General features: G+C 69.5%; 112 protein-coding genes (2 of these 112 only partly in view). 46 read left to right on the forward strand and 66 right to left on the reverse strand.

Features of this window, described 5'->3' with window-relative positions; all coding sequences use genetic code 11:
- The 4 genes in view from lptA to ACW5E8_RS01850 are tightly spaced (at most 23 nt apart) and all read right to left on the reverse strand, a layout consistent with a single transcriptional unit that may run on beyond the window.
- A protein-coding gene (lptA, locus tag ACW5E8_RS01835; protein ID WP_456963800.1) for a lipopolysaccharide transport periplasmic protein LptA crosses the window boundary here: on the reverse strand, window positions 1-338 show its 5' portion. Its footprint begins 190 nt before the window's first position; 338 of the gene's 528 nt are visible here — the first part of the coding sequence; the start codon lies at window positions 336-338; its stop codon lies off the left edge, out of view.
- Window positions 319-855 (reverse strand): LPS export ABC transporter periplasmic protein LptC, encoded by a 537-nt coding sequence (gene lptC, locus ACW5E8_RS01840; protein WP_456965209.1) that lies wholly within the window; start codon window positions 853-855, stop codon window positions 319-321. The genes lptA and lptC overlap by 20 nt, the downstream gene beginning before the upstream one ends.
- 23 nt (window positions 856-878) lie before the next feature.
- Window positions 879-1,433: a KdsC family phosphatase gene (locus ACW5E8_RS01845; protein WP_456963801.1), complete on the reverse strand. Its 555-nt coding sequence runs from the start codon at window positions 1,431-1,433 to the stop codon at window positions 879-881.
- Between the two features lie 10 nt (window positions 1,434-1,443).
- Window positions 1,444-2,448: a KpsF/GutQ family sugar-phosphate isomerase gene (locus tag ACW5E8_RS01850; RefSeq protein ID WP_456963802.1), complete on the reverse strand. Its 1,005-nt coding sequence runs from the start codon at window positions 2,446-2,448 to the stop codon at window positions 1,444-1,446.
- A gap of 126 nt (window positions 2,449-2,574) precedes the next feature.
- On the opposite strand from ACW5E8_RS01850, the gene ACW5E8_RS01855 reads away from it, so the two are divergent.
- Together ACW5E8_RS01855 and murA are read left to right on the forward strand one after the other, a co-directional pair.
- Window positions 2,575-2,811 carry a BolA family protein gene (locus ACW5E8_RS01855; protein WP_456963803.1) on the forward strand — a complete coding sequence of 79 codons (237 nt, stop codon included), beginning with the start codon at window positions 2,575-2,577 and terminating at the stop codon, window positions 2,809-2,811.
- On the forward strand, window positions 2,811-4,070 hold the full coding sequence (murA, locus tag ACW5E8_RS01860; protein WP_456963804.1) for a UDP-N-acetylglucosamine 1-carboxyvinyltransferase: 1,260 nt from the start codon (window positions 2,811-2,813) through the stop codon (window positions 4,068-4,070). Before ACW5E8_RS01855 ends, murA begins: the two co-directional genes overlap by 1 nt.
- A 54-nt stretch (window positions 4,071-4,124) precedes the next feature.
- Here the strand turns inward: murA and ACW5E8_RS01865 are convergent, their stop codons facing one another.
- The 4 genes from ACW5E8_RS01865 to purM are packed head-to-tail and all read right to left on the reverse strand — an operon-like array spanning window position 4,125 to window position 7,479.
- Window positions 4,125-4,841 carry a DUF3108 domain-containing protein gene (locus ACW5E8_RS01865; protein ID WP_456963805.1) on the reverse strand — a complete coding sequence of 239 codons (717 nt, stop codon included), beginning with the start codon at window positions 4,839-4,841 and terminating at the stop codon, window positions 4,125-4,127.
- The gene (locus ACW5E8_RS01870; protein WP_456963806.1) at window positions 4,842-5,660 is read right to left on the reverse strand and encodes a DUF3108 domain-containing protein; all 819 of its coding nucleotides are present in this window, start codon (window positions 5,658-5,660) and stop codon (window positions 4,842-4,844) included.
- A gap of 11 nt (window positions 5,661-5,671) precedes the next feature.
- Window positions 5,672-6,343, reverse strand: a complete 672-nt coding sequence (purN, locus tag ACW5E8_RS01875; RefSeq protein WP_456963807.1) for a phosphoribosylglycinamide formyltransferase — start codon at window positions 6,341-6,343, stop codon at window positions 5,672-5,674.
- Between the two features lie 5 nt (window positions 6,344-6,348).
- A complete protein-coding gene (gene purM / locus ACW5E8_RS01880) occupies window positions 6,349-7,479 on the reverse strand; it encodes a phosphoribosylformylglycinamidine cyclo-ligase (protein WP_456963808.1) in 1,131 nt (376 codons plus the stop codon).
- A 29-nt stretch (window positions 7,480-7,508) separates the two neighbouring features.
- Here purM and ACW5E8_RS01885 point away from each other — a divergent pair, with 29 nt between their 5' ends.
- Genes ACW5E8_RS01885 through hda form a run of 3 tightly spaced genes read left to right on the forward strand, consistent with a single transcriptional unit; the run spans window position 7,509 to window position 10,425 of the window.
- Complete coding sequence (locus ACW5E8_RS01885; RefSeq protein ID WP_456963809.1) at window positions 7,509-8,576, forward strand: DUF2066 domain-containing protein; 1,068 nt, start codon at window positions 7,509-7,511, stop codon at window positions 8,574-8,576.
- Window positions 8,577-8,587: 11 nt separating this feature from the next.
- Complete coding sequence (locus tag ACW5E8_RS01890) at window positions 8,588-9,733, forward strand: AI-2E family transporter (RefSeq protein WP_456963810.1); 1,146 nt, start codon at window positions 8,588-8,590, stop codon at window positions 9,731-9,733.
- The gene (gene hda, locus ACW5E8_RS01895; RefSeq protein WP_456963811.1) at window positions 9,730-10,425 is read left to right on the forward strand and encodes a DnaA regulatory inactivator Hda; all 696 of its coding nucleotides are present in this window, start codon (window positions 9,730-9,732) and stop codon (window positions 10,423-10,425) included. Before ACW5E8_RS01890 ends, hda begins: the two co-directional genes overlap by 4 nt.
- 30 nt (window positions 10,426-10,455) lie before the next feature.
- Here hda and rnk read toward each other — a convergent pair whose 3' ends face one another.
- The 5 genes from rnk to ACW5E8_RS01920 all read right to left on the reverse strand — a co-directional run bounded on the left by rnk (window position 10,456) and on the right by ACW5E8_RS01920 (window position 13,484).
- Window positions 10,456-10,866 carry a nucleoside diphosphate kinase regulator gene (rnk, locus tag ACW5E8_RS01900; RefSeq protein WP_456963812.1) on the reverse strand — a complete coding sequence of 137 codons (411 nt, stop codon included), beginning with the start codon at window positions 10,864-10,866 and terminating at the stop codon, window positions 10,456-10,458.
- Window positions 10,867-10,994: 128 nt separating this feature from the next.
- Complete coding sequence (locus ACW5E8_RS01905) at window positions 10,995-11,813, reverse strand: M15 family metallopeptidase (RefSeq protein WP_456963813.1); 819 nt, start codon at window positions 11,811-11,813, stop codon at window positions 10,995-10,997.
- 10 nt (window positions 11,814-11,823) lie between these two features.
- On the reverse strand, window positions 11,824-12,429 hold the full coding sequence (locus ACW5E8_RS01910; RefSeq protein WP_456963814.1) for a hypothetical protein: 606 nt from the start codon (window positions 12,427-12,429) through the stop codon (window positions 11,824-11,826).
- Window positions 12,426-12,608 (reverse strand): Arc family DNA binding domain-containing protein, encoded by a 183-nt coding sequence (locus ACW5E8_RS01915; protein ID WP_456963815.1) that lies wholly within the window; start codon window positions 12,606-12,608, stop codon window positions 12,426-12,428. The genes ACW5E8_RS01910 and ACW5E8_RS01915 overlap by 4 nt, the downstream gene beginning before the upstream one ends.
- 9 nt (window positions 12,609-12,617) lie before the next feature.
- A complete protein-coding gene (locus ACW5E8_RS01920) occupies window positions 12,618-13,484 on the reverse strand; it encodes an SPFH domain-containing protein (protein WP_456963816.1) in 867 nt (288 codons plus the stop codon).
- Window positions 13,485-13,623: 139 nt separating this feature from the next.
- On the opposite strand from ACW5E8_RS01920, the gene ACW5E8_RS01925 reads away from it, so the two are divergent.
- Window positions 13,624-13,992: a hypothetical protein gene (locus tag ACW5E8_RS01925; protein ID WP_456963817.1), complete on the forward strand. Its 369-nt coding sequence runs from the start codon at window positions 13,624-13,626 to the stop codon at window positions 13,990-13,992.
- Between the two features lie 10 nt (window positions 13,993-14,002).
- Here ACW5E8_RS01925 and ACW5E8_RS01930 read toward each other — a convergent pair whose 3' ends face one another.
- From ACW5E8_RS01930 to ACW5E8_RS01960, 7 genes are all read right to left on the reverse strand, one after another.
- Window positions 14,003-14,620: a hypothetical protein gene (locus ACW5E8_RS01930; RefSeq protein ID WP_456963818.1), complete on the reverse strand. Its 618-nt coding sequence runs from the start codon at window positions 14,618-14,620 to the stop codon at window positions 14,003-14,005.
- A complete protein-coding gene (locus ACW5E8_RS01935) occupies window positions 14,617-15,276 on the reverse strand; it encodes a hypothetical protein (protein ID WP_456963819.1) in 660 nt (219 codons plus the stop codon). The genes ACW5E8_RS01930 and ACW5E8_RS01935 overlap by 4 nt, the downstream gene beginning before the upstream one ends.
- A gap of 6 nt (window positions 15,277-15,282) precedes the next feature.
- Entirely contained in the window at window positions 15,283-16,032 is a 750-nt protein-coding gene (locus ACW5E8_RS01940) for a PhnD/SsuA/transferrin family substrate-binding protein (protein ID WP_456963820.1), read from the reverse strand.
- Window positions 16,029-16,538, reverse strand: a complete 510-nt coding sequence (locus tag ACW5E8_RS01945; RefSeq protein ID WP_456965210.1) for a PAS domain-containing protein — start codon at window positions 16,536-16,538, stop codon at window positions 16,029-16,031. The genes ACW5E8_RS01940 and ACW5E8_RS01945 overlap by 4 nt, the downstream gene beginning before the upstream one ends.
- 12 nt (window positions 16,539-16,550) lie before the next feature.
- Window positions 16,551-16,901: a roadblock/LC7 domain-containing protein gene (locus tag ACW5E8_RS01950; protein ID WP_456963821.1), complete on the reverse strand. Its 351-nt coding sequence runs from the start codon at window positions 16,899-16,901 to the stop codon at window positions 16,551-16,553.
- Between the two features lie 81 nt (window positions 16,902-16,982).
- The gene (locus ACW5E8_RS01955; protein ID WP_456963822.1) at window positions 16,983-18,245 is read right to left on the reverse strand and encodes an endonuclease/exonuclease/phosphatase family protein; all 1,263 of its coding nucleotides are present in this window, start codon (window positions 18,243-18,245) and stop codon (window positions 16,983-16,985) included.
- Window positions 18,212-19,033: an arginyltransferase gene (locus ACW5E8_RS01960; protein ID WP_456963823.1), complete on the reverse strand. Its 822-nt coding sequence runs from the start codon at window positions 19,031-19,033 to the stop codon at window positions 18,212-18,214. Before ACW5E8_RS01960 ends, ACW5E8_RS01955 begins: the two co-directional genes overlap by 34 nt.
- Window positions 19,034-19,114: 81 nt before the next feature.
- Between ACW5E8_RS01960 and ACW5E8_RS01965 the strand changes: the two genes are divergently transcribed.
- Window positions 19,115-19,801 carry a hypothetical protein gene (locus ACW5E8_RS01965; protein WP_456963824.1) on the forward strand — a complete coding sequence of 229 codons (687 nt, stop codon included), beginning with the start codon at window positions 19,115-19,117 and terminating at the stop codon, window positions 19,799-19,801.
- A 499-nt stretch (window positions 19,802-20,300) separates the two neighbouring features.
- Here the strand turns inward: ACW5E8_RS01965 and ACW5E8_RS01970 are convergent, their stop codons facing one another.
- The 4 genes from ACW5E8_RS01970 to ACW5E8_RS01985 all read right to left on the reverse strand — a co-directional run bounded on the left by ACW5E8_RS01970 (window position 20,301) and on the right by ACW5E8_RS01985 (window position 23,935).
- On the reverse strand, window positions 20,301-21,434 hold the full coding sequence (locus tag ACW5E8_RS01970) for an RNA polymerase sigma factor (RefSeq protein WP_456963825.1): 1,134 nt from the start codon (window positions 21,432-21,434) through the stop codon (window positions 20,301-20,303).
- A 100-nt stretch (window positions 21,435-21,534) separates the two neighbouring features.
- Window positions 21,535-22,386: a hypothetical protein gene (locus ACW5E8_RS01975; RefSeq protein ID WP_456963826.1), complete on the reverse strand. Its 852-nt coding sequence runs from the start codon at window positions 22,384-22,386 to the stop codon at window positions 21,535-21,537.
- A 3-nt stretch (window positions 22,387-22,389) separates the two neighbouring features.
- Window positions 22,390-23,295 (reverse strand): acyl-CoA thioesterase II, encoded by a 906-nt coding sequence (gene tesB, locus ACW5E8_RS01980; RefSeq protein WP_456963827.1) that lies wholly within the window; start codon window positions 23,293-23,295, stop codon window positions 22,390-22,392.
- 25 nt (window positions 23,296-23,320) lie between these two features.
- Window positions 23,321-23,935: an N-acetylmuramoyl-L-alanine amidase gene (locus ACW5E8_RS01985; RefSeq protein WP_456963828.1), complete on the reverse strand. Its 615-nt coding sequence runs from the start codon at window positions 23,933-23,935 to the stop codon at window positions 23,321-23,323.
- A 24-nt stretch (window positions 23,936-23,959) separates the two neighbouring features.
- On the opposite strand from ACW5E8_RS01985, the gene ACW5E8_RS01990 reads away from it, so the two are divergent.
- The 3 genes from ACW5E8_RS01990 to ACW5E8_RS02000 all read left to right on the forward strand — a co-directional run bounded on the left by ACW5E8_RS01990 (window position 23,960) and on the right by ACW5E8_RS02000 (window position 27,626).
- A complete protein-coding gene (locus ACW5E8_RS01990) occupies window positions 23,960-24,496 on the forward strand; it encodes a hypothetical protein (RefSeq protein WP_456963829.1) in 537 nt (178 codons plus the stop codon).
- Complete coding sequence (gene rlmKL, locus ACW5E8_RS01995) at window positions 24,493-26,646, forward strand: bifunctional 23S rRNA (guanine(2069)-N(7))-methyltransferase RlmK/23S rRNA (guanine(2445)-N(2))-methyltransferase RlmL (protein WP_456963830.1); 2,154 nt, start codon at window positions 24,493-24,495, stop codon at window positions 26,644-26,646. The genes ACW5E8_RS01990 and rlmKL overlap by 4 nt, the downstream gene beginning before the upstream one ends.
- A 107-nt stretch (window positions 26,647-26,753) precedes the next feature.
- The gene (locus ACW5E8_RS02000; RefSeq protein ID WP_456963831.1) at window positions 26,754-27,626 is read left to right on the forward strand and encodes a pirin family protein; all 873 of its coding nucleotides are present in this window, start codon (window positions 26,754-26,756) and stop codon (window positions 27,624-27,626) included.
- Window positions 27,627-27,706: 80 nt separating this feature from the next.
- Here ACW5E8_RS02000 and aqpZ read toward each other — a convergent pair whose 3' ends face one another.
- From aqpZ to ACW5E8_RS02025, 5 genes are all read right to left on the reverse strand, one after another.
- On the reverse strand, window positions 27,707-28,432 hold the full coding sequence (gene aqpZ / locus ACW5E8_RS02005) for an aquaporin Z (protein WP_456963832.1): 726 nt from the start codon (window positions 28,430-28,432) through the stop codon (window positions 27,707-27,709).
- 104 nt (window positions 28,433-28,536) lie between these two features.
- Complete coding sequence (locus ACW5E8_RS02010) at window positions 28,537-28,983, reverse strand: hypothetical protein (RefSeq protein WP_456963833.1); 447 nt, start codon at window positions 28,981-28,983, stop codon at window positions 28,537-28,539.
- 106 nt (window positions 28,984-29,089) lie between these two features.
- Window positions 29,090-29,824: an endonuclease V gene (locus ACW5E8_RS02015; protein WP_456963834.1), complete on the reverse strand. Its 735-nt coding sequence runs from the start codon at window positions 29,822-29,824 to the stop codon at window positions 29,090-29,092.
- A gap of 27 nt (window positions 29,825-29,851) precedes the next feature.
- The gene (gene murU / locus ACW5E8_RS02020; RefSeq protein WP_456963835.1) at window positions 29,852-30,565 is read right to left on the reverse strand and encodes an N-acetylmuramate alpha-1-phosphate uridylyltransferase MurU; all 714 of its coding nucleotides are present in this window, start codon (window positions 30,563-30,565) and stop codon (window positions 29,852-29,854) included.
- Entirely contained in the window at window positions 30,562-31,587 is a 1,026-nt protein-coding gene (locus ACW5E8_RS02025; protein WP_456963836.1) for an aminoglycoside phosphotransferase family protein, read from the reverse strand. The genes murU and ACW5E8_RS02025 overlap by 4 nt, the downstream gene beginning before the upstream one ends.
- Before the next feature lie 79 nt (window positions 31,588-31,666).
- Here ACW5E8_RS02025 and ACW5E8_RS02030 point away from each other — a divergent pair, with 79 nt between their 5' ends.
- From ACW5E8_RS02030 to cysC, 3 genes are read left to right on the forward strand one after another with little or no spacing between them, the layout of a single operon-like run.
- Complete coding sequence (locus ACW5E8_RS02030; RefSeq protein ID WP_456963837.1) at window positions 31,667-33,070, forward strand: mannose-1-phosphate guanylyltransferase/mannose-6-phosphate isomerase; 1,404 nt, start codon at window positions 31,667-31,669, stop codon at window positions 33,068-33,070.
- The gene (cysD, locus tag ACW5E8_RS02035) at window positions 33,067-33,978 is read left to right on the forward strand and encodes a sulfate adenylyltransferase subunit CysD (RefSeq protein ID WP_456963838.1); all 912 of its coding nucleotides are present in this window, start codon (window positions 33,067-33,069) and stop codon (window positions 33,976-33,978) included. The genes ACW5E8_RS02030 and cysD overlap by 4 nt, the downstream gene beginning before the upstream one ends.
- Window positions 33,978-35,807 carry an adenylyl-sulfate kinase gene (gene cysC, locus ACW5E8_RS02040; protein ID WP_456963839.1) on the forward strand — a complete coding sequence of 610 codons (1,830 nt, stop codon included), beginning with the start codon at window positions 33,978-33,980 and terminating at the stop codon, window positions 35,805-35,807. The genes cysD and cysC overlap by 1 nt, the downstream gene beginning before the upstream one ends.
- A gap of 99 nt (window positions 35,808-35,906) precedes the next feature.
- Here the strand turns inward: cysC and ACW5E8_RS02045 are convergent, their stop codons facing one another.
- The gene (locus tag ACW5E8_RS02045) at window positions 35,907-36,188 is read right to left on the reverse strand and encodes a GlsB/YeaQ/YmgE family stress response membrane protein (protein WP_456963840.1); all 282 of its coding nucleotides are present in this window, start codon (window positions 36,186-36,188) and stop codon (window positions 35,907-35,909) included.
- Window positions 36,189-36,343: 155 nt separating this feature from the next.
- The gene (locus ACW5E8_RS02050) at window positions 36,344-37,852 is read right to left on the reverse strand and encodes a M20 family metallopeptidase (protein WP_456963841.1); all 1,509 of its coding nucleotides are present in this window, start codon (window positions 37,850-37,852) and stop codon (window positions 36,344-36,346) included.
- Between the two features lie 170 nt (window positions 37,853-38,022).
- Between ACW5E8_RS02050 and ACW5E8_RS02055 the strand changes: the two genes are divergently transcribed.
- Together ACW5E8_RS02055 and ACW5E8_RS02060 are read left to right on the forward strand one after the other, a co-directional pair.
- Window positions 38,023-38,403: a ComEA family DNA-binding protein gene (locus ACW5E8_RS02055; RefSeq protein ID WP_456963842.1), complete on the forward strand. Its 381-nt coding sequence runs from the start codon at window positions 38,023-38,025 to the stop codon at window positions 38,401-38,403.
- Between the two features lie 187 nt (window positions 38,404-38,590).
- Window positions 38,591-39,211: a HutD/Ves family protein gene (locus ACW5E8_RS02060; RefSeq protein WP_456963843.1), complete on the forward strand. Its 621-nt coding sequence runs from the start codon at window positions 38,591-38,593 to the stop codon at window positions 39,209-39,211.
- 1 nt (window position 39,212) lies between these two features.
- Here the strand turns inward: ACW5E8_RS02060 and ACW5E8_RS02065 are convergent, their stop codons facing one another.
- The 13 genes from ACW5E8_RS02065 to ACW5E8_RS02125 all read right to left on the reverse strand — a co-directional run bounded on the left by ACW5E8_RS02065 (window position 39,213) and on the right by ACW5E8_RS02125 (window position 52,821).
- Window positions 39,213-40,907, reverse strand: a complete 1,695-nt coding sequence (locus tag ACW5E8_RS02065) for a sulfite reductase subunit alpha (RefSeq protein ID WP_456965211.1) — start codon at window positions 40,905-40,907, stop codon at window positions 39,213-39,215.
- Between the two features lie 62 nt (window positions 40,908-40,969).
- The gene (locus tag ACW5E8_RS02070) at window positions 40,970-41,983 is read right to left on the reverse strand and encodes an FAD:protein FMN transferase (protein WP_456963844.1); all 1,014 of its coding nucleotides are present in this window, start codon (window positions 41,981-41,983) and stop codon (window positions 40,970-40,972) included.
- Window positions 41,983-42,786 (reverse strand): DUF4198 domain-containing protein, encoded by an 804-nt coding sequence (locus ACW5E8_RS02075; protein ID WP_456963845.1) that lies wholly within the window; start codon window positions 42,784-42,786, stop codon window positions 41,983-41,985. Before ACW5E8_RS02075 ends, ACW5E8_RS02070 begins: the two co-directional genes overlap by 1 nt.
- A gap of 41 nt (window positions 42,787-42,827) precedes the next feature.
- Window positions 42,828-43,343, reverse strand: coding sequence for a DUF2271 domain-containing protein (locus tag ACW5E8_RS02080; RefSeq protein WP_456963846.1), 516 nt, complete (start codon window positions 43,341-43,343; stop codon window positions 42,828-42,830).
- 31 nt (window positions 43,344-43,374) lie between these two features.
- Window positions 43,375-44,016, reverse strand: a complete 642-nt coding sequence (locus tag ACW5E8_RS02085) for a PepSY-associated TM helix domain-containing protein (protein WP_456963847.1) — start codon at window positions 44,014-44,016, stop codon at window positions 43,375-43,377.
- 13 nt (window positions 44,017-44,029) lie between these two features.
- Entirely contained in the window at window positions 44,030-46,456 is a 2,427-nt protein-coding gene (locus tag ACW5E8_RS02090) for a TonB-dependent receptor domain-containing protein (RefSeq protein WP_456963848.1), read from the reverse strand.
- Between the two features lie 136 nt (window positions 46,457-46,592).
- Window positions 46,593-46,928 (reverse strand): non-heme iron oxygenase ferredoxin subunit, encoded by a 336-nt coding sequence (locus tag ACW5E8_RS02095; protein WP_456963849.1) that lies wholly within the window; start codon window positions 46,926-46,928, stop codon window positions 46,593-46,595.
- Entirely contained in the window at window positions 46,925-47,449 is a 525-nt protein-coding gene (locus ACW5E8_RS02100) for a GNAT family N-acetyltransferase (RefSeq protein ID WP_456963850.1), read from the reverse strand. The genes ACW5E8_RS02095 and ACW5E8_RS02100 overlap by 4 nt, the downstream gene beginning before the upstream one ends.
- A gap of 28 nt (window positions 47,450-47,477) precedes the next feature.
- Entirely contained in the window at window positions 47,478-48,731 is a 1,254-nt protein-coding gene (locus ACW5E8_RS02105) for a cysteine desulfurase (protein ID WP_456963851.1), read from the reverse strand.
- Entirely contained in the window at window positions 48,728-49,999 is a 1,272-nt protein-coding gene (gene sufD / locus ACW5E8_RS02110; RefSeq protein ID WP_456963852.1) for a Fe-S cluster assembly protein SufD, read from the reverse strand. The genes ACW5E8_RS02105 and sufD overlap by 4 nt, the downstream gene beginning before the upstream one ends.
- Window positions 49,999-50,766 carry a Fe-S cluster assembly ATPase SufC gene (sufC, locus tag ACW5E8_RS02115; protein WP_456963853.1) on the reverse strand — a complete coding sequence of 256 codons (768 nt, stop codon included), beginning with the start codon at window positions 50,764-50,766 and terminating at the stop codon, window positions 49,999-50,001. Before sufC ends, sufD begins: the two co-directional genes overlap by 1 nt.
- Before the next feature lie 97 nt (window positions 50,767-50,863).
- Complete coding sequence (sufB, locus tag ACW5E8_RS02120; RefSeq protein ID WP_456963854.1) at window positions 50,864-52,336, reverse strand: Fe-S cluster assembly protein SufB; 1,473 nt, start codon at window positions 52,334-52,336, stop codon at window positions 50,864-50,866.
- Between the two features lie 17 nt (window positions 52,337-52,353).
- Complete coding sequence (locus ACW5E8_RS02125; RefSeq protein ID WP_456963855.1) at window positions 52,354-52,821, reverse strand: SUF system Fe-S cluster assembly regulator; 468 nt, start codon at window positions 52,819-52,821, stop codon at window positions 52,354-52,356.
- 175 nt (window positions 52,822-52,996) lie between these two features.
- Here ACW5E8_RS02125 and ACW5E8_RS02130 point away from each other — a divergent pair, with 175 nt between their 5' ends.
- On the forward strand, window positions 52,997-53,497 hold the full coding sequence (locus ACW5E8_RS02130) for an SET domain-containing protein (RefSeq protein WP_456963856.1): 501 nt from the start codon (window positions 52,997-52,999) through the stop codon (window positions 53,495-53,497).
- Between the two features lie 57 nt (window positions 53,498-53,554).
- On the opposite strand, the gene ACW5E8_RS02135 is transcribed toward ACW5E8_RS02130, so the two are convergent.
- From ACW5E8_RS02135 to fusA, 7 genes are all read right to left on the reverse strand, one after another.
- A complete protein-coding gene (locus ACW5E8_RS02135; RefSeq protein WP_456963857.1) occupies window positions 53,555-54,115 on the reverse strand; it encodes a DUF1439 domain-containing protein in 561 nt (186 codons plus the stop codon).
- A 58-nt stretch (window positions 54,116-54,173) separates the two neighbouring features.
- Window positions 54,174-54,818: a tellurite resistance TerB family protein gene (locus ACW5E8_RS02140; protein WP_456963858.1), complete on the reverse strand. Its 645-nt coding sequence runs from the start codon at window positions 54,816-54,818 to the stop codon at window positions 54,174-54,176.
- Window positions 54,819-54,853: 35 nt separating this feature from the next.
- On the reverse strand, window positions 54,854-55,642 hold the full coding sequence (locus ACW5E8_RS02145) for a hypothetical protein (protein WP_456963859.1): 789 nt from the start codon (window positions 55,640-55,642) through the stop codon (window positions 54,854-54,856).
- A 69-nt stretch (window positions 55,643-55,711) separates the two neighbouring features.
- A complete protein-coding gene (locus tag ACW5E8_RS02150; protein WP_456963860.1) occupies window positions 55,712-56,143 on the reverse strand; it encodes a hypothetical protein in 432 nt (143 codons plus the stop codon).
- 50 nt (window positions 56,144-56,193) lie between these two features.
- Window positions 56,194-56,556: a hypothetical protein gene (locus ACW5E8_RS02155; protein WP_456963861.1), complete on the reverse strand. Its 363-nt coding sequence runs from the start codon at window positions 56,554-56,556 to the stop codon at window positions 56,194-56,196.
- A 128-nt stretch (window positions 56,557-56,684) separates the two neighbouring features.
- Complete coding sequence (locus ACW5E8_RS02160; RefSeq protein WP_456963862.1) at window positions 56,685-57,074, reverse strand: HU family DNA-binding protein; 390 nt, start codon at window positions 57,072-57,074, stop codon at window positions 56,685-56,687.
- 165 nt (window positions 57,075-57,239) lie between these two features.
- A complete protein-coding gene (gene fusA / locus ACW5E8_RS02165; RefSeq protein WP_456963863.1) occupies window positions 57,240-59,303 on the reverse strand; it encodes an elongation factor G in 2,064 nt (687 codons plus the stop codon).
- 247 nt (window positions 59,304-59,550) lie between these two features.
- Between fusA and ACW5E8_RS02170 the strand changes: the two genes are divergently transcribed.
- The 6 genes from ACW5E8_RS02170 to ACW5E8_RS02195 all read left to right on the forward strand — a co-directional run bounded on the left by ACW5E8_RS02170 (window position 59,551) and on the right by ACW5E8_RS02195 (window position 68,366).
- A complete protein-coding gene (locus ACW5E8_RS02170) occupies window positions 59,551-63,804 on the forward strand; it encodes an RHS repeat-associated core domain-containing protein (protein WP_456963864.1) in 4,254 nt (1,417 codons plus the stop codon).
- A gap of 928 nt (window positions 63,805-64,732) precedes the next feature.
- Window positions 64,733-65,122: a hypothetical protein gene (locus ACW5E8_RS02175; protein WP_456963865.1), complete on the forward strand. Its 390-nt coding sequence runs from the start codon at window positions 64,733-64,735 to the stop codon at window positions 65,120-65,122.
- 163 nt (window positions 65,123-65,285) lie between these two features.
- Entirely contained in the window at window positions 65,286-65,720 is a 435-nt protein-coding gene (locus ACW5E8_RS02180) for an OsmC family protein (RefSeq protein WP_456963866.1), read from the forward strand.
- Between the two features lie 141 nt (window positions 65,721-65,861).
- Window positions 65,862-65,993: a hypothetical protein gene (locus tag ACW5E8_RS02185; protein WP_456963867.1), complete on the forward strand. Its 132-nt coding sequence runs from the start codon at window positions 65,862-65,864 to the stop codon at window positions 65,991-65,993.
- Window positions 65,994-66,005: 12 nt separating this feature from the next.
- Window positions 66,006-66,590, forward strand: coding sequence for a glycine zipper 2TM domain-containing protein (locus ACW5E8_RS02190; RefSeq protein ID WP_456963868.1), 585 nt, complete (start codon window positions 66,006-66,008; stop codon window positions 66,588-66,590).
- A 99-nt stretch (window positions 66,591-66,689) separates the two neighbouring features.
- A complete protein-coding gene (locus ACW5E8_RS02195; RefSeq protein ID WP_456963869.1) occupies window positions 66,690-68,366 on the forward strand; it encodes an amidohydrolase in 1,677 nt (558 codons plus the stop codon).
- A 122-nt stretch (window positions 68,367-68,488) separates the two neighbouring features.
- Here ACW5E8_RS02195 and ACW5E8_RS02200 read toward each other — a convergent pair whose 3' ends face one another.
- Window positions 68,489-69,367 (reverse strand): PhzF family phenazine biosynthesis protein, encoded by an 879-nt coding sequence (locus ACW5E8_RS02200; RefSeq protein ID WP_456963870.1) that lies wholly within the window; start codon window positions 69,365-69,367, stop codon window positions 68,489-68,491.
- Window positions 69,368-69,501: 134 nt separating this feature from the next.
- Here ACW5E8_RS02200 and ACW5E8_RS02205 point away from each other — a divergent pair, with 134 nt between their 5' ends.
- The 3 genes from ACW5E8_RS02205 to murD are packed head-to-tail and all read left to right on the forward strand — an operon-like array spanning window position 69,502 to window position 74,883.
- The gene (locus tag ACW5E8_RS02205; protein ID WP_456963871.1) at window positions 69,502-72,105 is read left to right on the forward strand and encodes a bifunctional aspartate kinase/diaminopimelate decarboxylase; all 2,604 of its coding nucleotides are present in this window, start codon (window positions 69,502-69,504) and stop codon (window positions 72,103-72,105) included.
- Complete coding sequence (murL, locus tag ACW5E8_RS02210; protein WP_456963872.1) at window positions 72,102-73,463, forward strand: UDP-N-acetyl-alpha-D-muramoyl-L-alanyl-L-glutamate epimerase; 1,362 nt, start codon at window positions 72,102-72,104, stop codon at window positions 73,461-73,463. The genes ACW5E8_RS02205 and murL overlap by 4 nt, the downstream gene beginning before the upstream one ends.
- On the forward strand, window positions 73,444-74,883 hold the full coding sequence (murD, locus tag ACW5E8_RS02215; RefSeq protein WP_456963873.1) for a UDP-N-acetylmuramoyl-L-alanine--D-glutamate ligase: 1,440 nt from the start codon (window positions 73,444-73,446) through the stop codon (window positions 74,881-74,883). The genes murL and murD overlap by 20 nt, the downstream gene beginning before the upstream one ends.
- Window positions 74,884-75,119: 236 nt before the next feature.
- Here murD and ACW5E8_RS02220 read toward each other — a convergent pair whose 3' ends face one another.
- On the reverse strand, window positions 75,120-76,127 hold the full coding sequence (locus ACW5E8_RS02220; RefSeq protein WP_456965212.1) for a polyprenyl synthetase family protein: 1,008 nt from the start codon (window positions 76,125-76,127) through the stop codon (window positions 75,120-75,122).
- A 168-nt stretch (window positions 76,128-76,295) separates the two neighbouring features.
- Here ACW5E8_RS02220 and ssb point away from each other — a divergent pair, with 168 nt between their 5' ends.
- From ssb to ACW5E8_RS02280, 12 genes are all read left to right on the forward strand, one after another.
- Entirely contained in the window at window positions 76,296-76,835 is a 540-nt protein-coding gene (gene ssb, locus ACW5E8_RS02225; protein ID WP_456963874.1) for a single-stranded DNA-binding protein, read from the forward strand.
- Between the two features lie 43 nt (window positions 76,836-76,878).
- Window positions 76,879-77,934, forward strand: a complete 1,056-nt coding sequence (gene rfbB, locus ACW5E8_RS02230) for a dTDP-glucose 4,6-dehydratase (protein WP_456963875.1) — start codon at window positions 76,879-76,881, stop codon at window positions 77,932-77,934.
- Window positions 77,931-78,818 carry a glucose-1-phosphate thymidylyltransferase RfbA gene (rfbA, locus tag ACW5E8_RS02235; RefSeq protein ID WP_456963876.1) on the forward strand — a complete coding sequence of 296 codons (888 nt, stop codon included), beginning with the start codon at window positions 77,931-77,933 and terminating at the stop codon, window positions 78,816-78,818. The genes rfbB and rfbA overlap by 4 nt, the downstream gene beginning before the upstream one ends.
- On the forward strand, window positions 78,815-79,372 hold the full coding sequence (gene rfbC, locus ACW5E8_RS02240; protein ID WP_456963877.1) for a dTDP-4-dehydrorhamnose 3,5-epimerase: 558 nt from the start codon (window positions 78,815-78,817) through the stop codon (window positions 79,370-79,372). The genes rfbA and rfbC overlap by 4 nt, the downstream gene beginning before the upstream one ends.
- Window positions 79,369-80,280, forward strand: coding sequence for a dTDP-4-dehydrorhamnose reductase (gene rfbD, locus ACW5E8_RS02245; RefSeq protein ID WP_456963878.1), 912 nt, complete (start codon window positions 79,369-79,371; stop codon window positions 80,278-80,280). The genes rfbC and rfbD overlap by 4 nt, the downstream gene beginning before the upstream one ends.
- A gap of 104 nt (window positions 80,281-80,384) precedes the next feature.
- The gene (locus ACW5E8_RS02250; protein WP_456963879.1) at window positions 80,385-82,307 is read left to right on the forward strand and encodes an alpha/beta hydrolase family protein; all 1,923 of its coding nucleotides are present in this window, start codon (window positions 80,385-80,387) and stop codon (window positions 82,305-82,307) included.
- A 13-nt stretch (window positions 82,308-82,320) separates the two neighbouring features.
- On the forward strand, window positions 82,321-84,291 hold the full coding sequence (locus ACW5E8_RS02255; RefSeq protein ID WP_456963880.1) for an OPT family oligopeptide transporter: 1,971 nt from the start codon (window positions 82,321-82,323) through the stop codon (window positions 84,289-84,291).
- Window positions 84,292-84,452: 161 nt separating this feature from the next.
- On the forward strand, window positions 84,453-86,516 hold the full coding sequence (locus ACW5E8_RS02260) for a dipeptidyl-peptidase 5 (RefSeq protein ID WP_456963881.1): 2,064 nt from the start codon (window positions 84,453-84,455) through the stop codon (window positions 86,514-86,516).
- Between the two features lie 190 nt (window positions 86,517-86,706).
- Window positions 86,707-87,933 carry a DUF819 family protein gene (locus tag ACW5E8_RS02265; RefSeq protein WP_456965213.1) on the forward strand — a complete coding sequence of 409 codons (1,227 nt, stop codon included), beginning with the start codon at window positions 86,707-86,709 and terminating at the stop codon, window positions 87,931-87,933.
- Window positions 87,930-89,144, forward strand: coding sequence for a glycosyltransferase family 2 protein (locus tag ACW5E8_RS02270; protein ID WP_456963882.1), 1,215 nt, complete (start codon window positions 87,930-87,932; stop codon window positions 89,142-89,144). Before ACW5E8_RS02265 ends, ACW5E8_RS02270 begins: the two co-directional genes overlap by 4 nt.
- A complete protein-coding gene (locus ACW5E8_RS02275; protein WP_456963883.1) occupies window positions 89,141-89,824 on the forward strand; it encodes a methyltransferase domain-containing protein in 684 nt (227 codons plus the stop codon). Before ACW5E8_RS02270 ends, ACW5E8_RS02275 begins: the two co-directional genes overlap by 4 nt.
- A 47-nt stretch (window positions 89,825-89,871) precedes the next feature.
- Entirely contained in the window at window positions 89,872-91,830 is a 1,959-nt protein-coding gene (locus ACW5E8_RS02280) for a hypothetical protein (protein ID WP_456963884.1), read from the forward strand.
- 47 nt (window positions 91,831-91,877) lie between these two features.
- On the opposite strand, the gene ACW5E8_RS02285 is transcribed toward ACW5E8_RS02280, so the two are convergent.
- From ACW5E8_RS02285 to miaB, 9 genes are all read right to left on the reverse strand, one after another.
- Window positions 91,878-92,102 carry a YbdD/YjiX family protein gene (locus ACW5E8_RS02285; protein ID WP_456963885.1) on the reverse strand — a complete coding sequence of 75 codons (225 nt, stop codon included), beginning with the start codon at window positions 92,100-92,102 and terminating at the stop codon, window positions 91,878-91,880.
- Window positions 92,102-94,177, reverse strand: a complete 2,076-nt coding sequence (locus tag ACW5E8_RS02290; protein WP_456963886.1) for a carbon starvation CstA family protein — start codon at window positions 94,175-94,177, stop codon at window positions 92,102-92,104. Before ACW5E8_RS02290 ends, ACW5E8_RS02285 begins: the two co-directional genes overlap by 1 nt.
- 123 nt (window positions 94,178-94,300) lie before the next feature.
- Window positions 94,301-95,299: a magnesium and cobalt transport protein CorA gene (locus ACW5E8_RS02295; RefSeq protein WP_456963887.1), complete on the reverse strand. Its 999-nt coding sequence runs from the start codon at window positions 95,297-95,299 to the stop codon at window positions 94,301-94,303.
- A gap of 67 nt (window positions 95,300-95,366) precedes the next feature.
- Window positions 95,367-96,590, reverse strand: coding sequence for a lipoprotein N-acyltransferase Lnb domain-containing protein (locus tag ACW5E8_RS02300; RefSeq protein ID WP_456965214.1), 1,224 nt, complete (start codon window positions 96,588-96,590; stop codon window positions 95,367-95,369).
- Between the two features lie 21 nt (window positions 96,591-96,611).
- On the reverse strand, window positions 96,612-97,490 hold the full coding sequence (locus ACW5E8_RS02305; RefSeq protein WP_456963888.1) for an HlyC/CorC family transporter: 879 nt from the start codon (window positions 97,488-97,490) through the stop codon (window positions 96,612-96,614).
- A gap of 57 nt (window positions 97,491-97,547) precedes the next feature.
- Complete coding sequence (ybeY, locus tag ACW5E8_RS02310) at window positions 97,548-98,036, reverse strand: rRNA maturation RNase YbeY (protein ID WP_456963889.1); 489 nt, start codon at window positions 98,034-98,036, stop codon at window positions 97,548-97,550.
- Window positions 98,037-98,046: 10 nt separating this feature from the next.
- Entirely contained in the window at window positions 98,047-99,069 is a 1,023-nt protein-coding gene (locus tag ACW5E8_RS02315; RefSeq protein WP_456963890.1) for a PhoH family protein, read from the reverse strand.
- Window positions 99,070-99,103: 34 nt separating this feature from the next.
- Window positions 99,104-99,355, reverse strand: coding sequence for a hypothetical protein (locus tag ACW5E8_RS02320; RefSeq protein ID WP_456963891.1), 252 nt, complete (start codon window positions 99,353-99,355; stop codon window positions 99,104-99,106).
- An 11-nt stretch (window positions 99,356-99,366) separates the two neighbouring features.
- The gene (gene miaB, locus ACW5E8_RS02325; protein WP_456963892.1) at window positions 99,367-100,770 is read right to left on the reverse strand and encodes a tRNA (N6-isopentenyl adenosine(37)-C2)-methylthiotransferase MiaB; all 1,404 of its coding nucleotides are present in this window, start codon (window positions 100,768-100,770) and stop codon (window positions 99,367-99,369) included.
- Window positions 100,771-100,990: 220 nt separating this feature from the next.
- Here miaB and ACW5E8_RS02330 point away from each other — a divergent pair, with 220 nt between their 5' ends.
- From ACW5E8_RS02330 to ACW5E8_RS02355, 6 genes are all read left to right on the forward strand, one after another.
- On the forward strand, window positions 100,991-101,887 hold the full coding sequence (locus ACW5E8_RS02330; RefSeq protein ID WP_456965215.1) for a lytic transglycosylase domain-containing protein: 897 nt from the start codon (window positions 100,991-100,993) through the stop codon (window positions 101,885-101,887).
- Between the two features lie 139 nt (window positions 101,888-102,026).
- The gene (gene petA, locus ACW5E8_RS02335) at window positions 102,027-102,662 is read left to right on the forward strand and encodes a ubiquinol-cytochrome c reductase iron-sulfur subunit (protein WP_456963893.1); all 636 of its coding nucleotides are present in this window, start codon (window positions 102,027-102,029) and stop codon (window positions 102,660-102,662) included.
- A gap of 3 nt (window positions 102,663-102,665) precedes the next feature.
- Entirely contained in the window at window positions 102,666-103,925 is a 1,260-nt protein-coding gene (locus ACW5E8_RS02340) for a cytochrome b (protein WP_456963894.1), read from the forward strand.
- A gap of 4 nt (window positions 103,926-103,929) precedes the next feature.
- Complete coding sequence (locus ACW5E8_RS02345) at window positions 103,930-104,670, forward strand: cytochrome c1 (protein ID WP_456963895.1); 741 nt, start codon at window positions 103,930-103,932, stop codon at window positions 104,668-104,670.
- 22 nt (window positions 104,671-104,692) lie between these two features.
- The gene (locus ACW5E8_RS02350; RefSeq protein WP_456965216.1) at window positions 104,693-105,328 is read left to right on the forward strand and encodes a glutathione S-transferase N-terminal domain-containing protein; all 636 of its coding nucleotides are present in this window, start codon (window positions 104,693-104,695) and stop codon (window positions 105,326-105,328) included.
- A 25-nt stretch (window positions 105,329-105,353) separates the two neighbouring features.
- Window positions 105,354-105,908 carry a ClpXP protease specificity-enhancing factor gene (locus tag ACW5E8_RS02355; RefSeq protein ID WP_456963896.1) on the forward strand — a complete coding sequence of 185 codons (555 nt, stop codon included), beginning with the start codon at window positions 105,354-105,356 and terminating at the stop codon, window positions 105,906-105,908.
- Window positions 105,909-105,915: 7 nt separating this feature from the next.
- On the opposite strand, the gene ACW5E8_RS02360 is transcribed toward ACW5E8_RS02355, so the two are convergent.
- Window positions 105,916-106,248 (reverse strand): DUF3301 domain-containing protein, encoded by a 333-nt coding sequence (locus ACW5E8_RS02360; protein WP_456963897.1) that lies wholly within the window; start codon window positions 106,246-106,248, stop codon window positions 105,916-105,918.
- An 80-nt stretch (window positions 106,249-106,328) separates the two neighbouring features.
- On the opposite strand from ACW5E8_RS02360, the gene ACW5E8_RS02365 reads away from it, so the two are divergent.
- Window positions 106,329-106,826 (forward strand): FHA domain-containing protein, encoded by a 498-nt coding sequence (locus tag ACW5E8_RS02365; protein ID WP_456963898.1) that lies wholly within the window; start codon window positions 106,329-106,331, stop codon window positions 106,824-106,826.
- On the opposite strand, the gene nadC is transcribed toward ACW5E8_RS02365, so the two are convergent.
- Window positions 106,823-107,686 carry a carboxylating nicotinate-nucleotide diphosphorylase gene (nadC, locus tag ACW5E8_RS02370; RefSeq protein ID WP_456963899.1) on the reverse strand — a complete coding sequence of 288 codons (864 nt, stop codon included), beginning with the start codon at window positions 107,684-107,686 and terminating at the stop codon, window positions 106,823-106,825. The two genes, ACW5E8_RS02365 and nadC, sit on opposite strands and share 4 nt — an antisense overlap.
- Window positions 107,683-107,952, reverse strand: a complete 270-nt coding sequence (locus ACW5E8_RS02375) for a Trm112 family protein (RefSeq protein WP_456963900.1) — start codon at window positions 107,950-107,952, stop codon at window positions 107,683-107,685. Before ACW5E8_RS02375 ends, nadC begins: the two co-directional genes overlap by 4 nt.
- 57 nt (window positions 107,953-108,009) lie before the next feature.
- On the opposite strand from ACW5E8_RS02375, the gene purE reads away from it, so the two are divergent.
- Together purE and ACW5E8_RS02385 are read left to right on the forward strand one after the other, a co-directional pair.
- Window positions 108,010-108,516: a 5-(carboxyamino)imidazole ribonucleotide mutase gene (purE, locus tag ACW5E8_RS02380; protein ID WP_456963901.1), complete on the forward strand. Its 507-nt coding sequence runs from the start codon at window positions 108,010-108,012 to the stop codon at window positions 108,514-108,516.
- A complete protein-coding gene (locus ACW5E8_RS02385; RefSeq protein WP_456963902.1) occupies window positions 108,513-109,685 on the forward strand; it encodes a 5-(carboxyamino)imidazole ribonucleotide synthase in 1,173 nt (390 codons plus the stop codon). The genes purE and ACW5E8_RS02385 overlap by 4 nt, the downstream gene beginning before the upstream one ends.
- Window positions 109,686-109,726: 41 nt before the next feature.
- Here ACW5E8_RS02385 and ACW5E8_RS02390 read toward each other — a convergent pair whose 3' ends face one another.
- A protein-coding gene (locus ACW5E8_RS02390) for a superoxide dismutase (RefSeq protein ID WP_456963903.1) crosses the window boundary here: on the reverse strand, window positions 109,727-110,002 show its end. Its footprint extends 327 nt past the window's final position; only the last 276 of its 603 coding nucleotides appear in the window; the start codon falls outside the window, past its right edge; it ends in the stop codon at window positions 109,727-109,729.

Below are 110,002 nucleotides of genomic sequence, written 5' to 3' on the forward strand. Positions count from 1 at the left end.
TCGTAGTCGACGTTGCTGGCGGTGGCATCGATCGAGCCGCCGCCGTCGAGGTCCTGCTTCAGGCGCACGGGCGCCCCGGTAAGGATGACCTTCTGGATGTCGCCGCCGCCGCGGCGCACGTCGGCCTTGGCGGCGCGCACGTCCAGCGTGCCCTGCACGATGCGCACGTTGCCGGTGAAGACGCAGGGGCCGCCGTCGTCGCCCACCGAACAGTCGTTGCTGTTGGAGGTGAGGTCCATCGGCTGGTTGCGATCGGTCGATTTCGCCCAGGCGGGCGCCACGGCGACGGCTGCGGCCAGTGCCAGGAACGTCGTGAGGCTAACGGCGCGTGGGGACATAAGTGGTGTGGACCTTGGAGGTGAGCTGGAAGCGCTTGTCGGCCAGGTCGACTTCCATGCCGGTGCCGCGCATTGTAGTGCCGGGCTGGGTGATGGTCACGGCGAGGTCGCTGCTGGCGCGGCGCTGGCGGGGCAGGACTTCGAGGGCCTCGGTGTCCAGGCGCATCGCGCGGTCGCCAGCCGGGTCGGAGAGGGCGACGACCTGGCCCTCCAGGCGCATCCGTTCGCTGTCGGCGCTGATCCAGCCGGTGGCGGCACGCAGGTCCCAGTACAGCTCGCCGCCGTCTTCGGGAAGCAGGAACAGCGGCTCGCGGAGGGACATGGTTTCGTCCACCGGGTCGCGGTGCAGGTGCGGCGCGCGCAGGGTGAACGCCTCGTTGCCGTCGTTGTCGAGCGAGACCAGCTCGAAATCCTCCAGCACGTAATCGGAACGGTCGCTCGCACCTGCGGCCGCGGGGGCTTCCGCGCGCTGTCGCCAGGCCGACCAGCCGCTGGCGATCGCGGCCACCAGCAGCACGATGATCAAGGCGCCGCGCCAGTTCACTGGCCTGCCCCCGCGGCATCGCCACCGGCGCCGGCGTCGCCACGGGCGGCCAGCAGCAGCTCGCAGAACTCGCGCGCCGCGCCTTCGCCGCCACGGTGCGCGGATTGCCAGTGCACGTGGCCGAGGATCGCCGGCTGCGCATCGGCAGGCGCGGCTGCCAGGCCGGCGGCGGACAGCACCGCCAGATCGGTGAGGTCGTCGCCCATGAAGGCGACCTCGTCGGCGGCCAGGCCCATGCGCGTGCGCAGGCCTTCGACGCAGGCGAGCTTGTCCTTGATGCCGGTGTGGGCTTCGACGCCGAGGTCGCGGGCGCGGATCTCGGCCGCCGCGCTGGAACGCGCGGTCACGAACACCACCGCGATGCCGGCGCGGAGCAGCAGCGACAGGCCAAGGCCGTCGTGGACGTGGAAGGCCTTGGTCTCGGTGCCATCGGCCGCGATGTACAGGCGTCCGTCGGTCAGGGTGCCATCGACGTCGAAACACGCCAGGCGGATGCGCGCGGCGCGTGCGAGCAATTCGGTGGACGGAGCGGGGCGGCTGTGGGCGGGCATGAACACGTGATCACACCACGCGTGCACGCAACAGGTCGTGAATATTCAGGGCGCCGGCCACGCGGCCGTCGTCCTCCACGACCACCAGGCCACCGATCTTGTGCGCCTCCATCAGCTGCGCGGCTTCCGCTGCCAGCGCGTCGGGGCCGATGGTGCGCGGGCTGCGCGTCATCACTTCGGAGATGGGCGTGGTGCGCACGTCGATGCCGGCATCGAGGCTGCGGCGCAGGTCGCCGTCGGTGTACAGGCCAAGCAGGCGGCCGTCGTCGTCGACCACCGCGGTCATGCCCAGCATCTTGCGGCTGATTTCGGCCAGCGCTTCGCTGATGGTGGCGTGCGCGGGCACGCAGGGCACGGCATCGCCGGTGTGCATGACATCGGCGATGTGCAGCAGCAGGCGGCGGCCGAGCGCGCCGGCGGGGTGCGAGCGCGCGAAGTCGTCGGCGGTGAAGCCGCGGGCCTCGAGCAGGGCCACGGCCAGTGCGTCGCCCATGGCCAGCGAGGCGGTGGTGCTCGACGTCGGCGCCAGGTGCAGCGGGCAGGCCTCTTCGGGCACGCTGACGTCCAGGTGCACGGCGGCGGCGCTGGCCAGCGTCGAGCCGACGCGTCCGGTCAGGGACACCAGCGGGTTGCCCTGGCGCTTGAGCACCGGGAGCAGCTGCAGCACTTCGTCGGATTCGCCGGAGTACGAGAGCGCCAGCACGACGTCGGCGTCGGTAACCATGCCCAGGTCGCCGTGGCCGGCTTCGCCGGGGTGGACGTAGAACGCGGGCGTGCCGGTGGACGCGAAGGTGGCGGCGATCTTGCGGGCCACGTGGCCGGACTTGCCCATGCCGGTGCAGACCACGCGTCCGCGGCAGGCGAGCAGCAGGGCGCAGGCGCGGGAAAAGTCGCCGTCGATGCGGGCGGCCACGGCGGCCAGGCCCCGGCCCTCGATCTCGAATACACGGCGGCCGCTGGCCGCGAAATCGTGCGCGCCGACGGCGCTGGCTGGCTGGTGGCTGCTGCCGGACATTTCCGGGCCGGACCCTTTTTTTGTTAGGCTAACCCGTTCATCTTACGCGGATTGTCCCGTGGCCTGCGCGCCTTTGCGCCGGCGCTGGACGGCCGCTCATTTGCCCTTCATTACGGGAAGAACCCCTTGGACGCAGACACCATCCGCAAACTCATCGAGCAGGGCCTGCCGGGCGCCGATGTCGATGTTCGTGGCGACGACGGCGTGCATTTCGAGGCGCTGGTGGTGCACCCGGATTTCGGCGGTCGCCTGCCGCTGGCCCGCCATCGCATGGTCTACGCCACCCTGGGCGCGCTGATGGGCAACGAGATCCACGCCCTGGCCCTGCGGACGCAGACCCCCGACGAGCACCGGTCCGCCTGATGCAGAAGATCTTGGTGAGTGGCGGAGTGCCCCTGGAGGGTGAGATCCGCGTGTCCGGCGCCAAGAACGCCGTGCTTCCGATCCTGTGCGCGACCCTGCTGGCCGACGAGCCGGTGGAGATCGGCAACGTCCCGCACCTGCATGACGTGGTCACCACCGCGCGCGTCCTCGACGGACTCGGCGCGGGCGTCACCCATGACGCCGACGGCAGCCACGTGGTGGTGGATCCCCGCGGCGTCAACAGCCACATCGCGCCCTACGAGCTGGTGCGCACGATGCGCGCCTCGGTGCTGGTGCTCGGGCCGCTGGTGGCACGCCATGGCGCCGCCGAAGTCGCGCTGCCCGGCGGCTGCGCGATCGGCTCGCGCCCGGTCGACCTGCACATCCGTGCGCTCGAGGCACTCGGCGCGCGCATCACCGTCGAGCACGGTTTCATCAACGCCCGCGCCGGCCGCCTGCAGGGCGCCCATGTCGCCTTCGACACGGTCAGCGTCGGCGCCACCGAGAACCTGCTGATGGCGGCCACGCTGGCGCAGGGCACGACGGTCATCGACAACGCCGCGCGCGAGCCCGAGATCGTCGACCTCGCCGACTGCCTGCTGGCGATGGGCGCGGACATCGAAGGCGCGGGCGGTTCGCGCATCGTCGTGCACGGCGTCGACCGGCTGCACGGCGCGCGGCACGACGTGGTCGCCGACCGCATCGAGGCTGGCACCTTCCTTGTCGCAGGCGCAATCACCGGCGGGCGCGTCACGATCACCCATGCGCGGCCGGACACCATGGACGCGGTGCTGGAGCGGCTGGCCGCGGCCGGCGGCGACATCGCCATCGATCGCGACCGCATCACCATCGACATGCGTGGCCGCCGTCCGCGTGCCGTCGACATCACCACCGCGCCGCACCCGGCGTTCCCGACCGACATGCAGGCGCAGTTCATGGCCCTGGACTGCATCGCCGAGGGCGTGGCGACGATCGACGAGACGATCTTCGAAAACCGCTTCATGCACGTGAACGAGCTGATGCGGCTGGGTGCGGACATCCAGATCGATGGCAACCGGGCCAAGGTCACCGGCGTCGAGCGCCTCAGCGGGGCGCCGGTGATGGCGACCGACCTGCGCGCGTCGGCATCACTGGTGCTGGCGGGCCTGGTCGCCGAAGGCGAGACGCTGATCGACCGCATCTACCACCTGGATCGCGGCTACGAGCACATCGAGCGGAAGCTGTCTGGTCTTGGTGCGCGGATCCAGCGGATCGACTGAAACGAAGAGGGCACTGCATCGCAGGGCCCCGGTTCGTGCTGCCGGTGAGGCGCGTCAGCGCACCGCGGTCAGCCGCAGATCGATGTGGTCCTTGCCATCGCGCCGCTGCAGTACCCGCGCCGGCACCGGCAGGCCGTCCACGACCCACGCGATGATCTCGCGCTTGCCGTCCCTGCGCACGACGCGCGTGGCCTCGTGTGACTTGCCGCCGACCTGGATCGTTTCCTGGCCGGCGACTTCGAAGTTCTGGCGCTTGACCCGGCCGTCCTCGACCAGGCGGTAGTTGAGCGGCTTGCCCGCAGCCACGTCGCGCACCAGCACCAGGTTCATCAGCATGCCGTCGAGGTCACCCGCGCGCAGCTTCACCGGGCCGGCGCGGTCGTCCTTCACGTCTCCGGTCCAGCGTGCTTCGCCGCGACCCCAGTCGTAGTCGGCGGTGACCGTCTTGCGCTTGACCAGCATCGCCGCCAGGCCGCTGGTGCCGCGCTGGCTGTCGACGCTCTTCAGCGGGCGCCACGCGTCGCCGTCGATTTCGAACACGGTGCTCTGCGCGAGTTCGGCGCCCATGCCGCCGATGTCGATGCGGTACTCCCAGCGGTCCTGGCCGGCACTGGCGAGGCTCATGGTCGCGGTTGCTTCCATGCCCATGTAGTTGGCCTGGTAGTCGGCGGTGAAGGCCTCGATCGCAAGCGCGGGCGCGGCGGAGAGGGCCAGCAGCAAGCCGGAGGCGACGAGCGCGGCACGGCCGCGGATGGACTTCAGGTTCTGCATCTAGGGGGCTCCTTGATATGCGACCAGGCGCAGGTCGATGGCGTCTTCGCCGTTTTCGCGCTGCAGGATGCGGATGGGCGTCGGCACGCCGCGCGCCACCCACACGATGGTTTCATCGTTGCCGCCGTTGGTGCGTGAAACCCGCATGGCTTCGTACGACAGGCCGTCGACCTCGAGGTATTCAGCGGCCTCGGCCACCGTGTACTCGTGCTGGCGCACGCGGCCGCCGTCGACGAAGCGATAGCTCAGGCTGCGTCCGGGCAGGGCGTCGCGGATGATGGCCAGGTTGATCAGCAGCCCGCTCATGTCGCCGTCCTGCAGCGGCACGGGCTTGCGGCGTTCGGGCTTGATGTCGCCGCTCCAGCGCGCGACGCCGGCCTGCCAGTCGTAGACACCTTCGACCTCGCGGCCCATGAACAGCGCCTTGCGTTGCGTGTCCTGGCGCAACGGGCGGTACTTGCCGTCGACTTCGTCGAAGACCGTGCCCTGGTCGATATCCAGGCGGATCCAGCGCGCCAGGCCGCGGTTGCCGGTGATGTCGAGGTCAACCCTCCAGTGCCCGTCGATGCGCGCCAGCGCCATGTTGGCGGTGCCGGCGGGCTTGCCTTCGTTCCACGCGTCGTAGGTGGCGACGAAGGGCTGGAGTTCGTGCGCATCGACGGATTCCACCGCGGCGGGGGCATCGACGCCCGCGCCACCGTCCGCCGTCGTGGCCGCAGCGGCGGCCGCAGTGTCCCCGGCGCGCGTCGGCGCGCTGCCGAACGTGGTCGCCAAGGCCAGCGCGAGGGCCAGGGGCAGGAGGGGAGTGGGGGTGTCCATGAAGGACCGGATCATGCCCGCAGGCGGTTGGATGCCAGCTGAAGCGGGGCCTTGAGCGCCTGTCCGTCGAGTTCGACCGTGGCGTCGCGCAGGGTGATGCGACCAGCACACAGCATTTGCAGCGTCGCCAGCATCAGCGGGTGTTCCACCGCGAGCACGCGCGCGGCCAGTGCGTCGGCATCGTCACCGGGCAGGACAGGGACCCGCGCCTGCGCGATCACTGGGCCGCCATCGAGGTCGGCGGTGACGTAGTGCAGGCTGGCGCCATGCTCGGCGACGCCGCCTTCCAGCGCCCGCGCGTGCGTGTCCAATCCCTTGAAGTCCGGCAGCAGCGACGGGTGGATGTTGATGATCCTGCCCTGCCAGGGTTCGAGCGCCTCGGCGCCGAGCAGGCGCATGTAGCCGGCGCAGACGATGAAGTCGGGCTCCACGGCGGCGACCGCGGCGAACAGCGCGGCATCGTAGTCACGGCGTTCGGTGAAATCCCGCGGCCGCAGGCCGCGCGCCGGAATGCCCGCATCGCGCGCGCGCTGCAGCGCCACGGCTTTGGGGCGATCCCCGAAGACGCCGGCCACGCGCGCGTCCAGGCGGCCGTCAGCGATTGCGTCGAGGATCGCCTGCAGGTTGCTGCCGCGCCCCGAGGCCAGCACCGCCAGGCGCGGGGTCGTGGGGGCCACTGCCATCGCGCTCAGCCGATGCGCACGCGCGCCGTGCCGGCAGTTGCCGGTGCCACGCTGCCGATCGTCCAGTGCGCCAGTGCCAGCGCGTCGAGCGCCGCGGACACCGCCGCCGCACGCGCGGGATCGACCACCAGCACGAAGCCGATGCCGCAGTTGAAGGTGCGCCACATCTCTTCGCGCGCCACCGCGCCTTCGCGCTGCAGCCAGTCGAACACCGCCGGCATCGTCCAGGCACCGGCATCGATGTCCAGCGCCAGGCCATCGGGCACCACGCGGATGATGTTCTCGGTCAGGCCGCCACCGGTGATATGCGCCATGGCGTGGATCGACGCACCTTCGGCCCCGCGCAGAAGTTCCAGCACCGGCTTCACGTACAGCGCGGTCGGCGCCATCAGCGCGTCTTCCAGGCGCACGCCGTCGAGGTCGACATCGCCGGGGCGGCCGGCGCGGTCGTAGATGCGGCGGACCAACGAGTAGCCGTTGGAATGCGGGCCGCTGGAGGCGATGCCGATCAGCACGTCGCCGGCAGCGACGCGGCCGCCGTCGCGCAGTTCGGACTTCTCCACGGCGCCGACGGTGAAGCCCGCCAGGTCGTACTCGCCCGGGCCGTACATGTCCGGCATCTCGGCGGTCTCGCCGCCGATCAGCGCGCAACCGGCGAGTTCGCAGCCCTTGGCGATGCCGCCGACCACGGCCACCGTGGTGTCGATGTCGAGCTTGCCGGTGGCGAAGTAGTCGAGGAAGAACAGCGGCTCGGCGCCCTGCACCAGCACGTCGTTCACGCACATGCCCACCAGGTCGATGCCGATCGTGTCGTGGCGGCCGAGCTGCTGCGCGAGCTTGAGCTTGGTGCCGACGCCGTCGGTGCCCGAGACCAGCACCGGCTCCCGGTACTTGCCCGAGAGGTCGAACAGCGCGCCAAAGCCGCCCAGGCCGCCCATCACCTCGGGGCGGAAGGTCCGCTTCACCAGCGGCTTGATGCGTTCGACGACTTCATTGCCGGCATCGATATCGACGCCTGCATCACGGTAGGTCAGCGGAGTGGGGCTGGTCACGATGGCTCGCCGGAGCGGGAAAGCGTCGATTTTAGCAGTCCCGGAGCCGTCTTCATGGACGCGGGGGCGCCGCTGCGGCACCATTCCGGCCTGACACGGTCCCTGGAACGATGATGCCCAAGGCGTTGCTGATCACGTTGCTGCTTGCGCTGCTGCTCCCCGGATGGGCGCACGCGCAGCGCATGGAGGGCGACCGCGCCGGGGCCAGCGGCATGTACCAGGCCGAGGTCGCGGTCGGGAGCCAGGCTGAATCCGCGCGCCAGTCGGGCTTCGCCCGGGCGCTGGCGCAGGTGCTGGGCAAGATGTCCGGCGACGCCGGGGTCGCCAACCGTCCCGGCGTCTCGCGCGAACTGCGCCGCGCCGGGGACTTCGTCGAGGGCTACGACTACCGCCAGGACGAGGGCCGTTCGGCCGCGGGTTCGCCGACCTACACCACGATGCTGGTGGTGCGCTTCCGCGAGGAAGACGTCAATGCCATCGCCGGCGCGCTGGGCCTGCCTGTCTGGCCGGAGCCCCGTCCCAAGCCGGTGCTGTGGCTGGCGATCGATGACGGCAGCGGCCCGCGCCTGGTCGCCGTGGGGCAGAACAACGTCGCCCGGCCGGTGCTCGACCGTGCCATCGAACGTGGCTACCGCCTGGGGCTGCCGGGTGGCAGTGCCGCGGAGAAGGCCGTGGTGGGCGCGATCTGGCGCGGCGACACCGCTGCGGTATCGCGGCTGTCCGCGCGCTACCGCCCGCCGATGCAGCTGATCGGCAAGCTCTACCGCGCAGGTGCGGGCTGGAAGGCCGACTGGACCTTCGTCGACGACGGCCGCGTGCTGGCGACCTGGTCGAACGAAGACGCGCTCGCCCGCCGCGTCATCGCCTCGGGTGCGGACGGCGCAGCCGATGCCCTGGTGCGCCGCTACGCCAAGGCCAGCCCCGTGGGCGAACCCGCCATCGAGCGCATGGTGGTGACCGGGATCAACAGCAGCAACGATTTCGTGCGCCTGTCCTCGTGGCTGCAGTCGACTTCGGTGGTGCGCGGGATCCGGCCGTTGCGCGCAACGCCGAACAGCCTGGAGCTGGAGCTCGACCTGCTGACCGGACTCGAGGGTTTCCGCCGCGTGCTTGACGACGCGATCCTGGTCGAATCCGGCGCCAACATCGAGGGCGTGCCGCCCGAGTTCCACCTGCGCTGAGGCCCGGACCCATGAACGAACACGCCGACCAGGTGGTTTCGCGCTTCCTCGTGCGCCTGCAATGGGCACTGCTGTTGTTCGCGGTCGGCTGGCTGGTCTGGCGGCTGGGCGCGGTGCTGACGCCGTTCGTGCTTGCCGCGCTGCTGGCCTGGATGGGCGATCCGCTGGTCGATCGCCTCGAGCAGTCCGGGCGCTCGCGCAACGTGGCCGTGGTGATGGTGTTCACCGTGATGCTGCTGTTCCTGGTGCTTGCGCTGGTGATCCTGGTGCCCTTGATCGTGGCGCAGGTCCGCACGCTGGGCGAAGCCCTGCCGGGCTACTGGGACTGGACGCTGCAGACCGCGCTGCCCTGGCTGGAGGCGCGTACCGGGATCGACATCGATGGCTGGATGGACCCCGAGCGGTTGATGGAGTACTTCCGCGAGCACTCAGAACGCGCCGGCGGCATCGCCGCCACCGCGCTGGGCGTGGTCTCCCGCTCCGGCGTCGCCATGCTGACCTGGGTGGCGAACATCGTGCTGCTGCCGGTGATCACGTTCTTCTTCCTGCGCGACTGGGACCGCATGGTCGAACGCATCGAGTCGATGATCCCGCGCGACCACGTCGCGACGGCGACGCGCCTGGCGCGCGAATCCAGCGAGGTGCTCGGCGGCTTCCTGCGCGGACAGTTCCTGGTGATGGTGATCCTGGGCGTGATGTACGGCATCGGCCTGTGGCTGGTGGGCCTGGAGCTGGGCCTGCTGATCGGCCTGATCGCCGGGCTGTTCACCTTCATCCCCTACATCGGTCCGGCCACCGGCATCGTGCTCGGCGTGGTCGCGGCGCTGATCGAATACGGGGACTGGAAGCACCTGCTGGGCGTGGCCGTGGTGTTCACGCTCGGCCAGGTGATCGAGAGCTACTGGCTGACGCCGAAGCTTGTCGGCGACCGGATCGGCCTGCATCCGGTGGCGGTGATCTTCGCGGTGATGGCCGGCGGGGTGCTGTTCGGCTTCGTCGGCATGCTGATCGCGCTGCCGGCGGCAGCGGTGGTGAACGTCCTGCTGCGCTTCGCGCACGAGCGCTACACCGCGAGCCGGCTTTACGCGGGCCGCGCGGGCGACGCCCCGGAGATCCTGGTGGGCACGGACTCCGGGCCGGGCCGCGACGACGCGTGAGCAGGCAGCTGCCGCTGGCGCTGCGCTACCCACCCGACCAGCGTTTCGAAACCTTCGTCGGCGCGCCGCCTGGCGCGCTCGCACAGTTGCAGGCGCTGGCCGCCGGCAGCGGCGGCTGGCTGTACCTGGACGGTGCACCGGGCACCGGCAAGACCCACTTGGCGCTGGCCGCCTGCGCCGCTGTCGAAACCTCTGGACGCGGTGCGGCCTACCTGCCGCTGGTGACCGCGGCAGGGCGGCTGGACCAAGCGCTGGAAGCGCTGGACGGACTGGGGCTGGTGGCGCTGGACGGGCTCGAGGCGATCGCCGGACGCCGCGACGACGAGCTCGCGCTGTTTGATTTCCACAACCGTGCGCGCGCCGCGGGGGGCGGCGTGCTCTATACGGCCACGGCGGCGCCGGGAACGCTGCCGCTCGGGCTGCCCGACCTGCGCTCGCGCCTGGCGCAGTGCGCGCGCATCGCCCTGCAGCCGCTGGACGACGTCGGCCGCGCCGAGGTGCTGCGCCTGCGCGCACGGCGCCGCGGCCTCCAGTTCGACGAGGCCGCGATCACGTGGTTGCTGCGGCGCGCGGGGCGCGACCTCGCGGGGCTCACCGCCCAGCTGGATGCGCTGGACCGGGCCTCGCTGGCCGCGCAGCGGCGGGTGACCGTGCCCTTCCTGCGCGAAGTGCTGGGCGCCAGCGGCGCCTGACGGTTCGCCGCCTGCTGGCGGCCGTCGACCTCAGCGGTGGTATTCGCCGGCGCGTTCGGGCTGGTAGGTCACTTCCTCGATCAGCACCTTGATGCTGCCGCCGCCGGGCTTGGGCCATTCCATCTCGTCGCCCTGGGACAGGCCCAGCAGGGCGCTGCCGACGGGTGCGAGCACGGAAATGCGGTCGGCGCTGCCGTTGGCGTCGCGCGGGTAGACCAGGGTGAGCTGGAAGCTCTCGTCCGGGCCCACGCGGAAGCGCACGGTCGAATTCATGGTGACCGTGGTGCCGGGGACGTCCTTGGGCGGGACCACGTCGGCGCGCAGCAGCTCGGCTTCGAGCGCGTCGCGGCCGGGGAAGGCGCCGTCGGGAAGGGACTCGAGCAGCGCTTCCAGGCGCTCCGAGTCCAGCGTGGAGATGGTGATCTTGGGTCGGGTGTTCACGCGTGCGTCTCCTGCAATGCGTTTGCCGCAGCAGCGCGCCCCGGGCGACTCGCGTCGGCCGGGGCGCGGGGGTACTGGTGGCTACGATGTTTCCTTGGCATCCAATGTAGCTGCAGCCGGCCGCATTCTCAATCGTCGCGCGAGCTGTTTCCGAAGCGCCAGTGCCAGGGCTCGTACACGATACCGTGGGGGTTGCCACGGGGGTAGCTCAGGGTGAAGCCGAGCGCGCCGGCATTGGCCTGGAGCCAGGTGAACGCGGGGGTGGCCTCGAAGGACTCCTCGGCGGCGGGTTCGCCCGGGGCGCTGATGTCGACGGCGCAGCCCGAGTGGTGCTCCGACCAGCCCGGGGCGGCATTGACGGCCAGGATGTCCGCGATCCCGAGCCCCCGGGCGCGCTTCCGCTCGATGATGCCGGCCTGGTAGTCGTGGCTGCGGTAGCCGGAGACGGCTTCCAGCACGATGCCGTCGCGGCGTGCGGCGTCGACCAGGTGGCGCCAGCCGCGCGCCGCATCCACGCGCAGCCACAGGGCGCGGCGGTAGCGGTCGTGGCCGGCGGATGCCAGCCACGCCGGTTCGGGTTCCAGTGCCAGCCCGGTGCGCTCCGCGTAGGCGTCGCCGTCGATGTCCAGGGCCTCGAGGCGCGCGCGCAGGCCGGTCGGCTGCAGGCTGGGCACCGCGTCGATGCCGTTGCGCGTGGCGTGGTGTGGCGGGTGCTCGAGGGCGTCGAGGGCGGCATCCAGGCCGGGCTCGCGGGCCAGCCGCGGGACCAGCGGCAACAGGCCCTCGGGCAGGTCGGCGGCAAGCAGGGTGCCGTCGCGCTTGCGCCGCAGGACGGTGCGTGCGCGGGCCAGGGCGCGCGCGTCGCGGTTGCCGCGCGCGCGCAGCAGGCCGCCGGGCCAGAGTTCGATGTCCGGCGTGTTGGCGAGGATGGGTGCGTGGCCGCGCATGGCAGGGAGGCTAGCGGCTCGTGGCGGCGGCCGCCATCGCGCGCAGCCGGTCGAGCAGCGCCTGCGGGTCCCCGGGCTGCAGCAGCAGGTCGTGGCCGGCGGCGGTCGGGATCCACAGCAGGCGCCGGCCACCGGCGGTGGCGACCAGGGCGCGGTGGCCGTTGCGCAGGCGGTACCAGCCGCTGCGGAAGCCGGGAATGGCGAGGCCGTTGGTGCGCAGCATCGGCCGGACGTCGGGGCGCTCATCCAGGTTGACCACGCGCGCGGCGTCCAGGCCGAGTTCGGCAAGGGCGAGGCGCCGGCTGTAGAAGGTGGTTGCGACCTCCATCCCGCCGGCGTCGAACCGCAGCCGGTGACGGCGCACCAGGATGACCAGCGCTGCCCACAGCAGCACGCAGAGTCCGGCGACGCCGGCGCCCGCCCGCCACGCCAGGGCGGTGCCGCCCTCGGCGGAACCGCGGCCGCCGGACAGTTCAACGATGCCGACAAGCGCCAGCGGCAGCGCGACCACCAGCGCGAACAGCCAGGCCTTCGCGCGCGGGGACGCCTGGACCAGTGCCAGCGGACCGTCGCCCGCAGTCCTGGCGTCGCGGTGGCTCCGGTGTGCAGCGCTCATTGGCGATCCTCCATTTTCTTCGTGTCCGGTCCGGGCAGCCGCCCGGCCTTGCGCAGGGCGTCGCGCAACAGGTATTCGATCTGCGCGTTGGCGCTGCGCAGGTCATCGTCCGCCCAGCGCTGCACCGCAGCCAGCACCTCGGCGTTGATGCGCAGCGGGTAGGCCTTCTTCTCAGCCACGGCGCGCCATCAGTACAGCGAGCCGGAGTTGACCACTGGCTGTGCGCCACGGTCGCTGCACAGCACCACCAGCAGGTTGCTGACCATCGCGGCCTTGCGCTCTTCGTCCAGCGTGACCACGCCGCTGCGCTCGAGTTCGGCCAGCGCCAGCTCCACCATGCCGCAGGCGCCGGCGACGATGCGCGTGCGCGCCGCGACCACGGCATTGGCCTGCTGCCGCTGCAGCATCGCGTGCGCGATCTCGGGTGCGTAGGCGAGGTGGCTGATGCGCGCGTCCAGGACATCCACGCCCGCGGAACCCAGGCGCTCGTCCAGGTGCCGCTTGAGCTCGATGGAGATCTCGGCCGCATGGCTGCGCAGGGACATCTGGCCGTCCTCGTGCTGGTCGTAGGGATAGCTGGTGGCCATCCCGCGCAGCGCCGCCTCGGACTGGATGTGCACGAAGCTTTCGTAGTCGTCGACGTTGAACACGGCCTCCGCGGAATCGACCACCTTCCACACGATCACCGCGGCGATCTCGATCGGGCTGCCATCGAGCTCGTTGACCTTGAGCTTGCCGCTTTCGAAGTTGCGGATGCGCAAGCTGACCTTGCGCTTGGTGAAGAAAGGGTTGTTCCAGCGCAGGCCGTTCTCGTGGACGGTGCCGACGTACTTGCCGAACAGGCTCAGCACCGCCGACTGGTTGGGTTCGACCATGTACAGGCCGAGGAGGCAGAGCCCGGCGACGGCGGCGGCGATGATGCCGGCCACCAGATGGAAGGCCGTGCCACCCGGGGTCGTGGCCTGGAAGACGAGCCAGCCACCGGCCAGGACGATGGCGAGCAGCGCAAGCAGCATCGGGATGCCGGGGAACGAGCGGACGGGATTTTCCTTCATGGCGGTCTCCGGGAGTGCGGTGGAGGTAGCGAGGCGAGATGATTTGATATCAATATGATATCTATCTGTCAACCCCGGCGGCGCGGTCGTGGCACCAACCTGCGAAGATGCCGGCATCGATTCCGGGAGCCCACCACTGATGAAAGGCCGCGACGGCTACGCCGTGTTTTTCTTCCCGCAGGCGCTCGAAGCCCTCGGGGACGCCATCAAACCCTATCTCCAGGACAGCCCCGTGGTGGGGCCGCACGTGCCCTGCGATGAGATCGACACCGGTGGCGCGCTGATCGAGCTGACGATGAAGGGCCGGATGCCCACGGGCGAGGACATCACGCTGGAACTAATGGTGCCGTCGTCGATGGTGCGGATGATCGTGTCGCGCGAAAGCGGCGGCATGTTCGGCTTCGGGCCGCGCAGCTACGAGGCGCCGCCACCGATGGTGGCGCTGCCCGCTACGGATTCCCCGGCGCCGGCGGCTGACGCGGACGCCGCCGGCAAGCCTGCCCCCTGATCGCGCCGCGTTATGCAGGCGCGGCGAAGCGGTTGGCCGCCAGGCGGATGCTCCACACCAGTTCGACCATGGCCAGGTTGTTGAGCAGGGGCTCGCCGCCGATCGCCAGCCAGTAGCCGCTGCCGTCCACCCAGAACGGGACGAAGCTCCACTCGGGCAGCAGCATCTGCGGATCGCGGAAGAACGACACGCTGCGCTGGGCGCCGTCCCAGCCGCGCTGGCCTTGGCGGAGTGCGTAACCTGAGAAGTCGGCGGCTGCGGCGGCGGTCGCATCGGCTTCGTCCTGGCTGAGCCCGGCGTGGCCAAGGCTGAATCCGGATTCCGAGGCCAGTACCGCGCGGCGCTCACCCGACAGCGGCGCGATCACGTGCTGGGCGAAATCATCCAGGCGGATGTCGGGTCCGGCCACGCAGCGCCGCAGCGGCTGTATCCAGTGCCGCTCCAGCGCATCGGCCAGCACTGCCGGCGCATCGGGTCCCGCGGTCTCGCACCAGGCGGCGCGGGTCGGCGCCTGGCGCCCGGCCAGCAGCCCCTGCAGGGCGCGGCGTGCCGGATCCGGATCCGGCCGGTCGAAGGCGTGCAGCACGCCCTGCGGCGTAAGGGTCAGCCATTCGGCGTCGTGGTTCATGCAGTTGTCTCCCTGTCGCTCGGGGCCAGAGCGCCCTCGACGGTGATGCTGGCGCCGCGATCCAGGCTGCCGTTGCTGTCATGTTGCTCGAGCCAGCTGGCGGCCTGCTGCCAGCTGGCCGCCAGCCACACCTGCTGGCGGCGGAGTTCACGCGTGGCAAGCATGAAAGCCAGCTTGTCCTGGCAGGAAATGCAGTGCTCCAGGAATTCGCGCTCCATCCGCGAAGCTTCCAGGGGGCCGCCCTCGCACAGGGATTGCACCACCTGCGCCGCGCGCCGCCTGGACTCATCGGGGCTGGTCCGGCGGACCCGCGCGGGGACCTCGGCCGAAGGCTGGCAAAGCACCGACCAGCGCGTGGCCAACGGGTGCACGGCCGCCAGGGTCCGGCCCTGGCAGAGGCGGCGGAACGCGTCGGCGACGTGTTGCCCGAGGCGCGGCGCCGCGAGCTGCAGCGCCGTGAGGTGGATGCTTCCCGCCGCGGCGGGAAGCGCGTGGAACAGGTCGGCCAGCGCGCCCTGCACCGGCTCGCTGCCCTCCATGCGCATGGCTGCGCCCAGGCGCGTCAAGTGCACTGCGGCGTCGGTGGGCTCGGACCGGATGCGGCGCGTGCCTGCGCGGAAGGCTTCGCGCGCGGCGCGGGTGGGGTCAGCGCTCATTCGCGGCTACTCCAGCAAGGTGTCCATGAGGTCGATCATGAACTCGGTGTCCTCGTTTCCGATCGCCTCGAAGCCTTCGCCAAGGCCCACGGCATCCAGCACCTCGCGACCTGCGTCGTCATTGCCCAAGGCGAGCAGCGCGTCGCTTATCAGGGGAAGGTCATCAGCCATGCGCGGATGCGCGAGCACGACGTGGCTGATGTCACGGAGGCGGCTTTCCATCACCACGTGCATCTGCGAACGGGTCAGCCGCGACAGCGAGTGGAAGGCGCTGGCCAGGAAGAAGGCGGCGTTCGCCCTGCCCTGGATCAGCTGCCGGGCGGCGGCCTGGTAGCTGTCGACTTCGTGCCACGCCAGGTCGGCATCGACGAGGTCGGCGGGTTCGATCAGGCGCAGGCCGATGAGCTTCACGTCGCGGTTGTCGGTGAGCACGATGGTGTTGCCCGGCCGCAGGTCCTCGACCGACCGGCAGGGCGATGCCTCGGCCACCGCGATCACCATCTCGTCGGGGCGGTTGACCGGCCGCACCACGGGCAGGAAGCCCTTGTCGCGCACCAGTCCGCTGGCGTCGAAGGGATTGGCGTAGACCAGGTCGGCGCGGTCCTCGGCCACCATCCGGGCCTGTTCCCCGGCGCCGGAGGGCAGCAGCAGGTGCAGGCCGATCCCGGAGCGCCGCTGCAGCACGGTGTTGAGCATGTGCCAGCCGGGAAAATGCTGCGGCGGGAAGTCCGGCGCGACCAGGAAATTGAGCGTCATGATCCGGCTCCGGTGAGCGCCGTGCGCTCTTCCTCGCACCATTGCCGATAGACCGGGATCAGCTCCTCGATCTTCCGCCGCGAGGGCTTGCGACGTACCGAGGAATAGCCCACGACCGTGCCGTTGCGCACGTTGGGGATCGCGGTCGCATACACCCAGTAATAGCCGCCGTCCTTGCGCAGGTTCTTGACGTAGCCATTCCATTTTTTGCCGGAACGCAGCGTGTCCCAGAGATCCTGGAAAGCGCGCCTGGGCATCTCCGGGTGGCGGAGGATGGCGTGCGGGGCGCCGATCAGTTCGTCGCGCTCGTAGGCGCTCATCTCCACGAACGCGTCATTGGCATGCGTGACCACGCCGTCGAGATCGGTCCTCGACACGATCAGGCGGCCTTCGGGGAAGGGCGTCTCCACGTCGGTCCAGTGGACCTGCCGCGTGCTGCCATCGTGGAAGTCGAGTCGCGCCGATTCGAACGGCAGGCCTGGTTCGGCCATGTCCTGGAGTGGCATCGTCACGCCCCGTCAGATGGACTGCGAGAACGCGTGCGCGGCGCGCTTGATGTCCAGGAAGATCAGGCCGAGGCGGGCGTTCTGCTTGGCCAGCACGGTCAGCACGGCCTCCGGGCCGGCCGAGGTCATGATCACGCAGCCCTGTTCGCCCTGGACCAGCACGCGCTCCAGCGAGCCGCGCGCGAGTTCACGGGCGGTGCGTTCGCCCAGCGACAGCATCGCGGCCGACATCGCGCCAACGCGATCCTCGTCCATCGACTGGGGCATGGAGGCGGCCATCATCAGGCCGTCGACTGAAATCAGTGCCGACGCTTCGATGTCGGACGAGGAGCCATTGAGATCGTCCAGGGTTTTCTGGAACACGTGCATTCGCATGGGGAGGCAGCCGTACGTGGGGAATCGCCACATTTTGTGGCGGGGGCTGCCGACCCCTGTTGATTCTGGTCAATGCACGGCGAGGTCCACCCAGACCAGCCGATGGTCGCTGCCGTCGACCACGCCGGCGCCGTCTTCGTGCGGGGCAGGCCAGAAAACGCCCGCGTCGACCAGGTCGAAGCCGGTCGAGGGCAGGGCATAGTCCAGGCGCAGCGGACCCACGCGTGGGCCGAAGTCGCCGGTGGCATGCGCCGGATTGCCGCGGCGGTCCGCGCGTCCGGCACCGGCGTGCGCACCGCCCGCGCTGCGTGGCGTGGCCATGCGAAGCACGCGTGGATGCTCGAGCAGTTCGACGATCGCCTCGTGCCTGCCGTCGCCGTCGGCGGGATCGTTGTTGAGGTCGCCGAGGATCACGAAGCGTGCGTCCGCCGCCAGTCCGCCGCAGCGGCCGCCGTCATCGCACAGCCAGGACGCGTCGCCGCCACCGATGTACTCGTTCCACAGCCGGATCTCGTCGTGGTTGCGTGCGCCGTTGCGGTCCTCGGGGCCGTCGAAGACCGGCGGCGTCGGATGCGAGGCCAGCATGTGCACGGTGCCCAGCGGAGTGCGTACCGGCACGTCCCAGTGCGACTTCGAGGACAGGCGCAGCCGTGCCCAGGTCGCATCGTCGTGCCACGGCGCACCGGTGTCCGGATCGACGGGGCGGGCGGCGCCGGGCATGGCGCTCCACGGCAGCAGCTGGAACGTGCGCGCGGCGGCGGCGTCGATCGGGTGCATCGACAGCAGCAGCATCCCGTACTGGCCCGGGTGCAGGCCGTAGCCCCAGGCGTCGTTGCCGCGCCCGCGCGCGGCGGCCGCGTCTTCCCCGGGCACCGGCAGCGCGGCACCGACGTGGCCGCTGCGGTCGAGGTCGAGGCCGCTGGGCACGCCGGTGTTCACCGGCGCGATGTAGCGGTAGGGATAGCGCAGCGCAGCGCCGCCACCGGCCTGCGGAACCTCGAGGTAGTCGCGCTGGAAGGCATCCGCGGCGCGGCCGGAGGCGTCGTAATCGAACTCGTTGACGAGCACCACGTCCGGGCGCACGCGCTGCAGCACCGCCGCGACCTTGCGCGCGTCGGCATCGTCGGACTGGAGTCGCCGCAGCAGGCCGCCGGCTTCGTCGGAATAGAGCGAGGCGTTGTAGCTGGCAACGCGCAGTGTGCTGGTCCGGGTCATGGCCTGGTCGGGATCCCCGTGGATGTTGACGCGCACGCATCCGGCAAGGATCGCGCAGCAGAGCAGGGCGAGCAGGCGCGTGCTCATGCTTCGCCGCCGCGTGGGAGGGGGCGCCATCCGCGACCGTCGAACTGTTGGAGGGGCTGGAACCTGCGTTTGTAATCCATCTTCATGTGTCCCGAAATCCAGTAGCCGAGGTAGAGGTGGCGGCGCCCGTCGCGCCGGGCCCAGTCGATCTGCTGCAGGATCGCCAGCGTGCCCAGCCCGCGCGCGGCCTCGCCCGGGTCGTAGAAGGTGTAGACCGCCGACAGCGCATCATCCACCAGGTCCGTGACAGCCACCGCCAGCAGCCGCCCGCCCGCGCGCAGTTCCAGGAAGCGGCCCTGCGACCAGCTGCCGACCAGGAACTGCGCGAACTCCGCCTTGCCATGGTCATCCATGCCGCCGCCGGGGTGGCGGCCGGTGAGGTAGCGGCGGTAGAGCTCGAAGCGCTCTGCCGACTCGCCGGCGGGAAGGATCCGCGCCTGCACATCGGCGTTGCGCGCCAGGCAGCGGCGCTGGCTGCGGTCGGGCACGAATTCGGCAACGGGGATGCGCACCGCCACGCACGCGCGGCAACCGTGGCAGTGCGGGCGATAGACGATATCGCCCGAACGGCGGAAGCCCCACTGCAGCGCGCGTGCGTAGGACTCGCCAAGGCGCGGGTCGCCGGGATCGAGCACCAGGTCGCGCGCCGTGCGTTCAGGCCAGTAGCCGCAGGGGTGTTCGGCGGTATGGAACAGGCGCAGCGGTGCGGGCTCAGCCATGGCGGGCCCGGCGTGGCGAAGCGAGGACAGCGCGGTACATGCGCGCAGGATACTGCGCCGCGTTGCAGGCGCTGCGAACCGGCTGGCAGCTGAACGCATCCGCGCGCCCGTCAACTTCAAGAGGTGCCATGCGTTGACTGGACACCTGCAGCAATGCCGCTGCCAGCAAAGGAGTCACGCATGAAGCGTCATGCCCTGTTCTTCGCCACCGCCCTGGCCGTGGCTTCCGTTGGTACTGCCGGCCTGGCGGTCGCCCAGTCCTCCACGCCCGCCGCTCCGGCGGCCGGTGCCGCCACCGACGCCCCGCGCGCGGCCGGCAAGGATGGGCGCGCCACGCGCCATGGCAGGGGCCACTTCGGCCATCGCGGTGGCCACGCCATGCGCGGCGGCATCGAGCGCATGGACGCCGACGAAGATGGCCGCATCAGCCGCGCCGAGTTCGACGCCGCCAAGGCCGCCCGCGAGCAGGCGCATGCAGCGCGCATCGCCGAGCGCGAGAAGGCCGGCGCCGGCGAAGCCCCGCGCCGCACGCGCGCCGATCGGCCCGGACGTCCTGCCCGGGACGGCATGGCACGCGGCCCGCGCATGGCGTTCGACTTCGATGCCATGGATGCCGACAAGGATGGCTACATCGTCCGCAGCGAGGCGATGGCCCATCGCGACCGCATGCGGCAGCAGATGCGCGAGAAGCATGCCGAGCGCTTCGCCGAAGCCTTCGTCGCGGCCGACCTCAACAAGGACGGCAAGCTCAGCCGGGTCGAGGTCGACGAGAAGATGCCGCGCCTGTCCAAGCGCTTCGCGTGGATGGACGACAACCGTGACGGCTTCCTTGGCCGCGCGGAGCTCGAGGCCGGCAAGCGCCGCTGAGTGAAGCGTTCCCGCTGATGGGGTGGCGCCGGTTCGACCGGTGCCGGGCCCGCGCCTCACGGCGCGGGCTTTTTTTGGGTTCTTTTCCCAACTGAGGGAATGGCGCGCCATTGATCCTCTCGGGCGCCGGGTGCCAAGGCCCTTGAGTGCTCATGTCCCCCGGCGCTGGCCTTCGGCCATCGCCTCCTCCTCTACTTCGCTCTCAAGGGCCTTGGCACGCGTGCGCAGCAGTGCGCGGTGACCCAGGAGCGAAGCCCGGGGCCATGCGCATCTGCGGCCGAAGCCGAGTCCCGCCGTGGCCGGGAGGCCTTCGCGGGGAAGTAAAGGAGGAGGCATCCGCCGCCAGGCGGATGCCGGAGGACATGAGCCGCGAAGGCCTCCCGGCCACGGCGGGACCCTCCACGTCGCCGGCATAGCCAAGATGCAGAAACTCCTTGCGGAAACCGTTGCCCCGGAGTTGGGAGATGAACTTTTTTTGCCTCGGAATGCGTGCTGCGCCTCAGCCCTTGAGGTACAGCAGCACCAGTCCGCCGAGGATCGCGAGGTTGCTGATCGCGACCCCGCTGGGACCGAAGGTCAGGCGGTACAGCAGCTGCCGCGAGCGCGCGCCTTCCGGGTTGCGAATGGCATCGCGGCGCAGCAGCGGGCGCATGGTGCGCGCCAGCGGCCCGAGCAACTGGTAGTTGAGGATCGCGATCGCCGCCAGCGCGAGGGCATAGGTCGGCACCAGGCTGTCGAATGCGAAGGCCGATCCCAGGGTCAGGCCGAGGGCCACCAGCGAAGTCCACAGATAGGTGTGGTACACGGCCAGGATCCCGGCGTGCTCGGTTTCGTCGTCGGCGTAGGCGGTGAGCATCTTGCGGCACAGCCAGGCGGTGACCAGGCCCGCGAGCAGGCCGCCGCCGAGCGCGCCGGCGGTGCCGAGCACGCCCTTGCCCAGCACGCCGCCGAGCACACTGCCGCCGACCTTGGCGAAGCCGGCCGCCGCCGCCGGGCGGCTGATCCCGAGCATGGCGGTGACACCGATCGCGAACGCCGTGCCGGGCGCGGTGGCGCGGGCGAAATCGCCGAAGCGCGTGAGCAGGTCGTCGCGCAGGCTTTTGCGGGCGCGCGACAGGCGCTTGCGTACCGCCGCGTCCGACAGCCCGAGGAGCTCCGCCACCTGGCGCGAGTTCTGGCCTTCCCGGTAATAGAGCAGCAGCACTTCGCGGCTCTCTTCGGGCAGTTCGGAAATCAGCTCCGCGGCCATGCGCTCGCGCTCGGCGTCGATCAGCTGCTCTTCGGGCAGCGCCGAGGGATCCGCGGCGTGGTTGATGGCGATTTCGGCGGCTTCGCCGTCCACCGTGCGCTGGCGGTGCCGGCGCAGGTGGTCATAGGCGAGGTTGCGGGTGATCTGGCGCAGCCAGGGCAGGAAGCTGGCCGGGTTCTGCAGCCGCTTGAGGTTCTGCCACGCCGACAGGAACGCCTCCTGCGCGATGTCCTGGCTGGCGGTCGGGTCGCGGGTGATGGCCAGCGCGACCGCGGTCACCGTGTTCTGGCTGGCGACGATGATGCGGGTATAGGCCTGCTGGCAGCCGCCGGCCGCGGCGGGGAGCTCCCGGTGGATCAGGGTGTCGATGGCGCAGGTGGTCATGGGCGGGCTCGCGTGGCGGCGCCGGAGAGCGCCAATCCTACTTGGACGGTGCTGCGCGGGAAACGTGACCCGTGGATGAGGGAGCCGCCCGGAACGCGCCTCAGCGCGGATCCAGGAGCTGCCAGTCGCGGCCTTCGCGGCGGACCTCCCGCACCTGCGGCTCGCCGGCGCCGACCGCCGATTGCACGGTGCCGCTGCCGCTGCCGTCGGTGGTGTAGTCCGACACGGCCACGGCGAGGCGGTCGGCGCTGCAGGCCGACGCGGCCGTGACATCGAAGCCTTCGGCGGCGAACTGACGCAGCAGGGCCGGGTCCGGATCGGCGCCGTCGATCGCCAGGCAGCCGCGCCGCGTGCCGGCGGCATCCAGCTCGGCGCGCAGCACGGTGGCGGCCAGCGCCGGCGGCGTGGCGATCACGAAGGCGTCGTCGGGCAGGGTGGTGATCAAGGGCATGCCGGAAGCGTCGGGGCCCTGCATGGGGGCGGCCACGGGTGCGGGCATGGAGGCCGCGGGTACCGTCGCCACCTCGGGGCCGGCATCGCCGTCGCCATCGCCGCGACTGGCGCGGTAGGCGATCATCACCAGCGCCACCATCACCGCCACGCCCAGCAGCAGGCCGTAGCGGAACCGCCCGCCGCCGCGCGCGGCCAGCGGCGTACCACCGCTGACCAGCGAGGCCGGCGGCGGAAGGAAGCTCTCGTTGCGATGCGTGGTCTGCTGCAGCAGGCCGGCTTCGCGCAGCATGCGCCGCGCTTCGGGCTGCTGGTCGGAACGGATCACCCACACGGCCGGCCGCGGACCGCTGCTGGCACCTTCGCGATAGCTGAAATTGCCGCGGATGGCGCCACGGTAGGAGCGGCCGTCGCTGACCCGGACCTCGATGCCGGCCTCTTCAAACAACCGGGCGACCGCTTCGACGTTCTCGATGCGGGCGCTGGAAAACACCTGGCGCATGCGTCAGTCCCGTGCCGGGACGTGTCCGTCCCTGCCTTCGTCGACGACGCGGATCATGCCTTCCTGCGCGGTGCTCGCCACCAGCCGGCCGTTGCGGTCGTAGATCATGCCCCGCGCCAAGCCACGCGAACCCTGCGCGCTGGGGCTGTCGATCGAGTACAGCAGCCAGTCATCGGCGCGGAAGGGGCGGTGGAACCAGAGTGCGTGGTCGAGCGACGCCATCTGCACGTTCGGCTGGTAGTAGCTGATGCCGTGCGGGAAGGTGGCGGTGCCGAGCAGGTGGAAGTCCGAGGCATAGGCCAGCAGCGCGCGGTGCAGTTCGGGCGCGTCGTCCACCTTCTCGGCCAGCCGGAACCAGACCTGCTGGTAGGGCGGGCGCTTGGGCGGATTGAGCTCGTCGCGCGGGTAGACGTGGCGGAATTCGAACGGCCCGCTGCGGTCGAGCCAGCGCTGGATCTTGGTCGGCAGCGCAGCGAGCACCTTGTCCGGGATCGCCGGCGCCGGGTCGAGGTCTTCGGGCTGCGGCACCTCGGGCATGGTCAGCTGGTGCTCGGCGCTGCCCTCCGCGTCCTGGAACGAGGCCGCGCAGAAGAAGATCACCTTGCCGTGCTGGATCGCGGTCACCCGGCGCACGGAGAAGCTGCCGCCATCGCGGGTGCGGTCGACGTCGTAGACGATCGGGTGCTCGATGTCGCCAGCGCGCAGGAAATAGGCATGCAGCGAATGCGCGCTGCGCGGCTGCGTCAGCGTGGCCTGGGCCGCCGACAGCGCCTGGCCCAGCACCTGGCCGCCGAAGACGTACTTGGTGCCGATGTCGCGGCTCTGGCCGCGGAAGAGGTTGTCCTCGAGGCGCTCGAGCGTGAGCAGCTCCAGGAGTTCGGACGCGGGGGCGGGGGTGCTGTTGGGCATCCGCCGGATTATACGGGCGGGGCGGTTACGCCACCGGCCGCTGCGGCGTCGGGTGCAGCCGTTCCCAGGAGGGCATCGCCGCGAGCACGCGTGGCCAGGGGAACAGGGGGCCGGGGTCGCGCTTGCGGCGGACCTGGACGCCGGCGTCGTCGCTGGCGGCCACCAGTTCGACATCGAGATCTTCGTGGCCGGTGATCCAGCGCAGCGCCGGCAAATCCGCGGCAAGCGTCTCCAGCAGCCCGATCAGGGCCGCCACCTGTGCCTCGGGGTATGGCTCCTCCATCGCCTGGTGGCGCGAATCCAGCCAGCGCGGCCAGCGCCCGGTGTTCACCAGCTCGATTCCGACCGAGCGCGCGTTGTGGCCCCGCACGTGGTGCGCGGTGCGCGCGGGATCCACCCAACGCTCGACGCCGCCGTCGCGATCGATGTACCAGTGGCCGCTGTTGCCGGTGCCGCTGGCCGCATACAGCACGCGTTCGCCGTACTCGCGCGCGGTGCCGAGGTCGGGCAACTCGGTGCAGTGGACCACCACCAGGTCGATCTGCGACAGCGGCCTGGGTTCCAGCAGGTGCTCGTAGGGCAGTGGGTCGATGCGCACGTCGCGGCCGGGGCTGGGGTCGGCGGCGATGCTAGCATTCACGGTTCCCCCGGTATCGGCAAAACGATGAGCGTTCGCGGTCACTGCATCCTCTCCCACGGCTTTGAAAGCGGCCCCGACGCCACCAAGGTGACCGCGCTCGCCGAGGTCGCCGAAGGCCTGGGCTGGAGCCACGAACGCCCCGACTACACCGGTTTCGACGCCATGGGCAACGCCGGGCGCCACGGCGATGTCGCCGCGCGCCTGGCGCACCTGCAGGCGCTGGCGTCCGCGCGCGCCGCGGACGGTCCGCTGGTGCTGGCCGGTTCGAGCCTGGGCGCGTGGATTTCCGGCGCGGTCTCGCTGCAGGTGCCGGTGCGCGCGCTGTTCCTGATGGCGCCGCCGGTGAACCGTGTCGCGCAGCACCCGCTGCAGGCTGCTGCGGTCCCGACCGCGATCATCCATGGCTGGGGCGACGAACTGATCCCCGCCGCCGACGTCATCGCCTGGGCCCGCCCGCGCGGCGATCGCCTGCTGCTGGTCGACGACGACCACCGCCTGTCCGGCCACGTCGATACGTCCGCGGCGCTGTTCGCCGCCCTGCTGGGTTCGCTGTCGTCGTGAAATTCTTCGCAAGCTGCGGCAAGGGCCTCGAATACCTGCTGGCCGACGAACTCGCCGCACTCGGTTGCGTGCGCGCCACCGCCACGGTCGCGGGCGTCAACGTCGAGGGCGAACTTGCCGACGCCCTGCGCGCCGTGATGTGGTCGCGCCTGGCCAGCCGCGTGCTGTGGCCGCTGGCCGAGTTCTACTGCGACGACGAGGACACGCTCTACCGCAACATCGTCGCCCTGCCGTGGGCCACCCATCTCGCGCCCGGGCGCACCGTGGCGGTGGACGCGCGCGTGTCCGGCGACGGCATCACCCACGCGCGCTACGCAGCGCAGCGGGTGAAGGACGCCGTGGTCGACAAGCTGCGCGCCGAAACCGGGGAGCGCCCGGACGTCGACCTCGAATCGCCCGACCTGCTGCTCAACCTCGTGGTACGCAAGGGCCGCGCCATCCTGTCCGTCGATCTCGGCGGCGGCGCGCTGCACCGGCGCGGCTGGCGGCGCTCGCAGGGCGATGCGCCGCTGAAGGAAACCCTGGCGGCCGCGGTGTTGATGCGCGGCCAGTGGACGCAGGTCCATGCCGAGGGCGGCGCCCTGCTTGATCCCATGTGCGGCAGCGGCACCCTGCTGGTGGAAGGCGCGGCCATGGCCGCCGACGTCGCGCCCGGCCTGCTGCGCCATGGCGACGCGCACCCTTCGCGCTGGAGCGGCTTCGACCACGCCGCGTGGGATGCGCTGCGCGAGGACGCATTGGAGCGCGAACGCCTGGGCCGCGCCGCACTGCGGCCGGTGTTCTTCGGCAGCGACGTCGATCCGGCGGCGCTGGACGCCGTGCGCGCGAACGCCGCCGCCGCGGGCTTCGGCGAGCTGGTGCAGCTCGAGGAGCGCCAAGTCGCCGCGCTGCGCCCGATGACGCAGCTGCGCGGCCTGGTGGCCAGCAATCCACCCTACGATGCGCGCCTGGCCGCCGACGCCCAGCTCTACCGCGGCCTGGGCGAGGCCCTGCGCCGGATCGCGCCCTACTGGCGGGCCAGCCTGCTGTGCGGCAGCCCCGAGCTCGCGCGCGCCACCGGCCTGCGGGCGCAGAAGGTCTACCAGGTGTTCAACGGCGCGCTGGAATGCGCGCTGCTGGTGGCCGATCCGGTGCAGCCGCCGCTGCGCGAGGACGCCGGGCCGCGACCGCTCTCGACGGGCGCACAGATGCTCGCCAACCGCCTGCGCAAGAACCTGCGCGCATCCAAGTCCTGGCGCACGCGCGAGGGTGTGGACTGCTACCGCGCCTACGACGCCGACCTGCCCGAGTACGCGGTCGCGATCGACGTCTATACCGAAGCCGACGACCCCGATGCCACCTGGCTGCATGTGCAGGAATACGCCGCGCCGGCCGACATCCCCGATGCCGACGTGCGCCGCCGCTTCGGCGAGGTGCTCGGCGCCGCGCGCGAAGTGTTCGGCGTACCGCGCGAGCGCCTGGCGACCAAGGTGCGCGCCCGCGGCAAGGGCGGCAGCAAGTACGGCGCAGCCGTGGAGCGCCGTGGCGAGTTCATCACCGTGCGCGAAGGGGCCGCGCGGCTGCGGGTGAACCTGTTCGACTATCTCGATACCGGTCTGTTCCTGGACCACCGCCCCCTGCGTTCGCGCATCCAGCGCGAGGCACGCGGCAAGCGCTTCCTGAACCTGTTCTGCTACACCGGCGCGGCCACCGTTCACGCCGCCGTCGGTGGCGCCGCGAGCACCACCAGCGTCGATCTTTCGGGCACCTACCTGCAGTGGGCCGCGGACAACCTGCGCGGGAACCGCGTCGACGGCCGTGTCCCGGGCGGGAGTGCGCATCGCATGGTGCAGGCCGATGCCGTGTCCTGGCTTGAGGCCGACCGGGACGAATACGACCTGGTGTTCTGCGATCCGCCGACCTTCTCCAACTCCGCGCGCGCCGACGACTTCGACATGCAGCTCCAGCACGTGCGCCTGCTGCGGGCCGCGGTGGCGCGGCTGGCGCCGGACGGCGTGCTGTATTTCTCCAACAACTACCGCCGCTTCAAGCTGGACGACGAGGCAGTGGCGGAATTCGCCGAGTGCGAGGACATCACCGCGGAGACGATTCCCCCGGACTTCGCCCGCAATCCGCGGATCCACCGCGCGTGGAGGCTGCGCCAGCGGTAGGCGCCGCGGGACAGGCTGCTACGGGAACCGCAGCGTTGCGCCCGCGGGGACTGTGGTGGGAGCCCGGCGGCACCATGATATGGGGGAGTACCTTGGAGGAACCCGCCATGAGCAATGCCCAGTTCGACTCCACCCGCGTTGTGCGCAAGGTGCGCGGCCGCGCGGCCTCCGACGGCGCCGGCGTGAAGCTCACGCGCGTGATCGGCGGTCCCGACCTGCCCGACATGGACCCCTTCCTGCTGCTCGACGAGTTCGGCACCGACCGCGCCGAGGACTACATCGCCGGCTTCCCCGACCATCCGCACCGCGGCTTCGAGACGGTCACCTACATGCTCGACGGCCGCATGCGCCACCGCGACAACCACGGCAACGAGGGCCTGCTGGTCCCCGGCAGCGTGCAGTGGATGACCGCCGGCCGAGGCCTGGTGCACTCGGAGATGCCCGAGCAGGAGGCGGGCCGCATGCGCGGCTTCCAGCTGTGGGTGAACCTGCCGGCCAGGGACAAGATGATCGAGCCGCGCTACCAGGAGTTCGCGCCCGAACGTATCCCGCTGGTGCGTCCCGCCGATGGCGTCGACGTGCGCGTGATCGCCGGCGAGGTCGTCGCGGGCGATGGCACCCGCGTGCGCGGGCCGATCGACCAGCCCGCCACCTCGCCGCTGTACCTCGACGTATCGCTGCTGCCCGGCATGGCCTGGGAACATCGGCTGCCGGAAGGCCACAACGCCTTCGCCTACGTGTTCGAAGGCGAGGCCACCCTGGGTTCCGGCGAAGAGGCCAGGCAGCTCGCCAGCCACGAACTCGGCTTGCTTGGCGGCGGCGACCTGCTGCGCGTGGAAGCCGGCGAGGCCGGCGCACGCCTGCTGCTTGTTGCGGGACGCCCCCTGCGTGAACCGGTCGTCCGCCACGGGCCGTTCGTGATGAACACGAAGCAGGAAATCATGCAGGCCTTCGTCGACTTCCAGGAAGGCCGTTTCTGAGGCGTTGCGAACATCCACGAAGCAGGAGGGCGGTGCCGATGCGCCGCCCTCCTGCGTTTGCGGGCCCTTGACTGCGTTGCTCAGCTGGTCGCCGCGGGCTCCCGTCCAAGCCAGCCGTAGATGCCGCCGCCGAGCACCGCGCCGACCAGCGGCGCCACCCAGAACAGCCACAGCTGCCCGAGCGCGCCCGGGCCTGCGAACAGCGCTACCGCCGTCGAGCGGGCCGGGTTCACCGAGGTGTTGGTGACCGGGATGCTGATCAGGTGGATCAGGGTCAACGCCAGGCCGATGGCCACCGGTGCCAGCGCCGCCGGCGCGCGGGCATGCGTCGCGCCCATGATCACGATCACGAACATCGCCGTGAGCACGACTTCGCACACCGCTGCCGCCGTCATCGAATAGCCACCCGGGGACAGTTCGCCGTAGCCGTTGGTGGCGAAGGCGCCCGCCGCCGTCGGATCGATCGAAAAGCCCGCGCTTCCGCTGGCGATGACGTACAGGATCCAGCCGGCGAAGGCACCGCCGGCCACCTGCGCGATGATGTAGGGCACCAGCTCCGACACCGGGAAGCGACCGCCGGCCCACAGGCCCACGCTCACCGCCGGATTGAAGTGTGCGCCCGAGATGTGGCCGAAGGCGTAGGCGCCGGTCAGCACGGTCAGGCCGAAGGCCAGCGCCACGCCGTGGAATCCAATCCCCAGCGGATTGCCGTCGCCACCGAAATGCGCGGCAAGCACCGCACTGCCGCAACCGCCAAGCACCAGCCAGAACGTGCCGATGAACTCGGCCGCGAGTTTCTTCGTCATACAGTCCCCTCCTTCAGGCGGCCGGTTGGCCGCTCCCCGGAAGGAACGCTAGCGCCGAGCGCGGCGCGATGTGTTTGCGTCGCGTTAAGCGGCCCGCCGCGGGCTCAGCGGATCGAAACCCGGACGTCGTCGAAGCGCAGCGACTCCGCCAGCGACATCGCCTGCGACAGTTCCTCTTCGCTGCGGCCGCGCAACGAGACGTGGGCGACGTGCGAGCGATCGAGTTCCACCAGGGTCTCGCGCACTTCGACTCCGACCATCCCGGAGACCTCGCTGCGGTACCACCAGTTCTGGGCCCCGTCGATCCGTGCTTCCTCGGCGCGGTTGCCCCGGCGCGGACGGAACGGCGTTTCGGTGGTGATCATCACCGCCAGCATCTGGTGGCCGTCGCTGTCGCGGATGGCCTTGCAGAAGGTGTAGCCGGCGCCGTCGAGCTTTTCCCACGTCAGCTCGCTGGCGGCAGGAAGTGTCGGGCAATCGCTTGCCGACTGGGCGTGGACGCTGCCTGCCGCAAGCAGCATGGCCGTGGCCAGCACGGTGATCGCTTTCATGTCTTTTCCCCAGAGCAGGCGCGGAACGAAGAGGCGCCTTGCCCGATCGTGAGTGGTGCGTTGCGACAGGGTCCGTGACTGCTGTCACGTTTTGCAAGGTCCGTGCTCAGGTTTCGGGCTGATTAGCACTGTTCCGGCGTGACGCCAGCACCTGCGCGAGCCGCGTCGGCTCGGGCAGGCGGTGCTCGCGGGTGAAACGCATGACGAGGTCCGCACTCGATGCCAGGGCCACGCGATGCCCTGGCGACACCACCAGGGGCGGGTCTCCGGGCCGGCTTCGCAGCAGCCAGCCGACCTGCAGGCGCTCGGTGTTGCGCAGTGCGGTGTAGGCGCCGCGGGTCTGGTGCGGCTCGGGACCGGTGCCGGCCAGGATCGCCCGTGCGACGCCGATGCAGGGCAGCCCGCTGGCGACGCCGAAATGGGCCGCGATACCGAGACCGCGTGGATGGGCGATGCCGTGGCCGTCGACGAAGGCCAGGTCGGGCGGCCGCGGCAGCGCCGCCAGGGCCGCGCGCAGCGCCGGCAGGGCGCGGAACGGGACCAGTTCCTGCGCATTGGACGCGTGGGTGGGCAGGCGGGCGTTCCCGCTGGCCAGCACTTCGAGCGTCACGGCGTCCAGCAGTACCGCGGTGGCGTGGGCCACGGCGCCGCCATCGCTGAACTCGACGCTGAATCCACCGATGGTGGCCAGGTGCCTGGGGAAACGGTCACGCAGTTCCAGCAGGTCGGCCAAGCGGGCCTGGAGCGCGCGTGCGTCTTCCAGGGGGCCATCGTCGTCGGCGGGAGTGGCGCAGGCCGCGGGGCCGGGCGGGCCGGCGTGGAGAGGAGAGGGGGAGGGCATCGTGGCGCAGAGGATACGCCCCGCACATCAACTTTCGGCGATGAGGCGGTGCGACAGTGCGTGCAGCCGCTGCGGCGTCCCGACGTCGGTCCATCGGCCACGGTGGTGTTCGCCGCTGGCCGCGCCGCGCACCATGGCGGCGCGCAGCAGTGGGGCCAGCCTGAAACGTGGCGGTGTCGCGTCGGCCCCCGCGGCATCGCCGACGACGTCGCGCCACCCGTCCAGCAGCGCCGGCCTGTAGACGCCGATGCCCGCGAAGGTCAGCCGTGTCGCGCCTGCATCCCCGTCGTGGACGCGGCCATCGGCATCGAGCACGAAGTCGCCGGCGGGATGGTGGTCGGGGTTGTCGACCAGCACCAGGTGCGCGTCGCCGCGCGGCTCCCGCGGCAGGCGCGCGAAATCGAAGTCGCACCAGATGTCGCCGTTGACCGCGATGAAGGGCCCGTCGCCCAGGAGTGGAAGCGCGTGCAGCATGCCGCCGCCGGTTTCCAGCGGCGTGTCGCCTTCGTATGCGTAGTGGATGCGAAGCCCCCAGCGGCTGCCATCGCCGAGGAGTTCTGGAAAGCGCGGCGCCAGCCACGAGGTGTTGACCACCACGTCGCGCACGCCGCTGCCGGCGAGCCGCTCCAGGTGCCAGGCGATCAGCGGCTTTCCGCCCGCTTCAAGCAGGGGCTTGGGCGTGGTGTCGGTCAGCGGGCGCATGCGCTCGCCGAGGCCGGCGGCGAAGACCAGGGCCTTCACGGTTTGACGCCTGGGCTGCCCGCCACCACCAGCGCCGGACGCACGTGGCGATCGAGCACGCCGGCCAGCGGCGCGAGTTCCGGAAACCGCGGCAGCGCCTGGTCGAGATAGGCCAGGAAGCGCGGGGCATCGGCGAGGTATTTCGGCTTGCCGTCGCGGTGGTGCAGGCGGGCGAAGATGCCGAGCACCTTGAGGTGGCGTTGCACGCCGATCAGTGCGGCATCGCGCAGGAAGCGCTCCGGAGCTGCGGGGACAGGGACTCCGGCCGCCAGTGCGCGGGCATGGTATGCCGCCAGCCAGGCGTCCACGCGGGCCGGCGGCCAGCTGAGGAAGGCGTCCTTGAACAGGCTCACCGCGTCATAGGCCACCGGCCCCAGCACCGCGTCCTGGAAGTCGAGCACGGCGAGCCCGCCCGGCACCGGCATCAGGTTGCGCGGCATGAAGTCGCGGTGCACCAGCACCCGGGGCTGGGCCAGCGCGCTGTCGATGAGGATGCGATAGCCGAGGTCGAGCGCCTCCAGGTCTTCGCAGCCGGGTTCGACGCCGAGGTGGCGGCGGAGGAACCATTCGTCGAACAGGCGCAGCTCGCGCACGAGCAGGGCTTCGTCGTACAGCGGGAGGTCGTCCGGCGCCGGGATGGCCTGGATGCGCAGCAGCTGGTCGATGGCGGCATCGAAAAAGCCGTCGGCATTGCCGGCATCGATGGCGTGCAGCAGCGTGTCGACGCCCAGGTCCTCGAGCAGCAGGAAGCCACGCTCGACGTCACGGGCGAGCACCCGGGGCACGCGCACGCCGCCGCGCTCCAGCACGTCATGCAGGCGCAGCCAGGGGCGCACGTCCTCCAGCGCCGGGGGCGAGTCCATCACGATCAGGCTGGCGTCGCCGCTGCCGCTGGCGCGCCAGTAGCTGCGGAAGCCGGCGTCGGTCGAAGCCCGCTCCAGCGCGAGGGCAGGGCTTGCGGCGGCCGCGCGCGCCCAGTCCAGGCGTGCGTTCGCGCGGGTGTCGTCGATGGCTGCGGTCATGCGGTCTCCAGGCCGGCGGGGCGGCGGTGTGCACAGGGTAAACTTCGCGCTGGTCCTTAGACAGCGCAGGCCCCGCCACATGATCCAGCTGCAACCCGTGCTCCTGTCAGGCGGCTCCGGCACGCGCCTGTGGCCGCTGTCGCGCGAGGCCTACCCCAAGCAGTTCCTGGCCCTGGCCGGTGAACACACCATGCTGCAGGACACCTGGCTGCGCGTGGCGCCGCTGGCCGCGCTGTCGCCGATCGTGGTCGCCAACGAAGAGCACCGCTTCCTGGCCGGCGAGCAGCTGCGCCAGGTGGGCGTGCAAGGCGCGTCGATCGTGCTCGAACCGGTGGGTCGCAACACTGCTCCGGCCATCGCCGCCGCAGCGTTGCAGGCCACCGCCGCGGGCGCCGACCCGCTGCTGCTGGTGCTTCCGTCCGACCACGTCGTCCGCGATGCCGATGCGTTCCGCGCTGCCGTGCGCGAGGCGATGCCGGCGGCCGAAGGCGGGGCACTGGTGACCTTCGGCATCGTGGCCGAAGCGCCGGAAACCGGTTTCGGCTACATCCAGTCCGGGCCGGGCGAGGGCGTGCGTGACGTGCTGCGCTTCGTCGAGAAGCCCGACGCCGCCACCGCGCAGGGCTACCTCGATGCCGGTGATTACTACTGGAACAGCGGCATGTTCCTGTTCCGCGCTTCGCGCTACCTCGAGGAACTGGGGCGCGTCCGTCCGGAGATGCTGGACGCGGTGCGCGCTGCCTTCGAAGGCGCCGTGCGCGACGGCGACTTCGTGCGCCTGGACAGGGATGCGTTTTCCGCAGCGCCATCGGATTCGATCGACTACGCGGTGATGGAGCGGACCGACCGCGCGATGGTGCTGCCGGTGGACATCGGCTGGAACGATGTCGGGTCCTGGTCGGCGCTGTGGGAGGTGAGCCCGCAGGACGCGGACGGCAACGCCCACAACGGCGAAGTGATCGCCGTCGACAGCCACGGCAGCTATGTCTGGTCGCGGCGGATGGTGGCGCTGGTCGGCGTGGACGACCTGGTGGTGGTGGAAACCGCCGACGCGGTGCTGGTCGCGCGCAAGGACCGCGTGCAGGAGGTCAAGGAGGTGGTTGCGCGCCTGAAGGCCGACGACCGCAGCCACGCCGTGCTCCACCGCGAGGTCCATCGCCCCTGGGGCAGCTACGACTCCATCGACCAGGACGAGGGCTTCCAGGTCAAGCGCATCAAGGTCAAGCCCGGCGGACGCCTGTCGCTGCAGTCGCACAAGTGCCGCGCCGAGCACTGGATCGTGGTCCGCGGCATCGCGCGGGTGACCCGCGACAACGACGTGTTCGAGCTGCACGCGAACCAGTCGACCTATATCCCGCTGGGCGCGAAGCACCGGCTGGAGAACCCCGGCAGCGAAGTGCTGGAGCTGATCGAAGTGCAGTCGGGCGACTACCTCGGTGAGGACGACATCGTCCGCTACGAGGACGTCTACGGGCGCTCATGACCGACGCCGCCATCGACCGCCAGCTCGACCGCCTCGAGGCTGCGAGCCTGCACATCCTGCGCGAGGTCGCAGGCCAGTGCCGCCAGCCGGTGATGCTGTATTCCATCGGCAAGGACAGCTCGGTGCTGCTGCACCTGCTGCTGAAGGCCTTCGCGCCGGCGCGGCCGACGATCCCGCTGCTGCACGTCGACACCACCTGGAAGTTCCGCGAGATGATCGCGTTCCGCGACCGCCGCGTGGCGGAGACCGGTGTGGAGCTTCGCGTGCATGTGAATCCCGACGGGGTGCGCGAGGGCATCGGCCCGCAGAGCCACGGTGCCAGCCGGCACACCGAAGTGATGAAGACGCTGGCGCTGAAGCAGGCGCTCACCGCTGGTGGCTATGACGCCGCGATCGGCGGAGCGCGGCGCGACGAGGAAAAGTCGCGCGCCAAGGAGCGGGTGTTCTCGTTCCGCGATGCCAACCAGCGCTGGGATCCGCGCCGCCAGCGCCCCGAGCTGTGGGACCTGTACAACGCCCGCGTGAATCCCGGCGAGAGCATGCGCGTGTTCCCGCTGTCGAATTGGACCGAGCTCGACGTCTGGCGCTACATCCGCCGCGAGGGCATCCCGGTGGTGCCGCTGTATTTCGCCGCCGAACGGCCGATCGTCGAGCGCGAGGGCTCCCTGGTGATGGTCGACGACGAGCGCTTCCAGCTGCAGCCCGGCGAAACGCCGACGATGCGCCGGGTGCGCTTCCGCACCCTGGGCTGCTATCCGCTGACCGGCGCGGTGGAGTCCGATGCCGCCGACCTCGACGCGATCATCGCCGAGATGGAAGCGGGCACGCAGTCCGAGCGCGCCGGGCGCCTGATCGACCACGCCGTGGACGATTCGATGGAAAAGAAAAAGCGCGAGGGGTATTTCTGATGGCGCGTGATTTCCTGCGCATCGTCGCCTGCGGCAGCGTCGACGACGGCAAGAGCACCCTGATCGGCCGCCTGCTGGCCGAGGCCGGGCGCGTGCCAGACGACGAACGCGCCGCGCTTGCGAAAGCCAGCGCCGTGCACGGCACCCGCGGCGACGACATCGATTACGCCCTGCTGCTCGACGGCCTCGAGGCCGAGCGCGAACAGGGCATCACCATCGACGTCGCCTGGCGCCATCTCGAAACGCCGCGGCGCCGCTTCCTGATCGCCGACTGCCCGGGGCACGTGCAATACACGCGCAACATGGCGACCGGTGCGTCGGTGGCGGACCTTGCGATCGTGCTGGTCGACGCCACCCGCGGACTGCTGCCGCAGACCTTCCGCCACACTGCGATCGCTGCCATGTTCGGCGTGCGCCACGTGCTGCTGGCAGTGAACAAGATGGACCGCACGGGTTATGACCGCGGCGTGTTCGACGCCATTGCCGCTGCGTACCGCGAACATGCCGCGAAGCTCGGCATCGCCGATGCCACCGCGATCCCGCTGGCAGCGGCGACGGGCGACAACGTCACCAGCCGTTCAAACGCGATGGACTGGTACAGCGGCCCCACCGTGCTGGGGCACCTTGAATCAGTGCAGGTCGAAACCCGCGGCGATGACCTTCCGGCGCGACTGCCGGTGCAGCTCGTGCTGCGCAACGGCGACGACGGCCGCTGGCTGGCCGGCACGCTCGCCTCCGGCACGCTGCGCGTGGGCGATGCGCTGCGCGTCGAACCCGACGGCGTGGACGCCACCGTCGCCGCCCTGCGCCTTGTGGGTGTCGATGCGCGCGAAGTGCAGGCCGGCAGCGCCGTCTCCGTGCGTCTTGCGGAAGACGTCGATGCCGCGCGCGGCGACGTGCTGGCCGCGGCCGATGCGCCGCTGGCAGCGACCGACCAGTTCGTCGCCGACCTGCTGTGGTTCGACGAGGCCGCGCTGCTTCCCGGGCGCCGCTACCAGCTGCAGCTCGGCACGCGCCTGGTCGGCGCCCGCGTGGGCGCGATCCGGCACCGCCTCGACCCGGAAAGCCTGCAGCCCCTGGCCGCCAAGCGCCTGCAGGCCAACGACATCGGCGAAGTGGACCTGGCGCTCGACGTGCCGATCCCGTTCGCGCCCTATGCCGACGAACCGGCGATGGGCAGCTTCGTGCTGGTCGACCTGCTCAGCCGCGCCACCGTCGGTGCCGGCATGATCCGCCACGGCCTGCGCCGCGCCGACAACATCCACTGGCAGGCGCTGGACGTGAACCGCGACGTCCGCGCCGCGCTCAAGGGCCAGCGTCCGCGCTGCGTCTGGTTCACCGGCCTGTCGGGCGCAGGCAAGTCGACCATCGCCAACCTGGTCGAGCGGGGGCTGGTCGCGCGCGGCTGCCACACCTACCTGCTCGACGGCGACAACGTCCGCCACGGCCTCAACCGCGACCTCGGCTTCACCGACGAGGACCGCGTGGAGAACATGCGCCGCGTCGCCCACGTCGCGCGCCTGATGACCGACGCCGGCCTGATCGTGCTGGTGAGCTTCATCTCCCCGTTCCGCGCCGAGCGCCGTTCCGCGCGTTCGCTGTTCGCCGAGGGCGACTTCGTCGAGGTCTTTGTCGACACCACCCTGGCCGAAGCGGAGCGCCGCGACGCCAAGGGCCTCTACGCCAAGGCGCGTCGCGGCGAACTGCCCAACTTCACCGGCATCGACTCGCCGTACGAGCCGCCGGAAGCGGCGGAGCTGGTGTTGGATACGACGTCGGCCTCTGCGGAGGCGCTTGCCGAACGGGTCATCGGATTGCTGCTGGACTGACGCGGGCCGCCCCACGCCGATATCGACATGGCAAGAACAATGAAGCCGGGCAATGCCCGGCTTCACTGCGATGCGACTGCGTTCCTGCCAGCGCCTGACTCAGCGCCTGCCCTTGCGCTTGCCGTTGACGAACTCGGCAATGAACAACAGCACGATGGCGCCGACCAGCGAGGCGATGAAGCCCACCTTCTCGCCCTCTGCGTACCAGCCCAGCAGGCGCCCGACCCAGCCGGCGAGAAGCGCGCCGACGATGCCGAGCACCACCGTCATGATGATGCCGAGGTCCTGCTTGCCGGGCTTGATCAGGCGCGCGAGCACGCCGACCACGAAGCCCACCAGGATGATCCAGAGCCAGCTGCTGCCGCCGAATACACCTTCCATGACGCCCCCTCTTGTGTTGGTGACCGCCCGAGCTTAACAGGGGCGGTGGCAGGCGTGTCCACGGCCGCGATCGCAGCGCGGCATCGCGGCCATGGCCGCTCCCACAAAGGCGGGATCGCGGCCATGGCCGCCCCACGGGGCGGCCCGCTGTGGCCTCAGCAGCAGCCGTGGTCGCCGTGGCGGGTGCCGCTGTCGGCCGCCACCGCTGCGCCCATGGTCTCGCCGCGGGCGCTGGCCGCCTGGTGGGCAGCGATGACCTGGGCCACGCAGGACGTCACCCGCTTGCCCATCTCGATGTGCAGGAACTCGTTGGGGCCGTGGGCATTGGAGTGCGGGCCAAGCACGCCGGTGATCATGAACTGCGCACCGGGGAACTTCTCGCCAAGCATGCCCATGAAGGGGATCGAGCCGCCTTCGCCCATGTACATCGCCGGGCGCTTGTAGAAGGCCTGGCTGGCGGCGTCCACCGCGCTTTCAAGCCACGGTGCCATCGCCGGCGCGTTCCAGCCGGTGGAGGCCTTCTCGAGCTCGAGCGTCACCTTGGCGCCGTTCGGCGGATCGCGCAGCAGGGCTTCCTGCAGCAGCTCGCCGGCGCGCTTGCCGTCGAGCGTGGGCGGCAGGCGCAGCGACAGCTTCACCGCGGTGTGGGGACGCAGCACGTTGCCCGCGGACTCGAGCGTCGGCATGCCGCCGATGCCGGTCACCGACAGCGCCGGCCGCCAGGTGCGGTTGAGCACCAGTTCGGTGAGGTCGTCGTTCATCGGCGTCATGCCGGGCAGGAAGGGGAACTTGTCGAACACAGCCGTGTCCAGCACCTCGGCACACTTGCGCGCCTGGGCGAGCCGGTCGGCGGGGATGTCCGCATGCAGGCCTTCAAGCAGGATGCGGCCGGTGTCCTCGTCCTCGATGCGCGAAAGCAGCTGGCGCAGCAGGCGGAAGCTGGAAGGCACGACGCCCGAGGCATCGCCCGAGTGCACGCCTTCGTCGAGCACCGTCACGCTGAAGTTGCCGCCGGCCAGGCCGCGCAGCGAGGTGGTGCACCAGAGCTGCTCGTAGTTGCCGCAGCCCGAGTCCAGGCAGACCACCAGGGACGGTTGCCCGATGCGGTCGGCGAGGTGGTCGACGTAGGCGGGCAGGTCGTAGCTGCCGGATTCCTCGCAGGCCTCGATCAGCACCACGCAGCGCGCGTGCGGCAGCTTCTGCTGCTGCAACGCCATGATCGCGGTGAGCGAGCCGTAGATCGCGTAGCCGTCGTCGGCGCCGCCGCGGCCGTAGAGCTTGCCGTCGCGCAGCACCGGCTTCCAGGGGCCGAGGTCGTCATCCCAGCCGGTCATTTCGGGCTGCTTGTCGAGGTGGCCGTAAAGCAGCACGCAGTCGTCGGCGTTGCCGCCGTTGGTCGCGGGGATCTCGATGAAGATCAGCGGCGTGCGGCCCTCCAGGCGCACCACTTCCAGCTGCATGCCGGGGATGTCCTGGGCGCGCGCCCAGCCTTCCATCAGCGTGACCGCGTCCTCCATGTAGCCGTGCTCGACCCAGTCGGCGTCGAACATCGGCGACTTGTTGGGGATGCGGATGTATTCCACCAGCTGCGGCACGATCTCGTCCTCCCACTTGGATGACACGAACTGCTCGGCGCGGGTGGGATCGATCAGGCTGGTGTCCATGGTGGAACCCTGTATTCAGCGGGGAAACCCCGATTCTACGCCCCTCGCGTCAGGGTTTCCGGACGCGGCGGGGCGCGGCTGCCCGGCAGGCAGGCGGGTGCCGCGGCGATGCACATGGCCTGCAGCGGCGTCGGAGACTGGCCGCGCCGGTGCCAGGAAGGCCCGGCGGAATGGAATCCATACACCGCAAGGAGAGCGCCATGATTCCCCTGAAGTCCGTGCTTGCACCCGTGCTGCTGTCGCTGCTGATGGCCGGCAGTGCGTTCGCCAGCGAGAAGGTCAACATCAATACCGCCGACGCCGAGGCCATCGAGCGTGCGCTGGTCAACATCGGCCTGTCGAAGGCGGAAGCGATCGTCGCGTACCGCAAGGCCAACGGCGCGTTCAAGAGCGCCGATGAACTGGTCAACGTGAAGGGCGTGGGCCTGAAGACCGTCGAGCGCAACCGCGACCGGATCGTGGTGGGCGGCGGTGCCGCAAAGCCTGCTGCCGCTGCGGCGAAGCCGGCGCCCGCCAAGCCCAGGCCCGCCGCCGCCGCTGGCACGCCCTGAGCAACGCCGGGCCTGTTCCGGGCGCAGGGACGCGCCTTGAACAAGGGCAGGGCCGTCGGTCCGCACGCGACGGCACTGCCCGGTGTCACGGCGCGCCGGGACGCAGGGACGCGTCCCGGCCGCCTTCTGCAGGCACGCGCGCTCAACTGCGGGCCGCGCGTGAAGCGTGCGGCGCTACACTCCCGCCATGTGCAGCGCCGCAGCCTTCGCGCGACATCTTCCAGCGAACGAATACCGGCGCCTACGCTGGCGCAATGGCCTTGGCTGGACGCGCGAGATCCACGCGGGGTCGCTGGCGGGCGTTGATGGCTGGGACTGGCGGCTGTCGATCGCCGAGATCGAGGCCAATGGCCCGTATTCGGCATTCCCGGGCGTGGAGCGCGAGCAGGTCCTGCTGTCGGGCGAAGGCCTGGTCCTGGACTTCGGCGATGGCCATGAACGCATGCTGGCACCGCCGCACGGGCGCCAGCGCTTTGGCGGCGATGTGGCGGTGGACGCGCGACTGCAGGGAAGCCGGGCCGAAGTGTTCAACCTCATGTGGCGGCCCGGGCGGGTGACGCCCCGGTTGTGGCACCGGCCGCTCGTGGGGTCGATGCTGCTGTTCGTCGATCCCGGCAGCACCTGGGCGCTGCATGTCATGGCCGGGCAGGCCAGCGTCGACGGCGACAAGGCCCTGCCGCTGCTCGAGATGGGTGACAGCGCGCTGCTCGCCGCGGGCGACATGCGCCGGCGGCACGTGATCGAAGGCGCGGGCGAACTGCTACTGGTGCGCATCGAGCCGACGGCCCTGCAGATCGACCCGGATTGACTCAGTACACGTCGCGGCGGTAACGGCCGGCCGCGAGCAGATCCTCGACCCGATCGTTGCCCAGGATGTCGCGCAGCGCGGCGTCGACGCCCGGCGCCATGCCCTTGAGGCTGCCGCACACCAGGATCGTGGCGCCATCGTCGACCCACTCGCGCAGGCGCGGCGCCCCGGCGCGCAGCGCGTCCTGCACGTAACCGTGGTGCAGGGCGGCGCGGCCGCCTGCGATCGCATCGGCGGGCAGAGTTGCCCCATCGGTGTCGCGGGAGAAGGCGAGGTCCAGCCGCGCCAGCGCGCCGTCCGCCAGCCACTGCAGCAAGTCCCCGCGCAGGTGGAAATCGCGATCGGCGTGGCGCTCGCCGAACAGCAGCCAGTTGCGATGGCCCGCGGCGGCGATGCGCTCGGCCAGGTGCGCGCGCAGGCCGGCGATGCCGGTGCCGTTGCCGGCCAGCACCAGCGGCGCGGTCGCGTCCGGGCCGCGGAAGCCCGGGTTGGCGCGGATGCGCAGATCGATCACGCCGCCCGGTTGGGCGTGGTCGCAAAGCCAGCCGCTGCCGACGCCGGGACTGCCATCCGGACGCAGCATGCGCCGCAGCAGCAGGCGCAACGTGCGTTCACCCGCGGCCGATGCAATCGAATACTCGCGATGCGGCAGGGGTTGCAGCCGCGCAGCCAGGGCCTGGGCGTCGAAGTCCTGGATGTCGCCTGCGTCGGGCAGGTGCGAGCGCGCGAGCAGGTCGCGAAGCGCAACGCTGGCTTCGCCCACGCCCACGCCCACGCCCATGCCCACGCCCACGCCCAAGTGCACCTGCGCGGTGGGATCCAGGCCGGTCGCGGCGAGCAGGGCCGCGACTGCCGAAGGCGCCTGGCGCGGCCCGATTTCGGCGATGTCGCCGGCGCGCCACTGCGGATCGTGGCCCGCTGGCGGCGACAGGATCACTTCGTACACCGCGCCGCCAACGCTGCCCGGGTTGATCTCGCGGCGCGCGGACAGCGTCCACGGCGCATAGGTCGCGGGCGACCAGTCGGGAAGTTCCGGCGCGCCCGCGACAACGCCGAGATGGTGCTGCCAGTGGCGCAGGGCGGCGGGATCACCGTTGTCGACGTCCACCAGGTCGAACAGCGGGCGCGCGCCCGCGCCGCGCAACCAATGATCCAGTGCGTGCCCGAAGGCGCAGTAGTTGCGATAGCTGCGATCGCCCAGCGCCAGCACGGCGTAGCGCAGGCCGGGCAGGGCGATGTCGGGACGCATGGCGTTGCGGAGGAATCCCGCGGCGGGGTCGGGCGCATCGCCTTCGCCGGTGGTGCTGGCGACGAACAGCGCTTGCCGCGCGGCGCCGAGCATGGAAGCGTCCACAGCGGCGATATCACGCAGGCGCGCGCGCAGGCCCGCAGCGTGCAGCGCTTCCGCCGTGCGCTGGGCGAACTCGAAGGCCTGACCGGTCTGGCTTGCGTGGATCACCAGCCACTCGTCTGCGTCCGGAAGGTGGGCGTCGGCGGCATTGGACGCGGCCTGCGCCCGCGCGTTGCGACTTGTGCGCCAGAGCTTCGCTGCGCTTGTGCCGACGTATGCGAGCCCAAGCAGCGCGGCAAGCGCAGCGTGCAGGGCCGTGGGCGCAGCCGGCCACCAGGGTTCATCATGCAACGGCAAGAAGGCCAGTGCCGCCGCGCACAGGGCAAGCAGGATGCCGGCCTGCACGACGCGCGCGGCGGTGAACGGCGAGGCGCCTGATCCCGTCCTGGACGATTGGGGCACGGCAGTCACGATGCGACGTGCCGGTTGAAGGCATCGGTCGTGGAAGCGCGCACGCCGTCGGCATCGCGCACCGCGAAGCGCGCGGCGATCCCGCGCGACTGTGCCAGCGCGTGGCCGGCCTCGACGCCGAGCACGGTCAGTGCCGTGGCCCAGGCGTCGGCGGCAAGCGCGCTACTTGCAATCACGGTGACCGCGGCGGGAGCATGATCCACGGGCGCGCCGGTGCGCGGATCGATCGTGTGCGAATAGCGGCGGCCATCGTGTTCGAAGCGGTGCCAGTGGTCGCCGGACGTCGCCACGGCAATCTCGTCCAGGATGACGATGCACGGCGGGAGTGGGTCCTCGCCAGGACCGCCCCCACCATCAGCGTGGTCTTCGTCCGGCCAGGCCTCGGCCAACACCTGCCATGCCCTGCCATCGGGTTTGCGGCCATAGCCCCGCAGTTCGCCGCCGACTTCGACCAGCGCGGCGGGTACGCCGTGCGCACGCAGCCACGCCACCACAGCGTCCACGCCGTGACCCTTGGCGATGCCCGACAGGTCCAGCCCCACGCCGCCCGGTTGCAACGCGCGCTGCGCATGTTCATCGAGCTCGACGCGCCGCCAACCCGTGCGTGCGCGCGCATCCGCCAGCGTCGCCGCATCGGGCACCGTGCCGCCGTCGCCATCCGGGCCGAAGCCCCAGGCCGCCACCAGCGGCCCGACGGTGGGATCGCAGGCGCCGCCACTGTCGGCGGCAATCGCCAGCGCCTCGCGCAGCACGTCGAAGAACGGCTGCGGCAGCCGCTGCCAGGTGCCTGCCGGGGCGCGGTTGTAGCGGCTGATGTCGGAGTCGCGTTCCCAGGTGCTCATCTGCGCGACCACGCGGTCCAGGCAGGCCTGGATGCCGTCGTGCAGGGCGTGGAGGTCGGTGCCGGGCGGAGCCGATACCGACGCGTGCCAGAGCGTGCCCATGGTGGCGCCGCCCAGCGCGTGCACCGCGTGGGCGGGGCGCGCGTCGGTGGCGCCCGGGGCGGTCATTACTGCGGCAGCACTTCCATGGTGGCCACGTAGCCCAGGCGACGGCTGGTGGCCGGCAGGTTCGCCCGGTCGTCCTGCAGGGTCGCTTCCAGCCAGTACATGCCGGCTTCGGGCCAGGTGACCGTGAACTCGCCGTTGGCGTCGGTGGTGACCTTGATCTCGTCCTGCGCGTTGCGATAGCGGGTGCCGCCACGGGTGATCTCGAACTCGACGCCGACGGCGGGCTCGCCATCGGCCAGCATGCGGAAGCGCGCTTCCTCGCCGGCAAAGAGATCGTTGGGGTGGGTCACGGGCACCAGCTCGAGGCCTTCATTGGACGGCGCGAGGTTGTCGGTGGTCGGCGAACCATTGGTGACGAAGGTTTCCACGCGGCTCACGGTCTGCGTGACCTTGAGGTCTTCGGCGCCCTGCGGTACTTCGGTCGCGAAGGTCTCCGGCGTCCCGCGCCAGCGCTTGCGCTCGCCGTTCTCCTGCCAGTTCGCGGTCAGGCCCGCGTTGACCACGGCGATGCGCCAGGTGCCCTGCTGCACGAGTTCGACGTCGAACACGCTGCGGTACTTGCCGGTGGCGATGTTCTGCGCTTCGGCCTTGCTGCCGTCGGGCGCGGTGATCGCGAGGTTGTCGGTGCGCAGCGGCACGTGGTTGAAATAGAAAAGATCGTTCGACACCGCCGCGTCCACGGTGATCCACGGGTTGGTGCCGGCGATCACCGTCTGCGAAGGCTGCAGCCAGGCCTTGTGCGCGGAGGCGGCCATGGGCAGCGCGGCGGCCAGCGCAAGCGCGAGTGCAAGGGTCTTCTTCATCGTGGATCTCCGGGAAATGTTCGTGCGGGACGGATCGGATTTCAGGGCGTGATGGCAAGGCCGATGGCGCCGAGCTCGCTGCTGCCCTGGGCCTTGCCCGACTGCGCGGCGCGTGCCGGCCAGTCGAAGGGAATCTTCAGCAGCTCGCGGCCGCCGACTTCGCGCACGGCTTCGACCACCAGCTGGTAGCGACCGGCGGCGAGGCCGGACAGGCGCGGGTCGCGTGCGTCGAACTTCAGCGCGTGGCGGCCGGCGGGGCGCGTCGGTCCGGTGACGCCGTCCACCGGCATCTGCTGGCTGCGTCCGGACTTCCGCCACCACTGGCGCAGGTCGGGCAGCCACTTGGTGCCGTGGCCTTCGGCGGTGTCTTTCAGCATGTACCAGACCGCGAGATCTGCGGCGGCCTTGCCGTCGGCGCCTTCGACATACACGGCAACGTATGGGCGGTGGTATTCGGCCACCGTCATCGTGGGGATCTCGACCTCGACGGTCAGCTCCGCGGCGTACACCGGCGACGCGAGCAGGCCGCCGAGGACGATGGTCAATGGGATGCGCATATGCGGTCTCGCTTCTTGATGTCCGGTGGAGTCAATGGATGAACAGCAGCGCCAGCAGCACCGGCACCACCAGGCCCAGGCCCACCCAGGGCCAGGTGGTCGGTCGCTGGCGCGCATGCATCTGCAGCAGGAACAGCCCGGTCACCGTGAACACGATGCAGGCGATGGCGAAGACATCGATGAACCAGCCCCAGGCCGGGCCGGAGTTGCGGCCCTTGTGCAGGTCGTTGAGATACGAGATCCAGCCTCGGTCGGTGTGCTCGTACTCGAGCTCGCCCGCGGCCTTGTCGATCGCAAGCCAGGCATCGCGTCCGGGCCCGGGCATCGACAGGTAGACCTCGTCCTCCGACCACTCCGCATCGCGGCCGCCGATGGGCGCCGCGAGCTCGTCGCGCAGCCACTGCGCGAGTTCGCGCGGCAGCGGCGCGCTGCCTTCGGCGTGCGCATCGAGATGGGGCAGCAGGTGCCCGGGCAGTTCGATCTGCCGGTTGTCGACCCGCGGGCTGCCCTCGATCTTCGCGGCGTGGTTGAGCGTGATGCCGGTGACCGCGAACAGCAGCATGCCCACCAGGCACACCGCCGAGCTGATCCAGTGCCACTGGTGCAGCGTGCGCAGCCAGAAGCCGCGACGTTGCGCAGGGGCGGTGGAACGGTCGGCGGCGGGCGTGGTCATCGTGGTCGCGTGCTCAGAAGCGGTAGTTCACCGACATCCACAGGCTGCGGCGCTTTTCCTTCACCGCGAAGTCGTCGACGCAGCTGTACTCGCTCTGGTTCGCGGCCAGCAGGCAGCTCTGGGCGACGAAGTCCTTGTCGGTGAGGTTGTTGATGCGCGCGTTGAACGTCCACGCATCGCTCGCCTTCCAGCTCGCGCCGAGATGCAGGATGGTGTAGTCGTCGTAGTAGCGCTGGGTGCGCACGGCCACGTCGTCCACGCCCGGCAGCAGGGTGTCGCGGTAGCGGTCGTAGCGGCCTTCGCCGATCAGCGACAGCGACAGGGCGTCGGTCGCGCGCCAGGTCAGGTTCGCATTGAGCATGTGCTCGGCGGGGTTGCCGGCGATCGGCTCGCCCCGGCCCACGCCGCTGGTCTGCTCGCTCTCGGTCCAGGTGTAGTTGCCGCGCAGGTTCCAGCGCTCGCCCAGCTCGACTTCGCCGGCGAGTTCGACACCGCGGGTTTCCGCCGAGTCGATGTTGATCGACTGCCGGAAGCCGGAGTAGCCCAGCCCCGCCCAGCCCGGCCCGATGTCAACGCAGTAGCCGCTGCCCGGGGGCGCGATCTCGCAGTTGGGGATGTTCTCGCCGGTGGCGATCTTGTCGTCGAAGCGGTTGAGGAACAGGGTCGCGTTGAAGCCGTAGCGGCCGCCGTCGTGGTAGACCGCAAGCTCGTAGTTGCGGCTGGTTTCCGGCTGCAGGTCGGGGCTGCCGACCATCGGGTTCACGCCCTGGCCGCCGAAGCCGGTGATGCCCGGGAACAGCTGGTCGGGACGCGGGGTCTTGTAGCCGGTGCTGATGCCGCCCTTGACCGTCCAGCGTTCGTTCGCCGCCCACACCAGGTAGGCGCGCGGGCTGACCTGGCTGCCGAACATGTTGTGGCGGTCGTAGCGCACGCCCAGGGTTGCCGTGAGCGCGTCGGTCAGCGCCCAGTTGTCCTCGGCAAACAGCGCCCACTGGCGGTGGGCCTGGACGGTGCCGGCCTGGAAGCCGGCGCCGTTCATGCCGAACACGCCGTCCTCCATCTCGGTGTCGTTGTACTGGCCGCCCACGGTCACCTGGTGGTCGCCGAAGCCCATGTCCAGGCGGGTGTCGAGCACCCAGCCGTCAAGCTCCATCGTTCGCAGCGGGCGCGGCAGGAAGGCCTGCAGGCGGGCCAGCTCGTCCGCGGTCAGGCCGCTGCTGTCGATGCCTGCGGCGCCGGTGCCGTTGTTGCAGAAGTCGGCCTGGCCGCGGCGTTCGCAGACGTCGTTCCACAGGCCCTGCAGTCCCTCGCGCTCGGCGATGGTCAGCGGCAGCGAGCGGCCGAGGTTGCTGGTGGCATGACGGGTGAGGCTGGTCTGGCTGCTGCCGAAGGACCAGCGGCCGACGTGGGTCAGCGCGAGCTGGTCGCGCTCGTAGCGCTGCCATGGCGTGTAGCCCACGCGCGGCTGCACCACGCGGCGGCTGCCGCCTTCGGGCAGCGTGGCGATGCCGCTGCGCCACAGGCTCTCGATGCCGTCGAGCGTGCCGCTCTGGCCGCGGGTGTTGTCGTGCTTCTGGCGGGAGACGTCGTAGTCCAGCCACAGGTCGTGGTCGTCGTTGGCGGCGAAGGACAGGCGCAGGCCGGAATTCCAGCTGGTGCTGGCCACCTGCTTGCCACCACCGCCGAAGCCCAGGCTGCGCTCCCACAGGCTGCCGTCGGGCAGCGGCAGCGGATCCCACTCGGGCATGGATTCGTCGATGTCGTAGTAGCCGCCACGCACCGCGATCCCGATCCGGTCGGCGACCAGCGGGCCGCTGAGGTAGATGTCGGTGGTGCGCGAGTCGCCGAACTGGTCGGACTGCTGTGCGGTGTAGCCCTGGGTGAACGAGCCCATCCACTCCTTGCCCACGCGCCGGGTGATGATGTTGATCACGCCGCCCATGGCGTCGGAGCCGTACAGGGTCGACATCGGCCCGCGCACGACTTCGATGCGGTCGATCGCGTCCAGCGGTGGCAGGAAGGAGAACTGCCCGCCGCCGAAGTTGTTCGGGTACAGCTGGCCGACGTTGCTCTGCCGGCGGCCGTCGATCAGGACCAGGGTGTACTCCGAGGGCATGCCGCGCATGCTGATCGAGGCCTGGCCGTTCTTGTCGGTGGTTTCCATGCCCACGTCGATGCCCTCGACGTCGCGCAGGGCGTCGACCAGCGAGGTGTAGGGGCGGACGGACAGCTCTTCGCGGCTGATGACGCTGATGCTGGCCGGGGCGTCGACGATCTTCTGCTCGAAGCCGGTTGCGGTGACGACCACGCGGTCGAGGTCGACCGGGGTGCCGAGTGCCGGGACTTCAGCGTGGACGGCGGGGGAGGCGAGGGCGACGCCCAGGGCCAGGGCGAGCGGAACGAGGCGCGGACGGGCGCGCAGGCAGGGGAGGGGACGCATGGGATCTCTTGGAGGTGCAGGGCGCCGGAGGGCTGGCTTCGCGTGGCTGTCCGGGGCGACCGGGTGGCCGCTGTTCAGCAATTGTAATGAGAACCGTTATCACATCGCAACTGGTTCCCATTTACCGCCGCGGCCCTCAGTCCTCGCGGTCGTCGCGCGCCCAGATCCCATCGCCGTCGCGCCGGACCGGGAATTTCGCCACCGGCTCGTAGGCGGGCGCGCAGAGTGCGCGACCGTCGCGGATGTCGAACTTCGCGCCGTGCAGCACGCATTCGATGGTGCCTTCGGCGGGCAGGAAGGCGCCGGCCGAGAGCTCGAAGTCCTCGTGGCTGCAGATGTCCTCCAGCGCGTACAGCTCGCCGTCGAGGTTGAGCACCAGGATCGGCGCCCCGGTGACCTCGTCGAACGCGGTGCGCATCTCGCCGGGCAGCAGCTCGGCGGCGGCGCAGACGAAGGTCCAGGCCTGGCTCACAGCGTTTTCTCCAGGATCTCGAAGCGGAGGTCGTCGCGTCGCGGCGCGCCGAAGCGCGGGTCGCCGTAGGGGAAGGGCTTGTACTCGCCCGTGCGCCGATAGGCCAGGCGCCCGTACCAGGCGATCAACTCCTCGCGCAGGTCGATCACGGTCATGCACATGCGGCGCAGCTGCCAGTCGTCGCGTGCGATGCGTTCGCACTCGGCGACCACCGCGCGGCCGATGCCGCCGCCCTGCAGCGTCGGCTCGACCGCGAACATGCCGAAGTAGCCCTCGCCACCGACGTCGGCGACGTGCGCGCAGGCGACCAGCGCCTCGTCCTGGAAGCCGAGCAGCACGCGGTTGCGCGGGCGGGAAATGTCGATGCGCAGCAGCGCCGAATCGATGCGCTCGCCGTCGAGCAGGTCGGCCTCGGTGGTCCAGCCCGCGCGGCTGGCCTCGCCGCGGTAGGCGCGGGTGACCAGGGCGACGATGGCATCGATGTCGGCTTCGGTGGCGGTGCGGAACTGCAGTGGTGTCATGGCGTAATTCTGCCGGGCCACGGGCGCTTCACGCCAGCAGCTTGCGGACCTTGCGCATCGCGGCGACGAAGGCGTCGATCTCGTCGTGGGTGTTGTAGAAGGCCAGCGATGCGCGGCAGGTGGCGGTCACGCCCAGCCATTCCAGCAGCGGGTGCGCGCAGTGCTGGCCCGAACGCACCGCCATGCCCTCGAGGTCGAGCAGGGTGGCGAGGTCGTGCGAGTGCACGCCGTCGATGGCGAAGGACACCACCGCGGCCTTGCCCGGCGCGGTGCCGAAGATGCGCAGGCCGTCGACGCGGGACAGCTCCTCGTTGAAATGGGCGAGGAGTTCCTGCTCGCGCGCTTCGATCCGGGCCATGCCCAGGGCCGACAGGTAGTCCACCGCCGCGCCCAGGCCCACGAAGCCGGAGATGTTCGGCGTGCCCGCTTCGAACTTCCGCGGGGGATCGTTGAACACGGTGCTGCCGTCCAGCCGCACTTCCTTGATCATCTCGCCGCCGCCGATGAAGGGCGGCATGGCCTCGAGGTGTTCGCGCCGCGCCCACAGGGCACCGGTGCCGGTGGGTGAGCACATCTTGTGGCCGGTGAGCGCGTAGAAATCACAGCCGATGGCGGCGACGTCGACCGGGCGGTGCGGCAGCGCCTGCGAGCCATCGACCACGGTGACGATGCCGCGCCTGCGGGCTTCGCGGCAGATGTCGGCGACCGGATTGACGGTGCCCAGCACGTTGCTGACGTGGGCGACGGCGAGCAGCTTCACGTCGCCGGTCATCTTCGCGCGCAGCATCGCAAGATCGAGGCTGCCGTCGGGCAGCAGCTCCACCACCTCGATCCGCGCGCCGGTGCGCTGCGCCACCAACTGCCAGGGCACGATGTTGGCGTGGTGCTCCATGCGCGTCAGCAGGATCACGTCGCCCGGCCCGAGTTTCGGCAGCGCCCACGAATACGCGACCAGGTTGATCGCGAAGGTGGTGCCGCTGGTGAGGACGAGGTCGTCTGGTCGCACGTTGATGAAGCGGGCCAGCTTCGCCCGCGCGCCCTCGTAGGCCTCCGTTGCTTCGCTGCCCAGCTGGTGCACGGCGCGGCTGACGTTGGCGTTGTGGCGGCTGTAGAAATCGTTGACCGCAGCGATCACCGCCGCCGGCTTCTGCCCGGTGTTGGCGGAATCGAAGTAGACCAGCGGCTTGCCGTGGACCTGCCGCTGCAGCAGCGGGAAGTCGGCCCTGACGGCCGCCCAGTCCACGGCGGAACCCGGCGTGGACTGCTCGCCAGGCACGCTCATCCCAGCGCTTGTCCGTCGATCGCCCGATCCAGCCGGGCTTCCAGCATCTCGCGCATCGCCGGCGTGTCCACCACCGACAGCAGCGGTTCGCGCACGAAGGCGGCGGTCAGCAGTGCGCGCGCTTCGGTCTCCGGGAGCCCGCGCGTGCGCAGGTAGAACATCGCGTCGGCATCCAGTTCGCCCACGGTCGCGCCGTGCGCTGCGGTGACCTCGTCGGCATGGATCACCAGCACCGGCTGGGTGTCGATCTCCGCGGTGTCGGACAGCAGCAGGTTCTTGTTCGACAGGCGCGCATCGGTGCCGTCGGCGCCCTTGCGGATCTCGATGCCGCCGTGGAACACGGCGCGGCCGCGACCGGCGGCCATGCCGCGCCAGCCCAGCTCGCAGCGGGTGTCGCGGGCGATGTGCTGGATGTCGAGGCGGGTGTCGAGATGGCGGCGGCCCGAGGCCAGCAATACACCGTTGGCGACGAGTTCCGCGCGGTCGCCTTCCAGGCGCACGTTGAGCTCATGACGCGAGAGCGCGGCGCCCAGCTCGAGGTCGAGCCGGCGATAGCTGGACTCACGCGCCAGCACCGCATCGGTGCGGGTCAACAGGGTGGCGCGCGGCGATTCCTCCTGCACGCGTGCATGGCGCAGGGTCGCGCCGGCAGCGAGGTGGACGTGCGCGATCGCGTTGCCGAGATGGGCGTGCTCGCCACCGGCGATGTGGTGCTCGACCACGGTGGCCGACGCGTTGCGGCGCAGCTCCAGCAGATGGCGCGAATGCCAGGCCAGGTCGCCTTCGGCGGGGAGGCCGACGAAAACCAGGTGCACCGGCGGCTCCACCACCACGCCCTCGGCGATGCGCAGCACGGCGCCATCGTCGGCGAGCGCGGCGTTGAGGCGCGCGAAGACTTCGTCGGCGCGTTCGTAGCTGCGGGCGAGCACGTTGCTTTCGCGCGGATCCGGATCCGCGAGTGCTTCGGCCATCGTCAGCAGGCGAGCGCCTTCGGGAAGGCCGGACGGGTCGGAGAGCGCGGCGTCGTAGCAGCCGTTGGCGAACACCAGCCGCGGCGCCGGAATGCCGGCCACCAGCGCAGGATCGACCGATGCGTGCGTGAGCGCCGTGGGCGAAAATCCGCGGCGCTCCAGTGCGCGCAGCGAGGTGTACTTCCAGGCTTCACTGCGCGCGTGCGGCAGGCCGTCACGCAGCGCGGCGTCGAGCGCGTCGCGTCGCGCGCCATCGCCGCTGAAGCCGGTGGACAGGGAGTCGAGCAGTGCGGTCATTACGCCACCGCCTCCGGCACCTTGCGCTCGCGCAGCCACTCGTAGCCCTGGGCCTCGAGCTGCAGGGCCAGCTCCGGGCCGCCGGACTCGACGATGCGGCCGTCGGCCAGCACGTGCACGCGGTCGGGCTTGATGTAGTCGAGCAGGCGCTGGTAGTGGGTGATCACCAGGAAGGCGCGGTCGGACGAACGCAGCGCGTTGACGCCGTCGGCGACCTGGCGCAGGGCGTCGATGTCGAGGCCGGAGTCGGTCTCGTCCAGGATGGCCAGCTTCGGCTGCAGCACCGCCATCTGGAAGATCTCGTTGCGCTTCTTCTCGCCGCCGCTGAAGCCTTCGTTGACGCCGCGGTGCAGCAGGCGGTCGTCGAGGTGCAGCACGCCAAGCTTCTCGCGCACCACCTTGAGGAACTGCATCGAATCCAGTTCCTCCTCGCCGCGCGCCTTGCGCTGGGCGTTGAGCGCGCTGCGCAGGAAGTAGGTGTTGTTCACGCCCGGGATTTCCACCGGGTACTGGAAGGCCAGGAACACACCGGCGGCGGCGCGCTCCTCGGGCTCCAGTGCAAGCAGGTCGGCGCCTTCGAAGGCCACGCCGCCGGCAGTGACCTCGTAGCCGTCGCGCCCGGCGATGATGTTGCCCAGCGTCGACTTGCCGGCGCCGTTGGGACCCATGATGGCGTGCACTTCGCCCGGCTTCACCTCGAGATCGAGGCCCTTGAGGATTTCACGGCCGTCGCCGACGGTGGCGTGGAGGTTGGTGATCTTGAGCATTTCTAATCCCTGCTGGATCCCGCGGGATCCGTGATGTGTTGTGTGTTGTGGGAGCGGCCATGGCCGCGACCGCCCGCCGGGCGCGAAGGCTCGCGCCTCAGCCGACCGAGCCTTCCAGGCTCACCTCGAGCAGCTTCTTCGCCTCCACCGCGAACTCCATCGGCAGCTCGCGGAAGACCTGCTTGCAGAAGCCGTCGACGATCAGGCTGACCGCATCCTCTTCGCCCAGCCCGCGGCTGCGGCAATAGAACATCTGGTCGTCGCTGATTTTGGAAGTCGTCGCTTCGTGCTCGACGGTCGCGCTCGGGTTCTTCACCTCGATATAGGGGAAGGTATGCGCGCCACAGGTCTTGCCGATCAGCAGGCTGTCGCACTGGGTGTAGTTGCGCGCGCCCTCGGCGCCGGAACCGACCTTCACCAGCCCGCGGTAGGTGTTTTGTCCGTGGCCGGCGCTGATGCCCTTGCTGATGATCTTCGACTTGGTGCGCTTGCCGAGGTGGATCATCTTGGTGCCGGTATCGGCCTGCTGGCGGTGGTGGGTGAGGGCCACGGAGTGGAATTCACCCGAGGAATCGTCGCCCAGCAGCACGCAGCTCGGATACTTCCAGGTGATCGCGGAGCCGGTCTCGACCTGGGTCCAGATCACCTTGCTGCGCGCACCGCGGCATTCCGCGCGCTTGGTGACGAAGTTGTAGATGCCGCCGACGCCGTTCTCGTCGCCGGGGTACCAGTTCTGCACGGTGGAATATTTGATCTCGGCGTCGTCGAGCGCGACGAGTTCGACCACCGCCGCGTGCAGCTGGTTCTCGTCGCGCATCGGCGCGGTGCAGCCCTCGAGGTAGGACACGTGCGAGCGCTCCTCCGCGATGATCAGGGTGCGCTCGAACTGCCCCGTGTGGCCGGCGTTGATGCGGAAGTAGGTGCTGAGCTCCATCGGGCAGCGCACGCCCCTGGGGATGAACACGAACGAGCCGTCCGAGAACACCGCCGAGTTCAGCGCCGCGAAGTAGTTGTCGCCCGTCGGCACCACGGTGCCGAGGTACTTCCGGACCAGCTCCGGATGCTCCTTGATCGCCTCGGACATGGAACAGAAGATCACGCCCTTTTCGGCCAGCTCCTTGCGGAAGGTGGTGCCGACCGAGACCGAGTCGAACACCGCGTCCACGGCCACGCCGGCAAGCTTCGCGCGCTCATGCAGCGGTACGCCGAGCTTGTCGTAGGTGTCGAGCAGTTCCTGCGGCACCTCGTCCAGCGACGCGTACTTCGGCCCCTTGGGCGCGGAGTAGTAGCTGATCGCCTGGAAGTCGATCGGCGCGATCGACAGCTTGGCCCAGTGCGGCACCGGCATGGTCAGCCAGTGGCGGTAGGCCGCCAGGCGCCACTGCGTCATCCACTCGGGCTCTTCCTTGATCGCGGACAGGGCGCGGACGGTGTCTTCGTCCAGGCCGGGCGGGAGCGAGTCCGACTCGATGTCGGTGATGAAGCCGGCCTCGTAGCGACGTCCGAGCTGCTCGTGGATCTCGCGGTTGGCGACGGGTTCTTCGATGGGGTTTTCGATCTGGGTGGCCATGGGGGCTGCCTGGGTGTTCAAACGGTGGCGAGGCGGGCGGGGATGCGCTTGGGCGCAACCGGGCCGACCGCGGAATCAGGGGGTGGTGGCTCGAGCATCTGCGCCAGGCTGACGTTGCGCAGCGCATCGGCGACGATGTCGTTGATGCGCCGCCAGTTGGCGCGCGCGCCGCACTGGCTGGCGATGCCGCAGCTGGTGTCCTCCAGGCTGCATTCAGTCATTGCCAGCGGTCCTTCCATGGCCTCGACGATGGCGATCAGGCTGATCTCCCCGGGCGGGCGCGACAGGCGATAGCCGCCATGCACGCCGCGGAAGGCTTCGAGCAGGCCCGCCTGGGCCAGGGGACGCAACACCTTGCTGACCGTGGGCGGCTCCAGCCCGGCGCGCTCGGCGAGCTCCACCGCGCTCAGCACGCGATCAGGCTCCGCGGCAAGCACGGTGAGCACCACGGTGGCGTAGTCGGTGAGGCGGGTGACGCGGAGCATGGGTGCGTGGGTCCTTCAATCAGGACCGAAATTGTACGCTTTCGCCCCGGTCCGTCCAAGGGGGCCGTTCATGCGCGGGCGTGGAAGCAGCGTTCCGTCGGCGGGGCCGCACGATGGAAGAACGTGGGCGCTTGCACCACAATGCCTCCTTTCCACGCGAGACGATGCAAAGCCGATGGCCAAGAGCAGCAAGGGCAAGCCCGGAAAGAAGAGCGAGAAGATCGAGGCCCGCGAGTCGGAGATCCACGGCAACGGCGTGTTCGCCGCCGCAGCCATTGAAAAGGGCGAGCGGATCATTCGCTACAAGGGCGCGCTGCGCACGCACGAGCAGGTGGACGAGGACTACGGCGAGCTCGACGAGAACGGGCACACCTTCCTGTTCACGCTCAACGACGACTACGTCATCGATGCCAACATCAAGGGCAGCGTCGCGCGCTGGATCAACCACAGCTGCGATCCCAACTGCGAGGCCGTCGTCGAAGAAGACGACAAGGGTCGCCCGCACAAGGACAAGGTGTTCATCGAGGCCGTGCGCAGCATCCAGCCGGGCGAGGAACTGACCTACAACTACGGCATCGTCCTGGACGAACGCCACACGCCGAAGCTGAAGAAGCTCTGGGGCTGCCGCTGCGGCGCGGCCAACTGCACCGGGACGATGCTCCAGCCCAAGCGCTGAGGCACCCGCACGCAGTCTCCGCGGCGAGTCGGCCGGCGCCCGCGCGCGGGCCGGCCGTCAATCGAGATGGACGACGGCGGTGCCGCGTTCGATGACGACCCGGTCGATGCGCCGCCCTGCCGGCATCCTGGCGAGCAGGTCGGAATCAAGCCGGTACACGGGTTCGCTGCGCGCGTACTCGGCGAAGAGTGCGTTGACGATGCTACGCGCGCCGCTGCCGAGCAGCGCGCCCGACTCGGGCAGGTCGAGCCGCAGCAGTTCCGGGTCCTGCAGGTGCAGGCCCTGCGTGCCCGGGTCATAGCGCAGGCCGCTGGCCACGGCGACCCGGCCGGTAGTGGCCCCCTGGCTTCCAAGCGCGCCCAGGCCGATGTCGAACTCCAGCCGCAGGCGCGACTCGCCCGGCGGGATCGAAAGCCGGGGATTGGCCAGCGTGACCGACACCAGCCCGCCGAGCTTGTCGAAGCTGCGCGGGAAGCGGTGGTCGAGCGATCGCTGCAGCTGCGCCGGCGAGTAGGCGACCTCGCCGTTGAGCCATGCCGAGACCACGCCAAGCGTCGAACAGGCGGCAAGCACCGCAGCGAGCATGGCCAGGACAGACAGGCGCAGGGCGGCGGGCATGTGAGGCATCCCGGAGGATGCCGCGGCAACGAGGCGCGTGCCGCGCGGCAGGTGCGCCTCAGGCACGGTCGAGCTCGCTGGCCAGGCGTTGCCGCAGCGCATCGTCGATCTCGAGCTGGCGGGCGAGTTCGTCAAGGTAGGCGCGCTCCATGAAATTCTGTTCGTCGACCGCCATCAGGCTGGCGAGATACATCTCCGACGCGATCTCGGGCGTGGTCGCGGCGCGCGCGACCTCGGCGGGATCGAGCGGCTTGGCCAGCTCGGCATGCAGCCACTGCTGCACCTCGGTGCCGGGGTTCATGCGAGCGAACTCGCCCTCGATCACCCCGCGCTCGCGCTCGTCGATATGGCCGTCCGCCTTCGCGGCGCCGACCAGCGCGCGCAGGATGGCCTCGCTGTGCAGGGCGGCCTGCGGCGGTGGCAGGCGGTCGACGGTCTGCGGCTGCACGCCCGGGGCGCCCTGCTGCGCCTTGTAGTCGCCGTAGGCCCGATAGGCCATGACGCCGATCGCAGCAAGGCCGCCATAGGTCGCGAGCTTCCGCGTGGTCTTGTTCTTGCCCAGCAGCAGGCCGAGCGCGCCGCCGGTGATCGCGCCCTTGCCGAAGTCGGCGTTGAGCAGGCCGCCCAGCGGCGCCTGCGTGCCGGGCGCCGACGTGCCGGCCTGTGACTTGAGGAGGTGGTCGAGGAAGCCTTGCAGGTTCATGGAGTGTCCAAGGGGGAGGGAAGGGAAAAGGTGGGTCAGGGTTGCAGTTCGCGCAGTTCGGCCGAGGCGATGTGCCAGCCGCGCGACGCACCCTCCACCTGCGAACTGCGCATGGTGAAACTGCCGATCTGGCGGACCTCGCGGCCGTCGCTGCCGCGGCTGGTCACGGTGACCGGGACTTCGACGTAGCGGCTCCCGGCCGCGCCCTCGACGCGACCCGGCTCACCCAGGGACACCGACGCGATGGCGAGGTCGCCCATGCCGGCCGCGAACTGCTCGGGAGTGCGCCCGCTGGCGCGACCGCCGTCCGACCATGCGGCGTACGCGCGCGCCAGGTCGCCGCGCCGCAGGGCGTCGTAATAGGCGCTGACGGCGGCGACGGCGTCCTCTTCGCCGGATGCGGATGGATTTGCCGGGCCGGACGGAGGTGTGGGCGGCGCGCCGAGGCCCGTCTCCGGATTGTCCTCGAGCGGAGGCAGGGGGCCTTCGGCGAAGGCGATGGCAGCGCCCGACCCGTCGGAAGCCGTGGCCACGCCGGCCGGGTCCGCATCGCCGGCGGGAGCTTGTCCGGGTACTGGCGTGATCACCCCCAGCGCCGCGGGGCCCGTCGCATCGGTCGAGGTCGCGGCGCCCCTCGCGGCGATGGCGTCGGGACCAGCGCCGCCGGGTATTGCAGTCACCGGGCCTGCCGCCGGCAGCGGCGCAGGCAGCGGTTCGGGCTTCTCTTCCACGGCGACCACCGGTTCGAATTCGCGCTCGCCGCAGGCCGCCAATGCGAACAGCAAAAGGCACGCGGATGAGAACCGGACCAGGGAGGAAGGCATGGGGGGCACCGGCGGTGGACAGGTCGGGCAACGATACGCCCGGCGGATGAAGGCCCGGTCACCGATGCGTCAGGGCAGGGACTCCAGGACGCGCCGGTGCGGCTGCAGCCAGGCCAGCAGCATCCCCAACAGCACCATCGCCACCAGGTCGAACGCGACCTGCCGCAGCATCAACGACAGCGGCAACGGCTGGCCGACGAAGGCGAGCACGTGCCAAGGCACGTAGGACACCAGCGCCACCGCGAGCCCGAAGCGCGCGCCACGGCCGAGGTCGACGCCATCGCTCGCCGGCATGCGTCGGTAAAGCCAGGTCATCGCCAAGCCGAGGGTGAGATAGGCGGGGAGGATCCACGCCGCGTGCGCGTTGGCCTGTTCCTGCGTGCGGTAGAGCGTGGCCAATGCCTGGTAGTCGGCGCGCAGCAACAGCCCGTGGACGATCACGCCGAGCAGCAGCGCCGCCGCGGCGACCACGATTCCGCAGATCCAGAAACGCTTGTCCATGCCTCGTGTCCCATCTGTGCGACGCGAAGCGGCCGCGCGATGCGCAGAGCCTAGCGCCGCCCGGGCACCGCGTCGATCACGGCGGGGCATCCGCGGACGGGGCGGGACCCGCGGCGTCTCCCGCGCGCAGCAAAGATGTCCACGCCGTCATGACTGCGATCGGTGCCGCGCGGTGCGCCGAAGGTATCGGCGACCCGCCGGGATGCAACGCCGTCGACCGGCATCGCCACTGCCGGGGGCGGCGGCATCCGCGACAGCTCCCAGAGCAGCCGCGGCTTGGCCATGAAGGGCTGGTGCCAGCACCAGTACGCCGCTGCACCAAGCAGCGCGAGCACGGCAACGGACGTCAGCGTGGACCGCAGCGGCCGGGCGTAGTCGCGCGGCTGCCGGCCTTCGGGGATATCGGGACGCATGCATGATCCGGTCGATCGTCGGAGACCGAGCATGCCGTATCCATGATGCGGGCCGCGTCATCGCTGTCGCGCCGCAAAAGAAAAAACCCCGCGATTGCGGGGTCTTTTCGTCAGGCGGGAAGCTGCGGTCAGGCCGCGGCGTCCTTGAGCTTCTTCAGCGGACGCACCTTGACCTTCACCGAAGCCGGCTTGGCCGCGAACCACTGCTCTTCCTTGGTGAAGGGGTTGATGCCCTTGCGCTTCGGCTTGGCCGCGACCTTGACCGAGGTGATCTTCAGCAGGCCGGGCAGGGTGAAGCTGCCGATGCCCTTCTTGTTGATCGAACCGTGCACCGCGCCCTCGAGCGAGGCCAGCACCGCGCGGACATCCTTCGCGGCAAGGCCGGTGGACTCGGCGATGTGGGAGACCAGGCCCGACTTGGTCAGGGCGTCCTTGATCGGCTTGGGTGCGGCCGGCTTCGCAGCGGCGGCCTTCTTCGGGGCGGCTTTCTTGGCCGCCTTGGTTGCTTTCTTCGCCATTTGAGTGTGATTCCGTTTATCGGTGATGGGATGTCGGCCGACCCCGTCGGCAAGCGCAATGTAGGGCATGCCCGGGGCCACGCCAAGTGGGAAAGCAGGGGAAAACCGCATCTTTCCAGCCTGTCGTCCCTGTGGAGGGTGCTTCGATGTCCGGGCGCGGGGCACCTAATCGTCGTCCTGGTGTGGGTGCCAGGCCTCGGCGAGCTTCTGCTGCAGCTGTGCGGGAACAGGCTCGTAATGGCTGAAATCAAGCGAATATCGGCCACGTCCGGCGGTTGCCGACTGCAGTTCCGTGGGGTAGCCATCGAGCTCCGACAGCGGCACCTGCGCCTTGACCACGATGTCGCCGCCGCGCGTGGAATCGGTACCCAGGATGCGCGCCCGGCGGCCGGCCAGGCCACCGCTGATATCGCCCATGTGCGCTTCCGGCGCGGTCACCACCAGGTCGACGATCGGCTCGAGCACCCTCGGCGAGGCCTTGCCCACCGCGTCCAGGAAGGCTTTGCGCCCCGCCGCCGCGAACGCGACTTCCTTGCTGTCGACCGGGTGGTGCTTGCCGTCGTGCACGATCACGCGCACGTCCTGGATCGGATGCCCGGCCACCGCGCCCCCGGCCAGGGCCTGGCGCACGCCCTTTTCCACCGCCGGGATGAACTGGCCGGGGATGGTGCCGCCCTTCACCGCGTCGACGAACTCGAAGCCCGCGCCGCGCTGCAGCGGCTCGACGCGCAGCATGACCTCGCCGAACTGTCCGGCGCCCCCGGTCTGCTTCTTGTGCCGGTGGTGGCCTTCGGCGGTGGCGGTGATGGTTTCGCGATAGGCGATGCGCGGCGGGCGCGTCGACACGTCCACGCCGTGGCGCTCGCGCAGGCGTTCGAGCTGGATGCGCAGGTGCAGTTCGGACAGCCCGCGCACCACGGTCTCGTTGGTCTCGGCATCGTGCTCCACCTGGAAGCAGGGATCCTCCTCGGACAGTTTGTGCAGCGCCGTGGCCAGCTTCTGCTCCTGCCCGCGGCTGCCGGCTTCCACGGCCAGGCCGAACATCGGACGCGGCCAGGCCATGGCTTCGAGGTGGATGTCGTCTTCGTCGTGGCTGTCGTGGAGCACGGCGTCGAAGTGCAGTTCCTCCACCTTCGCCACTGCGGCGATGTCGCCCGGCACGGCCTGGTCGATCTCGACGTGGTCCTTGCCCTGGATCCGGTACAGGTGCGCCACCTTGAACGGCTTGCGGCCGTCGTCGACGAACAGCTGCTGGTCGCGCTTCACCGTGCCCTGGTGGACGCGGAACACGCCGAGCTTGCCGACGAAGGGGTCGTTGATGATCTTGAAGACGTCGGCGATCACGTGTGCGTCCGGGTCGGGGCGCGAGGCCACCGCTGCCGCGTCCTTGCCCGTGCCGCGCGTGAACGGCGGCGGATTCGCTTCGCCCGGATGCGGGAACAGGGTGGCGATGATGTCGAGGTATTCGCGCAGCCCCGTGCCGGTGCGCGCCGAGACGAAGCACACCGGCACCAGGTGGCCTTCGCGCAGGCATTGCTCGAAGGCGTCATGCAGTTCGTCGCGGCCGAGCGCGCGCTCGCCGCCGTCGAGGTAGTGCTCCATCACCGATTCTTCGACCTCGACCACCTGGTCGAGGATGCGTCGGTGCCAGTCGGCCACCGGGCCGATGTCGCTGTCGCCACCGTTGCCGGCGAAGCAGTCCACCACGCGGCTGCCGCCCTCGGCCGGCAGGTTGACCGGCAGCACCTCGGGACCGAACTCCTCGCGCAGCTCGTCGAGCAGGCGCGCGCAGTCCGCGCCCTCGGCGTCGATCCGGTTGACCACGATCGCGCGGCACAGCCCGCGCTTCCCCGCGTGCTCCATGATGCGACGGGTGCCGTGGCCGATACCGGCATCGGCGTCGACCACCACCGCCACGGTCTCCACCGCCGACAGCGCCGACAGCGCCGGGCCGCGGAAGTCCGGATAGCCCGGCGTGTCGAGCAGGTTGACGTGGACCCGGGTGCCGTCGCTCGTGCGGTGGTCGATGCCGGCGATGGCCGCGTCGATGGAGTGCCCGCGCGTTCGCTCCTGCGGATCGAAGTCGGACACGGTGCTGCCGCGTTCGATGCTGCCTGCCGCCTGGATCGCGCCGCCGGCATGCAGCAGGGCTTCGAAGAGCGTGGTCTTGCCGGCGCCGGGGTGGCCTGCGAGGGCCACGTTGCGGATGTCTGGGGTGGCATGGGACATGGGTCCGTTTCTCCCTTGGCTGGGCGGAAAGGACGTCATGGCTGTCCGTCGCGTGTTGCGACCGGGCCTGCGCGCGGCGGGCGGTCATGGCGGATCGCAACAGTAGCGCGGCCCCCGCACGGGCGTCGCGTTGCGACGCAGCATCCGCGCAGGCATTGACAGCGCGCAGTAGGAGGGCTAATCAGCCAGGCAGCACGCTGGCTCCAGGGGATGGGAAATGTCGGGTAACGCATGCAGGGTTGGTCCCATGGATGATCGCGCGCGCTCCAGGGGCCGCCGACCGGCTTCATTCGCACTCGCGGCCTGCCTGCTGACCTGCTTTGCGCCAACGGCCGGTGCCTTCTTCGATGAGGAACCCGAGAAGCCCCCGCACGATCTGGAACGTGTCACGGTCCGGGGCGTTCCCTTTGTACCCATCAGTATCAACATTTCGCTGAGTTTCGGAGGTTTCGGGTTCAATCCGAGCGCGTTAGGCCCGGTCGCCGCTGTCGGCGCCGACGATTCCAACGAGGATCCCTGCGGGAGCAGTGGGACGCCTGCCGCAGGCACCACTGCGCACCCGGTCGATATTGCCACCGGCGTCAAGCTGCTGAACGAACTTGATTTCGCGTCAGGCCAACCCGGAAGCACGCTGTCGATGCTGCGCACCTACCGGAGCACGCGGAGCGGTACGGGCATCTTCGGTGCCAAATGGGCGTCGACAATCGAGTACTCGCTCGCGTTCGAATATGCGGGGCAGACCTGCCAGGGGTGGCTGGGCGGGCCCATGGCCTGCAGCGCGAGCGGCAATCTGCTTTCGATCATGGTCCGTTATGGCCCGGGCGCGGGCCGCAAGTTCGACCCTGCGGGCGCAGGCATATGGAGCAATGAGGACGGCGCAACCCTCGGCAAGTCCGGCACCAGCTGGGTGCTGACCAATGCCGATGGTGGCATCGAGACCTACAACGCACACGGACAGGCCGTTTCGATCCTCGATGCGCGGGGCGTTGGCAACCAGTATGCGTACAGCAGCAATCGGCTGAGTTCGGTCACGCATTCTTCCGGACGGAGCATGGGTTTCACCTGGTCCGGCAACCGCGTGAACACGGTCACGGCCCCGAACGGCAAGACGTACACTTACGGTTACGCCGGCGTGCACCTGAGCAGCGTCACGTATCCAGACAGCCTTGGCACGCGAACCTACCATTACGAAGACGCGGCGCTTCTCGGTAGGGTGACCGGCATCACCGTCGATGGTGTGCGATACAGCCGCTACAGCTACCACCCCGATGGCCGCGTCAAGAAGTCCGGGCTCGGCAATGGCGATTTCGACAGCAGCTCGTTCACCTACGGGCCGGACCACGTCAGCGTCGGCAATGCACTGGGGCAGACCACCAAGTATCTCGTCAACGAACTCGACGGCAGCAGGCGCATCATCGGCATCGAGCGCCCGGCCAGCGGCGCGTGCCCCGCCGGGTGGCAGCGCTACACCAGCTTTGACATCCACGGAAACGTGGACTTCGAGCTCGATGCCTACGACGTGAAAACTCAGTACAGCTACAACGCCAGTGACCGGCTCATCCAGAAGATCGCCGGCATCGGCCCCGCTGGCGAGACCGATCAGCGCCAGGTGACGCAGTACGAGTGGGATCCCGTCAACCCGGACCGGCTGCTCAAGGTCAAGGTCTTCGGCGCGTCGGTCGCCGAGCCGATTTCCGAGACAAGCTACTCCTATTATCCCGACGCGGATCCGCGGCGCCATCTGCTGCAGTCGGTCGCAGTGAAGAACCGGAGTTCGCACGGGATCCCCGACAGCACGCAGGTCACTTCCTACGATTACACCGTCCACCCGAGCAGGCTCGTCGCCACGGCCACCATCGACGGCCCGGTCGCAGGGTCAGCGGATGCGATCGTCTACACCTTCGACACGGCTGGCAATCCGACTTCGGTCAGGAACAGCCTGAATCACACGACGACCTATTCGAACTACAGCGCGCTCGGCATCCCGGGCCGGGTGGTGAATGCGAATGGCGCCATCACGGACTTCACGTACGACGCCCGCGGGAGTCTCCTGACGCGCAAGGACCACATCAACGGCACCACGGCCACCACCATCCATGAGAACAATTCGCATGGCCAACCGAAGAAGGTCACGCACCCGGATGGAAAGGTCTACACGTATGGCTACGCCCAGCACGGAAGACTGGCGTGGGTCTCCACCACGCGCCCGGCCGAACCAGGGGAGATATTGAACAGCACCGATGGACTGGTGACCGAATTGGGGGGAATCAATTACAACCTGTTCGGCGAGCCGATCCAGTACGTGAACGAAAGGCGATGGAACGAACTGGTGTGCATTCCGAACCCGATCTGCGGCATCGATCCCGACCCGGGGTCCGGCCAGGTAGTCGTTAGAAGCGAGATCACTTACCGGCAGTTCATCGAATACGATCCCTCAGGCTTCGTTCGTGCCGTGAAGGGTACGAGTGGCCAGGACGTCCGTTATACATACGACGCCAATGGCAACGTCAAGACGATGACCGATTCGCTTGATCGCGTGACCACGCTCACCTATGACCGGCAGCAGAATGTCGTCCAGTCGGTGGGGCCGCTGAACCGGATCATCAACTTCCAGTACGACCGCATCGGCCGGTTGACCAGCGTCGTCGACCCGCGCGGCAACGCCACGTCGTACGTCTACGACGGCTTTGGCCAGCTGTGGTCGCAGGCGAGCCCGGATACCGGGACCACGGCCTTCGAGTACAACGCCGGCGGGCTGCGTACCAAGATGACCCGGCACTCCGCGGCCACCACCAGCTTTGCCTATGACGGTCTGGGGCGTCCCGTGTCGATCACGGCGGGCGGGCAGGTCCAGACCCTCGCCTACGATGCATGCACGCACGGCAAGGGGCGGCTCTGTCAGGTCGTCGACCCGACCGGAAGCGTCAACTACACGTACACCCCGCAGGGGCGGCTGGCCGGCCAGAGCAGCGCGATGCCCGCCGGCGGCGCAGCCGCCCATGCGTACACGTACGACACCCTTGGCCGGCTGACGGGGATAGGCTACCCCGGCGGCGTGGGCGTCGGGTACGGCTATGTGAGCGGACGGCTGCGCACGATCACGGCCACCGTCGGTGGCACATCCCACAACGTGATCACCGGGCTGCGCCACCAGCCGTTTGGCCCCGCGGTCGCATGGAGCTGGGGCAACGGTTTGAGGCGCGAGATCAGCTACGACGTTGACGGCCGCGTGACCGAGCTGAATACCCGGAACGGCAGCGCCTATCTGCAACGTCTCGGTTATCAATACACCGGGCACGACGAAATCAGCAAGATCACCAACCACGTGAATCCAACGCTGACCCAGGACTATGGCTACGACGCCCTCTCACGCCTCACCACGGCCACGGCGAGCGGCGCGAACCAGAACCTTGCATGGGACATCAACGGCAACCGCTCCAGCCACACCTGGGGCGGCGCCACGGATCTCTACAGCACGCCCGCGTCGAGCAACCGGCTTGGCGCCATCGCCGGGCAGCGGGCCACCAGCTATGCCTACGATGTCAACGGCAACACCCTGAGCGGCGAGGGCGCGGCCTATACGTACAACACCTTCAACCGCCTGGCGACGGCGAGCAAGGCGGGGGTGACCACGATTTACGCGATCAATGCGCTTGGCCAGAGAGTGCACAAGAAGGTCGGCGCGGGCGCGAACCAGTGGTTCAGCTATGGCCCGGGCGGGCAGCTGCTCGGCGAACACCAAGGCAGCTGGACGCACTACGTGTGGCTAGGCGGCACGCCGGTGGCCAGGATCAAGGGCAGCCAGGTGAGCATGATCCACACCGATCACCTGGGACGCCCGGAGATCGTGACCAACAGCGCCAAGGCGGTGGTATGGCGGGCGAGCAACCATGCGTTCGACCGGACCGTGACGCTGGACAGTCTCGGGGGGCTGAACCTGGGTTTTCCGGGGCAGTACTACGACGGGGAAACCGGGCTCTGGTACAACGTCAATCGGACGTACAATCCGCGAACGGGACGGTATCTGGAAAGTGACCCCATTGGATTGGGGGGCGGAACGAACACATACGCCTATGTCGGGGGGAATCCGGTTAACTACTTTGATCCGCTCGGACTCGAAAGATTTGCGGGATATTGCAAAGCCTTGGATTACGTTGCTAAGGCCGGGTCGATCGAAGGGGCTCTCGGTGCAGCGCAAGCTGATCGGATGGCGAGGGGTTGGGAGGCCCGGACCGATACAGGTAACAGCCTTAGGAATGCCGAGAACTATCTGGCTGCCTATGTGGCTGTAGACGAAGGCGCAAATCGATGGGCTGGCAGGGTTGGAACTGCGGGTTCGATGTTTTGGGCTGTGCCGGCATATCAGGCTTTTAATGGGCTCACAAATGCCAACCCACATTCGCCCCCCACGGTTCAAGCGATTCATGCGGGATGGGCTGGACTGCGAGACGGAAACGTAGATAAGCCACAATCAGATCCTGATTGCGGGTGCGGAAAATGATAATTTCTGAACTTCCACGCCCAAAGATCATTTCTTTGGCGGTGGTGACTTTTAATCTCGCATTCGCTGCTAGCTGGATCGCGGCAGGAACGCGATCCATGTTTAATGGAGGCCTGGCGGTTGGCGCACTACTGTCAGCGATTGGAATATGGATACTGATAGGCACGCTAAGATCAAGCGTCGCTTCTCTGCAAATAGCTGCGTTGAGCTACACCTTCGCAGTTCTCGGCACGGCCATATACACATGGCTTCCTCCACCTGAATCAAGGTCGCCATTTGGTGTTCCCGGAGCGTTCGCGGCCATGTTTCTAATGGCACTGCTAGCAGTCGGCTCTGTTTGGCTGGCAAGACAACTACTTGCTCAAAACAAGAACAAAGATTAGAGAGCCGTAGGCAAGAGTCGAAATTCCAGCAAGGGATTGAACACCTACGCCTATGTCGCAGGTAACCCAGTCAGTCGTATCGACCCGTGGGGGTTGCAAGCACATTCAGTCTGCGAAACACGGGAAATTCTCAACTCTATTCGCAGTCAAATGAGTACTGGAAGTCCGGTCTCGGCTGCGAGGCAAGCTATTCAGAACCACACTGGTCGAAACGCCGGAAATATCGGCGCTCACGACTACGCAATGCGTGCCGGCAATCCTACATTTAGTTATGATGGAAGGACCATGACGGGAGCGCAGTTTGGGAACTATGCTGCCGGTTACGCTGGATGGCATTACGGAGGCGTGAGAGGTCTTGCGGCCGTGCTCTGGGGAGGGGTCAGGTATCAAGCAGAAGATACTGCGGCATCACTTCTTTCCGCCGGCGCTCAAGTGACCCCTTTTAACTTTGATAATGATGGCAGCCGAGACGATATTCTCGCAGGGGCGAAAAGGGCTCAGAATGAGCTCGCCAACCGCCTTGTCAGTTGCGGGTGTCCCTGATCATGAGTGAAATCACGATTATCTCTCTAGCCACGAGCCTGCTGATTTTGCTTGGTATCGTTATCTGTTTCGCCAAGCGGCGGTGGCTACGAGTTATGGCGCTGACTGCCATCTATGCCTTGTTTACCGGAACGGTCATGTTCGGCATGGGCGCAACAAGGATGCTTGCCCAAAAAGCCATTGCCGAGGGACGATCACAGGATTACGTCAGCGGAATCGCGTCACGGGACACTCAACTGCGCCCAGCTCGTTTGATTGCCCAGCTTTTTGGGACCGGTCTATTCCTCTTTGGGTTGCGGGGATTAGCTGGAGCCTCGTCCGTCAATTACGACGGGCGGGGGAAGATCGCAAGCAGTTCACCCTCGGCCAAATCTGGTGATTCAGAAGAATAGCTGCGCATTTGATGGTGAATCGAAGATGGGAAGCTGATTCACATGTGCGATCGAGTCCGACGCGATCTCTTGGGCTGCCTGCGAGGTCCGCGCGGCTAATCGAACACCAACGTAACGACCCCACGGCTACCGTAGTGGATCGCACACTCACGGAGCATCCGACATGGGCATTTCACGCAAGGCCACCGCACACTGGGAAGGCGACCTGAAGTCCGGCCGCGGCAGCATCAGCACGCCCGCCAGCGGATTGATGCAGGACACCCGCTACGGCTTCAACAGCCGGTTCGGCGACGAGAAGGGCACCAACCCCGAGGAGCTGATCGCCGCCGCGCATGCCGGCTGCTTCACGATGGCGCTGGCCAACGCCCTGGCCGAAGCCGGGCATCCGGCGGATTCGCTGGACTCGCGCGCGGAGGTCGACCTGTCGATGGAGGGCGGGCCGACGCTGAGCGCGATCCGGCTTTTCACCAAGGCGAAGGTGCCCGGGATCGACGAGGCGAAGTTCCGCTCGATCGCTGACGACGCCAAAAAGAACTGCCCGGTCTCGAAGGCGCTGTCGGCGGTGCCGATCACGCTTGAGGCCGAACTCCTGGGCTGAGTCCCACAGCGCCGGGCAGTTACTGTCGGCGCGATGAACGTGACTCCCGCCGCGGCGCTGCGCTCGTGTGGATTCAGCCGCGCGTCAACGCCAACATCCTAGCGTTGCGTTCGAGCGTCAGGGTGGCGCGCGGAGCCTGCCATGCGTCGTGCCGCCGTCCTTGCCATCGCCCTCGTCGCTGCCAGTGGCTGCGCATCCACGCAGTCGCCCTACGGGCCTGCCTATCCCCAGGCCAACCTCAATGGCCCGGGCATCCCCGACGATGGCGGCTAAGACCTTGCGCGCGTGGTGCGCGTCGACCCTGTTTTTGACGGCGCCCGCGGCTACCCGGCGTCGCAGCAGCGCTGTTACACGCGGGAGGATCATTACACCGGCGGGTACGGAAGCGATGACTATCGCGACTACGGTTCGTACGGGGACGACGGGTACGCGCGCGACGCGTATGGCCGCGACACGTACCGCCAGGACGGCTACGACGGCCATGACGGCGATCGCTATCGCCGCGACGAAGAGAACCGGCGCATGGTCGCCACCGTGGTGGGCGGCGTGGTGGGCGCGGTGCTGGGCAGCAAGGTCGGCGGCGGCTCCGGCCGCTACGCCACGTCGGCGATCGGGACCATGGTGGGCGGCATCGCCGGACGCGAGATCTACGACGCCAGCCAGCGCGACCGCGTCGACCGCCATGGCCGCGTGACCGTCTGCGATCCGGTGCCGGACCGTCATGCCTCGGGCCGGTACCCCGATGACGGCTACGGTGGCGTGACCGAGTACGACGTGACCTACGAATACGGCGGCCGCCGCTACACCACCCGCACCGATTACCACCCCGGCGACACCATCCGGGTGCGCGTGGACGTGCGGCCGGAGTAGGCGGCGGCGAGGCCGCACCAGCGGCGTGCTGCGGAGCGTCATTGCCCTGCCGCGTGATCACCGACATAGTCGGCGCGGTCCATCCAGGGAGCCCGCCGCATGCGTCGTCTCGTCAACGTTCCGATCGCCCCCGTCGCCGCGGGCCTGCTGCTCGCGCTTGCCGCGACAGCCCATGCCGCTGATGGCGAGCGCCTGCTGACCGCGGCGCGGATCCACACGTCCGACGCCGCGATGCCGGTCGCGACCGCGATGGCCTGGGATGCCGAGGGCCGGATCATTGCCGTGGGCGACGCCGCCGAACTTGCCGCGCGCTATCCCGATGCCGAGCGCATCGACGCCGGCGACGCCACCGTGGTCCCCGGCCTGATCGACGCCCACGCCCATCTGGTCGGTCTTGGCCACGCCCTCATGCAGGCCGACCTGGTGGGCGCGCGCAGCACCGCCGAGATCGTCGAGCGCCTGCAGGCATTCGCGAAGGACATGCCGGCGGATGCCTGGCTGATGGGCCGCGGCTGGGACCAGAACCTCTGGCCGGAGACCGCGTTCCCGACCGCCGCCGTGCTCGATGCCGCGTTCCCGGAGCGCCCGGTGGTGCTCGAACGCATCGACGGCCACGCCACCTGGGCCAACAGCGCGGCGATGCGCGCCGCCGACCGCGACCTGTCCGGCGACTGGCAGCCCGATGGCGGCCGGGTACTGCGCGAGGACGACCAGCCCACCGGCGTCTTCATCGATACCGCTTCGAGCCTGGTCTACGCCGCCGCGCCCGCGCCCGGCGAGGAGTGGCAGGACCGGGCGTTCGAGCGTGCCCTGCAGCATGTCGCCAGCCTCGGTTTGACCGGCGTGCATGACATGGGCACCTCCGACGCGGATCTCGCGCTGATGAACCGCTTCGCAGACCGCGGCGCGCTGAGCCTGCGCGTGCGCGCCTACGCCTCCCGCGGCGCCGGCGCGATCGAGTCGCTGTGCCGCGACGGCGCCTACCACCACGACTCCGGCCGCCTCGACATGCGCGGCGTGAAGCTGATGATCGACGGCGCCCTGGGCAGCCGCGGCGCGGCGTTGATCGAGGACTACAGCGACGATCCGGGCAATCGCGGCCTGCTGATCCAGGATGAGGACGCCTTCGAGGTCGCGGTGCGGCAGGCACAGGGCTGCGGACTGCAGGTCGCCACCCACGCCATCGGCGACCGCGGCAACCGCATCGTGCTCGACACCTACGCGCGCGCGCTGGGCGCCGATGCCTCCGGCGACCATCGCTGGCGCGTCGAACATGCACAGGTGGTGGCGCCCGGCGACATCGCGCGCTTTGGCGAACTGAAGCTGGTGGCGTCGATGCAGCCGACGCATGCGACCTCCGACATGCCCTGGGCGGGCGCGCGGCTGGGCGAGGCGCGGCTTGCGGGCGCGTACGCCTGGCGCAGCTTCGTCGAGGCCGGCGTGCCTTTGGCCCTTGGGTCTGATTTCCCCGTGGAGTTCGCCGATCCGCGGCTGGGCCTGCTTGCGGCGGTGACGCGGCAGGACGTCCATGGCCATCCGCCGGGCGGCTGGCTGCCCGGGCAGGTGCTGACCGCGGCCGAAGCGCTGCACGGCTTCACCGCGGGCGCGGCGTGGGCGGCATTCGACGAAGACGAGATCGGACGCCTAGCGCCGGGGCTGCGCGCGGACTTCGTGATCCTTGGGCAGGACCCGCTGGCGATTCCGGGCAACGAGCTCGACGAGCTCACGGTGCGCTCGACTTGGGTCGATGGGCAGCCTGTGTTCGAGGCTGATTGATCGCCACTGTGGGAGCGGCTACAGCGCGATCGATCTGATTGCCACTGTGGGAGCGGCTATAGCCGCGATCGATCAATGGCAGAGCGATCGCCGCTGTAGCGGCTCCCACAACAGAGTGCGGATCAGCTCCAGTCGATCGTGCCGCTGACGACGCTGCGCGCACGGCCGCCGGACCAGACTTCGCCTTCCTCGTCCACGCGCAGTTCGATGATGGCGTCGTGGCCGACTTCGCGGCCCTGGCTGATGCGGTAGAAGCCGGTGTCGCCGGGGAGGGCGTCGCGTTCCGCAAGCCAGGCCGCAAGCGTGGCGTTGGCGGCACCGGAAGCGACGTCTTCAAACGGCGCGGGTGATCCCACCCAGGCGCGCACCGCAAGGTAATAGACCGGGTCCTCGCTGCGCGCGAACACGCACAGGCCTATGGTGCCGGTGGCTTCGGCGAGCGCGGTGATCGCCGCCCAGTCGGGCGTCGCGGAGCGCAGCTCAGCCTCGTCGCGCAGTTCGGCCAGCCACCAGCGACGACCACCGTCCATCAGCACAGAGGGCAACGCGCCGGTGGCAAGTCCGGCGAGCGCGTCGCGAAGCCTCGCATCCGCGGCATCGGCGACTTCGACCACGCTTGCGCGCGGCGTGCGCACCGCGACCGTGCGCTTTGCGCCTTCGCCGTCCACGCGCAGCGGCAGCTCGCCCACCGCGCAGGACTGGACCAGCAGGCCGTCGCGCGGCGTGACCAGTCCGCGGTCGAGCAGCACGTGCGCGGTGCCGACGCTGGGATGGCCGGCGAAGGGCACTTCGCGGCGCGGACTGAAGATCCGCACCGCGTAGTCCGCGGTCGGCGTGGGCGTGGGAAAGACGAAGGTGGTTTCCGGCAGCCGCGTCCAGCGCGCGATGGCCTGCATCGTGGCGTCGTTCAGGCCGGTGGCATCGGGGACGACGGCCAGCGGATTGCCCGCACCGGGGCGGTCGGCGAAGACGTCGAGCTGGACATAGGGGCAGGCGGGCATCGAGGGAGCTCCAACGCGGGGCGCGCCAGTGTAGCCGTGGCCGATGGCGGTCGATGCTTGCGGCCCGGGGTGCCGGGCCGCCTGCGGCGCTAGAATCGCAGGCCTTGCCCGCTCCGCCGGAACACCGGCCGCCCATGCCAACCATTGCCCAACCCGACCGCTGGATCGTGCTCAAGTTCGGCGGCACTTCGGTGTCGCGCCGCGAGCGCTGGGACACCATCGGCCAGCTGGCCGCGTCGCGCGCGGCGGACGGGGACCGCGTGCTGGTGGTGGTGTCCGCGCTGTCGGGCGTCACCAATGAACTCACCGCGATCGCCGACGGTGCGTCGGACACGGAGGCGCGGGTGCAGGCGCTGGTGGAACGGCATGTCGGCTTCGCCATCGCCCTTGGGCTCGACCCGGACGCCGTGCTCGGCGGCCGCCTGGACGCGCTGCGCACCCTGGTCGCCGAGCCTCGCGCCCGCGCGCGGCCGCTGGACTGGCAGGCCGAAGTGCTGGCCCAGGGCGAGTTGCTGTCGTCGACGCTCGGCGCGGCCTACCTGCGCAGCCGTGGCCTCGACTTCGGCTGGTGCGATGCGCGGGACTGCCTGCAGGCGGTGTCGCTGCCCAACCAGAACGACTGGGCGCGGCGGCTGTCCGTGGCCTGCCGCCGCGACGCCGACACCGGCTGGCGAGCGCGCTTCGACGCACAGCCGGGCGCCATGATCCTCACGCAGGGCTTCATCGCCCGCCACGAAGACGGCGGCACGGCGATCCTGGGCCGCGGCGGATCGGACACCTCGGCGGCGCACTTCGGCGCGTTACTGGGCGCGCGGCGGGTCGAGATCTGGACCGACGTGCCGGGCATGTTCAGTGCCAATCCGCGCGAGGTGCCGGACGCCCGCCTGCTCACGCGCCTGGACTATGCCGAGGCGCAGGAAATCTGTACGACCGGCGCCAAGGTGTTGCATGCGCGCGCGATCAAGCCCTGTCGCGATGCCGGCGTGCCGATCGCGATCCTGGACACGGCGCGCCCGGAGCTTCCCGGCACGCGCATCGACGGCGGCGCCGACACCGTGCCCGGGGTCAAGGCCATCTGCCGCCGCGACGGCGTGGTGCTGGTGTCGATGGAAACCATGGGCATGTGGCAGCAGGTCGGCTTCCTGGCGGACATCTTCGAGATCTTCCGCCGCCACGGGCTGTCGGTCGACCTGATCGGCTCGTCGGAAACCAACGTCACCGTGTCGCTCGACCCGAGCGAGAACCTGGTCAGCACCGACGTGCTGGCGCGCCTGTCGGAAGACCTGGCGCGCAGCTGCCGGCTGAAGGTGATCGCGCCCTGCGCCGCGATCACCCTGGTCGGGCGCGGCATGCGCTCGCTGCTGCACAAGCTGTCCGATGTCTGGGCGACCTTCGACCGCGAGCGCGTGCACCTGATCTCGCAGTCGTCCAACGATCTCAACCTGACCTTCGTCATCGACGAAGCCGACGCCGAGGGCCTCATGCAGGAAATCCACGACGAACTGATTGCAAGCGGCGCGATGCCGGTGCGCGACACCGATGTCTTCGGGCCCCGCTGGCGGGAGATCGAAGGCCGGCTGCGGCGACGCGAGGCGCCGTGGTGGCAGGCACGCCGCGAGGAGTTGCTGGCGCTGGCCGCGCAAGGCACGCCGCGCTACGCCTACGACCCGGCCACGGTGCGCGCCCGCGCGCGCCAGCTGGAGGCCGTGGCCGCGGTCGATCGCCGCTTCTACGCGATCAAGGCCAACCCGCACCCGGACATCCTGCGCCTGATCGTGGACGAGGGCTTCGGGCTGGAATGCGTGTCGGCGGGCGAGATCGAGCACGTGTTTTCGGTGCTGCCGGGGCTCGATCCGGAGCTCGTGCTGTTCACGCCGAGCTTTGCGCCGATCGAGGAATACGCGCTCGCGTTCGAGCGCGGCGTGACCGTGACCCTGGACAACGTCGAGGCGCTGCAGCGCTGGCCGGACGTGTTCCGCGACCGCGCGCTGTGGCTGCGCGTCGACCTCGGCCGCGGGGAAGGGCATCACGAGAAGGTGCGCACCGGTGGCCTGGCATCGAAGTTCGGCCTGCAGGTCGATCGCGTCGAGGACTTCCTGGCCGCCGCGCGTCCACTTGGCGTGCGCGTCACCGGACTGCACGCGCACCTGGGCAGCGGCGTCGACACGCCCGACCACTGGCGCGAGGTCTGCGACGAACTGGGCGGCATCGCCGACCGCATCGGCAGCATCGACACCATCGACATCGGCGGCGGCCTGCCGATCCCCTATCGCGAGGACGACGAACCCTTCGACCTCGATGCCTGGAGCGCCGGCCTGGCGGAGGTCAAGGCCGCGTATCCGGCCTACCGCCTGGCGATCGAGCCGGGCCGTTTCCTGGTCGCGGAAGCGGGCGTGTTGTTGCTGACCACCACCCAGGTGGTGGAAAAGGGCGGCATCCGCCGCGTCGGCGCCGACGCCGGCATGAACGTGCTGCTGCGCCCGGCGTTGTACGAGGCCTGGCACGACGTCCACAACCTGTCGCGGCCCGACGGTGGCGAGATGGCCGCCTTCGACATCGTCGGCCCGATCTGCGAATCCGGCGATGTGCTCGGCCACCACCGGCCCTTGCCGGGCGACACCGCGCCCGGCGACGTGCTGCTGGTCGCCGACGCCGGCGCCTATGGCATGGCCATGGCCAACACCTACAACCTGCGCGCGCTGCCTGCTGAGAGCGTGCTCGTGGAGAGCAAGGAATGAGCATCGTGTTCACGCGCGAGGCGGTGGCGTGTTTCCGCTTCGTCGACTGCGGCTTCGATCCCGCCACCGGCATCGCGCGCCTGGTCTACGCCTTCGACGACGGCCCCGAGCTGGTCGAGACGGTGACCGTGCCGGGCGCGCCGTTCGTGCTGGATGGTGCGCGCGCCGAGGCCGCGACCCGGGCGCTACGGCTGCTGCACCTGGTCGCAGGCGTGAGCTATTACAAGGCCGCGGTGCCTGGCGACATCCGCATTGACGGCTACGCCATCGACGGCGACACCGCGGCCTTGCTGGACGACGTGTACCTGCACGGCCTGGGCGAGTTCGCGTATCGCAACGGGCTTGACCTGCACGGGCGCATCCGGTTTCCGCACGCCGCCGACGCGGCGCGGGCGCCGACGGGCGACATCGGCCTGTCCACCCGCGCGCTGGTGGCCATCGGTGGCGGCAAGGACTCGCTGGTCTCCATCGAAGCCCTGCGCGCCGCCGGCATCGAGCAGACCGTGTCCTGGATCGGGGGCTCGCAGCTGATCCGCGCCTGCGCCGAACGCACCGGCCTGCCGACGCTCAACATCGGCCGCCAACTGGCACCGGAACTGTTCGAGTACAACCGGCAGGGTGCGTACAACGGGCATATCCCGGTGACCGCGATCAACTCCGCGATCCTTGCCTTCGCGGCGGTACTGCTGGGTGCCGGCCAGGTCGTGTTCTCCAACGAGCGCTCGGCCAGCTACGGCAGCCTGATCGAGGGCACCGGCGAGGTGAACCACCAGTGGTCGAAGGGCTGGGCCTTCGAGCAGGCCTTTGCCGCCCACCTGCAGCGCCACGTCGCCGCCGACCTGCGCTACTACTCGCTGCTGCGGCCGCTGTCGGAGCTGGCGGTGGCGCGGCAGTTCGCGCGCAGCGATCGTTACGACGCCTGGTTCTCGAGCTGCAACCGCAACTTCCACCTGCTCGGCGAGCGCCCCACCAGCCGCTGGTGCGGGGTGTGCCCGAAGTGCCACTTCGTGTTCCTGGCGCTGGCGCCGTTCATGCCCAAGCCGCGGCTGGTCGGCATCCTCGGCCGCAACCTGCTGGACGATCCGGCGCAGATCCCCGGCTACGACGCGCTGATGGAATACCGCGACCACAAGCCCTTCGAGTGCGTGGGCGAGGCGCGCGAGTCGCGCGCGGCGATGGCGGCGCTTGCGGCACGCCCTGAGTGGCGCGAAGACGCAGTGGTGGCGCGATTCCGCAGCGTGATCCAGCCGCAGCTCGCGGGCGAGGACCTCGAGATCGCGCCGCTGCTGGTGGCCGATGCGGAACACGGCATCCCTGACGCGGTCTGGAGCCGGCTGCATGCGCATTTCGCAGCTTGAAGGCCGGCGCATCGCGCTCTGGGGCTGGGGTCGCGAAGGCCGCGCGGCCTACCAGGCGCTGCGCCGGCGGCTGCCTGCGCAGCCGCTGACGCTGTTCTGCGCACCTGACGAAGTCGCGTCGGCCGAGGCGCTGGGCGACGGGCTGCTGTCAGTCGAGACGGACGCCAGCGCCGGCCGCCTGTCGGCGTTCGAAGTCGTGGTGAAGTCGCCGGGCATCAGCCCCTACCGGCCCGAAGCCCTGGTGGCCGCCCGCGCAGGCACGGCGTTCATTGGCGGCACTGCGCTCTGGTTCGGCGAGCGGGCAGGGGACGGCGAAGTCGCCCGCGGCGTCGCCTGCGTCACCGGCACCAAGGGCAAGAGCACCACCACGGCGCTGCTGGCGCACCTGCTGCGCGCCGGCGGCGTGCGCACCGCGCTGGCCGGCAATATCGGCCTGCCGCTGCTGGAGGTGCTGGATGGCGATGCCGACGCCTGGGCCATCGAGCTGTCGAGCTACCAGACCGGCGACGTGGCGGCCGGCGGCGTGCGTCCGGACGTGGCGGTGGTGACCAACATCTTCCCCGAGCACCTGGACTGGCACGGCAGCGAAGACCGCTACGTGGAGGACAAGCTCGCGCTGGTGACGCGCGCGGGTCCGCGCATCGCCGTGCTCAACGCCGCCGACCCGCGGCTGGCCGCGCTCGGCGGCTCACTCGATCCCGCGACCGAAGTGCGCTGGTACGGCCGCGACGACGGCTGGCACCTGCGCGGCGACATGCTCCACCGCGGCGACGAAGCGGTGTTCGACACCGGCGACGTGCCGCTGCCCGGACGCCACAACCGCGGCAACCTGTGCGCGGCGCTGGCGGCGATCGAGGCCCTGGGCCACGACGCCGTGGCGCTGGCGCCGGCGGCGCGCGGGTTCCGGCCGCTGCCGCACCGCCTGCAGGTGCTTGGCGAGCGCGATGGTGCCACCTGGGTCAATGATTCGATCAGCACCACGCCACACGCGACCCTGGCCGCTCTGGATGTCTACGGTGGGCGACGCGTGGCGCTGCTGGTGGGTGGCCACGATCGCGGGCTGGACTGGTCGGACTTCGCTGCGCGCATGCGCGACGATGCACCGGCGGCGGTCGTGACCATGGGTCGGAACGGCCCGCGCATCCATGAGCTGTTGGCGCCGCTGGCGGAGGCCGGCCACTTCGTCCTGTGCGAAGCGCCCGACCTTGCCAATGCGATCGCGCAGGCGCGGGCTGTGCTGGCCGCTGGCACGCGCCCGGCGACAGGCGACGTCATCCTGCTGTCCCCGGGCGCGCCGAGCTTCGGTCCCTATCGTGACTACGTCGAGCGCGGCCGCCACTTCGCGCGGCTGGGCGGCTTCGATCCCGATGCGATCGCGGCGATTGCGGGGCTGGGGATCGCTTCGTCGAATCCTGGCTGAAGCGGAGCACGGTACGGCGGTTCGCAGCCGCTGTTGTTGTTGCTGTTGCTGTTGCTGTTGCTGTTGCTGTTGTGGGAGCGGCTATAGCCGCGATGGGCGCAGAAGCACTGCCGTGGAGCAGCTATCGCTGCCCGGACACATCGATCGCGGCTATAGCCGCTCCCACAAACGGCCGGCTCCCACAGGCCCCGGCTCCCACTGAATCCGAATTCCTAAAGCGCGATCCCCGGGAACTCCTAGGCGCCGCGGTCCACTGCGTGCCGCACCAGTCCGCGCAGCGCGGCCACGGCCTGGCTGTCCTCCAGCCCGTCGAGCGCGGCCTCGGCCAGGGCGGCGTATTCCCGGGCGCGTGCAAGGCTGTACTCAAGCCCGCCGCTGGCGTGGATCGCGGCGATCGCTTCGCCCAAGGCATCGACATCGCCCTCTTCGACGATCGCGCGCAGGCGCAGGCGCAGCGCGTCGTCGGCTCGGTCCATGGCGTGGATCAGGGGCAGCGTCATCTTGCCCTCGGCGAGGTCGTCGCCCAGGTGCTTGCCCAGCGAGGCCTCGTCGGCGCTGTAGTCGAGTACGTCGTCGGCGATCTGGAAGGCGATGCCGAGGTTGAGCCCGTAGTCGTGCAGCCGCTGCTGCACCTCCTCGCTCGCGCCGGCCAGCAGCGCGCCCAGGCGCGTGGCGGCGGCGAACAGGATCGCGGTCTTGCGCTCGATCACGCGCAGGTAGGCGGCTTCGTCCACGTCCGGGTTGCGCACGTGGAGCAGCTGCAGCACCTCGCCCTCGGCGATGCGGTTGGTGGTGTCGGCGAGGATCTCCTGGATCGGCATCGAACCCAGTTCGACCATCAGCTGGAAGCTGCGCGAATACAGGAAGTCGCCGACCAGCACGCTGGCGGCATTGCCGAAGACCGCGTTGGCGGTGCTGCGGCCGCGGCGCAGGTCGGATTCGTCGACCACGTCGTCGTGGAGCAGGGTGGAGGTGTGGATGAACTCCACCACCGCCGCCAGCTGGTGCGCGTCCGGGCCCTGGTGGCCCAGCGCCCGGGCGGCAAGCAGCAGCAGCATCGGGCGCAGGCGCTTCCCGCCTCCGGCCACGATGTGCTCGGCCACGTGGTTCACCAGGACCACGTCGGACGCCAGTCGGCGGCGGATCAGGGCGTCGACCGCGGCCATGTCGGCGGCGGCGTAGGCCTGGATCTCGGGCAGCGGGAGGGCGGGGCTGGCCGGGGCGGCCTGGGAGTCGGGATCCATGTCGGGCGCGGTTCTGGGGGCCGTCATTATAGGGTCCGGGGCCCGTTCGCGGCCCCGCGCGGCGTTCCCCGACCGTGGGCCGGGGAACCGGCGGATGGCCGGGGGGCGGCGGTTATACTCACCCTTTTCCTCCGCCAATCCCGGCGAAGAGCGACAGGAACCCAATCCATGGCCCGCGGAATCAACAAGGTCATCATCGTCGGCAACCTCGGCAACGATCCCGACGTCAAGTACACCCAGAGCGGCACCACGATCACCACCATCAGCGTGGCCACCACCGAGGCCTGGAAGGACAAGCAGTCCGGGCAGCAGCAGGAGCGCACCGAGTGGCACCGGGTCAAGTTCTTCGGTCGCCTGGCGGAGATCGCCGGCGAGTACCTGAAGAAGGGCCGCCAGGTCTATGTCGAAGGCTCGCTGCGCACTGACAAGTACACCGGCAAGGACGGCGTCGAGCGCTACACCACCGACATTATCGCCAGCGAGATGCAGATGCTGGGCGGCGGTGGCGAGGGTGGTGGTGGACAGCGCGGTGGCGGCAGCGGCGACTATCAGCGCGGCGGCGGCGATAACCAGCGTGGTGGACGCGAGGCGCCCGGTCCGGGCCGCCAGGGCCAGGGTCCCGGAGCGGCCGCGGGCGGCGCAGCCGGTGGCGCAGCTGGCTCGCAATTCGACGACGGCGGTTTCTCGGACGACGACATCCCGTTCTGATCGCCCCCCGGCGGTCGCAGCATTCCCAGGAGGATTTCCCCACATGCCTGTTTGGCTCGTGACCGGCGGTGCCGGTTTCATCGGCGGCAATTTCGTGCTCGAGGCGGTCGCCGCGGGCGTGCGCATCGTCAACCTCGACGTGCTCACGTACGCCGGCAACCTCGACACCCTGTCGTCGCTGGGCGGCAATCCGGACCACGTGTTCGTGCAGGGCGATATCGGCGATGCCGCGCTGGTCGCCGGCCTGCTGGCCGAGCACCGTCCCGACGCGGTGATCAACTTCGCCGCCGAGAGCCATGTCGACCGTTCGATCGACGGCCCGGCGGCGTTCGTGCAGACGAACGTGGTCGGCACGCTGGCGCTGCTGGAAGCGGTGCGCGATTACTGGAAGGCGCTGGAAGGCGAGGCCAGGGAGGCGTTCCGCTTCCTGCACGTGTCGACCGACGAGGTCTACGGCACGCTGGGCGACACCGGGCTGTTCACCGAGACCACGCCGTACGCGCCGAACTCGCCGTATTCGGCGTCGAAGGCCGCCTCCGACCACCTGGTGCGCGCCTTCCACCACACCTACGGCCTGCCGGTGCTGACCACCAACTGCAGCAACAACTATGGCCCGTACCACTTCCCGGAAAAGCTCATCCCGCTGGTGATCGCCAAGGCACTGGCCGGCGAGCCGCTGCCGGTGTATGGCGATGGCAAGCAGGTGCGCGACTGGCTGTTCGTGACCGACCACTGCGAGGCGATCCGCACGGTGCTGGCCCGTGGCCGCGTGGGCGAGACCTACAACGTCGGCGGCAACGCCGAGATGCAGAACATCGAGGTGGTGAAGACGATCTGCGCGCTGCTCGACGAACGCCGGCCGCGCGAAGACGGCCAGCCGCGCGAATCGCAGATCGCGTTCGTGGCGGACCGGCCCGGCCACGACCGCCGGTACGCGATCGACGCCTCCAAGCTGCGTGACGAGCTCGGCTGGGAGCCGAAATACACCTTCGAGCGCGGCATCGGCGAAACGGTCGATTGGTACCTCGACAACCAGCCCTGGGTGCAGCGCGTGCTCGACGGCAGCTATCGCCTGGAACGCATCGGGGGGGCGGCATGACGTCGCGCCGCGGCATCATCCTGGCCGGCGGCTCCGGCACGCGCCTGTACCCGATCACGCAGGCGATCAGCAAGCAGCTGCTGCCGGTGTACGACAAGCCGATGATCTACTACCCGCTCAGCGCGCTGATGCTCGCCGGGATCCGGGAAGTGCTGATCATCAACACCCCGCACGAACAGGCGCTGTTCCAGCACCTGCTGGGCGACGGCTCGCAGTGGGGCATGGACATCCGCTACGCGGTGCAGCCAAGCCCGGACGGGCTGGCACAGGCCTACCTGATCGGCCGCGACTTCGTCGACGGCAAGCCGAGCTGCCTGGTGCTGGGCGACAACATCTTCCACGGCCATGGCTTCACCGAGATCCTCAAGCGCGCCGATGCGCGCCAGGAGGGCGCGACGGTGTTCGGCTACTGGGTCGGCGATCCGGAGCGCTACGGCGTGGCCGAGTTCGACGGCAACGGCAAGGTCATCGGCCTGGAAGAAAAGCCCGTCAACCCACGCTCGAACTACGCCGTCACCGGGCTGTACTTCTACGACGGCCGCGCCAGCGACTTCGCGGCCTCGCTCACGCCGTCGCCGCGCGGCGAGCTCGAGATCACCGACCTCAACCGCTGCTATCTCGACGAGGGCAGCCTGCATCTTGAACAGCTGGGCCGGGGCTACGCCTGGCTCGATACCGGCACCCACCAGTCGCTGATCGAGGCCTCGAACTTCATCGAGACCGTCGAGGCGCGGCAGGGCCTGCGCGTGTGCTGTCCGGAGGAGATCGCCTGGACCAACGGCTGGATCGACGACGCCGACCTCACCCGCCTGGCGGCTCCGCTGGCCAAGAACGGCTACGGCCAGTACCTGCTGTCGCTGGCCAAGCGCGGAGTGGTGCGATGAAAGTGATCGAGACCGGGCTGCCGGGCTGCGTGGTGATCGAACCGCAGGTATTCGGCGACGATCGCGGCTTCTTCTACGAATCCTTCAACTCCGACAAGCTCGCGCAGCACGGACTTGCGCCCGCCTTCGTGCAGGGCAACGTGTCGTCGTCGACGCGCGGCGTGCTGCGTGGCCTGCACTACCAGTGGCCCAAGCCGCAGGGCAAGTACGTCTCGGTGGTGGAAGGCGAGGTCTGGGACGTCGCGGTCGACATCCGCCGTGGCTCGCCAACCTTCGGCCAGTGGACGGCGGTCGTGCTGAGCGCCGAGAACAAGCGCCACTTCTGGATCCCGGAAGGCTTCGCGCACGGCTTCGTGACGCTCAGCGAACGCGCGGTGTTCACCTATCTGTGCACGGAAACCTACGACCGCGACGCGGACGCCGGCATCCGCTGGAACGACGCCGCGCTGGCGGTCGACTGGCCGGTCGCGGACCCCGTGCTTTCCGACAAGGACGCACGCGCACCGTTCCTGGCCGATGTGCCCGAGGAGCGGCTGCCGGTCTACGCGCCATGAGGCTGCTGCTGCTCGGCGCCAACGGCCAGGTCGGCCACGCGCTGCGCCGGGAGCTCGCGTCGCTGGGTGAGGTGGTCTGCACCACCCGCAGCGGAACGCTCGACGACGAAGACACTTGCGAGCGCGCGGATTTCGACCAGCCCGGAACACTGCCGGCGCTGGTCGAACGCATCGCGCCCGACGTGCTGGTCAACGCCGCCGCCTACACCGCCGTGGACCGCGCCGAAGAAGAGCGGGACGCCTCGTACCGCGCCAATGCCGAGGCGCCGGCCGCGCTGGCCGCGGCCTGTGCCCGTCGCGGCGCGCTGTTCGTGCACTACTCGACGGACTACGTATTCGATGGCAGCGGCACGCAGCCCTGGCGCGAGGACGACGCGACCGCGCCCTTGGGCGTCTACGGCGCCAGCAAGCTCGCGGGCGAGCAGGCCGTGCGCGACAGCGGTGCGCGCCACATGGTGTTCCGTACCGCCTGGGTCTATGGCGCCCACGGCCACAACTTCATGCGCACGATGCTGCGCCTGGGCGCGGATCGCGATGAGCTGCGGGTGGTCGCCGACCAGGTCGGCACGCCGACCCCGGCGCGCGTGATCGCGCGAGCCACCGCGCATGCGCTGCGGACGAAGCCCGAAGCGAGCGGGCTCTGGCATCTCACCGCGGCCGGCAGTACCAGCTGGCACGGCTTCGCCGAGGCGATCTTCACCGGTGCGCACGCGCGTGGCCTGCTGCAGCGGGTGCCACGGGTGCTGCCCATCACGACCGCCGATTACCCGACGCCTGCGCGCCGGCCGGCGTACTCGTGCCTGGACCTCACCCGCATGCAGGCGGAGTTCGGGCTGGAACTGCCCGACTGGAAGGACGCCCTGTCCGGCGTGCTCGACGAAGTGTCGGCGGCGGGCGGGAAAAAGTAAGGCCGGCGCGTCGGGGGCGCGGCGGGAACATTGAACATCCTGGGGGAAGCATCGTGGGGAACAGCATTCGTTTGATCGTGGCCGTCCTGGTGGCGTTTGCGTGCGTGGCGCCGGCATTCGCGGTGGACATCGAGCCGTTCATCAGGAAGTCCGAGTTCGGCGATATCGAGATCTCACCGACGGGCGAATACGTCGCGGCCACGGTGCCGCTGGAAGACACCACGGCGCTGGTGATCGTGCGGCTTTCCGACAACAAGGTCACCGGTGGCGGGTCGCCCGGCAAGTACCGGCACGTCAGTCGGATGACGTGGGTCAACGACGATCGCCTGCTGTATTCCGTGGCCGAGAAGATGGGCCTGCTGGATGCGCCCCGGGAGACCGGTGAGATCTACACGGCCCGGGCCACTGATCGCCGCTCCGACATCCTGGTGGGACAGAGCCTGTACGCACCCGAGCTCGGCTCGCGCATCACCACCGGCAAGCGCACGGAAATGGTGTGGGCCGAGCTCGTGGATGCGCTGCCCGGCAGCGAGAACGAGGTCATCATCGCGGTCGGCGGCTTCGGCGAGGATCCCTACACGCGCGCCGAGCGCATGCATGTGGTGACCGGGCGGCGCGCGCCGATCACCCGCGCCCCGGTGCGCAACGGCAGCTATGTGACCGACAACACCGGTGCGGTGCGGGCCGCATGGGGCGCCAACGTCGACAACTCGATCAAGACCTACACCCGCAAGGACGAAGGCGCCGAGTGGGTGCTGTTCAACGACGAGGCCAGTCACGGCGTATCGCGGATTCCGCTCGGGTTCTCGCCTGACAACGCCACCTTGTACCTGCGCTCGCAGCGCATTGCCGGCACATCGATCATCGAAGGCCTCGACATGGCCACGGGCGAGCGTTCCGTGGTCCTGGCCGACGACGGCGCCGAGCCCGAAGCCATCCTCCACGATCCGGTGAGCGGGATGCCGGTCGGGGTGCGCTACATGGATGGGAAGCCACGCACGGCCTTCTTCGAACCCGGCTCGGCGGCCGAACGACAGTACCGCAGCCTCGAGGCCGCTTTCCCGGGGCACTCGGTCCTGGTCACCTCGTCGACGAAAGATGGCCGCAGCGTGCTCGTCTATGCCTGGAGCGACCGCAATTCGGGCGACTACTTCACGTTCGATACCGTGGCCAAGAAGGCCGCCTACGTCATGAGCGCCCGCAGCTGGCACGACCCGGAGCGGATGGCCGCGATGCGGCCGGTTTCGCTCACCGCGCGCGACGGCCTGCCCCTGGCCGGTTACCTGACGCTGCCGCCCGGTTCGGAGGGTCGCTCGCTGCCCACGGTGGTGATGCCGCACGGCGGGCCCTACGGCGTCTTCGACCGCTGGGGCTTCGACACCGACGTCCAGCTGCTGGCGGCGGCGGGCTACGCCGTGCTGCAGGTGAACTACCGGGGATCGGGCAACCACGGCCGTGCATTCCAGGAAGCGGGCGCGCGCGAGTGGGGCGGCAAGATGCAGGATGACGTCACCGACGCCACCCGCTGGGCGATCGCGGAGGGCATCGCCGACCCGGCCCGGATCTGCATCCATGGCGGCAGCTATGGCGGCTATGCGGCCCTGATGGGCGTGGCGAAGGAGCCGGACCTGTACCGCTGTGCTTCGGGCTATGTCGGCGTGTACGACCTCCCCGAGATGCAGGCCACGACCGCCCGTGACAGCCGTCGGCTGGGCAACTGGTCGTCCGAGTGGGTGGGCAGCGATGCTGCGAAGCTCGCCGAAGCCTCGCCCAACCGCTTCGCCGACCGCATCAAGGTCCCGGTCCTCCTGGCCGCGGGCGGCGAGGACCGGATCGCGCCGGTCGAGCACACGAAGAAGATGGAACGCGCGCTGGCGAAGGCGGGCGTGCCGGTCGAGGCGCTGTACTATCCGACCGAGGGACACGGCTTCTATGTCGAAGCCAACCGGCGTGACTACTACACGCGGTTGCTGGCTTTCCTGAACCTGCACCTCGGCGGCAGGACCGTCGCGGCGGCCTCCGAGTAGCCTGGAGACACACATGGTCGAACGCACGCGTGATGAGCCTGTTCCGCAACTGACTTTCCGCGCGGTGCTGCTGGCCATCGTGCTGGCGGTCATCCTGGCCGCGGCCAACGCCTACCTGGGCCTGTTCGCAGGGCTCACCATCGCCACCGCGATCCCGGCGGCGGTGGTCTCGATGGGCGTGCTGCGCCTGCTGGGCGGCGGCACCATCCTCGAAAACAACATTGTCCAGACCGGTGCCTCGGCCGGCTCCTCGATCGCGGCGGGCGTGATCTTCACCATCCCGGCGCTGGTCATCCTCGGCTACTGGGACGACTTCCGTTACTGGTGGGTGCTGGCGATCGCGGGCCTGGGCGGCCTGCTCGGCGTGCTGTTCTCCGTGCCGCTGCGGCGCACGATGATCGTCGAGGATCCGCTGCCGTTCCCCGAAGGCAAAGCCGCCGCCGAGGTGCTCAAGGCCGGCGAGAGCGCCGGGCCCGGGCTCAGGATCCTGGCACTGGCGGCGGGCATCGGCGCCCTTGTGAAGGTGGCCGCCGAGAGCGGCATGCGCATGATCCCCGACAACGCCGTGGGGTCCGGCTTCATCGGCAAGTACCTCGGCTACATGGGCACCAACCTGTCGCCGGCGCTGCTCGGCGTGGGCTACATCGTCGGACTGAACATCGGCATCGTGGTGCTGTCCGGCGCGATCCTGTCCTGGAACATCGCGATCCCGATCTACCACGCGTTCTTCCTCGATACCGATCCGGTGCTCGCGACGCAACTGGCTGGTGTCCCGGCCGCCGACGCCGCTGGGGCGATCTGGTCGGCGAAGATCCGCTACCTCGGCGTGGGCGCGATGCTGGTCGGCGGCATCTGGACGCTGTTCTCGCTGCGCAAGTCCTTGCTGTCGGGCGTGAAGAGCGGCATCGCCGCGGCGCGCAAGGGCAGCGGCGAGGCGGTGGCCGAGACCGACAAAGACCTGCCGATGAAGTGGATGCTGATCGCGCTGCTGCTGTTCGTGATCCCGCTGCTGGTGCTGTACCAGGCGATCGTCGGCAACTGGTTCGTCAGCGTGCCAATGACGATCATCATGATCGTGGCCGGCTTCCTGTTCGTGTCGGTGTCGGCCTACCTGGCCGGCCTGGTCGGCTCGTCCAACAACCCGGTCTCGGGCATCACCATCGCCACGATCCTCTTCGCGGCAGCGGTGCTGCTGTTGCTGCTGGGCCGCGATTCGCCGGTGGGCGCCGTGGCCGCGATCATGATCGGCGCGGTGGTGTGCTGCGCCGCGGCGGTGGGTGGCGACAACCTGCAGGACCTCAAGGCCGGCTACATCGTCGGGGCGACGCCCTGGAAGCAGCAGCTGATGCTCGGCATCGGCGCCTTCTCCTGCGCGCTGATCATGGCGCCCGTGCTGAACCTGCTCGCCCAGGCCTACGGCATCGGCGCGCCCACGCCGGAGCAGCCGCAATCGCTGGCCGCGCCGCAGGCGACGCTGATGGCCTCGGTGGCCCAGGGCATGTTCGGCGGCAAGCTGCCCTGGGACATGATCGCGATCGGTGCCGGGGTCGGTGCCGCGATCATCGCCTTCGACGAATGGCTGAAGGCGCGCGCCTCGACCTTCCGCGTGCCGGTGCTTGCGGCCGCGATCGGCATCTACCTGCCGATCGAGCTGATGGTGCCGATCTTCCTCGGCGGCGTCCTGGCGTGGATGGTCGAACGCAAGCACGGCATCGACGGGCAGGACGAGGCCGCGCGCGACCGCATCCACCGCCCGGGCACCCTGTTCGCCGCGGGCCTGATCACCGGTGAGGCGCTGATGGGGATCGCGATCGCAGTGCCGATCGTGCTCACCGAGCGCGCCGACGTGCTGGCGGTGGCGGAGTCGCTGCACTTCAACCAGTGGGTTGGCCTGGCGGTGCTGGCCGTGGTCGCGTGGCTGCTCTACCGCAGCGGCGCGAAGCAGGACACGGCGGCAGTGCCGGTGGAGCCCGGGCCGCTCTGAAGCTGGAGGACGGTCCCGTGCCGCTTGCCGGGGCCGCTCCACCGCGCCAAGGCAAGCACCCGCCCGGCGGCCACGGCCACGCCCGGGACCCGGACTTCCCGCCTTTGCGCCACGCGTCCGCGCCGCCTACCATCGGGACTTTCCGTCCGGAGTCCCGATCCATGCCGCGCATCGCCCTGCTGACCCTGTGCCTGATCGCCGCGCTGCCCGCGGTCGCCGACGCCCGCGGCCTCGAGGGGCGCGACCTCGCCGCCATGGAGCGCGTGTCCTCGCCGACGCTGTCGCCCAACGGCATGCACCTGGTGTTCGCGCAGCGCAGCATCGACCTCGAGGCCAACTCGGGCACCAGCGCGCTCTACGTGCGCAACCTGGTGACGCGGGACATGGCGCCGCCGAAGCGCCTGACGCCGGAAGGCTGGAACGTCAACTCGCCTTCGTTCTCGCCCGATGGCGAAACCGTCTATTTCCTCAGTGCGAAGGACGGCTCGCAGCAGCTTTACGCGATCCCGCTCGCCGGCGGCGAGCCGCGCCAGCTGACCGCCTTCGCGATGGACGTCGGCACCTACCATGTCTCGCCCGACGGCGACCGCGTGGCCTTCAGCGTCGACACCTTCGGCGACTGCGGCGCGGACTTCGCTTGCACGAAGCAGCGCCTGGACGAGCGCAAGGACTCCAAGGTTTCCGGCGTCGTCTACGACCAGCTGTTCGTGCGCCACTGGGACACCTGGGCCGATGGCCGCCGCAACCGCCTGTTCGTGGCCGGCCTGCCCGGTGACGGCGCCAAGCCCGTCGCCGCCGCCACCGCCATCAGTGCTGCGCTGGAAGGCGACGTGCCGGGCAAGCCCTTCGGTGGTGCCGGCGATTACGCCTGGGCGCCGGACGGCGGCAGCATCGTTGCCAGCGTGAACGTGGCGGGGCGCGAGGCGGCCTGGTCGACCAACTACGACCTGTACCGCCTGGATGTCGCCGGCAGCGCGGCGCCGGTCAACCTCACCGCCGACAACAAGGCCTGGGATGCCGGCCCGGTGTTCAGCGCCGACGGCAAGACCCTGTTCTACCGCGCGATGGCGCGCCCCGGCTTCGAGGCCGACCGCTTCGCGCTGATGGCACTCGACCTGGCCAGCGGCGAGCGCCGCGAGATCGCGCCGGACTGGGACCGCTCGCCGAGCAGCCTGCAGCCCTCCGCGGACGGCAGCGCGCTGTACGTGGCCGCGCAGGACACCGGCGAGTACCCGTTGTTCAAGGTCGACATCGCCAGCGGCGAGGTCACGCGCCTGGTCGGCGGCGGCAGCGTGTCGTCCTTCGAGGTCGCCGGCAACAGCCTGGTCTTCAGCCGCAATGCGATCGACACGGGTGACGTGATCCACGTGGCCTCCACTGATGGCCAGAACCAGCGCGCAATCACCCCGACGGCCGCCGAGCGCCTGCCCGACGTCGATTTCGGCGCCTTCGAACAGTTCAGCTTCAAGGGCGCCAAGGGCGCGACCGTCCATGGCTACGTGGTCAAGCCGTGGAATTTCGAGGAGGGCAAGACCTATCCCGTCGCCTTCCTGATCCACGGCGGCCCGCAGGGCAGCTTCGGCAACGGCTGGAGCTACCGCTGGAATCCGCAGACCTACGCTGGCCAGGGCTATGCCGTGGTCATGATCGACTTCCACGGCTCCACCGGCTACGGCCAGGCCTTCACCGATGCGATCAGCGGCGACTGGGGCGACGCGCCGCTCGAAGACCTGCAGAAGGGCTGGGCCGCCGCGCAGCAGCAGTACGACTTCCTCGACGGCGACAACGCCTGCGCGCTGGGCGCCAGCTACGGCGGCTACATGGTCAACTGGATCGCCGGCAACTGGAACGAGCCGTGGAAGTGCCTGGTCAACCACAACGGCGTCTTCGACACCCGTTCGATGGGCCTGGTGACCGAAGAACTCTGGTTCACCGAGTGGGAGAACGGCGGCACCGTGTTCGACAATCCCGAAGCCTACGAACGCCACAACCCGGCGCGGCACATCGACAAGTGGCGCGTGCCGATGCTGGTGGTCGCCGGCCAGAACGATTTCCGGGTGCCGATCGACCAGAGCCTGTCGACGTTCACTGCGCTGCAGCGCCAGGGCATCGAGTCGAAGCTGATGTACTTCCCCGACGAGAACCACTGGGTGCTGAAGCCGCAGAACAGCGTCTTCTGGCACGACAACGTCAACGACTGGCTCAAGCAGCACATCGGCCGGTAATCGCTACTCCGCGCGGCCGGCACAACGCTGCCGGCCGCGCGCGACCCTGCACCACCCATCCCGAACCGAACCGACAGGAACACTGCCGATGGCCCCTGCATCCACCGCGCCCGAAGCATCCGCCGAAGCCGCCGCCATCGACGCCATGGACCCGGTCGGCGCGGTCGAGGCGATCGACGCCGCGATGCCGATGATCACCAACGACATCGTCGTCTTCGGCCTGATCGCGGCCACGCTCGGCGCCATCTTCTGGCTCGCATCCGGGCCGACGCCGTTCTGGAAGAAGTTCTTCGCATGGGTGCCGGCACTGCTGCTGTGCTATTTCGTGCCCGCGATCTACAACACCGCCGGCCTGATCGACGGTGAAAGCAGCGCGCTGTACAACCCGATTGCCAGCCGCGTGCTGCTGCCGGCGGCGCTGGTGCTGCTCACGCTGTCGATCGACCTCAAGGGCATCCTGAAGCTGGGGCCGAAGCTGCTGTTCGTGTTCTGCGCCGGTACCTTGGGCATCGTGCTGGGTGCGATCGTGAGTTTCCAGCTGATGGAGTGGTTCTGGCCGGCGGCGGTCGCCGGTGACACATGGAAGGGCATGGCGGCACTGTCCGGAAGCTGGATCGGCGGCGGCGCGAACATGGTCGCGATCCGCGAGATCTACGAAGTGGACGCGACGCTGTTCGGTCAGTTCGCCGTGGTCGACGTCGCCATTGCCAGCCTCTGGATGGGCACGCTGCTGTTCCTCGCCAACCGCGCGCGGCAGATCGACGCGCGCACCGGCGCCGATACCCGCGCCATCGACGAGATGAAGGAACGCATCTCGGCCTACGAGGCCGCCAACGCACGCATCCCCACGCTCACCGATCTGATGGTGATCGTGGCCGTGGCCTTCGGCCTGGTCGGGCTGGCGCATTTCGTGGCCGATCCGGCTTCGGCCTGGTTCAGGGCCAACACCACCTGGGCCAGCCAGTTCAGCCTCGATGCGCCCTTCGTCTGGGTGATCGTGCTGTCGACGCTGGGCGGCCTGTTGCTCAGTTTCACTCCCATGCGGCGGCTGGAGAACGCCGGCGCGTCCCGGGTAGGCACCGTGTTCCTGTACTTCCTGATCGCCTGCATCGGCATGCAGATGGACTTCTTCAAGCTCGCCGAGCGGCTGGAGCTGATCCTGATCGGCGTGATCTGGATGGCCGTGCACATCATCGTGCTGCTCATCGCGGCGAAGCTGGTGCGCGCGCCGCTGTTCTATTTCGCGGTGGGTTCGCAGGGCAACATCGGCGCCGCGGCCTCCGCGCCGGTGGTGGCCGCGGCCTTCCACCCGACGCTGGCGCCGGTCGGCGTGCTGCTGGGCACGGTGGGTTATGCCACCGGCACGGTCATCGCCTACGGCATCGGACAGATCCTGCGGGTCATGGCCGGGGCATGAGCGAGGCGCCGTCCGCGGAACTGGTGGCAGCGGCGACCGCCGCGGACGTCGAGCTGACGATCCTCATGCCCTGCCTGGACGAGGCAGAGACGCTCGCGACCTGCATCCGCAAGGGACGGTCGTTCCTTGATGCCTCGGGCGTGGACGGCGAGGTCCTGGTCGCCGACAACGGCAGCACCGACGGCTCGCGCGAGATCGCGATCCGGGAGGGGGCGCGCGTCGTCGAGGTGCCCGAGCGAGGCTACGGCGCCGCCCTGATGGCCGGCATCCGCTCGGCACGGGGCCGCTTCGTGGTCATGGGCGACGCCGACGATTCCTACGATTTCTCGCGGCTCATGCCCTTCGTCGAGGAGCTGCGACGCGGAAGCGACCTGGTGATGGGCAACCGCTTCCGGGGCGGGATTGCAGCAGGCGCCATGCCGTTCCTGCACAGGTATCTGGGCAATCCGGTGCTGAGCTTCCTCGGTCGGCTGTTCTTCGGGGTGAAGGTGCGCGACTTCCACTGCGGCCTGCGTGGCTTCAACCGCGACCGCATCGCCGCGCTCGGCCTGCGGACCGCCGGCATGGAGTTCGCCAGCGAGATGGTGGTGAAGGCCTCGCTTGCCGACTACCGGATCACCGAAGTGCCGACCACGCTCCAGCCTGATGGCCGCTCGCGCCCGCCGCACCTGCGGACCTGGCGCGATGGCTGGCGACACCTGCGCTTCCTGCTGGTCCATAGCCCGCGCTGGCTGTTCCTGGTCCCCGGCCTCGCGCTGGTCGCGATCGGCGTACTGGCGATGGCCCTGATCGCGATGCACAGCGTCCGCATCGCTGGCGTGAACCTCGACGTGCATACCCTGGCCTACGCGGGCGCGGCCGTCGTGCTCGGCGTGCAGATGGTCCTGTTCTCGGTGCTGACGACGGCCATGGGCGTCCGCAACGGCTGGCTGCCCGACACCGGGCGCCGGCGGGGGCTGTTCCCGGTGCTGACGCTGGAGCGGTGCCTGGCCGCCGCGGTGCTGATGTTCGTGGCCGGCGTGGTGATTTCGCTGTATGCCGTCTACGTCTGGGCTTCGCGTGACTTCGGCGCGCTTGATCCGCGGGAGACCATGCGCTGGGTGCTGCCCTCGGTCATGCTGATGGCGGTCGGTGGCGAGGTCGGCCTGGCCGCCTTCTTCCTGGAGGCCCTGCGATTGCCGGATGCCCGCCGTCCCGGGCAAGCGGTGTGAGCGGCCCCGGCGTCAACGCGCAGTACAACGTCGCGCGCGGAGGCGGCATCACGGATCGCGTGTCGACGTACATGCGCCGGAAGATGTACGCCCGCTTCATCGCCGCCGGCGTGGCCCGCGATGACACGATCCTGGATGTCGGCGTGACCAGCGACCGTGAACAGCTGGCTTCGAACTATCTCGAGGCGTGGCATCCGCGCAAGGACAGGATCACCGCCTGCGGTATCGATGACGCGGGCTTCCTGGAGGAGATGTACCCGGGCCTGCGTTTCGTGCGCGCCGATGGCAAGGACCTGCCGTTCGCGGACCGGAGTTTCGACTGGGTGCATTCGAGTGCCGTGCTCGAGCACGTCGGGTCGGCGGGCGAGCAGGCGAAGTTCCTCGCCGAGCTGTACCGCGTGTCCAGGAAGGGTCTGTTCGTGACCACGCCCAACCGCTGGTTCCCGGTGGAGTTCCATACCGTGCTGCCCCTGCTGCACTGGCTGCCGGCGCCCTGGTTCCGCGCGCTGCTGCGGCGGCTGGGCCATCGCGAGCTGTGCCTGGAGGAAAATCTCAACCTGCTGGGGAAGGCGGACCTCGCGAAGGCATGCGCGCAGGCCGGCCTGGTGGATTGGCGCATCGACAGCGTGTCGCTTGGCGGATGGCCCAGCAACCTGTTGCTCCTGGCGCGTCGGCACTAGGACCGTTGCCGGTGGACGTGCGAGGGAAGGCCATGGGGCAGCAGGGAATGAAGGACGGGTGGCAGCGCCGGGCACCGGCAGTGGTGGCGGTGCTGTCGGCCATGGCGTTCGTCGTGTTCGTGGCGTACATGCCGGTCGCGATCCTTGCCGACGCGAGCTATGACGACGCGTGGTTCTGGTGGCGTGGCGAAACCATCGCGTCGGGAGACTGGCTGGGCGCCTACGACAAGTCGACCCTGATGAAAGGCCCGGGCTATCCGCTGTTCCTGGCGTTCACCCACCTCATGGGCCTGTCACTGATGACGACCCAGGCGCTGCTCTACGCGGCTGCCTGCCTGCTGCTCGGGACGGCGGTGCAGAGGATCAGCGGACGCACCTGGCTGGCGCTGCTGGTGGTGTTGGCGCTGCAGTGGCATCCAGCGGCCCTCGTCTGGAACCGGGTGCTGCGCGACAACATCGGCGCCGCGCAGCTCCTGATCGCCCTGGCGTGCCTGTTGCACTTCCTCCACGCCTGCCACGCCGGCAGGCGCGGATGGGGCTGGGCCGGGCTCGCGGGCCTGGTGCTGGGCTGGATGTGGACCACGCGCGAGGACGTGGTCTGGGTGGTGCCGGGCGTGCTGCTCCTGCTGCTGGCCGCGGTCACGTCGGCCTGGCGCATACCCGGCGGGCGGCGGCGGGCGGGGGTGGGGATCGCCTGCGTGGCCCTGGCATTTGGGGGCTGGATGGCACTGGTGGCCACCACCAACCTTGCGAAGTACGGCGCGTTCGTCACGGTCGAAACCCGCGAAGGGGCGTATGCCGACGCGATGTCCGCGCTGCAGCGCGTGCGCGTGGGCGAACCGGTTCCGTATGTCCCCGTGCCGGCCAAGGTGCGGGAGGCTGTGTATGCGGTCAGTCCGGCGTTCGCGCGGCTGCGCCCGCATCTCGAGGTTCCCGGCTCGCCCTGGACCAGAACCGGCTGCAGGCTGTATCCGCACAGCTGCGGCGATTATGCGGGCGGCTGGTTCATGTGGGCGCTCCGCGATGCGGTGAGCGCCATCGGCGTGTACCGCTCCGCGCCCGAGGCGGAGGCCTACTACCGGCAGGTCGCCGACGAGATCAACGCCGCCTGCGAGGACCGGCGCCTGCACTGTGCCACGACCTTCGTCGGGAGTATCCCGCCGATCGCCGCATCGCAATGGCAGGACATGCCGGGTCATCTTGCCAAGGCCCTGTCGATGCTTGCATGGCAGCGCATCGGCGAAGGCCAGACCGAAAGCCACGTGAAGTCCCCGCGCGTGCGGGCGATGTGGAAGTTCGTGGGTGAACCGCGGGTCCCCGATCCTGCCGACACGCTCGGCGTATCGGCGACGGGCTGGTTCCGCGACCCGCAGGGCGGCTGGGTGCAGGCGCGGTGCAAGGGAGTCGAGGAGGCGATCGCGATCGAACGCCTCCCGAGTCCCGACATCGCACGCCATTTCAAGGACCCGGGCGCGGACCGGAGCCGTTTCGCCATCGCCCTTCCGACGGTCGCGGATTGCGCCATCGAGCCCACGTGCGGAACAGGCTCCGCGCAACTGGCCGCGGTGGCGGCTGGCACCCGTGAATTCGCGATGGATGCCGGACGGCTGCGCTTCGACTCGGTGCATGAAAGCCTTCCACAAAGCGCCGAAGCGCCCATGTCCGCGCGATGGATCCGGCACGGCATCGGCCTTGTCTACGCGGCGATCCTCCCGTGGCTGTCGCTGGCGGGCCTGCTGGCGTTCGCCTGGGCATCCATCCGCGCACTGCGGCGGCGTCGGATCGAGCCGCTGTATGCGCTGGCAGCGGCGGCGTGGTGCCTGGCCGCCGCCCGCGCGGGGATGCTGGCACTGGTGGAGATGTCGTCCTTCCCGGCGCTGCATGTGCATTACATGCAGCCGGGGTTCCCGATGTTCTTGCTCGCGGCGATCGTGTCGCTGGCGCTCGTGTCGCCGCTGCTGTCGCAATGGCATGCGCGCCGGCAAGGGCGTGCGACTCCATCGTGATCCCCTTCAATCGCCCGGCAGCGCCGTGCCGGGCGGGATGCAAGGAATCAGCAGCAGCGGAACCCGCTGCGCCCGCCGTAGCGGGCTTCCTGGCGCTCGCGGAAGAAGGTCGGATAGTCCATGACCTCGCGATCCGGGTGCTTCTCCAGCGTGTGGCGCACGTAGTTGTCGTAGTCCGGGATCCCGCAGCACAGCCGGGCGGTCTGCACCATCCTCCGCCACACACGCTTGTGCGTGGCGAAGTGGTCCAGCGTGACCAGCTGTCCGGCCATCAGAGCCAGACCTTCTGCTGCTCGGGCGTCAGTGCGACGTAGGCGGTCTCGCGATCCGTGCGTGCCGGATTCGCGCGCGCCTTGCGCACGGCGCCGAACGAGTAGAAGAGCACCGCCAGCACGACGAACATGAAGAGCGCCGTCAGCCCCGCGTTGACGTAGTTGTTGATCATGATCTGCTGCATGCCGCCGAAGTCCTTCGACGGAGCGATCAGTTCGCCGGCGGCCAGCGCGTCGCGGTACTTGTTGGCCTGGGCCAGGAAGCCCACGCCCGGGTTGCCGTCGAAGATCTTGATCCAGCCGGCGCTGAGCGTGCAGGCCAGCAGCCAGACGGTGGGCAGGATCGGCACCCAGGCGTAGTGGCCCTTCTTCATCTTGAACAGCACGACCGTGCACAGCATCAATGCGATCGCAGCCAGCATCTGGTTGGCAATGCCGAACAGCGGCCACAGCATGTTGATGCCACCCAGCGGGTCGGTCACGCCCTGGTAGAGGAAGTAGCCCCACATCGCCACGCAGCCGGCGGTCGCGATCAGGTTCGGGATCCAGGCCTCGGTCTTGCGCATCACCGGCACGAAGTTGCCGAGCAGGTCCTGCAGCATGAAGCGACCGGCGCGGGTACCGGCATCGACCGCGGTGAGGATGAAGAGCGCTTCGAACAGGATCGCGAAGTGGTACCAGAACGCCATCATTCCTTCGCCGGGAATCACCGCGTGGAAGATCTGTGCGATGCCCACGGCCAGCGTCGGTGCGCCGCCGGCACGCGAGATGATCGAGGCCTCGCCAACGTCTTCCGCGGTCTGGATCAACATCTCGGGCGTGACCACGAAGCCCCAGCCCGACACCATCTCCGCGACGGCGACCGGATCGGTGCCGATCAGCGCCGCCGGGCTGTTCATGGCGAAGTACACGCCCGGGTCGATGATCGAGGCCGCGACCATGGCCATGATGGCCACGAACGATTCCATCAGCATGCCGCCGTAGCCCAGGTACGGTGCGTGGCGCTCGTTGGCCATCAGCTTGGGCGTGGTGCCCGAGGCGATCAGGGCGTGGAAGCCGGAGACAGCGCCGCAGGCGATGGTGATGAACAGGAACGGGAACATCGAGCCCTTCCACACCGGGCCGGTGCCATCGGTGAACTGGGTCAGGGCCGGCATGCGCAGTTCCGGCATCACGATCAGGATGCCGACGGCCAGGCCGACGATGACGCCGATCTTCAGGAAGGTGGACAGGTAGTCGCGCGGGGCGAGCAGCAGCCACACCGGCAGCACCGCGGCCACGAAGCCGTAGCCGATCAGCATCCAGGTGATCTGCACGCCGGTGAAGGTGAAGGCGGGACCCCAGGTCGGGTGCGCGGCGACGGAACCACCAAACCAGATCGCCGCCACCAGCAGCACCAGGCCGATGACCGAGATCTCGCCGATCTTCCCGGGCCGGAGGTAGCGCATGTACACGCCCATGAAGATCGCGATCGGAATCGTCGCGATCACCGTGAACATGCCCCAGGGGCTTTCGGCCAGGGCCTTCACCACGATCATCGCCAGCACCGCGAGGATGATGATCATGATCAGGAAGGCGCCGAAGAGCGCGATGGTTCCGGGCACCTGGCCCATCTCCTCGCGCACCAGGTCGCCGAGCGAGCGCGCATCGCGGCGGCTCGATACCACCAGCACCATGAAGTCCTGCACCGCGCCGGCCAGGACCACGCCGACGATCAGCCACAGGGTGCCGGGCAGGTAGCCCATCTGTGCCGCCAGCACGGGGCCGACCAGGGGGCCGGCGCCGGCGATCGCGGCGAAGTGGTGGCCGAACAGCACGTGCTTGTTCGTGGGAACGTAGTCCAGGCCGTCGTTGTGGATCATCGCGGGCGTGGCGCGCGAGCCGTCAAGCTCGAACACCTTGTCGGCGATGAAGCGGGCGTAGAAGCGGTAGGCGACGAGATAGATCGAGACGGCGGCGACCACGATCCACAGCGCGTTGATCGGTTCGCCGCGCCTGAGCGCGACCGTCCCCAGGCAAAACGCACCCAGCAATGCCAGTGCGGCCCATGCGATCTTGCCGATTCCACCCTTCATGAGACGCCCCCTTGATTGGTTGGGATCAGGGTCGCTTCTACTCCCATCGCGGTCAATCGCCAATGCTGCACTGCGGCGTGATTCCGACTCATACTTTGGTCGAAGGCGTCTCGTCTGGCGGCATCAGAGCCAGCGTACTTTCCGCAGGTAGCGGTACAGCACCAGGACCACCAGGACGACTCCGCCGACCAGCACCGGATAGCTCCAGCGGCCCTGCAGTTCCGGCATGTTTGTGAAGTTCATGCCGTACCAGCTGGCGATGAGCGTGGGGGCTGCGAGCAGCGCCGCCCAGCCGGCCAGGCGCTTGACCACCTCGCCCTGGGCCAGTGTGACCAGGGCCTGGTTGACGCCCAGCGCGGTGCCGAGCATGTCGCGCAGCACGTCGACCGCATCGTTGGCGCGCACCGAGTGGTCGAGCACGTCGCGCAGGTACAGGCGCACCTCGTCGGATACCAGCGGACTGCTGCTGCGCACCAGCTGCGACAGCACGTCCTGCATCGTCGTCACCGCGACCCGCATATAGGTCAACTCACGCTTGAGGTCGTAGAGGCGGCGGATGGTTCCACGACTGAAGGCTTCGCTGAAAACGTCCTGCTCCAGCGCCTGCAGGGTGGCCTTGAACTCGTCGACGATCGGCAGGTAGTTGTCGACGATGGCGTCGAGCACCGCGTACAGGCCGAATGCCGGGCCAAGTGCCAGCAGCTCGGGGTCGCGCTCGATACGCGCACGCGCCGGTGCGTAGGACAGCGAATCGCCGTGGCGCACGGTGACCAGGTAGCGTGGGCCGAGGAAGGCATGGGTCTCGCCGTATCGGATGCGCTCGTCGACCACCTGCACGGTGTTGGCGACCAGGAACAGCGAATCGCCGTAGGCCTCGAGCTTCGGCCGCTGGTGTGCGTTGTGGGCGTCCTCGATGGCGAGGTCGTGCAGGCAGAATTCTTCCTGCAGTTTCTCCAGCACGTCCTCGCCAGGCTCGTACAGGCCGATCCAGACGAAGCTGCCGTCATCGACCGCGAGCACGTCGCTGATCGCGTCGAGGTCGATGTCGCGGCGGCGGCCGTCGCGGTCGTAGGCCGCGCAGTTCACCACTGATTGTGGAAGGTCGCAGCGCTGGTCGTTCATGGCTCGGATCCTGCGCCGAGCGCCTGCTTCGGGCAAGGCGGTCGATCGGGCCGTGGCGTCGGCCTGATCAGGTTTCCGCCGCGGCCACCTCGTCACTGCCACGGGCACGCGGGCCTGCGCGCGCATGCAGCGCCGCGGCCAATGCCAGCTGCAAGGGCAGCATCAAAGCCAGCCAATGCGCATTGCGCTGCGTCTGCAGCGGCATCCACAGCAGGAAGGGCGCCACCAGGAGGCCCAGCGCGACCACGGCCAGCACGATGCGGAAGGCCAGGCCGCCGTCGCGTCCGCGGGCAATCCGCCAGGCTCCGGGCAGCAGCAGGATGCACAGCGGGTTGAACAGCAGCAGGTTGTGGTTGGCCCAGCCGAAGCGGTGCGCGGTGCCCAGCCAGATGTAGAGCATCACGGCGCCGAGCGCGGCGCACAGCAGCCAGACGGGAAGCGCGGCGGCGGCCACCGCGCGGGGACGGTGGCGTTGCGACCACGCCAGCGCGGCCAGCGCGACGCCCACCAGCAGCCACGGCCACCAGGCGACGCGGCGCGGCACGGGTTCGGGCTCCAGCAGGTGCGGCAGCAACGCCTCCTCGGCCACGACCAGGGGCCGCCCGTCGGCCAGGCGCACGTCGCGCAGGGACTGCGCCAGCCGCATCGGGACGAAAGCATCCTCCCAGAGCGCGTTCGGACGGTCGGCCGCCGGGCCCAGGCCAAGGTCGAAGCCCAGCGCCATCAGCCGGTCCGGGCGCGCCAGGCGCACGGCTTCGCTGCGGAAGGTGTTGCCCTGCGAGCGTCCCTGCAGGTGCCGCGCCAGCAGGCCGCCCAATGCCGCGTCGAGCGCGTCGCGCACACGGGTGCTGCAGTTGTCGAGGAAGTAGTCGTAGGGATAGCTGGCGTTTTCAGGGCGCGCGTTCCAGGCCAGGCGTTCGGCAAGCGCGGTAGCCGTCTCCTCTTCGAGGTCGAGCCACTGGATGGCGACGCCGCGGCCGACGCTTTCGTAGTAGGCGAGGTCCTGCGCCAGCGGCAGCACCGCCAGCCGGTACTGCATGTCACCGCGCATGAAGCGCTGGTGGAAGTCGGGTTCTTCGGGGTCGAAGAAGCCGAAGTTGTAGGACAGCGGCGGGCCGGCGGCGGGGTCGTCGACCACGATCGCGTTGTGTCCGAAGCGCTCGAAGAAGATCTCGCCGGGCTGCATCGTGGCCACGCCGATGCGCGGGGCGGCCAGGGCCGGCAGGCAGCAGGCGAGCAGCGCCAGCAGCAGGCCGAGCATGGCGGCCGGGCGGGTTGCGCGCCCCACCATGGCCAGGGATGCCGTCACGCTTCAGTCGCCATGGATCGACAGGTGCAGGGCGTGCAGCCGGCGCGCGTCGGCGCTGGCGACGCGGAACGTGAAGCGGCCAAGCGTGAGCTCCTCGCCGGCTTCGGGCAGGTGGCCGATGGCCGCGGTGATGAGCCCGCCGATGGTGTCGTACTCGTCGTCGTCGAAGTCGGCGCCAAAGCGCTCGTTGAAGTCGTCGATAGGCGTCAGCGCGTCGACCACGTACTGGCCGTCGGCCTGGGCCGCGATCAGGGCCTCGGGATCCTCGGCGTCGTCGTGCTCGTCGTCGATCTCGCCGACGATCTCCTCCAGCACGTCCTCGATCGTGATCACGCCGGCGACGCCGCCGTACTCGTCGATCACGATCGCCATGTGGTTGCGCGACTGGCGGAACTCGCGCAGCAGCACGTTGAGCTTCTTCGACTCGGGGATCAGCACCGCCGGGCGCAGCAGCGCGTGGATCGAACCGGGGCCGTTGTCGGCGACCACGCCGCGCAGCAGGTCCTTCGCCAGCAGGATGCCCAGGATCTCGTCCTTGTCCTCGCCGTGCACCGGGAAGCGCGAATGGCCGGACTCGACCACGTCCTTCATCAGATCGATGAGGCGGGAATCGACCGACAGCGACACCATCTGCGAGCGCGGCACCATGACGTCGCCCACGGTCATGTCGGACACGGCGATCGCGCCTTCCATCATCCGCAGGGTGTCGGCCTCGATCAGGCCGTCGGCCTGGGCGTCGCGCAGCAGCTCGACCAGGTCGTCGCGCGAGTCGGGATCGCCCGAAATGGCCGAACTCAGTCGATCCAGCCAGCTGCGCCGGCGTTCCGGAGGTTCCGGCGTGCTGCCGGGGCCATTGCCATTACTACTGTCGTCTTCGGACATCTCGCTCGTATCGTCGCCCCGGGGGGTGGGGCGGCCGGGGGAGTTTACCGCGTCCGTTCAGCCTGCGCGGTAGGGGTCGTCGATGCCCATCCCGGCCAGGATGTCCCGTTCCAGCTGCTCCATGGCCTCGGCCTCGACGTCGTCGCCGTGGTCCCAGCCCAGCAGGTGCAGGGTGCCGTGGACGGTCAGGTGGGCGTAATGGGCCGCGAGCGGCTTGCCCTGCTCGCGGGCCTCGCGGGCGATGACCGGGGCACAGAGCACCAGGTCCCCGAGCAGCGGCATGCGCACGCCCGGCGGCAGCTTGATGCCTTCGTCGAGCTCGGCGGGGAAGCTGAGCACGTTGGTGGCGTAGTCCTTGCCGCGGTAGTGGCGGTTCAGGGCGCGGCCTTCCTTCGCATCCACCAGGCGGATGGCCAGGTCGGCCTCCAGGATGCGGCCGGCCAGCGCAGCGGCCACCCACTTGCGGAAGCTCACCGAGGCCGGCAGCCCTGCGCGGGGCAGGGCATAGCCGACGGACACGTCGAGGCGGACCGGACCCTTGGTCATGGCCGGCAGTCTACGCCGGACCGGTGGACGCGTCCTGCGCGTCGCGGCGGTCGTAGGCGTTGACGATGCGGGCCACCAGCGGATGCCGGACGACGTCGCGCGATTCGAAGAAGGTGAAGCTGACGCCTTCGACATCGTGCAGTACGTCGAGCGCGTCGCGCAGGCCCGACTTCACCTGCTTGGGCAGGTCGATCTGGGTGAGGTCGCCGGTGACCACCGCCGTGCTGCCGAAGCCGAGGCGGGTCAGGAACATCTTCATCTGCTCGATGGTGGTGTTCTGGGCTTCGTCGAGGATCACGTAGGCGTCGTTGAGCGTGCGTCCGCGCATATAGGCCAGCGGTGCGATCTCGATGACGTTCTTCTCAAGCAGCCGCAGCACGGTTTCCACGCCCAGCATCTCGTAGAGCGCGTCATACAGCGGCCGCAGGTAGGGATCGACCTTCTGCGACAGGTCGCCGGGCAGGAAGCCGAGCTTCTCGCCGGCCTCCACCGCCGGGCGCACCAGGACCAGCCGCTGCACCCGCGATTCGTTCAGGGCCTCGACCGCGCTGGCCACGGCCAGGAAGGTCTTGCCGGTGCCCGCTGGACCCACGCCGATGTTGATGTCGTGGGTGGCGATCGCGTGCAGGTACTTCTGCTGGTTCGGGCCGCGGCCGCGGATGGTGCCGCGCTTGACGCGGATCGCGACGTCCTGGGGCACGAAGTCGGCGTCGGCATCGCGAGTGGTGGCGGGGCGGGTCGCTTCCTGGTCCTCGCGCGCGGCGCGGGCGGCGTTCAGGCGCAGGTGGATGCCGTGGCCGTCGAAGGTCTCGGTGGCGGCTTCACGGTACATGTCGCGCAGCAGGCGCTCGGCCGCGTCCACGCGCGCGGCATCCGTGCCGCTGACCCGGAAGACGTTGCCGCGGTTGGCGATCTCGACGCCCAGCGCCAGTTCGATCTGGCGCAGGTGTCCGTCGAACGGTCCGCTGAGGTTGGCCAGCCGTTCGGTGTCGGCGGGGTCGAGGGTGAAGTCGCGCTGGTGGGGATTGGGCATGCGGGAAGCGTAGCGCGGAAGCCGTCGGTAGGCGTCACGTGTTCTTGATTGATCGGCCGTGCGATTCCGCGAGCCATCGGCGCACGAGCAGCACCAGGCCGATGCAGGCGAGCAGCACGGAGCCGCCCAGCCAGATCCAGCCGACCGGACCGGCCGTGCCGCCATCGCGCACGAGGTAAAGCCAGGCGCGGGCCAGGCCGAGCGCGCCCAGGCCGCAGAGCCAGAGGCCGAGGGGATCGAAGCGGCGTCCTCGCGCCGCTTTCGTCGGTCCTGTCGGACGGCTCACGGACGCGCCGCTCAGGCGATCGCCGGGACCGTTGCGTCGGACGTGGCCACGCGCCCCCGCAGCGAATTGGTGAGGGCGTCGGTGATCACGACGTCGACGAACTGCCCGACCAGGCGCGGGTGGCCCGCGAAGTTCACCGGACGCATGTTCTCGGTTCTCCCGGTGAGTTCGTTCGGATCCTTGCGGGACGGTCCGGTCACCAGCACCTTCTGCACGCTGCCCACCATCGCCTGCGAGATGCCGGCCGCGCACGCGTTGATACGCGCCTGCAGCTGCGACAGGCGCGCGTGCTTGGCCTCGCTGGACACGGTGTCCTCGAGGTCGGCGGCGGGCGTGCCGGGGCGGCGCGAATAGATGAAGGAGAACGACTGGTCGAAGCCCACGTCCTCGATCAGCTTCATCGTCTTTTCAAAATCGGTATCGGTCTCGCCGGGGAAGCCGACGATGAAGTCCGACGAGATCGAGATGTCCGGGCGCACCGCGCGCAGCCTGCGGATCTTCTGCTTGAACTCCAGCGCGGTGTAGCCGCGTTTCATCGCCGACAGGATCCGGTCACTGCCCGACTGCACCGGCAGGTGCAGGTAGTTGGCCAGCTGCGGCACGTCGCGGTAGGCCTCGATCAGCGAATCCGAGAACTCCAGGGGGTGCGAGGTGGTGAAGCGGATGCGGTCGATACCGTCGATCTCGGCGATGGTGCGGATCAGCAGGCCGAGGTCGGCGAACTGCGGCCCGGCCGGGGCCGTGCCGTCATCCCCGGCGTCGGCAGGCGCGAAGGGGCCGCGATAGGCGTTGACGTTCTGGCCCAGCAGGTTCACCTCGCGCACGCCCTGCGCGGCCAGCTGCATGACCTCCACCAGCACGTCCTCGAACGGCCGGCTGACCTCCTCGCCGCGGGTGTAGGGCACCACGCAGAACGAGCAGTACTTGCTGCAGCCCTCCATGATCGAGACGAAGGCGCTCGGGCCCTCGGCGCGCGGCTCCGGCAGGCGGTCGAACTTCTCGATCTCGGGGAAGCTGATGTCGACCTGGGGCAGGCCGGTGTCACGGCGGCTGCGGAGCAGCTCCGGCAGCCGGTGCAGGGTCTGTGGGCCGAAGACGAGGTCGACGTAGGGCGCGCGCTTCACGATCGCTGCGCCCTCCTGGCTCGCCACGCAGCCGCCCACCCCGATCAGGACCGGCCGGCCGTCGCGCTTCAGGTGCTTCCAGCGGCCCAGCTGGCTGAAGACCTTTTCCTGCGCTTTTTCGCGGATCGAGCAGGTATTGACCAGGATCACGTCGGCTTCTTCGGCCTTCGTGGTGAGTTCGAATCCGTCGGACGCGGCCAGGACATCGGCCATGCGGGCCGAGTCGTACTCGTTCATCTGGCAGCCGTGGGTCTGGATGAACAGCTTGCGCGGAGTGGTTTCGCGGGTCATGGAATTTCCGGGGGCGGCGGTCAATCCGGGCCGGGGCGCGCAGTTTACAGTCCGATGGCCGTTCCGGCGGGGAGGCGGCGTTTCCTCGGACGGCGTCACGGTTCCGGCCCTTGGCAAGGCCCCCGCAAGATAGGAGACTGCGCGCGATGGAGGGGCGGGGATGAATTGCTACGGTAAAGCCACGGGTTTCGCCGTGTTGGCGACGATCGGCCTGGCCGGCATGGTGATGGCCGCGCCAGCCGTGGCCGGGACCATCTACCGCTGCGAAGCCGGTGACGGCGTCACGAGCTACGTCAGCAAGCGCATCAAGGGCGCCGACTGCAAGGTGGCCAGCACCTATCGCCCGAGCCGTCCTTCGCGTCCCAGCCAGCCGTCGACCGCCCCGGCCGCCGTCGGTGCGGTGAGGGCTTCGGCCGCGGTCGAGGGTTCGCCTGCCTCGCTCAATGCCAATGCGCCCGCCACGTTCATGGGGTCGGGAGCGGCTGCGGCGCCCGCCACCGTCTCGGTGCCTTCGGCGCCGTCGGCAGGTTCGGGCTCGCGGCGCCTCGTCCAGGGCCAGGTCTATTCCTACGTGAAGGACGGGGTCCGCCACTACACCAGCCGCAAGCCCAGCGGCGGCGGTGCCAGCGCGCTGCGCACCATTTCCTACAGCTTCTTCGAGACCTGCTACGCCTGCGGGTCGCCGGGGCTCAACTTCGGCAATGTCCGCCTCAACACCATCGCCTACGATGCAGAGGTCAAGGCCGCGGCCACGGAGTTCGGCGTGGAGGAGGCCATCATCCGCGCGGTGATGCATGCCGAATCGGCGTTCAATCCCAACGCCCTTTCGCGCGTCGGGGCCCAGGGCCTGATGCAGCTGATGCCGGCCACCGCGGACCGCTTCGGGGTCACCAACGCCTTCGACCCGTCGCAGAACATCCGTGGCGGCGTGAGATACCTGGCCTGGCTGCTCAAGCGCTTCAACGGCGACCTGACCCTGGCCGCGGCCGGCTACAACGCGGGCGAGGGCGCGGTGGATCGCCACAAGGGCGTGCCGCCCTACAACGAAACCCGGCGCTACGTCGAGCGCGTGGGCGTCCTGGCCGATCGTTACCGCGGTCACCTGGCGGCGAACTGACTGGTCGCAGGGCACGGAACGTTGTCCCCTGAATCGGCGTTCCGCTACACTTCATTGTCTTTGACGGCGGGCACCCGGTACCGGGTGTCCCGTCTGTGGCAGCCAAAACAACAGCGACCGGACGACATTCGGAGTGGTGATGGGCAATGAAGGGGTTCTGGATCCTGTCGAGGGGGGCACGGTCGACAACGGCCGTCGCCGCTTCCTGACAGCCACCACCGCGGTGGTCGGCGCCGTGGGCGTCGGCGTGGCCGCGGTTCCGTTCGTCAAGAGCTGGTTCCCAAGCCAGCGCGCGCAGCTCGCCGGCGCGCCGGTGACCGCCGACATCAGCGCGCTGGGCGTGGGTGAGCGCCTGATGCTGGAATGGCGCGGCCAGCCGATCTGGATCGTCAAGCGCTCGCAGGAAATCCTGCAGTTGCTGCCGACACTCGATGACCAGCTCCGCGACCCCAGGTCGGAAAACCTGGAGCAGCAGCCGGAGTACGTCCGCGAAGCCAACCCGGAGCTGCGCTCGCTGAAGCCCGAGATCTCGGTGCTCGTGGGCCTGTGCACCCACCTCGGCTGTTCGCCGGAAATGGTCGCCGAGATCCGCCCGGCGCCGTTCGACCCGAACTGGAAGGGCGGCTACTTCTGCCCCTGCCACAAGTCGAAGTTCGACATGGCCGGCCGCGTCTTCTCGGGCGTGCCCGCTCCGACCAACCTCGTGGTGCCGCCGCACCATTTCGTCGACGACAACACCATCGTCATCGGCGTCGATCCGCAGGGGGCCGTGTAAGCCATGTCGAACGTGATCACGCGCACCGCCAACAACGTGATGGACTGGGTCAACGAGCGTGCGCCCGGCATGATGCCGATGTACCGCAAGCACATGACCGAGTACTACGCGCCGAAGAACTTCAACTTCTGGTACTACATGGGCTCGCTGGCCATGCTGGTGCTGGTCAACCAGATCGTCACCGGCATCTTCCTGACGATGCACTACAAGCCGTCCGCCGCCGAGGCCTTCTCGTCGGTGGAATACATCATGCGCGACGTCGAGTGGGGCTGGCTGATCCGCTACATGCACTCCACCGGCGCATCGCTGTTCTTCATCGTCGTCTACCTGCACATGTTCCGCGGGCTGATGTACGGCAGCTACCAGAAGCCGCGCGAGCTGGTGTGGATCCTGGGCATGCTGATCTACCTGGTGCTGATGGCCGAGGCCTTCCTGGGCTACGTGCTGCCCTGGGGCCAGATGTCGTTCTGGGGCGCGAAGGTGATCATCTCGCTGTTCGGTGCGATCCCGGTGATCGGCGGCGGCCTCGTGGAGTGGATCATGGGCGACTACCTGCCCAGCGACGCCACGCTGAACCGCTTCTTCGCACTCCACGTGATCGCGCTGCCGCTGGTGCTGCTGCTGCTGGTGGTCCTGCACCTGGGCGCGCTGCACGAGGTCGGGTCGAACAACCCCGACGGCGTCGACATCAAGAAGGGTCCGAAGGGCAACCGCTGGGACGCGACCAAGCCGGCAGACGGCATCCCGTTCCACCCCTACTACACGGTCAAGGACCTGGTGGGCGTGGGCTTCTTCCTGATGATCGCGGCCTTCATCATCTTCTTCGCGCCGGCGTTCGGTGGCTGGTTCCTGGAACATGACAACTTCACCGAGGCCAACCGCCTGGTGACGCCGGAGCACATCAAGCCGGTCTGGTACTACACGCCGTACTACGCGATGTTGCGCGTGATCCCGGACAAGCTCGGCGGCGTGCTGGTGATGTTCGGCGCGATCGCGATCCTGTTCCTGGTGCCGTGGCTCGACCGCGCCAAGGTGCGCTCGTACCGGTACCGCGGCTGGATGTCCAAGGTGCTCCTCGGCCTGTTCGCGCTCAGCTTCTTCTGGCTGGGCAAGATCGGCGCCGGCCCCGGCACCGATCCGGTCGAGACCATCGTCGGCCGCGTGCTGACCTTCTTCTACTTCGCCTTCTTCATCACCATGCCGCTGTGGACCAAGCTCGATTCCACCAAGCCGGTCCCGGAGCGGGTGACCACGCATGACTAAGCCCATGACCCTGATCACCCGCGCCACGGCCTTCGCGGCCGCCATGCTGCTCTCGTTCTCGGCACTGGCCGCGGCGGGCGGCCCGCTGCAGCACGCCGGTACCGATCTCGGTGACACGGCCTCGTTGCAGCGTGGTGCGCAGCTGTACATGAACTACTGCTCGGCCTGCCACTCGCTGAAGTACCTGCGCTACTCGCGCATGGCCGAGGACCTGGGCCTGACCGAGGACGAGGTGATGGAGAACCTCAACTTCACCGGCGCCAAGTTCGGCGAGCAGATCCTCACCGCGATGCCTGCCGAGGGCGCCGCGCAGTGGTTCGGCACCGTGCCGCCCGATCTCAGCCTGACCTCGCGCGTGCGCGGGGGCGACTGGATCTTCAGCTACCTCAAGTCGTTCCACATCGACGATTCGCGCCCGCTGGGCTGGAACAACACCGTGTTCCCCAACGCCTCGATGCCGAACGTGCTGTGGGAACTGCAGGGCATCCAGCAGCCGGTCTACGGCGGCAAGGACGAAGCCACCGGCGACCCGTTGATCGAGCGCCTTGAAATCGCCACCCCGGGCAGCATGGATCCGGTGCAGTTCGACCAGGCAGTGCGCGACATCACGGCCTTCCTCGAGTACGCGGGCGAGCCGATTGCCCTCAAGCGCGAGGCGATCGGCGTCTGGGTGATGCTGTTCCTTGCGTTCTTCACCTTCCTGGCCTGGCTGTTGAAGAAGGAATACTGGAAGGACGTCCACTGACTTCGGGGGGATTGGTTCGATGATGGCAGCGAGTCCGCGCATGCGTAATGCACTCACGCTTTTTTCCTCCGTCGACGACGTCCTCTGCCACCGCGTGCGGCTGGTGCTCGCGGCGAAGGGCGTCACCTACGATCTGATCACGGTGGATCCGAAGGATCCGCCCGAAGACCTGATCGACCTCAACCCCTACCACTCGGTCCCGACACTGGTGGAGCGCGACCTCGTGCTCTACGCCTCGAGCGTGGTCACCGAGTACCTTGACGAACGCTACCCGCATCCGCCGCTGATGCCGGTCGACCCGCTGTCGCGGGCGCGGCTGCGCCTGGCGATGCTGCGCCTGGAGCACGATTGGGTTCCCGAGGTCCGCGCGATCCAGACCGGCACCAAGGCGCAGGCCGATGCCGCGCGCAAGCGCCTGAAGGACCTGGTGACCGCGTCGGTGCCGCTGTTCAAGGCCTTCAAGTTCTTCTTGAATCCGGAAATGAGCCTGGCCGACTGCGCCATGGCGCCGATCATCTGGCGCCTGGATTCGCTCGGCGTGCCCTTGCCCAAGGATGGCAAGGCGATCGAGGACTACGGCAACCGCATCTTCCGCAACCCGGGCTTCACCCGGAGCCTGACGCCGCAGGAGCGCAACCTGCGCGACCTGCCGGGTTGAGCGGTGCCCGCGTTAGAATCCCGGCATGAATGACGTGTCGCGGATGACCAGCCATCGCCCGTACCTGCTGCGGGCGCTGTACGAATGGATCGTGGACAACGGGATGACGCCGCACCTCCTGGTCGACGCCACCCGCCCGGGCGTGCGCGTGCCCGCCCACACAGTGAAAGATGGCCGGGTGGTGTTGAACGTGGCCGAGCGCGCCGTGGCCCGCCTGGACATGGACAACGAAGCGGTGACTTTCACAGCGCGCTTCGGCGGCGTCAGCCATCCCGTGCTGGTGCCCGTGGGCGCAGTGCTCGCGATCTATGCGCGCGAGACGGGGCAGGGCATGGCCCTGCCGGAAGAGCAGCCTGGACCCGGAGGCGGGATGACAGGCGAAGCGGCCGGCGACGGCGTGGCTGATGACGACCCCGCGGCGCGCGGCGGTGCGTCTGGCAGCGAGGTGATCCTCGGCGTGGTTCCGGGCGGTGCGGGTGACGGCGACGTCGATCGCACCCCGCCGGACGGCGATGACGGCGGCGATGACGATGGCACCTCGCCCCCGCGCCGCGGCGCGCACCTGCGCGTGGTGAAGTAGCCCGCGCTCAGTCCTTGCCGGGGAGCGTCGCCGCCACTGCCGGCGCGGGTCCGGTCAGCGACATCAGGCGCCGCCCATGGAAGACCATGCGCCCGCGATTGCGGTCCGTGCCCTCGTGCGAGTACTCGAAGCGGAAGCTGCGCTCCAGGCCCAGGCGGCCATCGCTGCGGCGCCGCAGGCGAAGGCCGGTGGCATGCACGGTCTGGTCCAGCAGCTGTACGCCGGCGGCGCGGCAGGCGGCGCGCCCCACATCGGTAGCGTATTCGCTTGCGGCGCGCGCCGCGTTCCACCACGCGTAAGCGAACGCGGCGGCTATCATGAGCAGGATCAGGCTGGGCATGGATGTGCAATCTGGGGCCAGCCCCGACTTTCGGCAAGCCTTTGCGTGGGCTTCACGCACCACATCGCAGTTTCCGTCGCATGAACACCATCCGCCAGGCCGACGAGGCCCTTGACCTGCCGTCGCAGCCACCCGTGGACCGATCGGTCGCGGCCACCGTGGTCCGCCCGGCGCTGCCGCGCTACGTGCTGCGCGGCGTGGGCGGTGCCGGCTTCGGCCGCACCTTCCCGCTGGTCGGGCCGACGGTGCTCGGGCGGGCACCGGACTGCGGCATCCATCTTGACCATCCCGGGGTGTCCCGCCACCACGTGCGGCTGACGCCGACCGACGAGGGGCTGCTGGTGGAGGACCTCGGTTCGACCAACGGCTGGCTGCTCAACGAAACGCCGCAGCAGCGCGGGTGGGCACGCCACGGTGACGAACTGGGTTTCGACGTGCTGCGCTTCCGCGTGGTCGCGCCCGGCGCGGTCACGCAGCAGCAGGCGCCCGGGCGCAGGGCGCGGGGCGGGGCATCGGCGTGGTGGTGGGTGGCCGCGCTGGGCGTGCTGGGCGCCGCCGTCGCGCTGCTGCTGCGCTAGGCCGGCGGCGGCCCGAGCTTCAGCGACAGGTCGACGGCCTGCACGTGCTTGGTCAGCCCACCGATGGAGATGCAGTCGACGCCATCGGCGGCGATCGCGCGCAGCGACTGCAGGTCGACGCCCCCCGAGACTTCCAGCGGGATCCGCCCCGCGGCGATGCGCACGGCCTCGCGCCGGGTCGCGGCATCGAAGTCGTCGATCAGGATGCGGTCACAGCCGGCATCCAGCGCGGCGCGCAGTTCGTCCAGCGTTTCGACCTCGACGATCAGCGGCAGGCCGGGCTGGCTGCTGCGCGCAGCAGCGATGGCCGCGGTGATCGAGCCGGCGGCGCGCACGTGGTTTTCCTTGAGCATCACCGCGTCGTAGAGGCCCATGCGATGGTTGTCGCCGCCGCCCACGCGCACCGCATACTTCTGCGCGATGCGCAGGCCGGGCAGCGTCTTGCGGGTATCGAGGATGCGCGCACGGGTGCCGTGCACGGCGTCGACGTGGGCGGCGACCGTGGTTGCCGTGCCCGACAGGGTCTGCATGAAGTTGAGCGAGGTGCGTTCTGCGCTGACCAGGGCGCGGGTGCGGCCGCGCAGCGTGGCGAGCACGGTGCCGGCCTGCACGCGGTCGCCCTCGGCCACGCGCCAGTCGATCCCGACGCCCGGGTCGAGCGCCCGATGACAGGCATCGAACCACGGCCGGCCGCAGACCACGGCGTCTTCCTTGCACAGCAGGTAGGCGGATTCGGGCGCGTCGGGGAGCAGGGCGGCGGTGACATCGCCGGTGCCGAGGTCTTCGGACAGCGCGCGTCCGATGTCCGCGGCGACGATGTCGGCCGGCGGCGGAGCGAAGACTTCGCCGGCCCCGTTCATGCGCCGGGGAAGTCCGGAACCTGCGCGGTGGCGATGGCCTCGTCGGCCAGCAGCACCGGGATGCCGTCGTCGACGCGGTAGGCCGTGCGCCGGTCGCGCGTGACCAGGGCCTCGCGCAGCGTCGCGGCCTGCGCAGTATCGTCGCCGCGGACCACGCCGCCGGCGGCGATCGCGCGGTTCAGCGCGTCCAGGCCCGCGGGTTCGAGCAGCGCCAGCGGCTGGCGGCTGGCGGGGCAGACAAGGATGTCGAGCAGCTTGCGGTCCATGGCGGTACGTCGCGGCGTGGGGCCGCTAGAATACGTCTTTGCCACCGGGGACGGCCAATGACCGCCACCAGCAGTTCGCCCGTCGTCGGCGTCGTGATGGGTTCTCGATCCGATTGGGACACCATGCAGCACGCCGTGCAGAAGCTCGAAGAGCTCGGCATCGCGCACGAGGTCCGCGTCGTGTCCGCGCACCGCACGCCCGACGTCCTGTTCGAGTACGCCGCCACGGCGCGCGAGCGCGGCCTCAAGGCGATCATCGCCGGCGCCGGCGGTGCCGCGCACCTCCCCGGCATGCTGGCGTCGAAGACCGCCGTTCCGGTGCTTGGCGTGCCGGTGCAGTCGAAGGCGCTCAACGGACTCGACTCCCTGCTGTCGATCGTGCAGATGCCGGCGGGGGTGCCGGTCGCTACCTTCGCCATCGGCAACGCCGGCGCGGCCAACGCGGCGCTGTTCGCCGCGGCGCAGCTCGCGGCCGCCGGCGATGCCGACGTCGCCGCGGCGCTCGACGCCTTCCGCAAGCGCCAGACCGACGACGTCGCTGGCAACGACGACCCGCGGCGATGACCACCGTCGGCATCCTCGGTGGCGGACAGCTGGCGCGCATGATGGCGCTGGCCGGTGCACCGCTGGGCCTGCGCTTCTCGGTCATGGACACGAGCACCGAGGCCTGCGCCGGCCAGTTCGCGCCGCTGGTGGTGGGCGACTACCGCGATGGCGCGGCCCTTGCCGAGTTCGCGTCCGGGATCGACATCGCCACCTTCGACTTCGAGAACGTGCCGGCCGAGTCCGCGCAGTGGCTGAGCGAGCGGGTGCCGATGTTCCCCAACCCGCGCGCGCTGGGGACCAGCCAGGATCGCCTGGCGGAAAAGACGCTGTTCGGCGAACTTGGCATTCCCGTGCCCGGCTATGTGGCCGTCGACACGCGCGAGGACCTGGATGCCGCGGTGGCGAAGCTCGGTACGCCTTGCATCCTCAAGACCCGGCGCCTGGGCTATGACGGCAAGGGCCAGTTCCGGATCCGCGCAGCGGGTGATGCAGGCGCGGCGTGGGAAGCCTTGGGGACGCAGGCCGGGGCCGGAGGACTGATCCTGGAAGCCTTCGTTCCCTTCGAGCGCGAGCTGAGCGTGGTTGCCGTACGTGCCCGCGATGGCGAGTTCCGTACCTGGCCACTGACCGAGAACTGGCACGTGGATGGCGTGCTGTCCGCCAGCCTCGCGCCGGCACGCGTCGCCCCGGAGCTCGAGGCCTGCGCCGTCGGATACGCTCGCGCGCTGGCGGAAGCGCTGGACTACGTTGGCGTGTTCGCGCTGGAGCTGTTCTGCCGCGACGGGGTCCTGCTCGCCAACGAACTCGCGCCCCGCGTGCACAACTCCGGGCACTGGAGCATCGAAGGCGCCGAGACCTCGCAGTTCGACAACCACCTGCGTGCCGTGCTCGGCCTTCCGCTGGGCGCGACGCGGGCGCTGGGGCGAGCCTGCATGCTCAACTGGATCGGCGAGATGCCTTCGCCCGGCCCCGTACTGGCCGAGGCCGGCGGGCACTGGCACGACTACGGCAAGGCTGCACGCCCCGGCCGCAAGGTGGGCCATGCCACGCTGCGTGCGGACTCCGACGAAGACTTGGCCGGTGCCCTGGAGCGGGTCGGCGCGGCGCTGGGTCGCCAGGCGCAGGTGGCACCTGTTGCCGCCCGCCTGCGGGAACCGCGCGAGGCCACGTTCGCCCCGCAGCTGTAGGAGCAGCTACAGCTGCGATCTCAGGTGGTCGCAAGTCGCAGCTATAGCTGCCCCGCCGACCTCAGGTTCGAAGCGACGAAGGTCCAGTCGACCAGCTTCCAGACCGCATCGACGTAGCGACCGCGGGCTTCGCGATAGTCGAGCAGGTAGGCGTGCTCCCACAGGCTCAACCCGAACAGGGGCCGGTCCTCGCCGGTGATCGGTGACGCGGTATTGGCCGTCAGCGCCGGGGTGACCGAGCCGTCCGGCCGCTGCAGCAGCCAGATCCATCCGGAACCCTGCAGTGAGGTGGCCATCGCTGCGAACTGCGTGCGGAA

The sequence above is a fragment of the Luteimonas sp. A649 genome (assembly GCF_054072735.1).

Bases quoted from the DNA above. Each gene is read 5' to 3' on its own strand.
- rfbD (WP_456963878.1), top strand. From the start codon at position 79,369: ATGAGGCTGCTGCTGCTCGGCGCCAACGGCCAGGTCGGCCACGCGCTG.
- ACW5E8_RS02345 (WP_456963895.1), top strand. From the start codon at position 103,930: ATGACCCTGATCACCCGCGCCACGGCCTTCGCGGCCGCCATGCTGCTC.
- ACW5E8_RS01965 (WP_456963824.1), top strand. From the start codon at position 19,115: ATGAAGCGTCATGCCCTGTTCTTCGCCACCGCCCTGGCCGTGGCTTCC.
- ACW5E8_RS01910 (WP_456963814.1), bottom strand. From the start codon at position 12,429: ATGAGCGCTGCACACCGGAGCCACCGCGACGCCAGGACTGCGGGCGAC.
- ACW5E8_RS01920 (WP_456963816.1), bottom strand. From the start codon at position 13,484: ATGAAGGAAAATCCCGTCCGCTCGTTCCCCGGCATCCCGATGCTGCTT.
- ACW5E8_RS02185 (WP_456963867.1), top strand. From the start codon at position 65,862: ATGCGTCGTGCCGCCGTCCTTGCCATCGCCCTCGTCGCTGCCAGTGGC.
- ACW5E8_RS02305 (WP_456963888.1), bottom strand. From the start codon at position 97,490: ATGTCCGAAGACGACAGTAGTAATGGCAATGGCCCCGGCAGCACGCCG.
- ACW5E8_RS01890 (WP_456963810.1), top strand. From the start codon at position 8,588: ATGAACGAACACGCCGACCAGGTGGTTTCGCGCTTCCTCGTGCGCCTG.
- ACW5E8_RS02135 (WP_456963857.1), bottom strand. From the start codon at position 54,115: ATGCCCGCCGCCCTGCGCCTGTCTGTCCTGGCCATGCTCGCTGCGGTG.
- ACW5E8_RS02330 (WP_456965215.1), top strand. From the start codon at position 100,991: ATGGTGATGGCCGCGCCAGCCGTGGCCGGGACCATCTACCGCTGCGAA.
- ACW5E8_RS02375 (WP_456963900.1), bottom strand. From the start codon at position 107,952: ATGGACCGCAAGCTGCTCGACATCCTTGTCTGCCCCGCCAGCCGCCAG.
- purE (WP_456963901.1), top strand. From the start codon at position 108,010: ATGACCGCCACCAGCAGTTCGCCCGTCGTCGGCGTCGTGATGGGTTCT.
- ACW5E8_RS02270 (WP_456963882.1), top strand. From the start codon at position 87,930: ATGAGCGAGGCGCCGTCCGCGGAACTGGTGGCAGCGGCGACCGCCGCG.
- sufD (WP_456963852.1), bottom strand. From the start codon at position 49,999: ATGACCGCACTGCTCGACTCCCTGTCCACCGGCTTCAGCGGCGATGGC.
- ACW5E8_RS02340 (WP_456963894.1), top strand. From the start codon at position 102,666: ATGTCGAACGTGATCACGCGCACCGCCAACAACGTGATGGACTGGGTC.
- rfbC (WP_456963877.1), top strand. From the start codon at position 78,815: ATGAAAGTGATCGAGACCGGGCTGCCGGGCTGCGTGGTGATCGAACCG.
- ACW5E8_RS02360 (WP_456963897.1), bottom strand. From the start codon at position 106,248: ATGCCCAGCCTGATCCTGCTCATGATAGCCGCCGCGTTCGCTTACGCG.
- ACW5E8_RS02350 (WP_456965216.1), top strand. From the start codon at position 104,693: ATGGCAGCGAGTCCGCGCATGCGTAATGCACTCACGCTTTTTTCCTCC.
- ACW5E8_RS01885 (WP_456963809.1), top strand. From the start codon at position 7,509: ATGCCCAAGGCGTTGCTGATCACGTTGCTGCTTGCGCTGCTGCTCCCC.
- tesB (WP_456963827.1), bottom strand. From the start codon at position 23,295: ATGCCCAACAGCACCCCCGCCCCCGCGTCCGAACTCCTGGAGCTGCTC.
- ACW5E8_RS02070 (WP_456963844.1), bottom strand. From the start codon at position 41,983: ATGACCGCCCCGGGCGCCACCGACGCGCGCCCCGCCCACGCGGTGCAC.
- purN (WP_456963807.1), bottom strand. From the start codon at position 6,343: ATGGCAGTGGCCCCCACGACCCCGCGCCTGGCGGTGCTGGCCTCGGGG.
- ACW5E8_RS02295 (WP_456963887.1), bottom strand. From the start codon at position 95,299: ATGAACGACCAGCGCTGCGACCTTCCACAATCAGTGGTGAACTGCGCG.
- ACW5E8_RS02195 (WP_456963869.1), top strand. From the start codon at position 66,690: ATGCGTCGTCTCGTCAACGTTCCGATCGCCCCCGTCGCCGCGGGCCTG.
- ACW5E8_RS02160 (WP_456963862.1), bottom strand. From the start codon at position 57,074: ATGGCGAAGAAAGCAACCAAGGCGGCCAAGAAAGCCGCCCCGAAGAAG.
- ACW5E8_RS02045 (WP_456963840.1), bottom strand. From the start codon at position 36,188: ATGGAAGGTGTATTCGGCGGCAGCAGCTGGCTCTGGATCATCCTGGTG.
- ACW5E8_RS01990 (WP_456963829.1), top strand. From the start codon at position 23,960: ATGAGCGTTCGCGGTCACTGCATCCTCTCCCACGGCTTTGAAAGCGGC.
- ACW5E8_RS02315 (WP_456963890.1), bottom strand. From the start codon at position 99,069: ATGCCCAATCCCCACCAGCGCGACTTCACCCTCGACCCCGCCGACACC.
- aqpZ (WP_456963832.1), bottom strand. From the start codon at position 28,432: ATGACGAAGAAACTCGCGGCCGAGTTCATCGGCACGTTCTGGCTGGTG.
- ACW5E8_RS02105 (WP_456963851.1), bottom strand. From the start codon at position 48,731: ATGAGCGTGCCTGGCGAGCAGTCCACGCCGGGTTCCGCCGTGGACTGG.
- ACW5E8_RS02150 (WP_456963860.1), bottom strand. From the start codon at position 56,143: ATGGACAAGCGTTTCTGGATCTGCGGAATCGTGGTCGCCGCGGCGGCG.
- ACW5E8_RS02285 (WP_456963885.1), bottom strand. From the start codon at position 92,102: ATGGCCGGACAGCTGGTCACGCTGGACCACTTCGCCACGCACAAGCGT.
- ACW5E8_RS02050 (WP_456963841.1), bottom strand. From the start codon at position 37,852: ATGGACACCAGCCTGATCGATCCCACCCGCGCCGAGCAGTTCGTGTCA.
- ACW5E8_RS02100 (WP_456963850.1), bottom strand. From the start codon at position 47,449: ATGACACCACTGCAGTTCCGCACCGCCACCGAAGCCGACATCGATGCC.
- ACW5E8_RS02080 (WP_456963846.1), bottom strand. From the start codon at position 43,343: ATGCGCATCCCATTGACCATCGTCCTCGGCGGCCTGCTCGCGTCGCCG.
- ACW5E8_RS02290 (WP_456963886.1), bottom strand. From the start codon at position 94,177: ATGAAGGGTGGAATCGGCAAGATCGCATGGGCCGCACTGGCATTGCTG.
- ACW5E8_RS02075 (WP_456963845.1), bottom strand. From the start codon at position 42,786: ATGAAGAAGACCCTTGCACTCGCGCTTGCGCTGGCCGCCGCGCTGCCC.
- ACW5E8_RS02300 (WP_456965214.1), bottom strand. From the start codon at position 96,590: ATGGTGGGGCGCGCAACCCGCCCGGCCGCCATGCTCGGCCTGCTGCTG.
- ybeY (WP_456963889.1), bottom strand. From the start codon at position 98,036: ATGACCAAGGGTCCGGTCCGCCTCGACGTGTCCGTCGGCTATGCCCTG.
- ACW5E8_RS01970 (WP_456963825.1), bottom strand. From the start codon at position 21,434: ATGACCACCTGCGCCATCGACACCCTGATCCACCGGGAGCTCCCCGCC.
- ACW5E8_RS02060 (WP_456963843.1), top strand. From the start codon at position 38,591: ATGTGCAGCGCCGCAGCCTTCGCGCGACATCTTCCAGCGAACGAATAC.
- ACW5E8_RS02255 (WP_456963880.1), top strand. From the start codon at position 82,321: ATGGTCGAACGCACGCGTGATGAGCCTGTTCCGCAACTGACTTTCCGC.
- ACW5E8_RS01975 (WP_456963826.1), bottom strand. From the start codon at position 22,386: ATGCGCCAGGTGTTTTCCAGCGCCCGCATCGAGAACGTCGAAGCGGTC.
- purM (WP_456963808.1), bottom strand. From the start codon at position 7,479: ATGGTGCCGCAGCGGCGCCCCCGCGTCCATGAAGACGGCTCCGGGACT.
- ACW5E8_RS02180 (WP_456963866.1), top strand. From the start codon at position 65,286: ATGGGCATTTCACGCAAGGCCACCGCACACTGGGAAGGCGACCTGAAG.
- ACW5E8_RS01930 (WP_456963818.1), bottom strand. From the start codon at position 14,620: ATGAACCACGACGCCGAATGGCTGACCCTTACGCCGCAGGGCGTGCTG.
- ACW5E8_RS02085 (WP_456963847.1), bottom strand. From the start codon at position 44,016: ATGACCACGCCCGCCGCCGACCGTTCCACCGCCCCTGCGCAACGTCGC.
- rfbA (WP_456963876.1), top strand. From the start codon at position 77,931: ATGACGTCGCGCCGCGGCATCATCCTGGCCGGCGGCTCCGGCACGCGC.
- ACW5E8_RS02200 (WP_456963870.1), bottom strand. From the start codon at position 69,367: ATGCCCGCCTGCCCCTATGTCCAGCTCGACGTCTTCGCCGACCGCCCC.
- ACW5E8_RS02140 (WP_456963858.1), bottom strand. From the start codon at position 54,818: ATGAACCTGCAAGGCTTCCTCGACCACCTCCTCAAGTCACAGGCCGGC.
- ACW5E8_RS02125 (WP_456963855.1), bottom strand. From the start codon at position 52,821: ATGCTCCGCGTCACCCGCCTCACCGACTACGCCACCGTGGTGCTCACC.
- sufB (WP_456963854.1), bottom strand. From the start codon at position 52,336: ATGGCCACCCAGATCGAAAACCCCATCGAAGAACCCGTCGCCAACCGC.
- ACW5E8_RS02280 (WP_456963884.1), top strand. From the start codon at position 89,872: ATGAAGGACGGGTGGCAGCGCCGGGCACCGGCAGTGGTGGCGGTGCTG.
- petA (WP_456963893.1), top strand. From the start codon at position 102,027: ATGGGCAATGAAGGGGTTCTGGATCCTGTCGAGGGGGGCACGGTCGAC.
- fusA (WP_456963863.1), bottom strand. From the start codon at position 59,303: ATGTCCCATGCCACCCCAGACATCCGCAACGTGGCCCTCGCAGGCCAC.
- ACW5E8_RS02385 (WP_456963902.1), top strand. From the start codon at position 108,513: ATGACCACCGTCGGCATCCTCGGTGGCGGACAGCTGGCGCGCATGATG.
- ACW5E8_RS01935 (WP_456963819.1), bottom strand. From the start codon at position 15,276: ATGAGCGCTGACCCCACCCGCGCCGCGCGCGAAGCCTTCCGCGCAGGC.
- ACW5E8_RS02220 (WP_456965212.1), bottom strand. From the start codon at position 76,127: ATGGATCCCGACTCCCAGGCCGCCCCGGCCAGCCCCGCCCTCCCGCTG.
- murA (WP_456963804.1), top strand. From the start codon at position 2,811: ATGCAGAAGATCTTGGTGAGTGGCGGAGTGCCCCTGGAGGGTGAGATC.
- ACW5E8_RS01925 (WP_456963817.1), top strand. From the start codon at position 13,624: ATGAAAGGCCGCGACGGCTACGCCGTGTTTTTCTTCCCGCAGGCGCTC.
- ACW5E8_RS02000 (WP_456963831.1), top strand. From the start codon at position 26,754: ATGAGCAATGCCCAGTTCGACTCCACCCGCGTTGTGCGCAAGGTGCGC.
- ACW5E8_RS02130 (WP_456963856.1), top strand. From the start codon at position 52,997: ATGGCCAAGAGCAGCAAGGGCAAGCCCGGAAAGAAGAGCGAGAAGATC.
- ACW5E8_RS02145 (WP_456963859.1), bottom strand. From the start codon at position 55,642: ATGCCTTCCTCCCTGGTCCGGTTCTCATCCGCGTGCCTTTTGCTGTTC.
- ACW5E8_RS01845 (WP_456963801.1), bottom strand. From the start codon at position 1,433: ATGCCCGCCCACAGCCGCCCCGCTCCGTCCACCGAATTGCTCGCACGC.
- ssb (WP_456963874.1), top strand. From the start codon at position 76,296: ATGGCCCGCGGAATCAACAAGGTCATCATCGTCGGCAACCTCGGCAAC.
- ACW5E8_RS02265 (WP_456965213.1), top strand. From the start codon at position 86,707: ATGATCACCAACGACATCGTCGTCTTCGGCCTGATCGCGGCCACGCTC.
- ACW5E8_RS02175 (WP_456963865.1), top strand. From the start codon at position 64,733: ATGAGTGAAATCACGATTATCTCTCTAGCCACGAGCCTGCTGATTTTG.
- ACW5E8_RS02010 (WP_456963833.1), bottom strand. From the start codon at position 28,983: ATGAAAGCGATCACCGTGCTGGCCACGGCCATGCTGCTTGCGGCAGGC.
- rfbB (WP_456963875.1), top strand. From the start codon at position 76,879: ATGCCTGTTTGGCTCGTGACCGGCGGTGCCGGTTTCATCGGCGGCAAT.
- ACW5E8_RS01905 (WP_456963813.1), bottom strand. From the start codon at position 11,813: ATGCGCGGCCACGCACCCATCCTCGCCAACACGCCGGACATCGAACTC.
- ACW5E8_RS01960 (WP_456963823.1), bottom strand. From the start codon at position 19,033: ATGCGTTCAGCTGCCAGCCGGTTCGCAGCGCCTGCAACGCGGCGCAGT.
- ACW5E8_RS01850 (WP_456963802.1), bottom strand. From the start codon at position 2,448: ATGTCCGGCAGCAGCCACCAGCCAGCCAGCGCCGTCGGCGCGCACGAT.
- ACW5E8_RS02025 (WP_456963836.1), bottom strand. From the start codon at position 31,587: ATGACCGCAGCCATCGACGACACCCGCGCGAACGCACGCCTGGACTGG.
- ACW5E8_RS02155 (WP_456963861.1), bottom strand. From the start codon at position 56,556: ATGCGTCCCGATATCCCCGAAGGCCGGCAGCCGCGCGACTACGCCCGG.
- ACW5E8_RS02260 (WP_456963881.1), top strand. From the start codon at position 84,453: ATGCCGCGCATCGCCCTGCTGACCCTGTGCCTGATCGCCGCGCTGCCC.
- ACW5E8_RS02170 (WP_456963864.1), top strand. From the start codon at position 59,551: ATGGATGATCGCGCGCGCTCCAGGGGCCGCCGACCGGCTTCATTCGCA.
- ACW5E8_RS01870 (WP_456963806.1), bottom strand. From the start codon at position 5,660: ATGGACACCCCCACTCCCCTCCTGCCCCTGGCCCTCGCGCTGGCCTTG.
- sufC (WP_456963853.1), bottom strand. From the start codon at position 50,766: ATGCTCAAGATCACCAACCTCCACGCCACCGTCGGCGACGGCCGTGAA.
- ACW5E8_RS02015 (WP_456963834.1), bottom strand. From the start codon at position 29,824: ATGCCCTCCCCCTCTCCTCTCCACGCCGGCCCGCCCGGCCCCGCGGCC.
- ACW5E8_RS01865 (WP_456963805.1), bottom strand. From the start codon at position 4,841: ATGCAGAACCTGAAGTCCATCCGCGGCCGTGCCGCGCTCGTCGCCTCC.
- ACW5E8_RS02365 (WP_456963898.1), top strand. From the start codon at position 106,329: ATGAACACCATCCGCCAGGCCGACGAGGCCCTTGACCTGCCGTCGCAG.
- murL (WP_456963872.1), top strand. From the start codon at position 72,102: ATGAGCATCGTGTTCACGCGCGAGGCGGTGGCGTGTTTCCGCTTCGTC.
- murD (WP_456963873.1), top strand. From the start codon at position 73,444: ATGCGCATTTCGCAGCTTGAAGGCCGGCGCATCGCGCTCTGGGGCTGG.
- ACW5E8_RS02355 (WP_456963896.1), top strand. From the start codon at position 105,354: ATGAATGACGTGTCGCGGATGACCAGCCATCGCCCGTACCTGCTGCGG.
- ACW5E8_RS01940 (WP_456963820.1), bottom strand. From the start codon at position 16,032: ATGACGCTCAATTTCCTGGTCGCGCCGGACTTCCCGCCGCAGCATTTT.
- ACW5E8_RS02030 (WP_456963837.1), top strand. From the start codon at position 31,667: ATGATCCAGCTGCAACCCGTGCTCCTGTCAGGCGGCTCCGGCACGCGC.
- cysD (WP_456963838.1), top strand. From the start codon at position 33,067: ATGACCGACGCCGCCATCGACCGCCAGCTCGACCGCCTCGAGGCTGCG.
- ACW5E8_RS02205 (WP_456963871.1), top strand. From the start codon at position 69,502: ATGCCAACCATTGCCCAACCCGACCGCTGGATCGTGCTCAAGTTCGGC.
- miaB (WP_456963892.1), bottom strand. From the start codon at position 100,770: ATGACCCGCGAAACCACTCCGCGCAAGCTGTTCATCCAGACCCACGGC.
- ACW5E8_RS01945 (WP_456965210.1), bottom strand. From the start codon at position 16,538: ATGCCACTCCAGGACATGGCCGAACCAGGCCTGCCGTTCGAATCGGCG.
- nadC (WP_456963899.1), bottom strand. From the start codon at position 107,686: ATGAACGGGGCCGGCGAAGTCTTCGCTCCGCCGCCGGCCGACATCGTC.
- cysC (WP_456963839.1), top strand. From the start codon at position 33,978: ATGGCGCGTGATTTCCTGCGCATCGTCGCCTGCGGCAGCGTCGACGAC.
- ACW5E8_RS02090 (WP_456963848.1), bottom strand. From the start codon at position 46,456: ATGCGTCCCCTCCCCTGCCTGCGCGCCCGTCCGCGCCTCGTTCCGCTC.
- ACW5E8_RS01955 (WP_456963822.1), bottom strand. From the start codon at position 18,245: ATGGCGCCCCCTCCCACGCGGCGGCGAAGCATGAGCACGCGCCTGCTC.
- ACW5E8_RS02055 (WP_456963842.1), top strand. From the start codon at position 38,023: ATGGAATCCATACACCGCAAGGAGAGCGCCATGATTCCCCTGAAGTCC.